Annotated in this window: 120 protein-coding genes, 4 tRNA genes, 1 rRNA gene, 1 other RNA gene, 1 pseudogene and 1 riboswitch (1 of these 128 only partly in view); of the genes and pseudogenes, 85 read left to right on the top strand and 42 right to left on the bottom strand. The window is 40.7% G+C overall.

Annotated elements, in window-relative coordinates:
- Positions 1-1229: the 3' portion of a glycoside hydrolase family 3 protein gene (locus tag HNR53_RS08150; RefSeq protein WP_246439419.1), read on the top strand. Its footprint begins 520 nt before the window's first position; the window shows 1229 of its 1749 coding nt (coding positions 521-1749); its start codon lies off the left edge, out of view; the stop codon is at positions 1227-1229.
- 447 nt (positions 1230-1676) lie between these two features.
- Positions 1677-3086: an MFS transporter gene (locus HNR53_RS08145; protein ID WP_377802056.1), complete on the top strand. Its 1410-nt coding sequence runs from the start codon at positions 1677-1679 to the stop codon at positions 3084-3086.
- Positions 3087-3142: 56 nt separating this feature from the next.
- Here HNR53_RS08145 and HNR53_RS08140 read toward each other — a convergent pair whose 3' ends face one another.
- A complete protein-coding gene (locus HNR53_RS08140; RefSeq protein ID WP_184524741.1) occupies positions 3143-4387 on the bottom strand; it encodes a helix-turn-helix transcriptional regulator in 1245 nt (414 codons plus the stop codon).
- Positions 4388-4607: 220 nt separating this feature from the next.
- Here HNR53_RS08140 and HNR53_RS08135 point away from each other — a divergent pair, with 220 nt between their 5' ends.
- From HNR53_RS08135 to HNR53_RS08120, 4 genes are all read left to right on the top strand, one after another.
- Positions 4608-5498, top strand: a complete 891-nt coding sequence (locus HNR53_RS08135) for a TIM barrel protein (RefSeq protein WP_184524739.1) — start codon at positions 4608-4610, stop codon at positions 5496-5498.
- Complete coding sequence (locus tag HNR53_RS08130; protein ID WP_184524737.1) at positions 5498-6649, top strand: Gfo/Idh/MocA family protein; 1152 nt, start codon at positions 5498-5500, stop codon at positions 6647-6649. Before HNR53_RS08135 ends, HNR53_RS08130 begins: the two co-directional genes overlap by 1 nt.
- A 72-nt stretch (positions 6650-6721) precedes the next feature.
- Positions 6722-7726, top strand: coding sequence for a Gfo/Idh/MocA family protein (locus HNR53_RS08125; RefSeq protein ID WP_184524735.1), 1005 nt, complete (start codon positions 6722-6724; stop codon positions 7724-7726).
- A 4-nt stretch (positions 7727-7730) separates the two neighbouring features.
- On the top strand, positions 7731-8594 hold the full coding sequence (locus tag HNR53_RS08120; RefSeq protein ID WP_184524733.1) for a sugar phosphate isomerase/epimerase family protein: 864 nt from the start codon (positions 7731-7733) through the stop codon (positions 8592-8594).
- Positions 8595-8642: 48 nt separating this feature from the next.
- Here HNR53_RS08120 and HNR53_RS08115 read toward each other — a convergent pair whose 3' ends face one another.
- Positions 8643-8792 carry a hypothetical protein gene (locus tag HNR53_RS08115; protein WP_184524731.1) on the bottom strand — a complete coding sequence of 50 codons (150 nt, stop codon included), beginning with the start codon at positions 8790-8792 and terminating at the stop codon, positions 8643-8645.
- A gap of 552 nt (positions 8793-9344) precedes the next feature.
- On the opposite strand from HNR53_RS08115, the gene HNR53_RS08110 reads away from it, so the two are divergent.
- Both HNR53_RS08110 and HNR53_RS08105 read left to right on the top strand, forming a co-directional pair.
- Positions 9345-10142, top strand: coding sequence for a TerC family protein (locus HNR53_RS08110; RefSeq protein ID WP_184524728.1), 798 nt, complete (start codon positions 9345-9347; stop codon positions 10140-10142).
- 383 nt (positions 10143-10525) lie between these two features.
- On the top strand, positions 10526-11698 hold the full coding sequence (locus tag HNR53_RS08105; RefSeq protein ID WP_184524726.1) for an FtsW/RodA/SpoVE family cell cycle protein: 1173 nt from the start codon (positions 10526-10528) through the stop codon (positions 11696-11698).
- Between the two features lie 93 nt (positions 11699-11791).
- Here the strand turns inward: HNR53_RS08105 and HNR53_RS08100 are convergent, their stop codons facing one another.
- The 3 genes from HNR53_RS08100 to HNR53_RS08090 are packed head-to-tail and all read right to left on the bottom strand — an operon-like array spanning position 11792 to position 12594.
- Positions 11792-12145, bottom strand: a complete 354-nt coding sequence (locus HNR53_RS08100; RefSeq protein WP_184524724.1) for a spore coat protein — start codon at positions 12143-12145, stop codon at positions 11792-11794.
- A 16-nt stretch (positions 12146-12161) separates the two neighbouring features.
- Entirely contained in the window at positions 12162-12437 is a 276-nt protein-coding gene (locus HNR53_RS08095; RefSeq protein WP_184524722.1) for a hypothetical protein, read from the bottom strand.
- A 13-nt stretch (positions 12438-12450) separates the two neighbouring features.
- A complete protein-coding gene (locus HNR53_RS08090) occupies positions 12451-12594 on the bottom strand; it encodes a YuzL family protein (RefSeq protein ID WP_184524720.1) in 144 nt (47 codons plus the stop codon).
- Between the two features lie 158 nt (positions 12595-12752).
- Here HNR53_RS08090 and HNR53_RS08085 point away from each other — a divergent pair, with 158 nt between their 5' ends.
- From HNR53_RS08085 to yunB, 20 genes are all read left to right on the top strand, one after another.
- Complete coding sequence (locus HNR53_RS08085) at positions 12753-15137, top strand: 3-hydroxyacyl-CoA dehydrogenase/enoyl-CoA hydratase family protein (RefSeq protein WP_184524718.1); 2385 nt, start codon at positions 12753-12755, stop codon at positions 15135-15137.
- Positions 15138-15167: 30 nt separating this feature from the next.
- Positions 15168-16343 carry an acetyl-CoA C-acetyltransferase gene (locus HNR53_RS08080; protein WP_184524716.1) on the top strand — a complete coding sequence of 392 codons (1176 nt, stop codon included), beginning with the start codon at positions 15168-15170 and terminating at the stop codon, positions 16341-16343.
- A gap of 37 nt (positions 16344-16380) precedes the next feature.
- On the top strand, positions 16381-18165 hold the full coding sequence (locus tag HNR53_RS08075; RefSeq protein WP_184524714.1) for an acyl-CoA dehydrogenase family protein: 1785 nt from the start codon (positions 16381-16383) through the stop codon (positions 18163-18165).
- A gap of 135 nt (positions 18166-18300) precedes the next feature.
- Positions 18301-18660 (top strand): arsenate reductase family protein, encoded by a 360-nt coding sequence (locus HNR53_RS08070; RefSeq protein ID WP_184524712.1) that lies wholly within the window; start codon positions 18301-18303, stop codon positions 18658-18660.
- 41 nt (positions 18661-18701) lie between these two features.
- Entirely contained in the window at positions 18702-19085 is a 384-nt protein-coding gene (gene gcvH, locus HNR53_RS08065; RefSeq protein ID WP_184524710.1) for a glycine cleavage system protein GcvH, read from the top strand.
- 136 nt (positions 19086-19221) lie between these two features.
- Positions 19222-19578 carry a toprim domain-containing protein gene (locus HNR53_RS08060; protein ID WP_184524708.1) on the top strand — a complete coding sequence of 119 codons (357 nt, stop codon included), beginning with the start codon at positions 19222-19224 and terminating at the stop codon, positions 19576-19578.
- 187 nt (positions 19579-19765) lie between these two features.
- Positions 19766-20101: a hypothetical protein gene (locus HNR53_RS08055; RefSeq protein ID WP_184524706.1), complete on the top strand. Its 336-nt coding sequence runs from the start codon at positions 19766-19768 to the stop codon at positions 20099-20101.
- 209 nt (positions 20102-20310) lie between these two features.
- Entirely contained in the window at positions 20311-21618 is a 1308-nt protein-coding gene (locus HNR53_RS08050; RefSeq protein WP_184524704.1) for an O-acetylhomoserine aminocarboxypropyltransferase/cysteine synthase family protein, read from the top strand.
- Positions 21619-21755: 137 nt separating this feature from the next.
- Positions 21756-21864, top strand: a riboswitch (SAM riboswitch).
- A gap of 157 nt (positions 21865-22021) precedes the next feature.
- Positions 22022-23047 (top strand): methionine ABC transporter ATP-binding protein, encoded by a 1026-nt coding sequence (locus HNR53_RS08045; RefSeq protein WP_184524702.1) that lies wholly within the window; start codon positions 22022-22024, stop codon positions 23045-23047.
- A complete protein-coding gene (locus HNR53_RS08040; protein ID WP_184524700.1) occupies positions 23040-23708 on the top strand; it encodes a methionine ABC transporter permease in 669 nt (222 codons plus the stop codon). The genes HNR53_RS08045 and HNR53_RS08040 overlap by 8 nt, the downstream gene beginning before the upstream one ends.
- 16 nt (positions 23709-23724) lie before the next feature.
- On the top strand, positions 23725-24588 hold the full coding sequence (locus HNR53_RS08035; protein WP_184524698.1) for a MetQ/NlpA family ABC transporter substrate-binding protein: 864 nt from the start codon (positions 23725-23727) through the stop codon (positions 24586-24588).
- Positions 24589-24933: 345 nt separating this feature from the next.
- Positions 24934-25719, top strand: coding sequence for a Fe-S cluster assembly ATPase SufC (gene sufC, locus HNR53_RS08030; RefSeq protein WP_184524696.1), 786 nt, complete (start codon positions 24934-24936; stop codon positions 25717-25719).
- Positions 25720-25737: 18 nt separating this feature from the next.
- Positions 25738-27048: a Fe-S cluster assembly protein SufD gene (gene sufD, locus HNR53_RS08025; protein WP_184524694.1), complete on the top strand. Its 1311-nt coding sequence runs from the start codon at positions 25738-25740 to the stop codon at positions 27046-27048.
- Positions 27048-28277: a cysteine desulfurase gene (locus HNR53_RS08020; protein ID WP_184524692.1), complete on the top strand. Its 1230-nt coding sequence runs from the start codon at positions 27048-27050 to the stop codon at positions 28275-28277. The genes sufD and HNR53_RS08020 overlap by 1 nt, the downstream gene beginning before the upstream one ends.
- Positions 28267-28710 carry a Fe-S cluster assembly sulfur transfer protein SufU gene (gene sufU, locus HNR53_RS08015; RefSeq protein ID WP_184524690.1) on the top strand — a complete coding sequence of 148 codons (444 nt, stop codon included), beginning with the start codon at positions 28267-28269 and terminating at the stop codon, positions 28708-28710. Before HNR53_RS08020 ends, sufU begins: the two co-directional genes overlap by 11 nt.
- A gap of 42 nt (positions 28711-28752) precedes the next feature.
- Entirely contained in the window at positions 28753-30150 is a 1398-nt protein-coding gene (gene sufB / locus HNR53_RS08010) for a Fe-S cluster assembly protein SufB (protein ID WP_184524688.1), read from the top strand.
- A 204-nt stretch (positions 30151-30354) separates the two neighbouring features.
- Positions 30355-31176: a sulfite exporter TauE/SafE family protein gene (locus tag HNR53_RS08005; RefSeq protein WP_184524940.1), complete on the top strand. Its 822-nt coding sequence runs from the start codon at positions 30355-30357 to the stop codon at positions 31174-31176.
- 103 nt (positions 31177-31279) lie between these two features.
- Positions 31280-32653: a bifunctional metallophosphatase/5'-nucleotidase gene (locus tag HNR53_RS08000; RefSeq protein WP_184524686.1), complete on the top strand. Its 1374-nt coding sequence runs from the start codon at positions 31280-31282 to the stop codon at positions 32651-32653.
- Between the two features lie 59 nt (positions 32654-32712).
- On the top strand, positions 32713-33015 hold the full coding sequence (locus HNR53_RS07995; protein WP_184524684.1) for a YunC family protein: 303 nt from the start codon (positions 32713-32715) through the stop codon (positions 33013-33015).
- 120 nt (positions 33016-33135) lie between these two features.
- Positions 33136-33894 carry a sporulation protein YunB gene (gene yunB / locus HNR53_RS07990; RefSeq protein ID WP_184524681.1) on the top strand — a complete coding sequence of 253 codons (759 nt, stop codon included), beginning with the start codon at positions 33136-33138 and terminating at the stop codon, positions 33892-33894.
- A 66-nt stretch (positions 33895-33960) separates the two neighbouring features.
- Here yunB and HNR53_RS07985 read toward each other — a convergent pair whose 3' ends face one another.
- Positions 33961-34914, bottom strand: a complete 954-nt coding sequence (locus HNR53_RS07985) for a M23 family metallopeptidase (RefSeq protein WP_246439441.1) — start codon at positions 34912-34914, stop codon at positions 33961-33963.
- Between the two features lie 272 nt (positions 34915-35186).
- Here HNR53_RS07985 and lipA point away from each other — a divergent pair, with 272 nt between their 5' ends.
- The gene (lipA, locus tag HNR53_RS07980; protein ID WP_184524677.1) at positions 35187-36104 is read left to right on the top strand and encodes a lipoyl synthase; all 918 of its coding nucleotides are present in this window, start codon (positions 35187-35189) and stop codon (positions 36102-36104) included.
- A 58-nt stretch (positions 36105-36162) separates the two neighbouring features.
- Here lipA and HNR53_RS07975 read toward each other — a convergent pair whose 3' ends face one another.
- Positions 36163-36786: a YhcN/YlaJ family sporulation lipoprotein gene (locus tag HNR53_RS07975; protein ID WP_184524675.1), complete on the bottom strand. Its 624-nt coding sequence runs from the start codon at positions 36784-36786 to the stop codon at positions 36163-36165.
- A gap of 169 nt (positions 36787-36955) precedes the next feature.
- On the opposite strand from HNR53_RS07975, the gene HNR53_RS07970 reads away from it, so the two are divergent.
- Positions 36956-37252 (top strand): YutD family protein, encoded by a 297-nt coding sequence (locus HNR53_RS07970; RefSeq protein ID WP_184524673.1) that lies wholly within the window; start codon positions 36956-36958, stop codon positions 37250-37252.
- Between the two features lie 55 nt (positions 37253-37307).
- Here the strand turns inward: HNR53_RS07970 and HNR53_RS07965 are convergent, their stop codons facing one another.
- The 3 genes from HNR53_RS07965 to glpX form a co-directional block, all read right to left on the bottom strand.
- Positions 37308-37604 carry a cytosolic protein gene (locus HNR53_RS07965; RefSeq protein ID WP_184524671.1) on the bottom strand — a complete coding sequence of 99 codons (297 nt, stop codon included), beginning with the start codon at positions 37602-37604 and terminating at the stop codon, positions 37308-37310.
- A gap of 53 nt (positions 37605-37657) precedes the next feature.
- Positions 37658-37924 (bottom strand): SAV0927 family protein, encoded by a 267-nt coding sequence (locus HNR53_RS07960; RefSeq protein WP_184524669.1) that lies wholly within the window; start codon positions 37922-37924, stop codon positions 37658-37660.
- A gap of 62 nt (positions 37925-37986) precedes the next feature.
- A complete protein-coding gene (gene glpX / locus HNR53_RS07955; protein ID WP_184524667.1) occupies positions 37987-38955 on the bottom strand; it encodes a class II fructose-bisphosphatase in 969 nt (322 codons plus the stop codon).
- Positions 38956-39212: 257 nt separating this feature from the next.
- Here glpX and HNR53_RS07950 point away from each other — a divergent pair, with 257 nt between their 5' ends.
- From HNR53_RS07950 to HNR53_RS07940, 3 genes are all read left to right on the top strand, one after another.
- Entirely contained in the window at positions 39213-39650 is a 438-nt protein-coding gene (locus tag HNR53_RS07950) for a DUF86 domain-containing protein (RefSeq protein WP_184524665.1), read from the top strand.
- Positions 39651-39712: 62 nt separating this feature from the next.
- Positions 39713-40342: a helix-turn-helix transcriptional regulator gene (locus HNR53_RS07945; RefSeq protein ID WP_184524663.1), complete on the top strand. Its 630-nt coding sequence runs from the start codon at positions 39713-39715 to the stop codon at positions 40340-40342.
- Between the two features lie 32 nt (positions 40343-40374).
- Positions 40375-41142 carry a TIGR01457 family HAD-type hydrolase gene (locus tag HNR53_RS07940; protein WP_184524661.1) on the top strand — a complete coding sequence of 256 codons (768 nt, stop codon included), beginning with the start codon at positions 40375-40377 and terminating at the stop codon, positions 41140-41142.
- A 110-nt stretch (positions 41143-41252) separates the two neighbouring features.
- Here HNR53_RS07940 and HNR53_RS07935 read toward each other — a convergent pair whose 3' ends face one another.
- Positions 41253-41756: a phosphatidylglycerophosphatase A family protein gene (locus HNR53_RS07935; RefSeq protein WP_184524659.1), complete on the bottom strand. Its 504-nt coding sequence runs from the start codon at positions 41754-41756 to the stop codon at positions 41253-41255.
- Between the two features lie 240 nt (positions 41757-41996).
- Between HNR53_RS07935 and yutH the strand changes: the two genes are divergently transcribed.
- The 3 genes from yutH (at position 41997) to thrB (ending at position 45544) form a co-directional block, all read left to right on the top strand.
- Complete coding sequence (gene yutH / locus HNR53_RS07930) at positions 41997-42995, top strand: spore coat putative kinase YutH (protein ID WP_184524657.1); 999 nt, start codon at positions 41997-41999, stop codon at positions 42993-42995.
- Positions 42996-43255: 260 nt separating this feature from the next.
- Complete coding sequence (locus HNR53_RS07925) at positions 43256-44554, top strand: homoserine dehydrogenase (protein ID WP_184524655.1); 1299 nt, start codon at positions 43256-43258, stop codon at positions 44552-44554.
- Positions 44555-44623: 69 nt separating this feature from the next.
- Positions 44624-45544 carry a homoserine kinase gene (thrB, locus tag HNR53_RS07920; RefSeq protein ID WP_184524653.1) on the top strand — a complete coding sequence of 307 codons (921 nt, stop codon included), beginning with the start codon at positions 44624-44626 and terminating at the stop codon, positions 45542-45544.
- Between the two features lie 118 nt (positions 45545-45662).
- Here thrB and HNR53_RS07915 read toward each other — a convergent pair.
- Positions 45663-45878, bottom strand: a pseudogene (locus HNR53_RS07915) (NifU family protein); the annotation flags it as partial.
- Positions 45879-46139: 261 nt separating this feature from the next.
- Between HNR53_RS07915 and HNR53_RS07910 the strand changes: the two are divergent.
- Positions 46140-46472, top strand: a complete 333-nt coding sequence (locus tag HNR53_RS07910) for a YuzD family protein (protein ID WP_184524649.1) — start codon at positions 46140-46142, stop codon at positions 46470-46472.
- A 247-nt stretch (positions 46473-46719) separates the two neighbouring features.
- On the opposite strand, the gene HNR53_RS07905 is transcribed toward HNR53_RS07910, so the two are convergent.
- Positions 46720-47790, bottom strand: coding sequence for an NAD(P)/FAD-dependent oxidoreductase (locus HNR53_RS07905; RefSeq protein WP_184524647.1), 1071 nt, complete (start codon positions 47788-47790; stop codon positions 46720-46722).
- 551 nt (positions 47791-48341) lie between these two features.
- Between HNR53_RS07905 and HNR53_RS07900 the strand changes: the two genes are divergently transcribed.
- On the top strand, positions 48342-48581 hold the full coding sequence (locus HNR53_RS07900) for a YuzB family protein (protein ID WP_184524645.1): 240 nt from the start codon (positions 48342-48344) through the stop codon (positions 48579-48581).
- On the opposite strand, the gene HNR53_RS07895 is transcribed toward HNR53_RS07900, so the two are convergent.
- Positions 48578-49258 (bottom strand): DUF2225 domain-containing protein, encoded by a 681-nt coding sequence (locus tag HNR53_RS07895; RefSeq protein ID WP_184524643.1) that lies wholly within the window; start codon positions 49256-49258, stop codon positions 48578-48580. The genes HNR53_RS07900 and HNR53_RS07895 overlap by 4 nt on opposite strands.
- Before the next feature lie 159 nt (positions 49259-49417).
- On the opposite strand from HNR53_RS07895, the gene HNR53_RS07890 reads away from it, so the two are divergent.
- The 4 genes from HNR53_RS07890 (at position 49418) to HNR53_RS07875 (ending at position 52655) form a co-directional block, all read left to right on the top strand.
- Positions 49418-49780 (top strand): HesB/IscA family protein, encoded by a 363-nt coding sequence (locus HNR53_RS07890; RefSeq protein WP_184524641.1) that lies wholly within the window; start codon positions 49418-49420, stop codon positions 49778-49780.
- A 407-nt stretch (positions 49781-50187) separates the two neighbouring features.
- Positions 50188-51399 (top strand): NAD(P)/FAD-dependent oxidoreductase, encoded by a 1212-nt coding sequence (locus HNR53_RS07885; protein WP_184524639.1) that lies wholly within the window; start codon positions 50188-50190, stop codon positions 51397-51399.
- Between the two features lie 137 nt (positions 51400-51536).
- Positions 51537-51860 carry a YuiB family protein gene (locus HNR53_RS07880; protein WP_184524637.1) on the top strand — a complete coding sequence of 108 codons (324 nt, stop codon included), beginning with the start codon at positions 51537-51539 and terminating at the stop codon, positions 51858-51860.
- Positions 51861-51980: 120 nt separating this feature from the next.
- Positions 51981-52655 (top strand): 3D domain-containing protein, encoded by a 675-nt coding sequence (locus HNR53_RS07875; protein ID WP_184524635.1) that lies wholly within the window; start codon positions 51981-51983, stop codon positions 52653-52655.
- Between the two features lie 147 nt (positions 52656-52802).
- Here HNR53_RS07875 and HNR53_RS07870 read toward each other — a convergent pair whose 3' ends face one another.
- Positions 52803-53282: a divergent PAP2 family protein gene (locus tag HNR53_RS07870; RefSeq protein WP_184524633.1), complete on the bottom strand. Its 480-nt coding sequence runs from the start codon at positions 53280-53282 to the stop codon at positions 52803-52805.
- A 174-nt stretch (positions 53283-53456) separates the two neighbouring features.
- On the opposite strand from HNR53_RS07870, the gene HNR53_RS07865 reads away from it, so the two are divergent.
- On the top strand, positions 53457-53846 hold the full coding sequence (locus HNR53_RS07865; RefSeq protein WP_184524631.1) for a DUF309 domain-containing protein: 390 nt from the start codon (positions 53457-53459) through the stop codon (positions 53844-53846).
- A gap of 60 nt (positions 53847-53906) precedes the next feature.
- Complete coding sequence (locus HNR53_RS07860) at positions 53907-55412, top strand: leucyl aminopeptidase (RefSeq protein WP_184524629.1); 1506 nt, start codon at positions 53907-53909, stop codon at positions 55410-55412.
- Between the two features lie 33 nt (positions 55413-55445).
- Here HNR53_RS07860 and HNR53_RS07855 read toward each other — a convergent pair whose 3' ends face one another.
- Positions 55446-55715, bottom strand: a complete 270-nt coding sequence (locus tag HNR53_RS07855; protein ID WP_184524627.1) for a DUF1450 domain-containing protein — start codon at positions 55713-55715, stop codon at positions 55446-55448.
- A gap of 157 nt (positions 55716-55872) precedes the next feature.
- Between HNR53_RS07855 and HNR53_RS07850 the strand changes: the two genes are divergently transcribed.
- The 7 genes from HNR53_RS07850 (at position 55873) to yugI (ending at position 61610) form a co-directional block, all read left to right on the top strand.
- Positions 55873-56112, top strand: a complete 240-nt coding sequence (locus HNR53_RS07850; protein WP_221452258.1) for a hypothetical protein — start codon at positions 55873-55875, stop codon at positions 56110-56112.
- Positions 56113-56359: 247 nt separating this feature from the next.
- Positions 56360-56980 carry a 3'-5' exonuclease KapD gene (gene kapD, locus HNR53_RS07845; RefSeq protein WP_246439417.1) on the top strand — a complete coding sequence of 207 codons (621 nt, stop codon included), beginning with the start codon at positions 56360-56362 and terminating at the stop codon, positions 56978-56980.
- A gap of 168 nt (positions 56981-57148) precedes the next feature.
- Entirely contained in the window at positions 57149-57355 is a 207-nt protein-coding gene (locus tag HNR53_RS07840; protein ID WP_184524624.1) for a hypothetical protein, read from the top strand.
- 363 nt (positions 57356-57718) lie between these two features.
- Positions 57719-58996, top strand: coding sequence for a cation:dicarboxylate symporter family transporter (locus HNR53_RS07835; protein ID WP_184524622.1), 1278 nt, complete (start codon positions 57719-57721; stop codon positions 58994-58996).
- A 270-nt stretch (positions 58997-59266) separates the two neighbouring features.
- Complete coding sequence (locus HNR53_RS07830) at positions 59267-59767, top strand: Lrp/AsnC family transcriptional regulator (RefSeq protein ID WP_184524620.1); 501 nt, start codon at positions 59267-59269, stop codon at positions 59765-59767.
- Positions 59767-60936 (top strand): aminotransferase, encoded by a 1170-nt coding sequence (locus HNR53_RS07825; RefSeq protein ID WP_184524617.1) that lies wholly within the window; start codon positions 59767-59769, stop codon positions 60934-60936. Before HNR53_RS07830 ends, HNR53_RS07825 begins: the two co-directional genes overlap by 1 nt.
- 266 nt (positions 60937-61202) lie before the next feature.
- Positions 61203-61610, top strand: coding sequence for a S1 domain-containing post-transcriptional regulator GSP13 (gene yugI, locus HNR53_RS07820; RefSeq protein ID WP_184524609.1), 408 nt, complete (start codon positions 61203-61205; stop codon positions 61608-61610).
- Positions 61611-61704: 94 nt separating this feature from the next.
- On the opposite strand, the gene HNR53_RS07815 is transcribed toward yugI, so the two are convergent.
- On the bottom strand, positions 61705-61935 hold the full coding sequence (locus HNR53_RS07815) for a DUF378 domain-containing protein (RefSeq protein WP_184524607.1): 231 nt from the start codon (positions 61933-61935) through the stop codon (positions 61705-61707).
- 211 nt (positions 61936-62146) lie between these two features.
- Here HNR53_RS07815 and HNR53_RS07810 point away from each other — a divergent pair, with 211 nt between their 5' ends.
- Together HNR53_RS07810 and HNR53_RS07805 are read left to right on the top strand one after the other, a co-directional pair.
- Positions 62147-63310: an iron-containing alcohol dehydrogenase gene (locus HNR53_RS07810; RefSeq protein WP_184524605.1), complete on the top strand. Its 1164-nt coding sequence runs from the start codon at positions 62147-62149 to the stop codon at positions 63308-63310.
- A 49-nt stretch (positions 63311-63359) separates the two neighbouring features.
- Positions 63360-64709, top strand: coding sequence for a glucose-6-phosphate isomerase (locus tag HNR53_RS07805; RefSeq protein ID WP_184524603.1), 1350 nt, complete (start codon positions 63360-63362; stop codon positions 64707-64709).
- Between the two features lie 58 nt (positions 64710-64767).
- Here HNR53_RS07805 and HNR53_RS07800 read toward each other — a convergent pair whose 3' ends face one another.
- Positions 64768-65763, bottom strand: coding sequence for a potassium channel family protein (locus tag HNR53_RS07800; RefSeq protein ID WP_184524601.1), 996 nt, complete (start codon positions 65761-65763; stop codon positions 64768-64770).
- Between the two features lie 219 nt (positions 65764-65982).
- Between HNR53_RS07800 and HNR53_RS07795 the strand changes: the two genes are divergently transcribed.
- Entirely contained in the window at positions 65983-69396 is a 3414-nt protein-coding gene (locus tag HNR53_RS07795; protein WP_184524599.1) for an efflux RND transporter permease subunit, read from the top strand.
- Between the two features lie 33 nt (positions 69397-69429).
- On the opposite strand, the gene HNR53_RS07790 is transcribed toward HNR53_RS07795, so the two are convergent.
- Positions 69430-69765: a winged helix-turn-helix transcriptional regulator gene (locus HNR53_RS07790; protein WP_184524597.1), complete on the bottom strand. Its 336-nt coding sequence runs from the start codon at positions 69763-69765 to the stop codon at positions 69430-69432.
- 150 nt (positions 69766-69915) lie between these two features.
- On the opposite strand from HNR53_RS07790, the gene HNR53_RS07785 reads away from it, so the two are divergent.
- The 6 genes from HNR53_RS07785 (at position 69916) to brnQ (ending at position 75753) form a co-directional block, all read left to right on the top strand.
- Complete coding sequence (locus HNR53_RS07785) at positions 69916-70677, top strand: GTP cyclohydrolase II (protein ID WP_184524595.1); 762 nt, start codon at positions 69916-69918, stop codon at positions 70675-70677.
- Positions 70674-71774, top strand: a complete 1101-nt coding sequence (gene ribD / locus HNR53_RS07780) for a bifunctional diaminohydroxyphosphoribosylaminopyrimidine deaminase/5-amino-6-(5-phosphoribosylamino)uracil reductase RibD (protein WP_184524593.1) — start codon at positions 70674-70676, stop codon at positions 71772-71774. The genes HNR53_RS07785 and ribD overlap by 4 nt, the downstream gene beginning before the upstream one ends.
- Positions 71775-71803: 29 nt before the next feature.
- Complete coding sequence (locus tag HNR53_RS07775; protein ID WP_184524592.1) at positions 71804-72901, top strand: FAD-dependent monooxygenase; 1098 nt, start codon at positions 71804-71806, stop codon at positions 72899-72901.
- A gap of 120 nt (positions 72902-73021) precedes the next feature.
- A complete protein-coding gene (locus HNR53_RS07770) occupies positions 73022-73888 on the top strand; it encodes an SPFH domain-containing protein (protein ID WP_184524590.1) in 867 nt (288 codons plus the stop codon).
- A 14-nt stretch (positions 73889-73902) separates the two neighbouring features.
- Positions 73903-74061 carry a type II toxin-antitoxin system antitoxin gene (locus HNR53_RS07765; protein WP_184524588.1) on the top strand — a complete coding sequence of 53 codons (159 nt, stop codon included), beginning with the start codon at positions 73903-73905 and terminating at the stop codon, positions 74059-74061.
- A 336-nt stretch (positions 74062-74397) separates the two neighbouring features.
- Entirely contained in the window at positions 74398-75753 is a 1356-nt protein-coding gene (gene brnQ, locus HNR53_RS07760; RefSeq protein WP_184524586.1) for a branched-chain amino acid transport system II carrier protein, read from the top strand.
- 113 nt (positions 75754-75866) lie between these two features.
- Here the strand turns inward: brnQ and HNR53_RS07755 are convergent.
- The 3 genes from HNR53_RS07755 to HNR53_RS07745 all read right to left on the bottom strand — a co-directional run bounded on the left by HNR53_RS07755 (position 75867) and on the right by HNR53_RS07745 (position 76181).
- Positions 75867-75954, bottom strand: a tRNA-Ser gene (locus HNR53_RS07755).
- A gap of 9 nt (positions 75955-75963) precedes the next feature.
- Positions 75964-76037: transfer RNA gene (locus tag HNR53_RS07750), tRNA-Gly, on the bottom strand.
- A gap of 60 nt (positions 76038-76097) precedes the next feature.
- Positions 76098-76181: transfer RNA gene (locus HNR53_RS07745), tRNA-Leu, on the bottom strand.
- Between the two features lie 178 nt (positions 76182-76359).
- Here HNR53_RS07745 and HNR53_RS07740 point away from each other — a divergent pair.
- Together HNR53_RS07740 and aroD are read left to right on the top strand one after the other, a co-directional pair.
- Positions 76360-76914: a shikimate kinase gene (locus HNR53_RS07740; RefSeq protein ID WP_184524583.1), complete on the top strand. Its 555-nt coding sequence runs from the start codon at positions 76360-76362 to the stop codon at positions 76912-76914.
- 24 nt (positions 76915-76938) lie between these two features.
- On the top strand, positions 76939-77700 hold the full coding sequence (gene aroD, locus HNR53_RS07735) for a type I 3-dehydroquinate dehydratase (protein ID WP_184524580.1): 762 nt from the start codon (positions 76939-76941) through the stop codon (positions 77698-77700).
- Between the two features lie 381 nt (positions 77701-78081).
- Here the strand turns inward: aroD and HNR53_RS07730 are convergent, their stop codons facing one another.
- The 3 genes from HNR53_RS07730 to HNR53_RS07720 all read right to left on the bottom strand — a co-directional run bounded on the left by HNR53_RS07730 (position 78082) and on the right by HNR53_RS07720 (position 79493).
- A complete protein-coding gene (locus HNR53_RS07730; RefSeq protein WP_184524578.1) occupies positions 78082-78942 on the bottom strand; it encodes a DUF421 domain-containing protein in 861 nt (286 codons plus the stop codon).
- A gap of 35 nt (positions 78943-78977) precedes the next feature.
- Positions 78978-79184, bottom strand: coding sequence for a DUF1657 domain-containing protein (locus HNR53_RS07725; protein ID WP_184524576.1), 207 nt, complete (start codon positions 79182-79184; stop codon positions 78978-78980).
- Positions 79185-79289: 105 nt separating this feature from the next.
- Positions 79290-79493 carry a DUF1657 domain-containing protein gene (locus tag HNR53_RS07720; protein WP_184524574.1) on the bottom strand — a complete coding sequence of 68 codons (204 nt, stop codon included), beginning with the start codon at positions 79491-79493 and terminating at the stop codon, positions 79290-79292.
- Positions 79494-79822: 329 nt separating this feature from the next.
- Between HNR53_RS07720 and HNR53_RS07715 the strand changes: the two genes are divergently transcribed.
- Both HNR53_RS07715 and HNR53_RS07710 read left to right on the top strand, forming a co-directional pair.
- Complete coding sequence (locus HNR53_RS07715; RefSeq protein ID WP_184524572.1) at positions 79823-80092, top strand: metal-sensitive transcriptional regulator; 270 nt, start codon at positions 79823-79825, stop codon at positions 80090-80092.
- A gap of 294 nt (positions 80093-80386) precedes the next feature.
- Complete coding sequence (locus tag HNR53_RS07710; RefSeq protein WP_184524568.1) at positions 80387-81652, top strand: molybdopterin molybdotransferase MoeA; 1266 nt, start codon at positions 80387-80389, stop codon at positions 81650-81652.
- A 493-nt stretch (positions 81653-82145) separates the two neighbouring features.
- On the opposite strand, the gene HNR53_RS07705 is transcribed toward HNR53_RS07710, so the two are convergent.
- Positions 82146-83066, bottom strand: a complete 921-nt coding sequence (locus HNR53_RS07705) for a nuclease-related domain-containing protein (protein ID WP_184524566.1) — start codon at positions 83064-83066, stop codon at positions 82146-82148.
- Between the two features lie 487 nt (positions 83067-83553).
- Between HNR53_RS07705 and HNR53_RS07700 the strand changes: the two genes are divergently transcribed.
- Together HNR53_RS07700 and HNR53_RS07695 are read left to right on the top strand one after the other, a co-directional pair.
- Positions 83554-83766, top strand: coding sequence for a twin-arginine translocase TatA/TatE family subunit (locus HNR53_RS07700; RefSeq protein WP_184524563.1), 213 nt, complete (start codon positions 83554-83556; stop codon positions 83764-83766).
- A gap of 133 nt (positions 83767-83899) precedes the next feature.
- Complete coding sequence (locus tag HNR53_RS07695; protein ID WP_184524561.1) at positions 83900-84436, top strand: methylated-DNA--[protein]-cysteine S-methyltransferase; 537 nt, start codon at positions 83900-83902, stop codon at positions 84434-84436.
- 125 nt (positions 84437-84561) lie between these two features.
- Here HNR53_RS07695 and HNR53_RS07690 read toward each other — a convergent pair whose 3' ends face one another.
- The 7 genes from HNR53_RS07690 to HNR53_RS07655 form a co-directional block, all read right to left on the bottom strand.
- A complete protein-coding gene (locus HNR53_RS07690) occupies positions 84562-84975 on the bottom strand; it encodes a vWA domain-containing protein (protein WP_184524558.1) in 414 nt (137 codons plus the stop codon).
- Positions 84976-85174: 199 nt separating this feature from the next.
- The gene (nspC, locus tag HNR53_RS07685; RefSeq protein WP_184524556.1) at positions 85175-86314 is read right to left on the bottom strand and encodes a carboxynorspermidine decarboxylase; all 1140 of its coding nucleotides are present in this window, start codon (positions 86312-86314) and stop codon (positions 85175-85177) included.
- A 10-nt stretch (positions 86315-86324) separates the two neighbouring features.
- Positions 86325-87524, bottom strand: a complete 1200-nt coding sequence (locus HNR53_RS07680) for a saccharopine dehydrogenase family protein (protein ID WP_184524554.1) — start codon at positions 87522-87524, stop codon at positions 86325-86327.
- A 233-nt stretch (positions 87525-87757) separates the two neighbouring features.
- Positions 87758-88741, bottom strand: a complete 984-nt coding sequence (locus HNR53_RS07675) for a MerR family transcriptional regulator (protein ID WP_184524552.1) — start codon at positions 88739-88741, stop codon at positions 87758-87760.
- Positions 88742-88965: 224 nt separating this feature from the next.
- Positions 88966-89919: a VanW family protein gene (locus HNR53_RS07670; RefSeq protein ID WP_184524550.1), complete on the bottom strand. Its 954-nt coding sequence runs from the start codon at positions 89917-89919 to the stop codon at positions 88966-88968.
- 230 nt (positions 89920-90149) lie between these two features.
- Positions 90150-92219, bottom strand: a complete 2070-nt coding sequence (gene fdhF, locus HNR53_RS23175; protein WP_343065300.1) for a formate dehydrogenase subunit alpha — start codon at positions 92217-92219, stop codon at positions 90150-90152.
- A gap of 230 nt (positions 92220-92449) precedes the next feature.
- Positions 92450-92608 carry a hypothetical protein gene (locus HNR53_RS07655; RefSeq protein ID WP_246439408.1) on the bottom strand — a complete coding sequence of 53 codons (159 nt, stop codon included), beginning with the start codon at positions 92606-92608 and terminating at the stop codon, positions 92450-92452.
- Positions 92609-92749: 141 nt separating this feature from the next.
- Here HNR53_RS07655 and HNR53_RS07650 point away from each other — a divergent pair, with 141 nt between their 5' ends.
- Positions 92750-92926, top strand: coding sequence for a hypothetical protein (locus tag HNR53_RS07650; protein WP_184524546.1), 177 nt, complete (start codon positions 92750-92752; stop codon positions 92924-92926).
- Positions 92927-92990: 64 nt separating this feature from the next.
- Here HNR53_RS07650 and HNR53_RS07645 read toward each other — a convergent pair whose 3' ends face one another.
- From HNR53_RS07645 to HNR53_RS07635, 3 genes are all read right to left on the bottom strand, one after another.
- Positions 92991-94373, bottom strand: coding sequence for a sensor histidine kinase (locus tag HNR53_RS07645; protein ID WP_184524544.1), 1383 nt, complete (start codon positions 94371-94373; stop codon positions 92991-92993).
- Entirely contained in the window at positions 94370-95068 is a 699-nt protein-coding gene (locus HNR53_RS07640) for a response regulator transcription factor (protein WP_184524542.1), read from the bottom strand. Before HNR53_RS07640 ends, HNR53_RS07645 begins: the two co-directional genes overlap by 4 nt.
- Before the next feature lie 146 nt (positions 95069-95214).
- Positions 95215-95790, bottom strand: coding sequence for a hypothetical protein (locus HNR53_RS07635; RefSeq protein WP_184524540.1), 576 nt, complete (start codon positions 95788-95790; stop codon positions 95215-95217).
- Positions 95791-96094: 304 nt separating this feature from the next.
- On the opposite strand from HNR53_RS07635, the gene trpD reads away from it, so the two are divergent.
- From trpD to HNR53_RS07620, 3 genes are read left to right on the top strand one after another with little or no spacing between them, the layout of a single operon-like run.
- On the top strand, positions 96095-97126 hold the full coding sequence (gene trpD / locus HNR53_RS07630) for an anthranilate phosphoribosyltransferase (protein ID WP_184524538.1): 1032 nt from the start codon (positions 96095-96097) through the stop codon (positions 97124-97126).
- 1 nt (position 97127) lies between these two features.
- Complete coding sequence (locus tag HNR53_RS07625; protein WP_184524536.1) at positions 97128-97856, top strand: indole-3-glycerol-phosphate synthase; 729 nt, start codon at positions 97128-97130, stop codon at positions 97854-97856.
- Positions 97857-97860: 4 nt separating this feature from the next.
- A complete protein-coding gene (locus tag HNR53_RS07620; protein WP_343065299.1) occupies positions 97861-98553 on the top strand; it encodes a phosphoribosylanthranilate isomerase in 693 nt (230 codons plus the stop codon).
- A gap of 46 nt (positions 98554-98599) precedes the next feature.
- Here the strand turns inward: HNR53_RS07620 and HNR53_RS07615 are convergent, their stop codons facing one another.
- Both HNR53_RS07615 and HNR53_RS07610 read right to left on the bottom strand, forming a co-directional pair.
- Entirely contained in the window at positions 98600-99277 is a 678-nt protein-coding gene (locus HNR53_RS07615; RefSeq protein WP_184524532.1) for an SOS response-associated peptidase, read from the bottom strand.
- A gap of 105 nt (positions 99278-99382) precedes the next feature.
- Entirely contained in the window at positions 99383-99658 is a 276-nt protein-coding gene (locus tag HNR53_RS07610; RefSeq protein ID WP_184524530.1) for a hypothetical protein, read from the bottom strand.
- 281 nt (positions 99659-99939) lie between these two features.
- Here HNR53_RS07610 and HNR53_RS07605 point away from each other — a divergent pair, with 281 nt between their 5' ends.
- The 4 genes from HNR53_RS07605 (at position 99940) to HNR53_RS07590 (ending at position 101857) form a co-directional block, all read left to right on the top strand.
- A complete protein-coding gene (locus tag HNR53_RS07605; protein ID WP_184524528.1) occupies positions 99940-100344 on the top strand; it encodes a YkvA family protein in 405 nt (134 codons plus the stop codon).
- 109 nt (positions 100345-100453) lie between these two features.
- Positions 100454-100649: non-coding RNA, 6S RNA (gene ssrS / locus HNR53_RS07600), on the top strand.
- 146 nt (positions 100650-100795) lie between these two features.
- On the top strand, positions 100796-100975 hold the full coding sequence (locus HNR53_RS07595; protein ID WP_184524526.1) for a small acid-soluble spore protein H: 180 nt from the start codon (positions 100796-100798) through the stop codon (positions 100973-100975).
- Positions 100976-101146: 171 nt separating this feature from the next.
- Complete coding sequence (locus HNR53_RS07590; protein WP_184524524.1) at positions 101147-101857, top strand: Crp/Fnr family transcriptional regulator; 711 nt, start codon at positions 101147-101149, stop codon at positions 101855-101857.
- Between the two features lie 292 nt (positions 101858-102149).
- Here the strand turns inward: HNR53_RS07590 and HNR53_RS07585 are convergent, their stop codons facing one another.
- Complete coding sequence (locus HNR53_RS07585; RefSeq protein WP_184524522.1) at positions 102150-102830, bottom strand: phosphoribosylaminoimidazolesuccinocarboxamide synthase; 681 nt, start codon at positions 102828-102830, stop codon at positions 102150-102152.
- 279 nt (positions 102831-103109) lie between these two features.
- On the opposite strand from HNR53_RS07585, the gene HNR53_RS07580 reads away from it, so the two are divergent.
- From HNR53_RS07580 to HNR53_RS07540, 9 genes are all read left to right on the top strand, one after another.
- Positions 103110-103331 (top strand): YdbC family protein, encoded by a 222-nt coding sequence (locus HNR53_RS07580; protein WP_184524520.1) that lies wholly within the window; start codon positions 103110-103112, stop codon positions 103329-103331.
- Between the two features lie 142 nt (positions 103332-103473).
- Positions 103474-104313, top strand: a complete 840-nt coding sequence (locus HNR53_RS07575) for an alpha/beta fold hydrolase (protein WP_184524518.1) — start codon at positions 103474-103476, stop codon at positions 104311-104313.
- Positions 104314-104609: 296 nt separating this feature from the next.
- On the top strand, positions 104610-105524 hold the full coding sequence (locus HNR53_RS07570; RefSeq protein ID WP_184524516.1) for a catechol 2,3-dioxygenase: 915 nt from the start codon (positions 104610-104612) through the stop codon (positions 105522-105524).
- Between the two features lie 67 nt (positions 105525-105591).
- On the top strand, positions 105592-106713 hold the full coding sequence (locus HNR53_RS07565) for a ferritin family protein (RefSeq protein WP_184524514.1): 1122 nt from the start codon (positions 105592-105594) through the stop codon (positions 106711-106713).
- Between the two features lie 16 nt (positions 106714-106729).
- Positions 106730-107023, top strand: coding sequence for an MmoB/DmpM family protein (locus HNR53_RS07560; RefSeq protein WP_184524512.1), 294 nt, complete (start codon positions 106730-106732; stop codon positions 107021-107023).
- A 19-nt stretch (positions 107024-107042) separates the two neighbouring features.
- Positions 107043-108545, top strand: coding sequence for a YHS domain-containing protein (locus HNR53_RS07555; protein ID WP_184524510.1), 1503 nt, complete (start codon positions 107043-107045; stop codon positions 108543-108545).
- Between the two features lie 24 nt (positions 108546-108569).
- Complete coding sequence (locus tag HNR53_RS07550; protein ID WP_184524508.1) at positions 108570-108848, top strand: hypothetical protein; 279 nt, start codon at positions 108570-108572, stop codon at positions 108846-108848.
- 110 nt (positions 108849-108958) lie between these two features.
- On the top strand, positions 108959-109978 hold the full coding sequence (locus HNR53_RS07545) for an NADH:ubiquinone reductase (Na(+)-transporting) subunit F (RefSeq protein ID WP_184524506.1): 1020 nt from the start codon (positions 108959-108961) through the stop codon (positions 109976-109978).
- A gap of 71 nt (positions 109979-110049) precedes the next feature.
- A complete protein-coding gene (locus HNR53_RS07540; RefSeq protein ID WP_184524504.1) occupies positions 110050-110325 on the top strand; it encodes a 2Fe-2S iron-sulfur cluster binding domain-containing protein in 276 nt (91 codons plus the stop codon).
- 134 nt (positions 110326-110459) lie between these two features.
- Here HNR53_RS07540 and HNR53_RS07535 read toward each other — a convergent pair whose 3' ends face one another.
- Positions 110460-110897 carry a DUF6376 family protein gene (locus tag HNR53_RS07535; RefSeq protein WP_184524502.1) on the bottom strand — a complete coding sequence of 146 codons (438 nt, stop codon included), beginning with the start codon at positions 110895-110897 and terminating at the stop codon, positions 110460-110462.
- 201 nt (positions 110898-111098) lie between these two features.
- Here HNR53_RS07535 and HNR53_RS07530 point away from each other — a divergent pair, with 201 nt between their 5' ends.
- Complete coding sequence (locus HNR53_RS07530) at positions 111099-112103, top strand: LLM class flavin-dependent oxidoreductase (protein WP_184524500.1); 1005 nt, start codon at positions 111099-111101, stop codon at positions 112101-112103.
- A 44-nt stretch (positions 112104-112147) separates the two neighbouring features.
- Here HNR53_RS07530 and HNR53_RS07525 read toward each other — a convergent pair.
- A tRNA-Ala gene (locus tag HNR53_RS07525) sits at positions 112148-112220 on the bottom strand.
- Positions 112221-112342: 122 nt separating this feature from the next.
- Entirely contained in the window at positions 112343-113038 is a 696-nt protein-coding gene (locus HNR53_RS07520) for an MgtC/SapB family protein (protein WP_184524498.1), read from the bottom strand.
- A gap of 968 nt (positions 113039-114006) precedes the next feature.
- Between HNR53_RS07520 and HNR53_RS07515 the strand changes: the two genes are divergently transcribed.
- Positions 114007-114300: ribosomal RNA gene (locus HNR53_RS07515) — 16S ribosomal RNA — on the top strand; the annotation flags it as partial.

Here is a 114300-nt window from a genome sequence, read left to right as displayed (position 1 = left end):
ACACCCGTGCATACGGTACAAAAGCCGAAACCGTGATCAAACACACAAACTCCTATTTAAAAGGCCTTGCAGAAAGTAATATTGTTTCATGTATTAAACACTGGCCTGGCGATGGAACAGAAGAGCGCGATCAGCACTTAGTATTAGGGGAAAATTTATTATCGGTTGAAGAGTGGGAAGAATCATTTGGTCAAGTATACCGTAACCATATTGAAAATGGTGTCGATTCAATCATGTCCGGACATATTGCCCTGCCTGAATACCAAAAAGCATTGGTACCAGGATTAGAGGATAAAGATATTTTACCGGCTACATTAGCCCCTGAGTTAATTAATGGCCTTCTAAAAGGGAAATTGGGCTTTAACGGCTTAGTGTTGACAGATGCTACCCATATGTTAGGGATGACCTCTGCTATGCGCCGTGAAGACTATGTTCCACAGGCGATTGCTGCCGGTTGTGACATGTTCTTATTCTTTAATAATATTGAAGAAGATTTTGGATTTATGATGAACGGATACAAAAATGGTGTGATTACGGAAGAACGTCTTCAAGATGCACTCGAAAGAATATTAGGGTTAAAGGCAAAATCCGGGCTGCACAAGGCAAAAGCAGATGGATCGATCTTCCGTACAAAAGAAGACTTAAAGGTTGTCGGCTGTGATGATCATATGGAGCGGGCCAAACGTGCCGCTGATAAAGGAATCACACTGGTGAAAAACACCTTTGATCAGCTGCCAATCCGTCCCGAAACACATAAACGGATCCGTCTTTATTTCTTAGAAGGTGAAAAAGGCGGAATTTACGAAGCAAACTCAAAAGTACTTGATTTTATTGTTGCTGAATTGGAAAGACGCGGATTTGAAGTCACGGTTAATGATGGAACTACTCGCGTAAAAGGTCCGACATTAAAATACCGTGATGAAGTAGATGCCGCTCTTGTTTTCGCTGATGTCATCGGATATGGCGCGCAAAACAATTACCGTATTCAGTGGAAAACAGCGATGTCTAATGAAGTGCCATGGTATGTACAAGAGGTGCCTACTATATTCGTTTCGTTAAACTTTACAACCCATTTAACAGACGTTCCAATGGTGAAATGCTATATCAATGCTTACCATGATGATGAAATCACGATCAAATCTGTGATCGGCAAAATCATGGGCGAATCAGAATTCCGTGGAACAGCAAACGAAAATGTTTGGTGTAATAAATGGCAGACAAGACTATAAAAATCTGCTCTTAAGATGATAACCAAAGAGACTGTCTACCACGGCAGTCTCTTTCTGTTTGGCCGGAACAGTCTGCATTTTACCATGCATATTCGCAGCATTTTTCCCAGTGATAAAACTATGACAATTTTAAAAATGGAAGATATTTTCTTTAAATAATTTATAAAAAAACGCTTGCGTAATAAAGCGTTTACATATATTATCTAACTACAGGGTAGTTGAGACAAACTATCCAGGAAAAATGATTCATTGATTAAGATAGCGCCTTCCTAAAATGTATACTAGTAAACTAGTATTAATTTTTTTAATCACATCAGTATACTAGTGTTGTAGTATTTATGGTTAATCAGAACTAATACTAATAATAATTTACATGAATCTACAATCAGGGAATGAAGGCGCTAACTTAAGTGTAAATTAAAACTAAAATATCGGAGGCGAAAAGAAATGAGTATGGCACAACCGAAGCAGAATGGCAATGGAACATCCGAAAAACAAGTCCGTCCGTTTGGGCTGCGTGACAAATTTGGTTATTTGTTTGGTGATTTTGGAAACGATTTCTTCTTTATTCTTGTTGCATCGTTCTTAATGGTTTACTACACAGACGTTTACCATTTGAATCCAGCGGCAGTCGGGTTGTTATTTATGGTGGCACGTGTATGGGATGCTTTTGCAGACGTGACATGGGGAAGATTCATTGATACAAGAAAAGCAGGTAAAAATGGAAAATTTCGCCCGTGGATTTTTAGAATGTCCTTCCCGCTTGTCATTTGCGGAGTATTAATGTTCGTTCATATTCCTGGTATGTCTCATGGATTTTATCTGGCATATGCTTATGTAACCTATATTATTTGGGGAACTTTATATTCTACTGTTAATATTCCTTATGGTTCAATGGCTTCTGTTGTTACTGCGGATCCGGTGGAACGTACTTCATTATCAAGCTGGAGAACATTAGGGGCAAATTTAGCAGGCTTAATTATTAACGTGGTTGGTCCAATGATTTTGTTTGTTGACAACAAAGCAGATGCGAACCGTTTCCTATTAGGGGCAATTATCTTTGGTATTCTTGCTATCGCTTGCTATATGGCTTGTTATAAATTATCAGTTGAACGTATTCAGGCTCCTGAAAGCAATAAACAAAAAGTGAACATGAGTCAGACAATGAAAGGTCTTGTGAAAAATAGACCATTAATGACATTCCTTGTTTCTTCATTATTATTTATGATTTGTTTCATGTTAATTGGGGCAGTAAACGTTTATCTATTTAAGGATTACTTCCAAAGTGCGCAAAGCTTAAGTATGGTTGGTTTACTTCAATCAGCAGCTGTATTCGTCGCCATGCCATTTGTGAATCCATTAGTGAAAAAATTTGGTAAAAAGGAAGTAGCTTCAGGCGGTTTATTACTAGCAGCAATTGTCTACACAGCTTTATATTTCTTGCCAAACTTAAATGCAACTCAATTTATCGCTGTTCTAGCTGTTGCCATGCTTGGTTATCAAATTTTCAACCTTGTTATTTGGGCATTCGTTACCGATGTCATTGATTATCATGAATATTTAACTGGTTTACGTGAAGATGGAACTGTTTACTCTATCTATTCAATGGCCCGCAAGTTAGGACAGGCAGTGGCCGGAGGTGTTGGCGGTGCAGCGATTGCAGCCGTTGGATATAACGCAACACTATCAAAGCAAGCACCAGAAACTCTGCAAGGGATTCATTCACTGGCAACTTTAGTCCCTGCTGCTACACTTGGTATTGTGTTCGTACTCATCGTTTTCGTTTATCCATTAAACAAGAAACGCACAGAACAGCTTGCTATTGATTTAGCAGCAAAAAGAGAAGCAAATAAATAGTATCGAATGGAAAAAGCCCGCTAAAACAACGGGCTTTTTCATTTTGCCCCTTCGCGCTATAGTTGTTTTCTATAGGATGAAGGAGTCATTCCCTTCAGTTTTTTAAAGACTTTCGTAAAATAATTGACATCATTAAAACCAACCATATAAGCAATATCGGTAATGGAAAGATTACGATTCTCCATTGCATAGAGTGCTTCGTTAATTCTTAGTGCATTGATGTAGTCTGTTAATGTCTGACCTGTTTCTTTTTTAAACTTTCTTGATAGCTCGTATGTGCTGGAATGAATCGCTGTACAAATCGTTTCCAGGCTTAGATCCTGTTCCAAGTGAAAGCGGATATACTCAATTGCTTTTCGGATTAGAAAACTGTAATTTTTAAGGGAGTACTTCCGCACGGCTTCACAATATTCACGGATCATCACATTCTGTAGATCATCCAGCTGTTGGATGGAGGTCGTTTTTTCAATTTGGATCGCAAACTTTTCAGAAATACTATGGATGTATAAAGGATGCAACCCTCCTTTTTCAACGGCAATCCGTAAGGAGGTATTAAAGGTAAACGCTAAGTTTTTCTCTGAGCGCAATGGATCATTTGGAATTCTGTTTGGTATTTTTTCAACTAAGGGCATATCCTCATTCAGTAATTTTTCCGCTTTTACTATATCACCATGTTCCACTGCTGACATCAGTTCATTTTGCAAAGAGTATCTTTTCTCGATTGCCCCCACAGAAATTTCCTGATGCTCCTGTAGGGGAGCGGGAATAACTTCAAACTTATTTTGAAACATATTCGCCGCCTTGGCGAATTTAGGCTGGTAGTTATTTAATTTGTCCATGTTTGTCGTGTGAAAAGCAAGAAATTCGGCAATCATGTCCACCTTGTACTCACTGATTAAAGGCAATGATAAATAGTATTGAGTCATAGTATGTCTTAGTGAAATGGGCAGTTTATTTTCGAAAAGCACATTCTGAACCAGCTGGGGGGAAGGTTTTTCAAAGAGAAATGGTCCGACGATAAGGATACCAAGGAAATCTTTCTCTTCATTATGTAGTTTTGCTGACATATAATACGTTCTCAATTCATTTGTATGAAAGAGGACATTATCATCATCGTTTCTCCTTTCTTGATTCAATTGTTTTCGCATCTTTTTTACATAGGGATGCAATGTTTCCGGTAATTGATTATGTCCGTATTCCCAAATAATTGTTGAGTCTTTATCCATAAAAATCGTATCCATATCAGCGAAAAAATAAGTGAACTGTCCAATTTTTTTTATGGTTTTCTCGAATGACTGCATATATTAACCTCTTTTATGAATGAATGGTAGTGTGTTAGTATACAAGTTTTCTTCTTATTTTACTATAATGCGCAATATATTGCGAGTATCTGTAATCGATTTCATTTAAGATAAAAACATGAAAACAAACGATACACGGGCAGCATACATCGTATAGTTTGTTTTATTTCACAAAAGATATAAATAGATTTTTCTCATAAACAAGGAGGTACAGTCATCAGTGAATCAAGATTTAAACATATCAGGGTTTTCAGATGAAATTTCTTCTGATTTTAATACACAGCTAGAGGTCGTTTCAAAATTGGGGATGCACTATATTTCATTGCGCGGAATTGACGGTAAAAACATTGGCGATTTCACAGTAGAAGAGATTAAGGAAAATGTCCTGCCGCGTCTGCAAAAGCGGAATGTTGCTGTTTCTTCCATCGGTTCGCCAATCGGTAAAGTGTTTATCAATGATGAAGAAGGATTTGAAAAGCAAAAAAAGATGCTCGATACTCTTTGTCAGATAAGTCATGTATTAGACTGTCAATATATTCGTATCTTCAGCTTCTACATCCCTAAAGGGGAAGAAGCAGATCCATACAAAGATGAAGTCATCGATAAACTGAAACAATTTGCCGCAATTGCAGGGAAATATAATGTAATTCTGCTGCATGAAAATGAAAAGGATATTTACGGTGATATTTCACGACGCTGCCATGAAATCCTGAAAGCGGTTGATTCCCCCTATTTTAAAGCAATTTTTGATTTTGCTAACTTTGTCCAATGCGGTGAAGATACGCAAGATTGCTATGATTTGCTGGAAGATGAAATCGTCTACATCCACATTAAAGACGCCGTCACAACGGATAATCAAAATGTTGTCTGCGGGACAGGGGAAGGAAAAATCCCCGAAATTTTGGCACAAGCTATCAAAGGCGGTTATAAAGGTTTCTTAACATTAGAACCTCATCTCGTTCTATTCGATTCATTAAAAGACTTAGAACTTGAGGATGCCACAGAAATCATTAAGGACAATAAAGGACTTGATGGTGAAGGCGGATATAAGCTGCAATATGAGGCACTAGTAGAAATTCTAAAAAATATCGAAAGCAAGGAGAATGCGTAATGAAAAAGGTTCGTTTAGGAATTATCGGAATTGGTCAACAAGGCGGTACTTATGCAGGATTTATTTCTGAAGGAAAAGTAAAAAATGTGGAAATTGGCGCCATTTGCGATATCGATCCAGAGAAAAAGGCCATGTGTGCGGAAAAATATCCGAATGTGCCTTTCTATGATAACTATATTGAGATGCTTGAAAGCGGCAATGTCGATGCCATTGTCACTACCGTTCCTCACTACCTGCACGCGGAGATGGGAATTGAAGCATTAAAACGCGATATTCATGCACTCTTAGAAAAACCAGCTGGTGTTTATACAAAACAAGTAAAAGAAATCAATGAATTTGCGGCAACAAAACCGAATTTAACTTTTGCGATTTTCTTCAACCAAAGAACGAATAAGCTTTATCAAAAAGTCAAAGAAATTGTCGATAATGGCGAAATCGGGAATATCCGCCGGACAAACTGGATGATTACCAACTGGTGGAGACCACAAGCATACTATAATCAAAGTGAGTGGAGAGCAACATGGGGCGGAGAAGGCGGCGGCGTTCTTGTTAACCAAGCTCCGCACCAAATTGACTTGCTGCAATGGATTTGCGGGATGCCGAAAAAGGTTTCTTCGAATGTGAAATATGGCTATCAAAGAGACATCGTGGTTGAGGATGATGTAACAGCTATTCTTGATTATGGCAATGGGGCGACAGGTGTATTTATTACTTGTACACATGATGTGATTGGTACAGACCGCTTTGAAATCACAGGTGATAAAGGAAAAATCGTTGTGGACAACAGCAAAAAAGTAACCATTACAAGATTAAAACAAACTGAGAACGAAATGAATGCAAGCATGACTTGGGCAGATGCGATGCAACTTTTCATGGGCGGCGGTGTTGGCGAAGTCGCTGAGGAAGAAGTTCTGGAATTTGAAAGTGTATGGGGCGAACAGCATATCAACGTATTAGAAAACTTTGCTGCTAACATTCTCGATGGAACTCCGTTAATTGCTCCTGGAAGCGACGGTATTAATGGCGTGGCATTAGCCAATGCTATTCATCTGTCAAGCTGGTTAGGGAAAGAAGTAGAACTGCCGGTTGATGAAGAAGTATTTCTAGCTGAATTAAACAAAAAGATTGAAGCAGAAAAAAATAATCAATAATTTATTTTTATAACCAATCAAACGAACTCATAGCCCATATTCTATGAGTTCGTTTCTCGGGGAGATGATCGAATGCTGAAGGCAGCCGTTATTGGACTGGGAGATATCTCTAAAATTCACATACCGATTATACAAGAAAATCCAAATGTGGAACTCGTTGCTGTGTGTGATATCGATGAAGCATTAAAAGATGCGGTCCCTGGTGTTCATTTTTATACCGACTACCATGTGATGATTGAAGAGGAAGAATTGGATTGTGTACATGTTTGTCTGCCGCACTATCTGCATCTGCATGCTACGAAAGCATGCGTAGAGAAGGGAATTCATGTCCTTCAGGAAAAGCCCCTTGCTTTAAATACAGAAGAGGGTTTGGAGTTAGTGAAATTAGAAGCAGAACATCCAGATGTGAAAATCTGTATTTGCTTTCAAAACCGCTATAATGAAACGTTTGAAACACTGCAGGAAATCGCAGCAAGCGGGACATATGGCAAGGTAATTGGAGTCAAGGGACTGGTTACCTGGTTTAGACCAAAGAATTATTATGATGTCAAACCATGGCGCGGAATGATGGAATATGCCGGCGGCGGTGTAATGATTAACCAATCGATTCATACTCTGGATTTGATGCACCTGCTTGGCGGTGAAATAAAAGAGCTAAAAGGGACGATCAGTAACTTACTCGATTATGGGATTGAAGTCGAGGATACAGCAACCGCCCATATTAAATATAAAAATGGGGCTACAGGCTTGTTCTTTGCCACAAATGCCAATTTTGGAAATTCCAGTGTCGAGCTTCAGGTTGTCTTAGAAAAGGCGAAATTTACGATAAAGGATAGTATTTTAACACGATTGAATGAAGATGGCATCAAGGAAAGAATGGTTGAGGATGCGAAAATGCCTGGATCTAAGTTCTATTATGGTGCCAGCCATATGAAACTAATCAATCAATTCTATTCTTCTATCGCAAATAACACTAGTGATTATGTTCACGTAAAGGATGCGCTGCCATCGATTCAAATCATTGATGCGATCCGTACATCTTCAGAGTTAAACAAAGAAATTAAATTGGAGGTATGATACCATGGCTAAAGGAAAAATCGGCGTGCAAATGATGATGCTGAAGGATAAAGTAACAGAGCTTGGTGCTTATGAAACGATGAAAAAGGTCAGCGAACTTGGCTATCATGCAGTGGAAGTATCACAAATTCCGATGACAGCGGAGAACGTTGCTGAACTAAAAAGAGCGGCAGAGGATTTCGATATTAAGATTGCGGCGATGTCTGCAGGTCTTGAACCAATGCTTCCAGGGGCGCCGGGAGAAACATTGCAGCATGATTTTGATAAAATCGTAAACGACTGCAAAACATTAAATTGTAACTTTTTGCGCATTGGTATGATGCCGCTTCATTTAATGGGCAATAAAGATGATATCATGGGCTTTGTCGAAAGAGCAGAGGCCATGGCACACCGCCTGGCGGAGCATGGAATTGCGTTATACTACCATACACATCATCTGGAATTCCAAAGATTTGATGGTGCATTTCTCTTAGATATTATTAAAAATAATACAACGAAGCTCGGCTTTGAACTCGATGTACACTGGATTCAAAGAGCGGGTGTCAATCCGGTAGAATTTGTGAAGCAATACAAAGACCGCATTTCTTTATTACATGTAAAAGATTACCGTGTCGGAGCGATGGATTTAACTGATATTGACTTTAACAAAGATTTGGGCAAATTTATGAACAGATTCGTCAATACGATTCAATTCGCTGAGGTTGGAGAAGGCAATCTGAATATCCCGGCAATCATGGATGCCGGTCTTGAAGCAGGGGCACAGTATTTCTTAGTCGAGCAGGATGAACTGTACGGCCGTGATCCGTTTGACTGTCTGCAAACATCAGCAGAAAATTTAAGAAAATTGGGTTACAGCGACTGGTTTTAAGACGATGTGAAATATGAAGTACGGGGCTGTTGATGACGGACAGCCTCTTTATTTTACATAATTCATTTGTCCCGTGTCAGAGGTTTCATTAAGCAAACGATCGATTTCAACCGAAATATATTCTATCGGTGCCGACTTTTTTGCTAGTATTTTCGTATCTTCTAATAATTTATCGATATCTATCAATGTTTTAAACATTTTATTCACTCCCAAAATAAATCAATCGTTCTTTATTTGTTCTCTATATAGAACCAATTGTACGATATAAATATAGAATGCACAACCGGTATCGTTTAATTATGTTTGGAAAATAAGTCTGTAGACCTATGATATATAGAGTATTCGATAATCATTTTCATTTTATGACCGTCAAATAAAAAATTTTATTTCAGTAAGATTGAAAGTGTTTTAGTTTTTTCAAATTTTTTTATCGGTAAATAATGGCGTACAGCAGGAAAAATGACGTCCTCTAAAAATAGCGGTAGAAATAAAATTCTTGACAATATCCTATTAACTCCTTTAATATGTTTATATAAGAATAAGAGTTTATTCCTAAAGGGGAGTAGCTTTTACAGCAAAGTCGTCATTACGGAGGATATCTCCCGGCTTTGTTGGCAGCGATTCGTTTTGAATGATTCGTTGTTAGCCAGACCTTTACCAGCAGGTAAGGTCTATTATTATGCGTAAAATCAGACCTTTACCAGCATGGTAAAGGTCTTTATTTTGGCTAAAAATAGAAGGAGGCTGCAAATGGAATTAGCACTATTAATGGAATATGGATGGGTATTGCTTGTTTTAATTGTGTTAGAAGGTTTATTGGCAACAGACAATGCACTTGTTCTGGCCATTATGGTCCGGCACTTGCCGGAAGAAAATCGGAGAAAAGCATTATTTTATGGATTAGTAGGAGCGTTTTTATTCCGCTTTGGTTCGCTATTTATTATCTCTTATCTTGTCGATGTATGGCAGGTTCAGGCTTTGGGTGCTGCGTATTTGCTCTTCATGTCTATTAATCATCTAATTAGGAAATGGGCAAAAGGGAAGGCGAAAGAAGACGAAGAAGAACTTGAAAAGGTAGAAAAGCCGAAAAAACAGAGCAGCTTCTGGATAACTGTCCTTAAGGTGGAGCTTGCTGATATCGCCTTTGCGATTGATTCAATCTTAGCTGCAGTAGCTTTAGGTGTTACACTTCCGGAACTGCCGATTGCTGATATCGGCGGAATGAACGGCGGTCATTTCATCGTCATTTTAGCAGGTGGTATGATTGGGTTAGTGATTATGCGTTTTGCCGCGAATATGTTTGTCAAGCTGCTGGATAAAAAGCCAGGCCTAGAGATTGCTGCATTCTGTATCGTAGGCTGGGTAGGGGTTAAATTACTTGTTCATACCTTGGCACATCCTCAGTTAGCCTTCATTTCTCATAGTTTCGCGGAATCATCTGCATGGAAGGCGACCTTCTATATTGTCTTAATTGGAATTGCTGTGGCCGGCTGGTTTTTATCCAAACCAGAAGGAGCAGTGAAAGCAAAAAAAGAGGTTGTAGAATAAAAGCGAGCGCCTTTTGGTGCTCGCTTTTTATACCTTAAGAAGTTAACTGCCCTTTTTTTCATAAGCAGGGGGATAGCCTGTACAACTTTGCTAAAAAAACATATGTAATAGTAAAGGATAACACTGCTTATCCTTTACGGCATACCCATAACCTCCTCTCTTTTCAAACTGTATGTCCGTCACATGACGGCATGCAGTTTTTTTTTGCGGAGGAAAGATCCTGCTTTATCATCATGCTCTGCTATTCATGGATAAAAAGAAATATTATTTAAAATAAATTGAAATGTTGTGCTCCGGCCATTTTAAAAATATAATGAGACATTGTATGATAATTATTGGTTTCTATCCTGGAAGAAAGGCAGTTTCCTTAGAAGGTGAATAGTATGACAACGAATAAGCAATCAACGTCGAGAATAGATTTTAACCTTGTATTAATTCTAATGCTGCTCTGCATTGCCAGCTGCATTTCCATTTTCAGCGCCCAATCAACAGGTCAGTATCAGGAAAATTTCTTTTTGAAACAAATTGTCTGGTACTGTGTGGGAACGATGATTATTGCCTCTGTCATTACATTGGATTCGGATCAATTAAAAAAAATATCATGGTATGCCTATGGTTTCGGGCTCTTTCTCTTAGCGTTTTTAATCGTTGCTCCGGAACCAATTGCCCCGGTGATTAATGGAGCAAAGAGCTGGTATAAAGTTCCCGGAATGGGCTCGATCCAGCCGTCAGAATTTGTGAAAGTGTTTATCATTCTGGCATTATCAAGGGTCATAGTAGAGCATCATCACAAATATATAGTGAAAACAATCCAGACAGATCTATTGCTCCTGCTCAAATTAGGCGGGGTTACGATGGTGCCGTTATTATTTGTTATGCAGCAGCCGGACTTAGGGACCTCGCTTGTGTTTATCGCCATTTTACTAGGAATGGTATTCATTTCAGGGATCACCTGGAAGATTTTAGTGCCAATTTTCAGCAGTGCTGTCGTCCTGATCTCTGTTATTTTTTATTTTGTTCTCTGGCAGCCGGAGATTTTGGAAAAATATCTAGGAGTAAAGGAATACCAATTCGGCCGGATTTATTCCTGGATTGATCCGTATAATTTTCAAAGCTCGGCCGGTTATCAGCTTGTCCGATCGCTTCTCGCCATTGGTTCCGGGGAAACATCGGGGAAAGGATTTGGGACCCGGGAGGTTTATTTGCCGGAAAGCCATTCCGATTTTATCTTCAGTATCGTCGGAGAAGAATTTGGTTTTATCGGGGCCAGCGTTCTCATCAGCCTATTCTTTCTTTTGATCTACCATATTACAAAGGTAGGTATGGAAACGAAGAATGCTTTTTACACTTATGTATGTGTTGGAGTCATCAGCATGCTGACATTCCACGTGTTTCAAAATATCGGTATGACGATTGGTCTTTTGCCGATCACGGGAATTCCGCTGCCGTTTATCAGTTATGGCGGCAGTTCCTTAATGGGAAATATGCTCGCTGTCGGTCTGATATTCTCGATTCGCTACCATCATAAGAAATACATGTTTTCCAAAAGCGATTGAACAGCAAAAGCAGAGAAAAAGCCGCGTGATTGCGGTTTTTTCTCTGCTTTTTGGCAAAATTCGGGGCGCCACTGTGACGCCCCGAATTTTTCGTTATTGGATGGTGCCGTTTCCATAGGGGAACTGTGAGGTGTATCCTTGGAATTGCTGGAATTTTTGCTGCAGCTTTTGTGCTTCTGCAGGTTCAAGTTTATACCAGCCTTTGCGGAACATGAGATTATACAGTTCCCGTTGTTCATTTTGCGCTTCGGAATAAATATTCCAGATATCCTGATACAGGGCCTGGTGGCTTGCCTCGTTTAAATAAATGCTGTAAGAATCCGTCATCGCTTTTTCCGTCGCTAATAAATCATTCGTGAAATCACGTTCATTCATTTGCGCTGTTTTTTGCACCTGCGCTTCTGGATTCCCAAGCGCTTGGTTCTGACCTTGCCAATTTTGATTCATCCTGACCGCCTCCTGTTTATTGCTGCATGCTTCCAAATGAAGCTTGATTTTGATTGTTTAAGTGTGAAAGGATACGCGTATAGTGCCGCTGATGCATTTGTCCGCACGCATTAAATGCATGGATCAGTTCCTGATCCTGAACTTGCTGCGCATAGAAGTTAGCTTTTTTCATGGCCAGCAGATTCCAGGAAAGCATATCCGTTAAATAGAGCGCATCCTTTGTGGAGATGACAGCCGGCGGCTGCTGAAAAACGACCTGTTGATTTTGTGTTTGAAAGTTTTGCTGCTGCATTGTTTTTGCCTCCTTATTCCGTTCTTCTTTTAAACTGGTTATTTTGGCTGTTTACTTTTTCTGGTCCGTGCTCATTTTCTACCCCGGGACCGGCATTCCCCTTTACACTTGCTGCGCTGATCGCTGCTTTTGAAGGGTTCTTTACTCTTTTAACCAATGACAATCACCTCCACGTTTAGCATGTCCGATAATGAATGTTTCATGAATCGGGCGCTATACTTTGATGAGTTTTTCAAATAATCTGTCATATTTCATTGTCCATTTTTTATAAACTAACAGTAGCGGGAGAGGTGAAAGGGAAAAGGGGGTTATGAATTGGTCACAGATATTCGCACAGCAGCAGTATTAGGTTCTGGTGTTATGGGTTCAGGTATTGCTGCTCTGTTAGCAAACTCAGGTATCTCCGTGCTGCTCCTCGATAGGGTACCATCGCGGCTGACTGAAACTGAAAAGGAGCAAGGTTTTACACTTCAGGATAGCAAAGTTCGTAACAGGTTAAGTGAGAATGCCTTGAAAAATTTATTAAAACAGAAGCCGGCACCGCTTACCATCAGGCAAAATCTTTCCTTTATTGATGCCGGAAACTTGGAGGATGATAGACACAAGCTGCGTGAAGCGGACTGGATTATCGAAGCGGTTGTAGAAAATCTGGAGATAAAAAAACAAATCTTTACCTTGGTCGATCAATACCGGAAACAAGGAAGTATCGTTAGTTCGAATACATCAGGAATTTCTATCACTGCCATGTCAGAAGGGCGTTCAGAAGATTTCTGCCGTCATTTTCTCGGCACCCATTTTTTTAATCCTCCTCGTTATTTAAAGCTTCTTGAAATGATTCCTGGAGAAAAAACAGCACCACACGTCCTTGAATTTATGAAACACTTTGCTGAGGAAGTCCTTGGTAAAGGAGTGGTAGTTGCCAAGGATACCCCTAATTTTATTGCGAACCGAATCGGCACTTATGGTTTATTGGTCACGATTCGCGAAATGGAAAAGGGTCATTACAGTGTCGGTGAGGTTGATTCTGTCACAGGTCCTTTAATTGGACGGCCGAAAAGCGCAACGTTCAGAACACTTGATGTCGTCGGGATTGATACATTTCTCCATGTGGCAGACACTGTTCACCAGGTCTTAGTGGGAGCAGAGAAAGCGGATTTTTCCCCACCGCCATTTATGCAAGAAATGATGAAGAGAGGATGGTTGGGCAATAAAAGCGGTCAGGGCTTTTATGAAAAGAAAGGAAAGGAAATTCTCGAACTGAACCCTGTTACGATGCAATATCAGCCGCGGCGGAAACTAAAAAGTGCCGCAATTGAAGAGAGCGGGCTGGCGAATGACTGGAGCCAAAAGCTGCGGATGCTTTTGTATTCAAATGACCGGGCCGGAAGTTTGTTGTGGAATGTTCTAACCCCGGTATGTCTGTACTCCGCCGAAAAACTGGATGAAATTGCTCCTCATATTGCCGCGGTGGATCAGGCTATGAAGTGGGGCTTTGGCTGGGAACGGGGACCATTCGAAATGTGGGACGCTCTCGGTTTAAAGCAATCAGTAGAAATCCTGAAGACATCAGGTAAATCTATTCCTCGTTGGGTAACAGATATGCTGGAACAAGGTTTTTCAACTTTTTATAAGGAGGAAGCCGGGGATATCTATTACTATCACAATGGTGAATATCGTCGATTGGAGGAAAATCAAAAAATACTTAATGTGAAAAAAATAAAGCAACAAAACGGTATCATCAAGAAAAATAGCGGCGCTTCTTTGGTTGATATCGGTGACGGGGTGGTCCTGCTTGAATTTCATTCGCCGCATAACGCGATTGGTCCGGATATTCTGCAGATGATCCATGCAGCAGTAGATGAAGTGGAAAAAAATTATAAAGGGCTGGTCATAGGGAATGAGGGAAAGAACTTCTGTGTCGGTGCCAACCTTGGCATGATTCTAATGGAAGCACAGGATGATAACCTATTTGAACTTGATTTCATTGTGCAGCAATTTCAGCAGGCCATGATGAAAATCAAGTATAGTGCAAGACCGGTTGTAGCTGCTCCTTTTGGGATGGCACTCGGCGGAGGAGCCGAGGTTTGCCTGCCTGCTGCGCATATTCAAGCCTCATCGGAAACCTATATCGGACTAGTTGAAACTGGGGTGGGCTTAATCCCAGGGGGCGGAGGAAATAAGGAGCTCTATATCAAGACGTTGAGAAGCATGCCGAAAGGGATTGAATTTGACCTGCAAAAGGTGGCCAATAAGGTATTTGAAACGATTGCCATGGCAAAGGTATCGGGTTCTGCTGCCGAAGCCGCCCAGCATCATTTTCTCAACGCATCTGACGGAATCAGTGCGAACGGCAGCTATTTGCTCCATGATGCCAAACAAGTGGTTTTGACCCTTTCAGAGAGAGGTTATAAACCGCCGCAGAGAGCAAAGATTCCGGTTACAGGAGAAACCGGATACGCCACACTTCTTTTAGCGGCACAATCGCTCCTGTCCTCTGGAAACATTTCCGAGCATGATTTGAAAATCGCCAAAAAACTAGCGTATGTCATTGCAGGGGGAAAGGTGCCATTCGGCACTTTGGTTGATGAGCAATACCTGCTTGATTTGGAACGAGAGGCCTTTCTTAGCTTGGTAACCGAGACGAAAACCATGCAGCGGATGCAGCATATGCTCATAAAAGGAAAACCGCTGCGAAATTAAACAAATAAAAAATGGAAAGGTGCTGGGTGAATGGGAGAAGCAGTCATTGTAACAGGGGCAAGGACCCCTGTCGGAAAGGCAAAAAAAGGTACACTTGCCCATGTCCGGCCGGATGACTTAGGAGCGCTTGTTGTCAAAGAAACGTTAAAACGTGCCGGAGGCTACGAAGGCTCTATCGATGATCTGATTATCGGCTGTGCCATGCCCGAGGCAGAGCAGGGTTTGAATATCGCCCGGAATATCGGCGCGTTGGCCGGTCTTCCTTATACAGTCCCGGCCATTACGATCAACCGCTATTGTTCCTCCGGGCTGCAGTCGATTGCCTTTGCCGCGGAAAGAATTATGCTGGGCTATGGCGATACGATAATTGCCGGCGGGGTCGAATCGATGAGCCTAGTTCCGATGTTTGGGCATGTGGCACGTCCGAATATCAAGCTGGCCGAAAATGCACCGCAGTACTACATGAGCATGGGGCATACGGCTGAGGAAGTAGCAAGGAAATTCAATGTATCACGTGAAGACCAGGATGCCTTTGCCGTCCAAAGCCACCAAAAGGCGGCGCAGGCCATTCAAGAAGGGAAATTTGCCGCGGAAATTGTCCCTGTCGAAGTCATTCAGGTAACGTTCAATAAGGATCATAAGCTTGTTGAAAAAAGGATTTCCTTCAGCTGCGATGAAGGAGTGCGCTCGGATACAAGCATTGAAAAGCTGGCAGCGCTCCGTCCTTCCTTCACCCTGAACGGGACGGTTACAGCCGGAAATGCATCACAGATCAGCGATGGGGCTGCGGCAGTTTTGGTCATGGATCGGGAAAAAGCCGAATCACTCGGATTAAAGCCGCTGGCAAAGTTTAGAGCCTTTGCTGTTGGGGGAGTTCCGCCTGAAATCATGGGAATGGGCCCGGTGGCGGCGATTCCGAAAGCATTGCAATTAGCCCGCCTGGAGATTTCCGATATAGGTCTGTTTGAATTAAATGAAGCCTTTGCATCCCAATCCCTGCAGGTCATTCGAGAACTCGCCCTGGATGAAGAAAAGGTGAATGTGAACGGGGGAGCGATCGCTTTAGGTCATCCATTAGGCTGCACAGGAACGAAGCTAACCTTAACTCTGCTGCATGAAATGAAACGGCGTCAAGTACAATTTGGGGTTGTAACAATGTGTATTGGCGGTGGAATGGGGGCTGCAGGTGTTTTTGAATTGCTGTAATCTGTGATTCGGATTTTTACGGGAAGGGGATATGGAGATGGCGAATCAAATCAACGAGGCGATTGCCGGAGGAAGCTTTTTAACCGAGAAAATTTCATGTGACAGGGTGTATACACCAGAGGATTTTAATGATGAACAAAAATTGATGGCAAAAACAATTGAGGACTTTGTCGAAAAAGAAGTGGTGCCGGTAATGGAGCACCTGGAAAATCAGGATTTTACCCGTTCCGTACAGCTGATGAAAAAAGCAGGTGAATTAGGTTTATTGGCTGCTGATGTGCCCGAGGAATATGGCGGACTTGGTCTCGATAAAATTAGTTCAGCCTTGATAACCGAAAAAATAGCCCGCGTCGGCGGTTTTTCCATTACCCATGGCGCCCATGTCGGGATTGGCTCTTTGCCTATTATCCTTTTTGGCTCAGATGCCCAGAAACAAAAGTATCTGCCCTTTTTTGCAACAGGGGAAAAAATATCCGCCTATGCTTTAACAGAACCGGGTTCAGGCTCAGATGCACTGGGAGCAAAGACAACCGCAAAATTAAACGATGCCGGAACCCATTATATTTTAAACGGAGAAAAACAGTGGATTACGAATTCAGGCTTTGCAGATGTCTTTATTGTTTACGCCAAAATTGACGGGGAACATTTCTCCGCTTTTATTGTCGAGAGAGATTATCCGGGGGTGTCTACCGGATCCGAAGAAAAGAAGATGGGATTGAAAAGCTCATCGACCCGGACATTAATTTTAGAGGATGCTCTTGTCCCGAAAGAGAATCTCCTTGGAGATGCGGGGAAAGGTCATGTGATCGCCTTTAATATCTTAAATATTGGCCGCTATAAGCTGGGGGTTGGAGCGGTTGGATCGGCAAAACGGGCATTAGATATCACGATTCAATACACAAACCAACGGCAGCAGTTTAAGAAGTTTCTCTCACAATTTCCTTTAACAAAGGAGAAGCTGGCGTCGATGGCGTCTGCTATTTATGCAGCTGAAAGCTCTGTTTACCGCACGGTGGGCTTGTTTGAAGAAAAAATGAGCAAATTATCCCCAGAAGATGCCGGAAATGGAAAAAGAGTAGCAGAATCGATTGCCGAATATGCAATTGAATGTTCTTTAAATAAAGTATTTGCCAGTGAGATGCTCGACTATATCGCTGATGAGGGAGTCCAGCTCCATGGCGGGTATGGGTATATGGCCGATTATGAAATAGAAAGAATTTATCGCGATTCGAGAATTAATCGTATTTTTGAAGGAACAAATGAAATCAACCGCCTCCTTGTCCCTGCCACATTAATGCGGAAAGGGATGAAAGGGGAACTTCCGCTGCTTGAAAGGGCGCGAGAATTGCAAGCCGATCTCATGACATATATGCCCCGGGAGCCGGGGGATGAGCCGCTCGCAAAGGAAAAAATGCTGGTGGAGAACGGAAAGAAAATAGCACTTCTCGCGGCAGGATTAGCAGTGAAGAAATTTGCTAAAGCACTGGAGGAAGAACAGGAAATCTTAGTTAATATCGCAGATATCGTTTCAAATGTATATGCGATGGAATCGGCCGTTCTGCGCACCGAAAAGGCAATCAAGCGGTTAGGGGCAGCCTTCTGCAGCCAGAAGCTGCTTTACAGCGAAATTTTTTGCCAGGAAGCTTTTCAACAGCTTGAACTAGACGCCAAAGAAACATTGCTTGCGGTGGAGGAAGGGGATACATTACGGATGATGCTCTCAGCACTAAGGAAATTCACCCGTTTTACACCGGTAAATATCATTGCAAAAAAACGCGAAGCAGCAGAAAAGCTTATCAAGTCAGAGCGGTATGTCGTTTAAAAAGATTTTGAAGCTCTCTAAACAGAGGGCTTTTTGAATTTGGTTTATTAACGTTAATCATTTCGAATATGGACCATAATATGGTAAGATAATGTCAAGTTCTACAATTTAATGGAGATTGCTGAGGTGATATGTATGAACCTGATATTTTATTGGTATCCTAAATGTGGGACATGTCGAAAAGCAAAGAAATGGCTGGATGACCAACAAATTCCTTTTGAAGAAATACATATTGTCGACAATCCTCCATCTCGATCTCAATTGGAAGACCTGTACAGGAAAAGCGGGCTGGATATTAAGAAGTTTTTTAATACAAGCGGCCAGCGCTACAGGGATCTCGGATTAAAGGATCGGATAAAAGAGGCATCAGAGGATGAACTTCTTGATTTACTAGCCTCTGATGGAATGTTGATCAAAAGACCGATTGTAACAGATCAAGAAAAAGTGACAGTTGGTTTTAAAGAAGAGGAATTTGCCCAAACCTGGAAAAAGTAAGTTTATCACAAAAAAACATAATATTTATTGGAGGGAACTGCATGAATATTCCAAAGGACTTACGTTATACTGAGGATCACGAGTGGGTAAAAACAGAAGGGGACAAAGTCAGGGTAGGAATTACTGATTTTGCTCAACATGCACTAGGAGACATTGTGTTTGTTGAATTACCAGAAACAGGAACGGAAATCACAGCAGGAGAGTCCTTCGGAAGTGTTGAGTCTGTAAAAACCGTTTCTGAATTAATGGCTCCTATCAGCGGAAAAGTCGTTGAAGTGAACGAGGATTTAAATGATAATCCTGAGTCTGTTAATGAATCTCCATATGAGAAAGCTTGGATGATTGTCGTTGAACCTTCTGACGCTTCAGAAGCGGAAAAATTATTGACTGCGGATAAGTATGAGGAAATCACGAAAGAAGACTAATATATCTAGAAAGCGTCCAAATAGGGGCGCTTTCGTTTTACTATCAGCATAGTATATAAAGCGGATGGCAGATTCGACTGCGGCTTTCGCCATGATGGAAGTCAAGCCGTGTCTTTCTAATGAAGGGGTGGCGAATATGACCGAATTAGTTCATGATAAAATTATCATTGTGGAAGGGATCTCGGATAAAAGAAAAATACAAAAGGTTGTGAAAGAGCCTGTTGATATTATTTGTACCAACGGCACGATCAGCCAGTCCCTCTTAGATGAGTTAATCGATCATATATCCGATCAGGAAATTTTTATTTTAGTTGACGCAGATGCAGCGGGGGAAAAACTGCGCAGACAATTAATAAGGGAATTCCCTGAAGCTGAGAATCTTTATATCGATAGAATGTACCGCGAAGTAGCCGCTGCCCCTGTGCAGCATCTTGCGGAAGTTTTATTAAGAGCCAATCTTCATGTAGAAACGCGTCATTTAGATAAAGGGTAATCAAAGAGACAGAAAAAAGAGCAGAGAAGGGAGCTGCTCTTTTTTCTGTCTCTTTTAAGAACATCTTGATAGATTGATGTTGTTTTCTGTTGAAATTACTGGATCGAATCAGGATATCTAAGGCAGGAAAGTAAACAGACCATACGGAATATATACTCCTATTACGGTTGATTCGGAGGCGATTCTGTTGAGGGAACTGTTAACATTATGGGCATTAGAAGTTAACCGAAAAAAGGTATTCCGTTTTATTCTGAAAGAGCTGAGGCTTTCTTTTTACTTATTAACCGAAAATGAACAGATCCTGGTCAAAATTGAAAATGATACATTGCAGCTTCCTGATAATGGTGCTGCTCTCTCTGTGAAAAGTCTGGCTGGAAAACAGAACACCTTTCTTTCCCTCTTTGCCGGCGAACGGAAACTAAGGAAAGCTGTCGTTACAAAAGATGTTGAAACGACGCTGTCCTTTCGCGAACAGCTGCTCTTAGAAGCCCTTTTTTATTTAGCACGACCGGAAATTCCTTAAATCCAAGTAATTCTATAAGAAAAGGAGATAAAATGATTGACGCCTATTTTATATTTATGTTACTATCACCTTAACCATATTGGGTATGATAAACTGTAATGGTAATCATTTCATAAACGGGTTTTTTTACCTTAGATGCAGGATTCTCCAAATTGACACAACATAGGGAAATGAGACCCGCAAAGTTTAAGTCATCATATTGAGGAGAGATGGAAATGTCAGAAAAGAATTATCGTATTGAAACATTGAGCGTTCATGGCGGATTGCAGCCAGACCCAGTAACAGGTGCACGCGCAGTGCCGATTTATCAAAATAATGCCTATCAATTCAAAAATACAGAACATGCAGCGAATTTGTTCGGTTTAAAGGAAGCGGGATATATATATACTCGGATTACAAATCCAACTACAGCTGTTTTTGAAGAACGCGTTGCCTTGTTGGAGGGCGGAGTCGGTGCTCTAGCTGTCGCAAGCGGTATGTCTGCGATTACTTTAGCAGTTATGAATATTGCTGAAGCAGGCGATGAGATTGTCGCGGCATCTAATTTGTATGGCGGTACATATAATTTATTTGCTGTAACACTTCCAAAATACGGTATTCAGGTGAAGTTTGTTGATCCGCAAGATCCTGAAAACTTCCGTGCGGCGATTACGGATAAAACAAAGGCCATTTTCGCTGAAACCATTGGAAATCCGTCTTTAAAAGTTCTTGATATTGAAGCAGTGGCAAATATTGCCCACGGAGCAGGTCTTCCACTCATTATCGATAATACATTCGCTTCTCCATACCTATGCCGTCCAATTGAATTTGGCGCAGATGTTGTGGTTCATTCGGCAACGAAATGGCTTCTTGGCAATGGGACAACAACAGGCGGAATCATCGTAGATTCCGGCAAGTTTGATTGGAATTCACCAAAGTTCCCGGGGCTGACAGAACCGGATGAAAGTTATCATGGATTATCATACGCGAAAGATGTTGGTGCAGCTGCTTACATTACAAAGGCTCGCGTACAGCTTTTACGTGATATGGGACCAGCTTTAAGCCCAATCAATGCATTCCAATTTGTTCTCGGACTTGAAACACTGCATGTTAGAATGAAAGAACATGTGGCGAATGCCGTGAAAGTAGCAGCATATTTGGAAAATCATCCTGCTGTAAGCTGGGTACTATATCCGGGACAGGAAAACAGCCCTGATAAAGAGTTAGTGAAGAAGTACTTGCCGAAAGGTGCCGGCTCCATGATCGTATTCGGCATTAAAGGCGGCAGAGAAGCAGGCGCTAAATTAATTGATAATATTGAGCTTTGGGCACACGTTGCAAACGTAGGGGATGCGAAGAGCTTAATTATTCATCCTGCGAGCACGACCCATCAGCAGCTGGATGCGGAAGGTTTAAAAGCAGCAGGTGTTTCTGAAGACTTAATCCGTCTGTCTGTCGGGATTGAAAACGCAGAAGATTTAATTGATGATTTAGAGCAGGCTATTGCAGCAGCAACTGGAATTACTTCACGCGCTTAATCTCTCTTTAAAATTAAAGTATGTCACTCACTTGAGTATCATATTAAAATAGCATTTGGTGCGTTGACACCCTCTGCTATCCATGCTACGATAACAAGCGTAATTAGTTTAAACCGTGAATTTAATAAAATGTTTTACTCTTATCCAGAGAGGTGGAGGGATGTGCCCGATGAAGCCCGGCAACCGTCAATGATGATTGATATGGTGCCAATTCACACAGAGCTTCTGAGCTTTGAAAGATGGGAGAAAGGTTTAGATATCATGGTGCCTTTCTGCTCATATGCAGAAAGGCATTTATTTTAAGAGAATAATATTATGGCAGGATAGCGATCAGGTATGGGAACGTCTATACAGATGCTTAGTTCCGGTACCAAATTGGATAGTAAAGAGGGTGAAAGAGGCCATGATTTCAATCAAAAATGCAAAGAAAATCTTTTCTACGAAGCAGGGGAAAGTAACAGCCGTTACCGATGTGAATCTTGATATAGAAGAAGGGGAAATTTTCGGCGTTATTGGCTATAGCGGAGCTGGGAAAAGTACGTTAATTAGAATGTTAAACGGGCTTGAAATTCCAACTGAAGGTTCGATCACTGTGGCGAAGCGAAAAGTGTCTCATATTAAGGGGAAGGAACTAAGACAGGCCCGGCAAGAGATCAGCATGATTTTCCAGCATTTTAATTTGCTTTGGTCCAGAACCGTAAGAGAAAACATCACTTTTCCGCTGGAAATCGCCGGAGTACCGTCTGCGGAGCGGAGAAAGAGAGTGGATGAGTTAATCAGCTTAGTCGGTCTTCAAGGAAGAGAGGATTCCTACCCGGCACAGCTGAGCGGCGGTCAGAAGCAGAGAGTCGGGATAGCAAGGGCCTTGGCCAATAATCCGAAGGTACTGCTCTGTGATGAAGCGACATCGGCACTAGACCCGCAAACGACCGATTCTATTTTGGAACTGCTTGTTGATATTAATAAACGCTTAGGTCTAACGATTGTTTTAATCACACATGAAATGCATGTAATTCGGAAAATCTGCCACCGCGTAGCAGTGATGGAAGATGGCAGGGTTGTTGAAACAGGCACTGTTTTAGAACTATTCAAAAATCCGCAGCAGCCGATTACAAAGCGCTTTGTTCAGCAGGTGACTGAACCGGAGGAAACGAAGGATACGATTCAGCATTTACTTCACTTATATCCAACGGGTCAGGTTGTTCAGCTTTCCTTTATCGGTGAAAAAGTAGAAACACCGCTTATTACGAGTCTCATCCGCCATTATTCTGTTACAGTGAATATTCTGCAGGGGAAAATCTCGCAGACGCAGGATGGGGCTTACGGAACACTGTTTATTCATTTGGATGGCAGTGAAACTGAGGTGCAGCATGCCATCGAATATATCCAGTCTCAGCAGGTGGGAGTGGAGGTGATTTCACATGCTTAGTCAGTGGTTTCCAAATGTTGATTGGGGAAAAATGTGGGAAGCAACTGTCGAGACGCTTTATATGACAGGTATTTCAACCGTTGCGACCTTTATTCTTGGTATCATTCTCGGATTACTGTTATTTTTAACATCGAGAGGAAACTTATGGCAAAACAGTTTTGCTTACTCTTGTATTAGTGCAGTTGTCAATATTTTCCGTTCGATCCCGTTTATTATTTTAATCGTCTTATTAATTCCTTTCACGAAGTTTTTATTAGGAACGATGATTGGTGAAAATGCAGCATTGCCGGCATTAATTATCGGCTCCTCTCCATTCTACGCTCGGATGGTAGAAATCGGGCTTCGGGAAATCGACAAGGGAGTCATCGAAGCAGCAAGGTCGATGGGAGCTAAAACAAGTACATTGATATGGAAGGTTTTGATCCCAGAGTCATTGCCGGCTCTTGTATCCGGTATTACGGTTACCGCCATTTCGTTAGTTGGTTTTACGGCTATGGCTGGGGTTATCGGAGCTGGCGGTCTGGGGAACCTGGCCTATCTCGAAGGCTTTCAGCGCAGCCGTTTCGATGTAACCTTAATGGCCACTATTGTCGTATTAATCATTGTGTTTATTATCCAATTTATTGGTGATATTATAACTACTAAAATCGATAAAAGATAAAAAGGAGAGTCAGAAGATGAAAAAATGGTTATTGTTTTTATTTACTGCTTTATTAGCACTTGTCCTCGCTGCGTGCGGAACCGCTAATGATAAAAAAGAAGAAGCAGCAGGCGCAAATAATGCTGACAAAGAAAAGACAACAGAAGCGGTAAAACTAGTGGTTGGTGCATCCAATGTACCGCATGCTGAAATTTTGGAAAAAGCAGCTCCGATTTTAAAAGAAAAAGGGATTGATCTTCAAATTGAAAAATTCCAGGATTATGTTATTCCAAACCAAGCATTAGAATCCAAGGAATTGGATGCAAACTACTTCCAGCATATTCCTTACCTTGAATTGCAAATTAAAGAAAACGGCTATGATTTTGTCAATGCTGGCGGCATTCATATTGAACCAATCGGTATTTATTCAAAGAAATATAAGAAACTAAGCGAATTACCAGATGGTGCTACTGTGATTATGAGTAATTCTGTCGCGGACCATGGGCGTGTCCTTTCCCTTCTTGAAGTTCAGGGTTTAATTAAATTAAAAGAAGGCATTGATAAAACAGCTGCAACCGTAGACGATATCGTTGAAAATAAGAAGAATCTGAAGTTTGATACAGAATTTGCGCCGGAGTTACTTCCACAAATTTACAATAATGGTGAAGGTGACATTGTCATCATTAACTCTAACTTTGCGATTGATAATGGATTAAATCCATTAAAAGATGCGATTGCAATTGAAGATGAAAAATCCCCTTATGTAAATGTTGTTGCTGTTCGCAAGGGCGACGAAAATAGAAAAGAGATCAAAACACTTGTAGAAGTGCTTCATTCGAAAGAAATTCAAGATTTCATTATTAAAGAATACAAAGGGGCTGTCGTCCCGGTTTCTAAGTAAAAATTAAACATAAAAGCTGTGGTTCTTTTTGGGACCATGGCTTTTTCATATTTAATCGCAATATAAGAAAATATTCATATTTTATAGAGAGAAGAAAGGACAAACTAATAGAGCGTGCAGCCTTGGTATGAAAGCATTTAGGCCTCAATTCTCAATTAATATAAAAAATACTTTCTAAACATATTTGTTTGAAAAGCTATCTGTTACTAGAGTTTTAAAAATAAATCACATGTAGGTGTTGCTAATCATTATCATTTAGTATAAGATTGTAATGAGAATAGATTGAGAATGAAATAACAGGTCAATACCGACAAGATATAATATACATTCGGGAGGAATAATAAAATGGCAGGATCTGTATTAAGCATTAAAGATTTACACGTTTCAATTGAAGGAAAAGAAATTTTAAAGGGACTTGATTTAGAGATAAAAGGCGGAGAATTCCATGCGATTATGGGACCGAATGGAACAGGTAAATCCACCTTATCTTCTGCCGTAATGGGTCACCCAAAATATGAAGTTACTCAAGGAAGCATTACATTGGACGGTAAAAATGTTCTGGAAATGGGAGTAGACGAACGTGCACGTGCTGGTCTTTTCCTTGCCATGCAGTATCCAAGTGAAATAAATGGAGTAACGAATGCAGACTTTTTACGTTCTGCTATCAACAGCCGCCGTGCTGAAGGAGATGAAATCTCTTTAATGAAGTTCATTAAAACAATGGACAAAAAGATGGACTTCCTCGAAATGGATCCGGATATGGCACAGCGTTATTTGAATGAAGGATTTTCCGGCGGTGAGAAGAAACGTAACGAAATTTTACAAATGATGCTGATTGAACCGAAAATTGCTATTTTGGATGAAATCGATTCAGGTCTTGATATCGATGCATTAAAAGTCGTTTCAAAAGGAATCAATGCCATGCGCGGAGAGAACTTTGGCTGTATTTTAATCACACACTATCAGCGTCTTTTAGATTATATAACCCCTGATTATGTTCATGTCATGATGCAAGGGAAAGTAGTTAAATCAGGCGGACCTGAGCTTGCGCAGCGTTTAGAGGCAGAAGGATATGACTGGATTAAGCATGAACTTGGAATTGAAGACGAAACAGTTGGCCAAGAAGCGTAAGATTAGGAGGAGCTATTGATGACTACTGAAATTAAAAATTCATTTGATAAGGAGTACATTGGCTCTTTTTCAAGGGAATTAGGCGAACCTGATTGGTTAACAGAATTACGTGTTGGCGCCCTTGAACTAGCAGACAATCTACCTTTGCCAAAAGCTGATAAAACCAAAATTGATAAATGGAATTTTACTCAATTCAAAAAGCATATTGTTAAAAGTGAAGATTTTACTTCTTTTGACAGTTTACCTGAACCGGTAAAAGCACTTATAAATAATAATGAAGGCAGCCAAAACTTATACATTCAGCGAAATAACCGCCCGACTCTTTTATCTGTTTCCACAGAATTACAGGGAAATGGGGTTATTTTTACAGATATTTTTACAGCAGCGAGAGAACATGGAGAGTTACTGCAAAAGTATTTTATGAAAGATGCAGTGAAAATCGATGAACATAAATTGACGGCCTTGCATGCGGCATTGTTAAACGGCGGAGTATTTATTTATGTGCCGAAAAATGTCGTCATTAAGGAGCCGATTCAGGCAGTATTCCTGCATGATGATGAGGAAGCCAATTTATTCAATCATGTATTGATTGTCGCAGAAGATAACAGCTCTGTGACGTATGTTGAAAACTATCTTTCTGTTGCTGCTCCCGAAAACAGTGTATTCAACATCGTGACTGAAGTGGTTGCGAAGGCGAATGCCAAAGTTCAATACGGTGCAGTAGATACGCTTGCGCAAGGGATTACGACTTATGTGAACCGCCGCGGCATAACGGACAGAGATGCCCGCATCGAATGGTCTTTAGGTTTAATGAATGACGGCAACACCATTTCTGAAAATACAACCAATCTTGTTGGCACAGGTTCTTCTGGAGATACGAAAATGGTTTCCGTTGGACGCGGGGAACAAATCCAAAACTTCACAACGCAGATTGTTCACTATGCAAAATATACAACAAGCAATATTTTAAAACATGGTGTCACAAAGGACGGCTCTACCTCCATATTCAATGGAATCGGAAAAATTGAGCATGGTGCATCGAAATCAAATGCAGAACAAGAATCGCGGATTTTAATGCTTAGTGAAAAAGCCCGCGGGGATGCAAACCCAATGCTTTTGATTGATGAGGATGATGTGGTTGCCGGTCATGCTGCATCAGTAGGCCGTGTCGATCCGGTTCAGCTATACTATATCATGAGCCGCGGTATTGCCAAACACGAGGCGGAGCGCCTGATCATTCACGGGTTCTTAGCGCCGGTGGTAAATCAATTACCAATTGAAGGAGTTAAAAAGCAGCTCGTTGAAGTGATTGAAAGGAAAGTAAAATAATGGATATCAATGAAATTCGTCAGCATTTTCCTATTTTAGATCAGGAAGTCAATGGACATCCCTTAGTGTATCTTGATAGTGCGGCAACATCGCAAAAACCAGTCAGTGTGATTGAAGCGGTTAATCAATATTATCGTAAATATAATTCGAATGTTCACCGCGGGGTACACACACTGGGCACGTTAGCAACAGATGCATATGAAGGAGCACGTGAAAAGGTAAGAAAATTAATTAATGCGAAATCAATTGAGGAAATTATTTTTACTAGAGGTACGACGACATCTCTTAATACGATTGCTGCAAGCTACGGAAGAGCAAATCTCCATGAGGGCGATGAAATTGTCATCACATACATGGAACATCACAGTAACCTTATTCCATGGCAGCAGGTAGCTAAAGCGACAGGAGCAACGTTGAAATACTTCCCGCTGCAGGAAGACGGCACATTATCTTTAGATGATGTCAAAGCAACGATTACAGCAAAGACAAAAATTGTTTCTGTCACACTCGTTTCAAATGTATTGGGTGTCATTAATCCCATTAAGGAAATCGCGCAAATTGCCCATGAAAATGGGGCAGTTATGGTCGTAGATGGTGCCCAGGGGGTACCGCATATGAAGGTTGATGTGCAGGATTTGAATTGTGATTTTCTTGCTTTTTCCGGACACAAAATGTGCGGACCGACCGGAATTGGAGTATTATATGGGAAGAAGCAGTTACTTGAAAACATGGAGCCGGTTGAATTCGGCGGTGAAATGATTGATTTCGTTGGTTTATATGATTCGACTTGGAAGGAACTGCCGTGGAAGTTTGAAGGTGGAACACCGATTATTGCCGGAGCAATCGGCCTTGGTGCCGCCATTGATTTCTTACAAGAAGTAGGTTTAGATAAAATTTTAGAGCACGAGCACAAACTTACCGCGTATGCACTTGAAAAAATGTCAACAGTTGAAGGCATGACCATTTATGGACCGCAGGAAGCTGAAAAGCGGACCGGGGTTATTACATTTAATATTTCTGATGTACATCCACATGATGTTGCGACTGTATTGGATGCAGAAGGAATTGCCGTTCGCGCCGGGCACCATTGTGCACAGCCGCTAATGAAATGGTTAAATGTATCAGCAACAGCAAGGGCAAGCTTCTATCTGTACAATACGGAAAATGATATCGATAAGCTTGTGGAAGGTCTCGTGAAAACAAAGGAGTATTTTAGCGATGTCTTCTAATAAATTAGATGTTTTGTATCGACAAGTAATCATGGATCATTATAAAAACCCTCGTAACCGCGGGGTTATTGAAGATGACAGTTTGACCATTAATATGAACAATCCGACTTGCGGCGATCGCATTCAGCTGACGCTTAAGGTGGAAAATGATATCGTGGTGGATGCGAAGTTTGAAGGGGAAGGCTGTTCGATTTCGATGTCATCTGCGTCGATGATGACACAGGCGATTAAAGGGAAACCAATCGAAGAGGCACTTGTACTGGCGAATACATTCTCTGATATGGTTCAAGGAAAAGATGTCGAAGTGGATGAAGATTTGGATCTTGGTGATATTGAGGCATTATCAGGAGTATGTAAATTCCCGGCACGGATTAAATGTGCAACCCTTGCATGGAAAGCGATGGAGAAGGCGCTTCATGAGGAAGATAAATAACAGTCAAGAAACACTTAACCAAATTTAAGGAGGAAAACGACGATGGCTAAAAAAGCGCCTGAAATCGGTGATTATAAATATGGCTTTCATGATAAAGACGTCTCCATTTTCCGGTCAAAACGCGGCTTAACGAAAGAAATCGTTGAAGAGATTTCAAAAATGAAAGAAGAGCCCAAGTGGATGCTTGATTTTCGTTTAAAAAGTTTAGAGCATTTTTACAGCATGCCAATGCCGCAATGGGGCGGAGATTTATCATCACTAAATTTTGATGAAATTACTTACTATGTAAAACCATCTGAGAAATCCGAAAAATCTTGGGATGAAGTTCCAGAGGAAATTAAACAAACTTTTGACAAATTGGGGATTCCGGAAGCGGAACAAAAATATTTAGCAGGTGTTTCTGCTCAATATGAATCAGAGGTTGTTTACCATAATATGAAGGAAGATTTAGAGGCGTTAGGGATTGTCTTTAAAGATACCGATTCCGCTTTAAAAGAAAATGAGGATATCTTCCGTGAACACTGGGCAAAAGTAATTCCGCCGACAGATAATAAGTTTGCCGCTCTGAACTCTGCTGTTTGGTCCGGAGGTTCATTCATTTATGTTCCAAAAGGCATAAAGGTGGAAACTCCATTACAAGCCTATTTCCGCATTAACTCAGAAAATATGGGACAATTTGAGCGGACGTTAATTATTGTCGATGAAGGCGCACATGTCCACTATGTAGAGGGCTGTACGGCACCGGTTTATACAACCAATTCACTGCACAGTGCGGTAGTAGAAATCATTATTAAAAAAGGTGCTTATTGCCGTTATACAACAATCCAAAACTGGGCGAACAACGTATTTAACCTTGTGACGAAACGTGCCGTCTGTGAAGAGAATGCGACAATGGAATGGATTGATGGCAATATCGGCTCTAAATTAACCATGAAATATCCAGCCGTTATTTTAAAAGGCGAAGGCGCTCGCGGCTTGACACTTTCGATTGCGATTGCCGGTAAAGGGCAGCATCAGGATGCAGGTGCAAAAATGATTCACCTTGCACCTAATACATCATCGACGATTGTGTCTAAATCTATCTCGAAGCATGGCGGAAAGGTAACCTACCGCGGTCAGGTTCATTTCGGACGCAAAGCAGATGGGGCACGCGCTAATATCGAATGTGATACATTGATTATGGATAACAAGTCTACATCAGATACCGTTCCATACAATGAAATCCTCAACGATAATATCTCGCTTGAGCATGAAGCAAAGGTTTCAAAGGTTTCTGAAGAACAGTTATTCTATTTAATGAGCCGTGGAATTTCAGAAGAAGAAGCGACAGAAATGATCGTAATGGGCTTTATTGAGCCGTTTACAAAGGAACTTCCAATGGAATATGCCGTAGAGATGAATCGATTGATCAAATTCGAAATGGAAGGATCTATCGGTTAATCATCCATATAAATAGAAAAACCGCTTGTCATAAAGGGCAGGCGGTTTTTCTATCTAAAAAATGAACAATCTATGCTGGTATATTGTCCGTTTACATCCAGACATTATTCCGCTATTCTTAATTTTGAATCTAAAAGAATTTCCGGACAGCTTTTATGGTTCGGACATATGATATCAACAGGGAAAGAGGATAAAATCATGTTTTTGGAAGTGGCTCTATTATTAATTGTGGGCTTGATAGCCGGGACATTGGGCAGTCTTGTCGGTCTTGGCGGCGGCATCATCATTGTTCCTACCTTATTATTTTTAGGTTCCGGCACAGCGCTTCTCAGTGAAGTTTCGCCGCAGGTGGCAACAGGTACTTCGCTGCTTGTCATTATTTTTACTGGTCTTTCATCAACGATCGCTTACTATAAACAGAAAAAAGTAGATTATAAAAGCGGACTTATCTTTTTTATCGGCAGCGGACCCGGGGGGATTTTTGGTGCCTGGGTCAATAAACAACTGGATATCGATGCCTTTTCAATCTGGTTTGGTTTATTTATGATTTTTATTTCGTTTGTTTTAATGTTTAAGGATCGATTAAAGCCGCGTAATAAGAAAACTGAAAAGGGAATTTGGCGTACATATGTTGATGCTTCAGGAAATGTTCAAACCTATGGGTTTCAACCGGCAGCGGGAATTTCGATTTCAATAGTGGTCGGCTTTCTCGGGGGACTGCTGGGGATTGGCGGCGGCTCATTATTGGTACCAGCTATGATTCTGCTCTTCTTTTTTCCCCCGCATATCGCTGTTGCGACTTCCATGCTGCTATTGTTTTTAACGTCTGCGACTAGCTCTATCGCCCATATTTATATGGGGAATATTAATTGGCTGTACGCAGCGGCATTGATTCCCGGCGCTTGGATCGGCGGAAAACTAGGGGCGTCCATTAATCAGAAATTACCGAGTAAAACCATTGTTGCTCTATTGCGCATTGTTTTGATCATGGTCGGAGCACGCCTGATTTATCAAGGGCTTGTCTGAGCGAATGACTGAACGAAATACCCTGATTATGTTAATATAGAGTATCATAAGGAAAGAGGAAAATAGCCGTTATCTATATTGAAGAAAGGAAAGGCGATGAAATTTGGAAGTCATTCATATTTATCATACCAATGATTTACATAGTCATTTTGAGCATTGGCCGCGGATTCACCACTTTTTGCAGGAACGAAAAAAATGGCATGAACAGGCAGGTGAGGAATTTTTACTATTTGATCTTGGTGATCATGCAGACCGTTCACATCCGCTGACAGAAGCAACCCATGGTAATGTGAATGTTGAACTGCTGAATAAAGCAGGGTATCATGCCGTTACGATCGGAAATAATGAGGGCATCACCTTCCCACATGAAGATTTAGAGCACTTATATGATCATCGTCTTTTTGAGGTCCTGCTGGCAAATTTGTATCAGGAAAATGGAACTCGTCCTTCATGGGTAAAAGCGAATGCGATTTATGAAACAAAAAAAGGGATGAAAGTGGCAGTGACAGGTCTGACTGCTTGTTATCCCCATCTTTATCAGCTCATGGGCTGGAAGGTAACGGATCCTTATGAGGAACTAAAGAGTCAGCTGGAGGAGCTGAAAGGTATTAGCGACATAACCATCCTGTTATCTCATCTTGGAATTCATGATGATGAACAAATTGCCCGTGAATTTCCCGAAATGGATGTCATTATCGGAGGTCATACCCATCATATTCTTCATAAGGGAAAAATGGCTGGGGATACTATGCTTGCATGTGCCGGAAAATATGGCATGTTTGTCGGTCATATCTGTTTAACCATTGATCCGGAAGAAAAGAAAATCGTTGAGAAAAAGGCATGGCTGTATGATACAAATGAACTGCAGCCTATGATAGATGAAGTTCAGCAGGTTGAAGAATGGTTTAATTCCGGAAAAGAGATGCTTTCCACAGAAATAATCTCCAAGCACTATGTCCATACATCGCAGGATGAATTGGCAAGCTTACTGTGCAATGCTTTAAGAGAAATTTGCGGTGCAGATTGTGCCTTTATTAATAAAGGTTTAATCTTAGAAAATCTAGTTCCGGGTATCGTGACTAAATTTGATTTACATAGAATATGTCCTCACCCAATCAATCCATGTGTGGTTGAATTAACGGGGGCCGAGTTAAAAGAAGTTCTTCTGCAGACAATGGATGAGAAGTGGAGTGATATGCAGATCATGGGCTTTGGTTTCCGCGGGAAAATTATGGGGGAAATGGTCTACAGCGGAATCCAGCCGACAAGGAAAAAGTCATACAGTCTTCTGACTGTTCAAGGAAAGCCAATTGAAAGCGAGCAGAAATATACGGTAGCCATTCCTGATATGTTTACATTCGGAAAGTTTTTCCCTGCGATCTTCCGTGCAGAACAGAAAGAATATATTCTGCCTGACTTCATGCGCCATTTGCTGGCCTGGAAAATACGAGAGACAGAAAAACAAGCAGCAGACTAATACACTCTTTTTGTCCTTTCCTCATATTTTGTTTAGTGAGAGGAAAGGAGTGATAAGGTATGGTGGATATGTCACCCATTGATATAAACGGACATATATTTCTTGCTATTTCTGTGCAATTACCGAAAACAAATCTCTTAGTTGTCACAAGTGATAAAGGATATATCATGTGTGGAGCTTTAGATGTTTCATTATTAAATGAAAAATTAAAAGATCGGAAAGTCATTGCCGGTCGTGCCGTTGGGGTAAAAACAATCGATCAGCTGCTGGAAGCTCCACTGGAATCAGTCACATATGAAGCAGAAGCCAATGGGATTCATAAAGGAATGAGCGGAAAAGAAGCCATGCTGAAAATGATTTAAGCGAAGGATGCCGCCGCAGAGGCAGCATCCTGCCAAGCTTCTATTTGTTATATGAGACATGATTTTTGCATGAGTCCCCCCTTTTGCTGCATACATTAGCATGTAGAGGGGGGATTTGTCTTGGCAAAGTTGCGCAGACGACGGCTGCTGAAAAAAGGACCCTTGCCGCTAAGAACCGTTTTTTTATTAACATTTGTCTTTTTTATTTTTTCAACAGCAGTTGGACTTTGGATCATCAACGAAGGACTTAAACCGACATTGATGAGCTATGCCAAATCTGAAACGAGAAAAATCGCTACGCTTGTCATAAGCAAAGCGGTTAATAATAAAATTGCACACGGTGGGGGTACGGAAATTTTTCAAACGATACCGGACACGGATGGTTCAGGAAACATTCAATTGGATACGGAGAAAATATCGAGGCTGCAGTCTGAAATTGAAAACCTTGTGCAGAAGAATATAAAGGAAGCGGAACGGGGAAATTTAGACGTTCTAGAATCACTTGACGAGATTGACGTTGCGGTCGATAAAGCAAATGATACAGAAGGCATTGTCTATTATATTCCTTTAGGGCAGGCAACCAACAATGCTATCCTCGGAAGTCTCGGTCCGAAAATCCCAATCCGCTTTTCGGCCATTGGGGATGTCCAATCCAATGTGAAAACAAAAGTGACGGAATATGGGATTAACAATGCCCATATTGAAGTTTATATTGCTCTTCAGGTGAATATAGAAATTATTATTCCATTTGCCACAGATAAGACAACGGTAAAGCGGAATATTCCAATCGGAATGGGAATTTTCCCAGGGAATGTCCCACAGTTTTATAATAATGGCGGCGGTGGCAGCCTGCCCATCATCGATATGCCGGAAAGTTAAGCGGGCTTTTTTGCCTCTATTGGAAAATGAAGCAGATGCATCTTCGATATGCACCTGCTTATTTCTCTATCTGCCTCTTTTCGCCATCTGTCTTTCTTGTCTTTCCCATAATCTCAAATGTGGAAATGGATCATAGGACCACTCTGTATATCCATTATCCCGATACATGCCGTAATGGAGATGCGGCGGGAATTTTCCTGACGTTCCCGGGGGACCGTAACCTGAACTGCCAACACTGCCGATAATTTGCCCGGGTTCTAGCACCTGCCCGACAGTTAAATCCTTGGCAAACCCGTTTAAGTGGGCAAAATAATGGTAGTTATTATTAATATCACGGATTCCGACACGCCAGCCGCCATATTTGTTCCAGCCCTTCATCTCTACAATTCCGTAAGCCGTTGCCTTTACCGGAACACCATAGGCGGCAAAAATGTCTGTCCCTTCATGAATTCTTCTTCCGCCCCAGCCTCTGGCATCACCCCAGGTACTTCTGTAGCTGTAATTGCTTCTTAGCGGTACTGGAAAGGCATGTGTTTCCAGATCTATACGGCCAAAATGCTGATATATTTTTGCTTTCCCTGAGATGATCCCAACCGCTTTATCTCTTTTGTAATAATCCCACAGAGCCATCTTAATATGTGTATGGTCCACTCCGTATTTTAAGATATAGTTGGCAAATGAATAAAGGATATCAACATCATTGCTCATGTCGGCCTTGCCGTCCCCATCTCCATCAGCGCCAATACCGCCAAAAAATTGAATGGAAAGGGGATTTTCGTCTTCCCGGTTCGGATTGGTGATTCCGCTCCATTCCTCCTGTCGAAAATAAATACCGCTGATGCCCTCAGCCTTTGGGATATCCTTGCGGGATTGGCGGATATTTCGTTCATATTGGTCAATAGCTGCCAGGTAATACCAAGGAATATTTGTTACGGATTCAACCTTTTGAAATAATTCCATCCTTTGGGCGAATACATTCGTGTCATTTTTCTCAGCCTTTGTTGGAAGCGGTCCATTCATTAGGAGAAAAATGGTACATAATGAATAGATGAATAATTGCCGCATACAAACCTTCCCTTCTATCAATTCTTCTCTCTTAGTTTGTTGGAATTGGAGGATTTCATTTCAGAAAATTATTGGAAAAAAACAAAACAGGGGCTTCAACTTGTTGTTGATACCAATATATGTTAAAGTGACATTTGTGGGGTATATTATAAATTAATTGTTATTTTGATATATGTTTGTGAAACATAGAGAAACAAAGTTGAACAAGGAATGGAGCGAGATTAGATATGGATGAACAAAATGAAGTGAAACGTAAACCCGATTGGTTAAAAATAAAATTAAATACGAATCAAAACTATACTGGAATAAAGAAAATGATGCGGGAAAAAAGTTTACATACTGTTTGTGAGGAAGCGCGGTGCCCAAATATTCATGAATGCTGGGCTGAGCGAAGAACGGCTACGTTTATGATTCTCGGTGATACATGTACAAGGGCTTGCCGCTTTTGTGCAGTCAAAACAGGAATGCCAACAGAATTAGATTGGCAGGAGCCGGAGAAAGTAGCAGATTCCGTCAGTTTAATGAATTTAAAACATGTCGTTGTAACGGCTGTTGCCCGTGATGATTTAAAGGATGGCGGTGCCGCTATTTTTGCTGAAACAATAAAAGCAATTAGAAGAAAAAGTCCCTTTACAACGGTCGAGGTGCTGCCTTCAGATATGGGCGGCATATTCGAGAACCTGCAAATATTGATGAATGCGAAGCCGGATATTCTCAATCATAATATTGAAACGGTTGAAAGACTGTCGCCAAAGGTACGGGCCCGTGCTAAATATGACCGTTCTTTAGAATTTTTACGGCGTGCCAAGGAACTGCAGCCTCAAATTCCAACCAAATCTTCCTTGATGGTTGGACTGGGGGAAACAAAAGAGGAAATTTTAGCGGTAATGGATGATTTAAGAGCCAATCATGTAGATATTATGACCATCGGTCAATACCTGCAGCCTACGAAAAAGCATTTGTCAGTAGAAAAATACTATCATCCGCATGAGTTTCAAGAATTAAAGAAAATCGCCTTAGCAAAGGGCTTCAGCCATTGTGAAGCCGGTCCGCTTGTCCGTTCATCCTACCATGCAGATGAACAGGCGCAGTCGTCAAAGAAAGAACACCTGAAAAATGATGACCAGGAAATGAAAAACGCCTGAGAATAATGGACGCAAAAGAGAAAGGACTGACTTTCGAATGGTCAGTCCTTTCTTTATTTTACTTTTTGTTTACACCAATCCCTTTTGTTACTCCGTTGGCGTTTTCTTCTGTTTTAACGTCTTCTCCCTGGGGAGATTTTAACATTTCTTTAATGAGTTTATTAATCCCATTCTCAGCATTACGGCTGTCTGAATCAAGCTGTGCATAGCTATTGGCAAGATTTCGCAGCTGACCATTGTCACTGACATATACATGATACCATCTTGGAACAAAAGCCATGGCAGACTTTTTTACTTGATCAGCAGTCAAATGGCGATTGGTTGAATCCGTTTCATAAATAACCAATACTTCTTCATCGGTTACAAGTGTAGCGGCATCCAGTACATTTGGCAAATCCGTCACGTTTTTCGAAATGACATCAGCTAGTTTTTCACGGTCAATGGCGGAGTAATGCTTGTTTGCCATCTGTTCACCTGCAATAGGGCTTTTTTGATGGCGAACATAGCCAAAGTCCTCACTTACATCGCCGTTTTTCACATCACGGTAAATATCGGCACGGCTGTCATTGACATTAATGGTATTTCCGCTTTCATGATACAGATCATCTTTTGCCTCGTTATTTTGACATGCCGCTAAAACAGATATCCCGCAAATCCCAATCATCAGCAAAGTTTTTTTCAAATAAAACACCTCCATATCATTAGGGTGACCGCAAATTTTACTTTTCATCTTAGTAATTACTGGCGGTTGAGGTATAATAGAGGTGATTTACCGCATGCCGCTTGCACTTTTCTTCATTTTATGGCTAAATTCTTGGTAGAGGGCAATTTGCTTTTTAGAGGTGAAAATAATGGTTAGCGTTCAAAATAATACGTATGAAGTTGTAGAAGAAAGACGCAACGGGTTTAATGAGGAAGCATTTCGCAGCCGCTACAGCGATATTTTATCGAAGTATGATTACATTGTCGGCGATTGGGGATATGGACAGTTACGCTTAAGAGGTTTTTTTGAAGATAATCATCAAAAGGCTTCGTTTGATACAAAAATTAGTACAGTTTCCGAATATTTGTATGAGTTTTGTAATTTTGGCTGTGCCTATTTCATTGTAAAAAAGGTCAAAGGGGAAAAAAAGACTGACTCGAAATAGTCAGCCTTTTTTTCTTTGTGGGAGCAGCGAGCAAGATATTCACTTGGGTTGGGCATTAATATTGTTTGTAATCCGTATAGGGCCGCTGCTCATCTTTGTTTGGATCATCATGGGGCGGGTGGGCGCCGTCAATTTGCCGTGGCAAGTCCTGATGCAGCGACTTAAATTCATAATTAAAAGCACTATAGCGCCGCTGTCCTTCCTGCCATGGTGTGCTTTTATTCTCCACCGGAGCCATGTTTCTCCTGGCTGAACCATAAGGACCTTCAGGAAATTCTTCCGGAATGATATAGTCCCTCATCTTTTCCACATTCGAGAAATTATAATACTTTTTCTCCTTTTGTTCATCCATCCTATTCACCTCATGAGTAGTATTTACAGGAGGAACAAAAACATGTGAGTGCCTTAAACGATTTCGGATAGAAAAGAGGTCAGTTCCTTTGCATCCTCTTCATTTATTTGAAAGGCATGCTCTAGATATCCTTCTTCTTCTAAATCATCGTGACCGATAATGGCAAAGCGGCCCCTTTGAATATCCAGCACTAATTTTTTTCCATAATATCGTTCGGAAGTAATAATAGCCAGATCAAAACGGTTGCTTTCTCCCATAAAGCTGATAAAACGGGTCTTTGTGTTTTCTGATTCATCATATAAATAAAATCTTTCTTCCACCCTTCAATCTCCCCTTTCTTCGCTTAAGAGCCAATGCGGCTTTGATTCATTGCAGGGTCATGTTATTCAACAATTAAATGCGGTTTATGTTCAAGGTGATGGTAGGCTTTTATATAGCGGACCGTTTTGGTTTTGCTGCGCATCACAATCGAAGTGGTTTCAACAAGATCTCCGCCGAGAAAACGGACACCATCGACTAATTCACCATCTGAAACACCGGTTGCCGAGAATATCGCATCGTCGCCGGAGACTAAATCATTCAAGGTTAATAACTGGCGTGGCTCTTTAAGACCCATGTCGATAACCCTTTCTTCCTCTGCTTGTGATTGCGGCAAGAGCCTTGCCTGCATATCGCCATCCAATGCCTTAATGGCCGCGGCAGAGATTACCCCTTCAGGCGCCCCGCCGATTCCAATAAACAAATCGATGCCGGTTTGCGGGAGGCAGGTTGCGATAGCGGCTCCAACGTCACCATCACCGAAAAATTTTACTTTGGCGCCCTTAGCGCGGACACGCTCAACAATTTCTTCGTGACGTTCCCTTTCCTGAATAATAACTGTTACATCTCTCACTCTTTTATTGTTTGCTTCTGCAACAATATCGATTGTTTTTTCAATCGGATCCAATAAACTGATTTTTCCTGCGGCATTTTTCCCCACTGCAATTTTTTCCATATACATATCAGGAGCATGGAGCAATGTCCCTTTATCCCCAGCGGCAATGACAGCAATCGCATTATTTGTCCCTTTGGCAACAATATTAGTTCCTTCCAGCGGATCAACAGCAATATCCACCTTAGGACCCATACCGGTGCCTAAACGCTCACCGATGTACAGCATCGGTGCCTCATCTAATTCACCCTCGCCAATGACGACAATGCCGTCCATGTTGACGGAATCAAACATATTTCGCATTGCGGTGGTCGCTGCATCATCTGCTTCAATTTTTTTACCTCTGCCTTGCCACTGTGCTGAAGCGATAGCCGCTGCCTCCGTCACACGTACTAATTCTAATGCCAATTCACGTTCCAATATATTCATCTCCAATAGGTGCATTCTACTTCAATAGTCTTCTATATATTAGCAGAAAGTGAATGGGAAATGTAGTTTCTCATAATTATATGGATCTTAAATAGGATTTTAAACAAATTATGATACAATATATTCAAGAACTTATGGAGGCATAAGGGCAAAAGGCGAACGCTTAAAGCGGCTGTTATCCGTGAAATGACGTACACTCAGCCGTCTATCACCATTATTGCTGACAACATGATAAGGAGAGTCTGAAAATGTATTTTGTGGATAGAGAGAAAATTGAAGAACAATTAAGTTATATTGAAAAACAAATCGGGATTTTTACAGAGCTAAAGGAATGCGAAACCATTATTGAAAAACTGGCAGTAGAACGAATCGTTCACATGGTCATTGAGGCTGTACTTGATGTAGGGAACAGTATGATTGATGGATTTATCATGCGCGATCCAGGGAGTTACGAAGATATTTTAGATATATTAGAGGATGAAAAGGTTATTACGGCAGAAATGTGCGAAAGCTACAAACGCATCATTATGCTGCGGAAGTCATTGCTTCAATTTTATACAAATATCAATCATGAAGAACTGTTTGAAGTATTTCAGACAGAATTGACTGTCTTAAAGCATTTTGCACCGAATGTAAGGGAATACATTGAAAACGAACTAGGGCCGGTCACAACTTTTAAACCATGATACAGTGAGTCACAGCGGCATCTTTGAGGGGATTGGGTGCTATTATAGAAGGGGTGGAGAAAATGATTAGTGCTGGCAACACAAAAGAACAAATACTGGCACTCTTAAAGCAAAATGGCAGCATGACGATTATGGAGCTTGCAAATGAAATCAATATTACAGAGATGGCTGTAAGACGGCATATTCAAACTTTGGAAAGGGAAAAGCTGGTTCGGTCTGATGTGAAGAAGCAGACAATGGGAAGACCATCAAAAGTCTATCGCCTCGCTGAGCAGGGGGAGGACTACTTTCCGAAGAAATATAAGGAGTTCAGTATGGAACTTCTTAAGGGGTTAATTGAGGCCGGTCAGGAGGAGCTGTTAAAAGACATTCTGCAAAAACGAAAGATGCGCTTGCTGGAAAAATACAAAAATGATCTGAAACAAGAGGAACTTCAGGAAAGACTGGAAAAATTAATGGACATTCAAGAGCTTGATGGGTATATGCCGCAAATGGAAATGGAAAATGGTGAAACACATTTTAAAGAGTTAAACTGTCCTTATATTGATGTTGCCAAGGAATTTCCGCAATTATGCCAGGTGGAGATTGAATTTATTAAAGAATTCCTTGGATTAAGTTCCATAACAGTGGAAACAAGTATGTCTGAAGGACATAGCTGCTGCCATTATATTTTTCCGTCTCATAAATCCTGAACGGTATCTTAGAAGTTGAAGCGAGGATTAGCATGAAGCCATATAAGGGATATCTGATTGATTTAGATGGAACGATGTACCGCGGAACAGACGTAATAAAAGAGGCGGTTGATTTTGTCGGTCTCTTGAATGAAAAGGAGTTACCTTATTTATTTGTCACGAATAATTCATCAAGAAAACCTGAACAGGTGGCGGAAAAGCTGCGGGATTTTGGCATAAATGCCAAAACAGAGCAGGTGTTTACATCCAGTATGGCCACGGCTAATTATATATTCGACCGTAAGCAGGATGCCACGGTTTTTTGTATAGGCGAGGAAGGTCTGCAGACGGCCATTGCTGAGAAAGGATTCCAGTTCGCTCAGGAGGATGCTGATTTTGTTGTCATGGGCATTGACTATTCCATCAGCTATGAAAAATTGGCTGTTGCCTGCCTTGCTGTTCGCAATGGGGCTGTTTTTATTTCAACAAACGGTGATATTGCCATTCCTACTGAACGCGGATTGATGCCTGGCAACGGTTCCTTAACGTCAGTGGTTTCGGTATCGACTCAGACAAAGCCTATCTTTATAGGAAAGCCCGAATCGATTATTATGGAACAGGCATTAACGGTTTTGGGGACAAACACGGCAGATACACTAATGGTCGGAGATAATTACGATACAGATATTATGGCCGGAATGAATGCCGGAATGGATACCCTGCTTGTGCATACAGGTGTCACGACGAAAGAGCGGCTGTTGCGTTATGAAGAGAGGCCAACATATGTACTCGACAGCCTTGAGCAATGGAAGTTTGCTTGAGAAAGCCGACTTTAGAAGGGGTCAGGATCCCGCATGGAAAACATGATCTTGGCATGATTTCTTGATATGGCTGCGAGGAGCCTGATCCCAACATGATGGAGTCAGACTGATTATTCAGCGTTTTCGGCACGGTGCGCTAAGCGGCTTGAAGCGGCTGCAGCAATGGCCCCAACGATATCGTCAAGAAATGTATGACATTCTCCACTGCTTTTGTCATTCAGCTTCTCTAGTATTCCTGGTTTCATTTTGTCAATATAACCATAATTGGTAAAACCGATTGAACCATATACATTGACGATAGAAAAAGCTAGTATTTCGTCGACGCCATATAGCCCCTCATCATTGCTGATAATGGTCTGAAGCGGTTCTTCCAACAATCCTTTCTCAGCCAGAAGATCAAGTTGGATTCCTGTCAATATCGCATTTTGAACTTCCCTCTTAGAAATGACCTTTTCTACATTAAATAGACAGTCCTCTATTTGCAGGTTGGGATGATATTTTTCCTGCAAATGATACACAAGCTTAGCGATGTCTTCTGTTTTCACGCCTCTGTCATGGAGCCACTTTCTTGCTGTTTGTTCTACTATACCCATGACTTTTCCATCTTCACTCATGAACTTCACCTTTTCTTAAAGTTATTCTCCCGCCATTATTACTGCAAATCCCATATTCTTCTTATTCATTTCCGATGATCCTCGGATTATACAAGAACTGCACAAGTTTCTTTAGCATTAAACATATATATGAAAAAACAGCAACATCATTATTTTAGCAATATTTCTCTCTTTTGTCAGAAATCAAGTCGGATTTCAAAGTTACAAGCAAAATGATATGCAGCGATATGGGGTGGGAGTATGAAAGGAAACCTGCTAAAAACACATTATGGCATTGATGCTAATGAAGCAGCACCAATGGGCCGCTATCAATCCTTTAAAAAAGACAATGAGAAATTTTTTTTCGTTCCTGTTGATAACATGGAAGATGAGGAACTGGCTGAACTAGAGCAGCTGGCTAATCATCTGAAAAACAGCGGTGATCGGTATGTCAGCACGTTTATGCATACAAAGGACAACAGCAGAATATTGAAATTAGAAAACCAGCAGCTTTGTCTTCTGACCTGCCGGAATTATCAATTCAGGACACTTAATCGCATCGGCAGAAAATTAGCAAAATTCCATTTCAGGGGAAGAACCATTTCTTTTTCAGTAAAAAAAACAAGCAGAATAGGGCAGTGGAAATCATTATGGGAAAAGAGACTGGATCAAATGGAAAAGGTATGGAATTCAATGCTTTTTCAACAGCCGGAAAGTGAGTTTGACCGCATGTTTGTAGAGTCCTTTTCTTATTATATGGCAATAGGGGAAAATGCGATTCAATTTTTAGTCGACACAGAACTTGACGATGAACCGAAGACCATTGACAGCGGTACGATTTGTCATTCCCGTTTCACAGCCAATACATGGGGGGAGGATTCAATCCGCAGCCCTTTTGACTGGGTCTTTGACCATTGCAGCCGTGATTTGTCAGAGTGGACGCGTGAACGATATTTGCATCAGTTTAGAACTTATCAGCATGAAGTGAAATCCTTTTTTACCGATTATCAAACTGTTGAGCCTCTAAGTTCTTTTGCCTGGAGATTGTTCTATTCCCGGCTGCTGTTTCCGCTTCATTATGTTGAATGTATCGAGGAGTATTATTCAACAAACTCCGAGCAGCAAAGACGAATGCTGATCGACCGTTTGGAAAAGTATTTAGTGCAAACGAATGAACATGAACGTTTTCTAAAAGAAATATTCGAGCTTGTAGAAGTCCCGGTACGCAAATATCAGATTCCCAAAATTGACTGGCTGTAAAAGCAAGGCTGTCCGCTGGGCGGTCTTTATTCAATGGCTCTTATCAATCTTATTGTTGATTCACAGTGGAAATTTAATCCATCGGCAGTATAATAGTAAGATGGAATGATCAGGATGTAAGAAAAATGTGGAAGTAATCGGTTACATGATGATTCTTATATAAAATGTCCCTTGTAAAACTAAAATATTACCACTATAATGTCTACTATACGCAAACATTTGTGCATTTAAAGGGAACAGTTTTAGGGGGGACGATGAAAATGAACGAAATCTCAATCGGTTTATTAGGACTTGGTACGGTTGGTTCCGGTGTTGTTCAAATTATTGAAGATCACCAGGAAAAGCTAATGTATCAAGTAGGGTGTCCTATAAAGGTTAAAAAGATCTTAGTTAAGAGTTTAGATAAAGAACGTGCCATAGAAGTAGATCCATCTGTTTTAACGACAGATGTAAATGACGTTTTATTTGATCCGGAAATAGATATAGTTGTAGAAGTAATGGGCGGGGTCGAACAAACGAAAAATCTTCTCATTCAAGCGTTGAATAATAAAAAGCATGTCGTTACAGCCAATAAGGATCTAATGGCTGTTTACGGCTCAGAGCTTTTAACAGTTGCAGCTGAAAATGGCTGCGATCTATTCTTCGAAGCGAGCGTTGCCGGAGGAATTCCGATTATCCGTACGATTGTTGATGGACTTGCTTCAGACCGTATTACGAAAATGATGGGAATTGTGAACGGAACAACTAACTTCATCCTGACAAAAATGAACAATGGCGGAGCATCATACGATGAAGTATTAAAGGAAGCTCAGGAGCTTGGTTTTGCTGAAGCGGATCCGACATCTGACGTCGAAGGACTGGATGCAGCACGTAAAATGGCGATTCTTGCTACACTTGGGTTTTCAATGAAGATAGATTTAGCTGATGTTTCCGTTCAGGGGATCACAGGTATTACGGAAGAAGATCTGCAATACGGTAAACAACTGGGCTATACAATGAAGCTAATCGGTATCGCTCAGGAGGATGATGGAAAGGTTGAAGTAAGTGTGCAGCCGACATTCTTATCTAATTCCCATCCGCTTGCGTCCGTGCAAAACGAATATAATGCTGTTTATGTCTGCGGTGAAGCCGTTGGTGAAACCATGTTTTATGGACCAGGTGCAGGAAGCCTTCCAACTGCAACCTCAATCGTATCCGATATCGTTGTCGTCATGAAAAACATGCGTCTAGGTGTGAATGGAAAAAGTGCGATCAGCCCGCAATATCAGAAAAATATGAAGTCTGATGCTGAAATTTTTTCAAAATATTTTCTAAGATTGCAAGTTTCTGATTCCATTGGAGTTTTTGCAGAAATTACCTCACTTTTTGCCGAACACAACATCAGCTTTGAAAAAATACTTCAGCTGCCAATTCAGAAAAGGGTAGTGGCCGAAGTGGTTCTAGTGACACACCATGCATCGAAAAGAGACTTTGAGGATATTTTAGGCAGATTAAGGGATCTACAATCTGTAAAAAATATTAAAAGCTGTTATCGTGTTGAGCGAAGCACCGGCAACTAGGCTGAATAGGTGTAAACTTACACAAATAGAATAAAAAGGTTTTGAATTTATCAAAGGAGTTGTCAAGGTGTGACCGATGGTGACATGTTTATCATAAAGGTTCCAGCCAGTACTGCGAATTTAGGACCGGGATTTGATTCAGTAGGAATGGCGCTCAATCTTTATTTAACCCTTGAAGTAGAAAATGCCGATAAGTGGGAAGTGATTCCATTAACAGAGGAAATGGAAGTGTTCCCAAGGGATGAAGGTAATTTCATCATTCAAATGGCTTTAAAAACAGCTGAAAAATATAATAAAATATTGCCCCCGGCAAGAGTAAAAGTGAGCAGTGAAATTCCTCTTGCCAGAGGGCTTGGATCCAGTGCAACCGCCATTGTGGCTGGAATTGAACTCGCTGACACGTTAGGACAATTACAGTTAACCAAACAGGATAAGCTTGAAATAGCGGCAGAAATTGAAGGTCATCCCGATAATGTCGGTCCTTCCATTTACGGCGGACTTTTAATCGGCTGCCAGTTAGGGGATTCTGTCGATGCTGTCTCATTCTACGATCTGGATCTCGATGTTGTGGCGGTCGTACCTAGAGAAGAACTATTAACGAAAACATCCAGAGGAGTGTTGCCTGAAAGCATCTCCTTCAAGGAATCAGTTGCTGCCGGTGCCGTCGCCAATGTCTTAGTGGCTTCCATTCTGAGCGGGAATTATGAACTGGCTGGAAAAATGATGAAGGCCGATCGCTATCATCAGCCGTACCGCCGCCAGCTTGTTCCGCATATGGACATCATTGAAGAAAAAGCACCTCTGTATGGTGCATATGGTGTAGCTCTTAGCGGAGCAGGTCCAACGATTCTTTGCTTAGTCAAACCGGGATCAGCTCAGTCAGTAGCAAATGGTCTCAAAGAATGGCTTCCAGATATGGACTATCTTATCCTCAAAATCGATAAAGTGGGAAGCCAAGTGGTAATCGAAAAAAATGCGGCTGCGTTTTAGAGCAGAGCATGATAAATAAACACAAAAAACCGGCGTCGATGAGCCGGTTTTCGTGTTTTTGTTAAGAATATTTTCGATCGGACTTGATTGTTCCAAAAGTCCGCCTTTTGAAACTTAATTAAAAAACTTGCTCCACTTCCACAATACCAGGAACTTCTTCAATAAGTGCACGCTCAATTCCTGCTTTTAACGTGATTGTAGAACTTGGGCAGCTGCCGCATGCACCAAGAAGACGTAATTTTACAATCCCATCCTCTACATCTACAAGCTGACAATCTCCCCCATCACGAAGAAGGAATGGGCGTAATTTATCTAATACTTCTTGGACTTGCGCTGTTAAATTTTGTTCTTCAGACATTTATATCTCTCCTTTCTATTCATTATTATTATAATCACAATGGATAAAAAAAGCTATAATTGAGAATGGAAATCCATTAAATGGGGCGAACTGTTTTACGTACGCTCAGAGGACGGTGGGTTTCCTCGCCCTCCTCAGGAAGCATTGAAAATGAAAATCATTATTTAATATGTTAAGATATATCTAATCTCCTCCATTGGACAAATAAACTTATGAATAATATATGAGGTGTATACCATGAAACAGAAAGACGTTGAGATTATCATTTATGGAGCCGAACAGATTTGTGCCAGCTGTGTCAATCTGCCTTCTTCAAAAGAAACATACGAATGGATTGAGGCAGCGGTTACCCGTAAATTTCCTAATCAGCCCTTCGAATTTACCTACGTAGACATATTTCAGCCGCCTGAGGAGAAGGAAAAACAGCAATTCGCCCAAAAGGTTATCGATGAGGACCTGTTCTATCCAGTCATCACCATCAACAACAAAATTATTGGGGAAGGCAGCCTGCGCCTTAAAACCCTCTACACCGAACTAGAACAGTACGGCTACAAACCTGCAGAACAATAAACAACTGCAGCAATAAAAAAGGGGGCGGGATAAAACCCGCCCCCTATGCGTACGTGAAGCAGTACGCCCTGCCAACAAGCGACCACCAAACAAACAGAAAACCACTCATCAAACAGTGTCTGTCCTTTAACTTGATAACGATTACAAACTAGTCATCACCTTTTACCAGTTTGCACCCAGACGCCAAAAAAGGCTGTCAGGCATTACCTGACAGCCGGGCGCACGTGAAACAGTACGCCCCATCTCTCTATCCGCGGTGGTATTTGTACATCCATAGCACGCCCGACTTCAACAGCCGCGCAACACGCCCCGTCACCAGCTTCTCAGCCACAAGACCAAACCCATTCTTTTTGCCTAAAGCACCCAGCATCCCCTTCAGCTTAATAGGAGGCAATTCTTCGGTAAATCGCTCACCATTCAACTGCTTCAATAAAACCTGGGCAATCTGCTCTGCCTGACCCTCAGCAAGCTGGGCGCTTGGCGCATGAGGAAGGCTGGCACAATCTCCTACCACATAGACATGTTCGTGGTTTGGAATTTGATGCTGCGCTGTTAAAATAACTCGGTCCCTTTGATCCTTCTCTACATTCAACCTTTGTACAACCTGATTTGGCTGAATTCCTGCCGTCCAGATAATGGCATCAGAATGAATCGGTTCAAAATGATTGAATAATGTATTTTCAGCAACCTTTGTAATATTGGCATGATTATTAATTTCTACCCCATGATTATCAAACCAATTTTGCACATATACACTCAATTTTTCAGGAAACGCGGATAAGATATAATTACCACGGTCAAAAATTTGCAGTTTAATATCCATTTTGCTTTCGATCAATTCAGAAGCCAGTTCAACACCAGTCAAACCTGCTCCGACAATCGATACAACCGAGCCGGAGGGAAGGCTTTTAAGCTTTTTATATGTGTTAAGAGCACTGTCAACGGTTTGAATGCTGTGTGTATATTCTTTAGCACCGGGAACATTTTGAAATTTATCTTCGCTTCCTAACCCGATAATCAAGTAATCAAAATGGACCGGGTCTCTGTCAGCGATGTGAACTTTATTCTCATCTAAGTTAATATCCGTAATCTCCGAGTTAATAAATTTTAGTTTCGGATGATTTGGAAAATCAATTCGTACATCATGGTCAGATGCTGAACCAGCAGCAAGAGCGTAAAACTTTATTTTAAAGCATCGCTTCGGAGACTTATCAATTAAAGTAATCGAGAGATCTTCCGGTAATTCTTTACTGGAAAGGAGCCGCTCTATAATCTTGATTCCTCCATACCCTCCACCAAGTATAATAAGATTTTTCATAGTTATTTCCCCTTTAAATGTTCATTCTTGCATCATGCAATGATTTATTAACCAATGAACTATGGACAAGGTCTCTTTTTATCTATAATCAAATTTGTTCTGTCGAATTTGCGCTCATACTCATGAACCAGCGCGAAAAAATTCTTTTAAAACGTTATCTTTCAATATTATTTTTGAATGGACAATGTAAACGTATTCATCTTAAAAATAGTGCTCTATTAATTATTCATAAAATCTATTAATTATAAAGAAATAATTCATCATGTAAAGTATATCTAAATTGTGACAAAATCTCAATGTTTATAAAAGATTTATTAAATAGTAAGTTATTTGACACTTTTATTGCCTGTAGAGGGAATTTATCTTGATATTTTGGATAGGCAATTCACTTGCAATGTGGATCGATAAACGATAGGATGTTTTATTATGTTAACCAAAAGGTGCCTTTTTGCAGGGCTTGTTAAAGTAAATGTTGACAGCTCTGGAACAAGGCTGAGAGAATAAATAATAAACATCTTTAACAAGCCTTTTGGATTTGAGTGAGGGAGTATATGTATAGACCAATTATAGAATTTTGTATCAGTAATTTAGCAGAAGGAGCACAAAAAGCAAGAGAAATATTGGAGCGGGATTCCAATTTAGACGTTGTTGAATATGGCTGTCTCAGCAATTGCGGTAAATGTGCCCATTCTCTATTTGCCTTAGTTAATGGAGAAGTCGTAACAGGGGAAACCCCTGAGCAGCTGGTTGAACATATTTACCAATTTATAGATGAGAACGTAGTCTTTTAAGAAGAATCTCTCATTTCACGCCATCTTTCTTTTGCCATTTCGATAATTCTAAGTTCAGCCGATGTCCTTTGTTTTTCGATCACTTTCGAGAAATATTTTCTGGCCTCGGCTGTTTTGTCTGTCCTCCGTGATAATTCTCCTAATAAATAAAGAACCTTCAGTTCTGTAAGCTGGGTCCCCAAAAAGTCAAGGGTGTTATAAGCCTCGGTATACTCATGTAAAGCAATGGCCATAAAGCGCTGCTCCTGTTCGCAATTCTGCTGCAGGCGATTCAGCCAGGCAATGCGCAAGGAAATCCCGGCGATGACTACATGTTTTTCCTTTTTCAATGTGGAACAATAGAAAGCCAGTTTGTAAGCAGTGATCGCATCGTCGATTGTTCGTTTGTCTGAATAGCTTCGGGGTGTCCAGTTTTTGCGAATCTTTTCTTCTAGTATTTTCTTTACAGTTGTTGTTATTGGTGGTGTAGAATCATCTGAAAAGGAATAGCCGCAGTCCGGGCAGACATAAATCGTATAGAGTAATGGATTATGTTCAATATCCTCGTAGTTAGGACAAAAGTCAGTGTCGTGGTTAAGACATTTTATATAACGTGAACGTATTTTTTTTGAAGTAAAACGGTGTCCACATAAATGACAGGTACACTTTTTATCAAATAATGCTTCAAGTACAGTCATATCAATCACCTCTTATTAGGAAGAAATACTTATCTTATTATAAACTAAATTAGGTAATAAAGACTATGTATTTTAGACTCTTTACATGAAATAGCATAAGTTGTGGGTCTGACATATTGTGTATATAATATAAGTACTATGGTTAAAGGGGGAATTGAAATGAGTGCAATGGTGAAAATAACAGAGGCTGCCGCTCTTCAAATAAAAGAAATGATGAAACAAAATGAAGAGGAAGGTTCTTTTCTTCGAGTTGCTGTAAAGGGCGGGGGCTGCAGCGGTCTTTCCTACGGCATGGGATTTGTAGAAGAAGCCGAAGAAGATGATCATCAATTTGAACAACATGGATTAAAAATAGTCGTTCATAAAGAGGATGCTCTCGTATTAAACGGTACGATTATTGATTACAAGCAGTCCATGATGGGCGGCGGGTTTACTATTGATAATCCGAATGCGATTGCGACATGCGGCTGCGGTTCGTCTTTCCGTACAGCAGAACAAGCTGGAAATCCTGAGAATTGCTAATCTTCAAGAAAAAGCTGACTTCATAAGTCAGCTTTTTAGAATATCCCTTACTTATCTCCATAAAAGTAACGTTTCATTGTCAATTTTACAACAGAACCATATAATGTCATAAAGGGACAAGACTGAAATTTTACAAAAGATGTATAATTCTGATTAATTTATTAGTTTAAGTTTCATGTATACAAGTATAAACAATATTAAGGGCTTGAAAAACTTTTTGAAAAGGAATAATATAATAATTGCATAAAGAAATTGTTAACATTCTGTGACATTATTATTACTTTTTTTTGTACAACAACGTGAAGGATATCACAAACTTTTTCCTGTAAATAAAGATATGGGGTAAGGGAAAAGTACAACTAAGCATAGAGCAAAATGTGAAAAAATAAACAAAGGGGAAGATCGATTTGAAAAAACCAAAAATAGTTATTTTAGGTGCAGGTTACGGCGGTTTAATGACAGCAACCAAATTACAGAAAGCATTGGGAGTAAATGAAGCGGATATTGTATTAGTGAATAAAAACGATTATCACTACGAAACAACATGGCTGCATGAAGCATCTGCAGGGACTTTACACCACGACCGTGTACGTTACGATATTAAAAACGTTCTTGACCGCAATAAGGTTGAGTTTGTTCAAGATACTGTTATGGAAATTAAAGCTGAAGAGAAAAAGGTTTTGCTTGAAAAAAGCGAACTTGCATATGATTATTTAGTTGTTGCTTTAGGCGGCGAATCAGAAACATTTGGTATTAAAGGCTTAAAAGAATATGCATTCTCAATTGTAAACGTAAATGCGGCAAGACGTATTCGTGAACATATTGAATATCAATTCTCAACGTATCACGATGAACAAGATGATAATAAATTAGCGATTGTTGTCGGCGGTGCCGGGTTTACCGGAATTGAGTTCCTTGGAGAACTAGTTGAACGCATTCCAAAACTTTGCCAGGAATATGATGTTGAGCAAAGCAAGGTAAAAATCATGTGTGTTGAAGCAGCTCCGACTGTACTGCCAGGCTTTGATCCTGAACTTGTTAAATATGCCGTTTCATTCTTAGAAGGCAAAGGTGTAGAGTTCAAAATTGGCACTGCGATAAAAGAATGCGCACCAGATGGAATCAAAGTTGGTAAAGGCGAAGATGAGATTGAAGAAATTAAAGCAGGTACAGTTGTTTGGGCAGCAGGTGTCCGCGGAAATGCTGTAATCGAAACTTCCGGTATTGAGTCAATGAGAGCACGTGTGAAAGTAGAGCCTGATTTAAGGGCACCTGGATTTAACGATATTTTCATTATCGGTGACTGTGCGCTTGTTATTAATGAAGAGATTAACCGTCCGTATCCGCCTACAGCACAAATTGCGATGCAGCAAGGGATTGCGGTTGCGAAAAATATCGCAAAATTAATGCGTAATCAAAATGATCTTGAGAAGTTTGTTCCGGATATTAAAGGAACGGTATGTTCACTTGGCGACCATAATGCAATTGGCGTTGTATATGGCAAAAAATTAGTCGGAACTCCAGCTTCATTCATGAAGAAAGTTATTGATAACCGTGCTTTATTGATGATTGGCGGTATTTCCTTAATGCTTAAAAAAGGAAAATTCAACTTTATCTAATCCACTTAAAAAAGGGAACGAAGATGATTCGTTCCCTTTTTTGTGAAAATATTAATTTGTTCCTAAATCTCTCCTGATATATGGATTGACTGGAAAAAATCGATTCAGTACACTAAAAAGGATAAGGGGGGATACATATGCAGATGAATATCGTTGTTTTGCTTATTTCTATGGTGCTTTTTTTCGTTTTATTCTATGGAATTGGTTTTATTTTAAATATGTTATTAAGAATGTCATGGATTATGGCGATTATTTACCCGGTTATTGCCATTTTTATTATCGACAAGGTTCGTTTTATTGAATATTTTACCGATGCAGGCCATTCTTTTTCGGATTTGCTTACTCGAATATCTAACCTGGCTTTAGCGGATATCTTAATTCTGGTAACCGGTTTATTGGGAGCGATTGCAGCGGGTGTCACTATTAAAGCACTGCGAAAAAGAGGGTATCAGATGTTCTAAAGAGAGGCTCGTGCAGTCTCTTTTTTTATTGTCCAAAAAGGCTGATTTTATTTCTCCACTATTCATGCATAATTCTATCGCTCTTAGGAAATGAATAGTTTTGGGAGGAATGAGCTAAAAATGGACAGGTTAAAAATGGTTTCTATTCGGATGCTAATGTCGGTATTGTTTATTGCAGCATTAACATCTACTTTTCAATTCATAACAGGAGTAGAGGCAAAATCAATTGCAGCTTCTATCTATGAGAAAGTAAAGGGTGATATTAGCTATTCGATTAAAAATCATACTCTTTATGCAGTCGTACAATCTGTAAAGGCAGATTCCGAAATTGCTTTAGGCAAAACAGAACCGAATCTTGAGAAACAGTTTGACTGGTCAAAGTATCCGGTAAAAAAAGTAGTGGCGACAGGATATACTGCCGGATATGAATCGACAGGGAAAAACCCGGATCATCCTGAGTTCGGCATTACTTATTCAGGGGTTAAAGTCAAAAGAGATCTCTATTCAACCGTCGCAGCTGATTTAAGTGTGTTTCCGATTGGAACCATCCTCTTTATCCCGGAGTACGGGTTCGGTGTAGTGGCAGATAAAGGCGGTGCCATTAAAGGGAACCGCGTAGATCTTTATTATGAAACGGTCGATGACGTATATACACATTGGGGCAAAAAGGAATTAGATGTGTATGTCGTTGAAATGGGAGACGGTTCATTAACGGAACATGATTTAATGTCTTTAAATGAGGATGTATCGATGCAGGTGTTTCGCCAACAGTATGTAAATCCTGAAAGAAAATAAAAAACAGGAAGTTGACACAAAAAGGTGTCGGACATCCACGAAATTGATGCCTCCGGTATGATCATGCCGGGCGGATCGATCATCGTGGTTATCTGACACCTTTTTCTACTGAATACTCTTTCTTATTTATCCTCATTTTCTATCGTCTTATCCATTGAAAATATAATATAAGACAAGCGTCAAAAGAATGCCGGTCAATCCGCCGAAAAACACCTCAATTGGCTTATGTCCAAGGAGTTCTTTCAACTCTTTATGCTTTTCCTTTTCCTCCATATGGTGCCAGGCCTTCATATCCTTCAAAAGAAGATTGAAATCTGCCGCTAACTGATTGAGTACAGCTGCTTGTTCACCGGCTTGCCTTCGGACTCCTGAAGCATCAAACATCGTAATAATGGCAAATACAGCTGATACGGCAAATAAAGGGGAATCCATTCCGACCTCAAGAGCTATACCGGTAGAGACAGCTGTAACGGCTGCAGAATGGGAACTCGGCATTCCTCCGGTACTGACAATCAGCGACCAATCTACCTTTTTTAGTAAAATTAATTGAATGGGAACCTTTACAAATTGAGCGAAAAAGATGGAAGTTAAAGCTGCCCAAAGCGAGAAGTTTTCTAAAATGGCCATGATGGATACAACCTGCCTTTTGTTGAATTTTATAATCAAATGAAATTTTCAGAAACGGCAATCCATTCGAATATGGGTAGCGAATCGATGAGTCAGGTAATATTTGTAATATTTTAGTGTTATGCTTTCTCGTTTGCTACTATATATATCAAAAAGGCGAAATCCGGAGGGAGAATGAGACTCGTGATTTATCCTATGGAATATTACCAATTTTTTATTTCCTTTAACGAAGGCGATTATTATACCTGTCATGATCTTCTAGAAGAAATGTGGATGACGGATAAGCAAAACTTTTTTTTAAAGGGCTTATTGCAAATGAGTGTTGCGATTTACCACTATGAATACGGCAATATTAAAGGGGCCCGTGCCATGATGGAGACTGCTGGTCTTTATTTAGCAGGATACCGTCCAAAACACTGGGGATTAAACCTTGAACAGGTGATTGAATTTATTGGAAATTCTCTCTCTATTATACCACAGCATATCGATAAAGTTTCATTTGAGGATACCGGTACATTACCAAAATTACCGAAATTATTTCTCTATTTAGAGGACAATACGTAAAGTCGAATTATTTCTTACTCTTGGCTATAATAATGGTATTCATTAAAGGAGGCGGGATACATGTTTTCAGTGCAAATCGAAAAACCCTTTTCAGCTGAACATGAAAGTTTAATCATTGGCCTGTTTGAGAAACCGGCTAAATTCGAAGGGCAGCTTTTAGAACTGGATCAAGCATTTGCAGGCGGGTTAACTGAACTTGTGAAAGATGGGGATATTTCAGCCAGGAAAAAAAAGCTAAGCAAAATACATACAATGGGCAAAATGGCTGTGAAGCGTCTTTATTTCGTTGGGTTAGGGAAAGAAGCAGCACTTTCCTTTGAAGCATTACGGGGAATTTTCGGTGCTGTTGTGAAAAAAATAAAAGAGGAGAAGCACGAGGAAGCAGCGGTCTATTTAGATTCCTTTATTACTGAAAAAGTGGGAGCCCTCGACGCGGCACATGCATTAGGAGAAGCACTTGCACTTGCAGCGTATCGATTTGAGGGATACAAGCAAAAATCCAATGAGCCGGAAAAAAACATCAACCATATTACCGTTTATACGGAAGCAGCAGATGAAGAAGAGGCAATGGCGGCATTAACGGTCGGTTATGTTTATGGAAATGCCACAAACTCGGCAAGAACATTAGTGAATCTTCCAGGGAATTTATTAACAGCCGCTGATCTCGCAGAATATGCAAAAGAATTAGGTGCCAAGTACGATTTTGAAGTGGAAATTTTAGAAAAGGAAGACATGTTAAAGCTTGGTATGGGGGCTCTTTTAGCTGTTAATCAAGGGTCAAGCGAACCGCCAAAAATGATCGTGTTGAAATATCAGGCTAAGGAAGAATGGAAAGACGTCATTGGATTAGTGGGGAAAGGAATTACCTTTGATACAGGCGGTTATTCATTAAAGACAAAAACCGGTATTGTCGGGATGAAAACCGATATGGGCGGTGCGGCAGCGGTTCTGGGGGCGATGGAAATCATCGGGGAACTGAAACCGGAACAAAATGTCGTTGCCGTGATTCCTGCAACCGATAATATGATTGGCGGTCATGCCTTAAAGCCTGATGATGTCATTACATCGCTGAGCGGAAAGACCATTGAAGTGTTAAATACGGATGCAGAAGGACGTCTAGTCCTTGCCGATGCAATGACCTATGCAAAACATCATGGGGCCAATTATCTTGTTGATGCGGCTACACTAACTGGAGGGGTCATCACAGCGCTCGGAACAGAAACGACAGGTGCCCTGACCAATAACGAAGCGTGGTTTGAACAGGTACTTGAGGCATCATTTGAGGCGGGTGAACCTATTTGGCGGCTGCCATTGTTTGAACGTGACAAAGAACGGGTACGAAACAGCAAAATCGCTGATTTAAATAACTCACCGGGAAGTGAAGGTCATGCGATTATGGGCGGTGCGTTTATCGGAGAGTTTGCCGAAGATACGCCGTGGGTGCATTTAGATATTGCGGGTACTGCGGTGAGGAAGAACGCCAATGATCTCGGTCCGGCAGGGGCGACAGGAGTAATGGTTCGTACTCTGGCGCTTCTCGTTGAGAGGTTTGAAACGGAGGAATAAATCAATGGGGCGCCCGTGAATGGGCGTCCTCTATTATTTTACTTTCATTTTGATTAGCTCTAAAAGCTCCAAAGCGGTATCAGCTTCAATGATTTCACCATTTAATATAGCGTAAGGCTTGTCTGCGCAAAGTTCACAATGGCTTAGACATTTATATTCCTTCATATTTATTTGTTCCTCTTGAAAAAAAATCTCATATTGGCTGAATGAAGGTCCGTCTAAAAAGCGATCCAAGTTGTTCCGGCAAAATTGCAACTTTACTTTTTTCCTGCGGCCAAGCTTCTGCAGTAACTTAATTGTCATCCACCTCTGGTTCATAAAATACTATACGAAGAATATTTTACCACTCAAAAGATATAGAAGCATCTGAAAGTTTTCCCAGTTTTCCTCCTTTGCCCAAGCGTGATGGGTGTTTATTGCATATGAAATAATATGAAAGATAAGAAGGAGGTTTACCCCATTGAACGCATACCGAAACCCGTACTATAATAATCAAAGATTTTTCTTTGGTGTTCCGTTTGCTGGCGCATTGTTGGGAGGGCTCGTAGGGGGAGCCGTTGGCGCTGGCGGCGCCGCGCTACTCTTGTCGCGTCCGCGTCCATATCCGTTTATGCCATACGCTCCATACGGTGCCTTTCCACCATACGGAGCCTTCCCGCCATACGGCGCCGGTTTTGGATACGGAGTCCCATATTATTAATGGATAAGTCAAAAAGCTCTCGGACTCGAGAGCTTTTTTGCTTTGTTTGATAGGACCAGCTTGATCCAAAAAAGATTTTAAGCATTAAGGACAAAGCATTTTGCAGGGCGCAGTGTTTCACTTGTGCTCAGGAGGTATGGTATAATAATAGAAAACAAGAATGGAAGGGTATGTTATTGGGGTTTCAAAAACGGAATACATTTTAATAACATGCCTGCCGCGCCATTTGATAAAGGAAGGTGGAAGGTTGGTAGACGAACAGCAATATTTATTTGTTGATTTTGAATTTACAATGCCGGAAAAAGGTAAAAAAATGAAGGGGTTTTATCCTGAAATTATTGAAGCTGGAATTGTCGCGGTTGTAAATGATCAGATTTATGAAAAATATTCATCTTATGTAGTACCTGTTCGTTTTCCTGTCCTGACGGAACGCTGTAAATCATTTCTTCGAATCAGCCAAGAGCAAGTAAATCAAGGAATCACCTTTCATGAACTGATTCAGAAGTTTTCCTCATTAACAAACGGGTGTAAAAATACAGTCGTTACTTGGGGGAATATGGATATGAAAGTACTGCGCCATAACTGCCATCAGGCTGATCTTAGCTTACCCTTTAACGCCAGAGAGGTAGATTTGTCTATGGAGTATAAGCGTTTCTTCGGTGACAAGAATCAAACCGGACTTTGGAAAGCTGTGCAGGAGTATGGCAGAGACGGTGTTGGGAAACATCACCGGGCCTTAGATGATGCGTTAACAACCTATAACATTTTCAAATTAGTAGAAAAGGATAAGCAGTATCTGCATAACCCGGATAAAACAACGATTGGAGATCGGGTTGATTTTTCCCAGCTATTTAATGAGTTTGCCTAAAAGCCAAATCTTTATGCGTGATTTGGCTTTTTCGTTTTGCTATAAATTCTCTTTATTTCAAGGGAGAAGGGCCCATACTTGGCGAAAATTCAGAATAATAGAAAGAAAATAAAAACATTGTTATAATGTTTAAAATGGTACTAAGTACAGAGAAGGGAAGAAATATCCATGTTTCTGCCATATGTTTTGTCATTCTTTTTATATTTTCCTGAAAATAAGATGGAGTATATTCCAGCGCTCCTTAAGCTTATGATCATGGTGCTCATTGCCGTGCTGGTTATGAAAGTAGTGGTTAACTGGTCAAAACGGGAGGAAAAAAAAGCGAAGGAATTAGAAGAACGTTTAAAGTTAAATGCCCGCGAAAAGGACAGCTGATAGTGCTGTTCTTTTTATTTTTAGTTAATTTCGGCAATAATAAATATTAGAAACAGAAATAAGTTATTTGGAAATAGTAATATGTGTTTCTGTGGAGAAACTATATCTTAAATGAATTATCCTTTATAAGGTGTTTTATTGAATTTGTTTCACAAAATATGTAAATATAATACATTTACATCTTTATAAAAATACTATACTATTATAGTATAGAAAGCGTTCGTGGAAACGGATGGTACAAAAAGCTGTAATGACTGCTAAAAAGGCATAGAAGATGTCTTTTTTTATTGCCTTTATTTTGTTTCCCGTACTGATGCACATCGTTAATATATACAAAAATCTAACTATTAAGGGGGGAATTTGATGAAAAGAATTAGTTTAGCCTGGCAGATATTTATCGGACTTATTCTCGGAATCATTGTGGGGGCCGTTTTTTATGGCAATCCGCATATTGCAGCCTATTTACAACCGATCGGTGATATCTTTCTCCGTTTAATCAAAATGATCGTTGTCCCAATTGTCATATCCTGTATTATTATTGCCGTGGCAGGAGTAGGAGATACAAAAAAGCTTGGGAAAATCGGCGGAAAAACCCTGCTTTATTTTGAAATCATTACAACGATAGCCATTGTTATCGGACTTCTGTCCGCTAACATTTTTCAGCCTGGTGAAGGCGTCAATATGGACACACTGCAAAAAACGGATATCCATAGCTATGTAGATACGGCAGAAAAAACAGAATCACATTCGATGGCTGAAACTTTTGTTAACATCGTTCCAACTAATCCGATTAAGGCTGTTGCTGAAGGGGATATGCTGGCCATTATTTTCTTCTCGGTTGTATTTGGTCTCGGATTGGCAGCAATTGGTGACAAAGGGAAACCGGTTCTGCGTTTTTTCCAGGGCACAGCTGATGCCATGTTTTATGTCACGAACCAAATTATGAAATTTGCCCCATTTGGTGTTTTTGCCCTAATCGGAGTAACGGTTTCGAAATTTGGTATTGCATCACTTATGCCGCTTGGCAAGCTTGTCATTCTTGTTTATGCAACGATGGCCTTTTTTATCATCGTTGTTCTCGGACTTGTTGCAAAGTTGGCCGGGTTTAATATTTTTAGATTAATTGGTATTTTAAAGGATGAACTAATCCTTGCTTATTCTACTTCAAGCTCAGAAACCGTTTTACCCAAGATTATGGAAAAAATGGAACGTGCCGGCTGTCCGAAGCATATCACTTCATTCGTTATTCCTACAGGTTACTCCTTTAATTTAGATGGATCTACTCTCTATCAGGCACTCGCCGCGATCTTTATTGCGCAAATGTACGGGATCGACATGAGTATCGGGGCTCAAGTTTCGCTGATGTTGGTACTGATGGTTACATCAAAGGGGATTGCCGGTGTGCCTGGTGTGTCCTTTGTCGTCCTGCTGGCTACTTTAGGAACAGTCGGCATTCCAATCGAAGGGCTGGCATTTATTGCTGGTATTGACCGAATTCTTGATATGGCTCGTACTGTTGTCAATGTTATTGGGAATTCCCTTGCTACCATTGTCATTTCAAAATGGGAAGGTGAATTTACGGGTAACCAAATCCTTCATTCCGCGGCGAAAACAGAAATAGCAGAAGATAAAATCAGTTAATTGTTAAATATTCCTAAATAGGATTGTCCCTCAGGTGTCAGTCGACCACAATTTATCTAGATCCGTGCAGATATATGTAAAGTGATACTAGCTCCTTTGTTGTGATGTCTGACACCTTTACTTTTGGGGCGATCCTTTTTCTTTGCATGGAAAAAGTCAGAGTTTGAAAAAATATAGAGGAACTTTATTTTGAAAATCATAAAAAAGTCCGTACCATACACGTGAATTTTGCTATAATATATATATTTTAAAACATATGGAGGTCTTTCCATGAATTTAACAGAAAAAGAATTGGAGATTGTTGAAATTCTAGAAAAAGATGCCCGCATCGCGATTGAAGATGTAGCAAAAATGATTGGGCTGTCTGTCGAAGAAACTGAACAATCCATTAAAAAACTGGAAGATAATAAGGTGATTGTGAGATATATTACGGTCATTGACTGGGAGAAGGTTGAAGGGCATTCCGGAGTAACCGCGATGATCGATGTAAAAGTAACACCAAAACGCGGTGTTGGCTTTGAAGATGTTGCGGAGCGGATTTACCGTTTTAAAGAAGTGGATTCTGTTTACCTCATGTCAGGTACTTACGATATATCTGTTATTATTGAAGGAAAATCAATGAATGAGGTAGCACACTTTGTACATCAAAAGCTTTCAACACTCGATTCTGTTATTTCAACGACCACGCACTTTATTTTGAAAAAATATAAACACGACGGAATTATCTTTGGAACAGAAAATAAAGACAAAAGAATTGTGGTGTCTCCTTGATGAAAACAACCAAGAGTAGTTATATTTCAAAAACTGTTCAAGAATTAAAACCATCAGGTATCCGCCGTTTTTTTGATTTAGCAGCCGGGATGGAGGGCGTTGTCTCTCTCGGTGTAGGAGAACCTGATTTTGTTACGCCATGGGCTGTTAGAGAGGCTGCCATCAACTCATTGGAACAAGGTTATACCTCTTATACCGCTAATGCAGGTCTCTTGGAGCTGCGTGAAGAAATTGCTAAATATATGAAAACACAATTCGATGTAGAGTATTCTCCTAAGTCGGAAATCATCGTAACGGTCGGTGCAAGCGAAGCGATTGATATTGCTATGCGGGCAATTCTTGACCCGGGAGATGAAGTCATTGTGGTAGAACCGTGTTTTGTCTCGTATGCTCCAATGGTAACTCTTGCTGGAGGAGTTGCTGTAACGGTTCAGGCAACAAAAGAAAATGATTTCAAGATTTTGCCGAGTCAAATTGAAGAAGCCATTACTGATAAGACGAAAGCTATTTTAATTTGTTCGCCAAATAACCCGACAGGCACGATGCTGAATAAAAGTGAACTGGAAAAGTTGTCGGCATTAGCAGAAAAACATGATTTACTTATTATTGCTGATGAAATTTATGCTGAGCTTGTTTATGATGAAGAATACACAAGTATGGCGGCAATAAATGGGATGCGGGAAAGAACGCTATTGGTAAATGGTTTTTCAAAGGGCTTCGCTATGACAGGCTGGCGTCTTGGTTTTGTCTGTGCACCGGAAGAAATCACAAGTGCGATGTTAAAGATACATCAATATGCCATGATGTGCGCCTCCACTATGGCCCAATATGCAGCGTTGGAAGCACTCAAAACTTGCCGTTCCGATGTGGATGAAATGGTCAAAAGCTATCGCCGCCGGCGGAATTTTATCGTGCAGTCCTTTAATGAAATCGGATTAACCTGTCATGTTCCTGGAGGTGCGTTTTATGCCTTCCCTTCGGTGGCGTCAACTGGTTTAAGCTCACAGGAGTTCGCGGAAGCTTTATTGAAACAAGAAGGAGTAGCTGTTGTACCGGGAGATGTATTCGGTGAAAGCGGCGAAGGTCATATCCGTTGTTCCTATGCCTCTTCATTGGAGCAGCTTCAGGAGGCCATTAAACGAATGAAAAAATTTATTGATTCACTATAGGAGAAATGAAAAGGGACATCCTTTTTGGATGTCCTCTTCAAAAAAGGGGGATACTAGAAAGTCCTTTACTTGAAGTCTTTCCGGTATCATCCTATTTTATACGCGATAGGGAAGGAATATTTTCCTCAACCGTCATAAAGAGGAAGGTCCAATTGAGTGTTCTCCTAGAGGAATGCTTATTTTTTTTGATAATTATCATCAAATATGGTATAATTATTTATTGCGTATAACGAGAGACAAAATAATGATAAATTAGGAGTGTTTTCATGTCAGAAAAGTTTGAAATAGGAAGTGTACTAACAGGTAAAGTTACCGGAATACAGTCATATGGAGCATTTGTAGCGTTGGATGAAAAGCATCAGGGATTGGTTCATATTTCTGAAATTACTCATGGTTTTGTCAAGGATATTCATGAACATTTGAAAGTTGGCGACGAAGTAAAAGTTAAAATACTTTCAATTGATGAAGGGGCGGGTAAAATTGGTTTGTCTATCCGTGCTACGGAAGAGGAACCTGTACAGGAAGCGGATGTAAAAGCCAAAAGACCGCGTAAGCGCCAGGCTGCTGCAGCCATTACAACAGATATCGAACTATCACAGGGCTTTAATACATTAAAGGATAAGCTCCAAGAATGGATTGACCAATCAGAGCGCGATGATTTAATAAAGAAATAATGATCGAAAGAAGTATAGGGCATCGATAGGCTCTATACTTCTTTTTTTTTTATCCATAATGTTAAAAATTTAAACAGAAATTCAAGGTTTTTAATTATCTTGCAGGATTAGTTTCCGGTTCTCTTGAATATTGCTCTTTCGGTTTGAAAAGAAGTCCAATATTGATTAGACCAGCAATCCCGACTAGACAATAAATGATCCTCGAGATGAGAGAGTCAGTCCCAAAGAGGGAGGCCACAAGATTGAATTGGAAAAAGCCTATCAGTCCCCAATTAATCGCCCCGATAACAGTAAATAATAGTGCAATGCGTTGTATGGTACTCATCTACGAAATGCCTCCTAAAAAGAATTTGATGCAATGATTAGTCTATCTTGATTCAAAAGCAAATATTCATCACAAAAGAGATGGAGGGAAATACCAAAATATATCCCGGTGAATGTTATATTTTGCATTCCTTTCCTTGTTGAAGGATAATAAAAAAGTAGTTTGAATGGGCTGGAAAAGAAGTGGAAGATTAAATAAAGGAGGTTTCGAGATGGATAACTTTACATATAATAATCCTGTTAAATTAATTTTTGGAAAAGGTCAGGTAGAACAATTAAAGAATGAAGTTCCTTATTACGGCAAAAAAGTTCTTCTTGTTTATGGCGGGGGCAGCATTAAACGAAACGGCTTATATGATCAAGTGATGAACCTATTACATGCCGCAGGCACTGAAGTTTTTGAGCTTTCAGGTGTAGAACCGAATCCGCGTATTTCAACGGTGAGAAAAGGGGTTGAAATATGTAAAAATGAAGGGATTGAATTTCTATTGGCAGTTGGCGGAGGCAGTGTCATTGACTGTACGAAGGTCATTGCTGCAGGGGCAAAATATGACGGCGATGCCTGGGATATCGTAACGAAAAAGGTCATTGTCTCTGAAGCGCTGCCGCTTGGGACCGTGCTGACACTTGCGGCCACCGGATCCGAAATGAATCGGAGCTCTGTTATAACCAATTGGGAAACGAATGAGAAATATGGGTGGGGAAATCCTGTTGTTTATCCGCGTTTCTCTATTCTTGATCCAGTGAACACCTTCACCGTTCCACGCGATCAAACCGTTAATGGGATCGTGGATATAATGGTACATACTTTAGAAAATTACTTCCATGTGCAGCGGGAAACCTATCTGCAGGACCGCATGTTGGAATCGCTTCTTCTAACCGTGATTGAAACGGCGCCGAAGCTGCTGGAGAACCTGGAAAGCTATGAAAATCGTGCCACCATTTTATATTGCGGCACAATGGCCTTAAATGGCATGCTCTCAATGGGGTATAACGGGGATTGGGCCACGCATAATATGGAGCATGCTGTTTCAGCCGTATATGATATTCCGCATGGCGGAGGACTTGCGATTCTTTTCCCAAACTGGATGAAGCATTCATTATCAGCAAATCCAGAACGTTTCAAACAGTTGGCCGTACGTGTATTTGCTGTAAATCCTGAAGGGAAAACGGCGGAAGAGGCTGGACTTGAAGGAATTGAAAAACTGCGTGCATTTTGGAGACTCATCGGGGCACCCTCACGGTTAGCTGATTATGGTATTGATCACAGCAAACTCGAGTTAATGGCTGACCGCGCCATGGCTAGAGGAGAGTTTGGTAATTTTAGGAAATTAGATCGGAACGATGTCCTTGACATTTACCGGGCATCACTGTAATTTATTTTGTAATACGCGAAATGACGATATAATATCTGGAGGATCGTGCATGACACATGTTCGTTTAGATTATTCAAAGGCTCTGGCTTTTTTTGCGGAGCATGAAATGACTTATTTACAGGATGCAGTAAAGTTAGCACACCATTCTTTACATGAAAAAACCGGTGCCGGCAGTGATTATTTAGGCTGGATTGAACTGCCTGAGAACTATGATAAAGAAGAATTTTTACGTATCCAAACAACTGCTGAGAAAATTAAGCGTGATTCAGATATCCTTTTAGTTATTGGAATCGGCGGTTCTTATTTAGGCGCAAGGGCAGCTATTGAGGCGCTGCAGCATAGTTTTTATAATATCATTCAAAAAGAGAAACGCGCAGCGCCGCAGATTATTTTTGTCGGTAATAATATTAGTTCTACATATATGATGGACGTGATCGATTTACTGGAAGGAAAAGACTTCTCCATTAATGTTATTTCCAAATCAGGTACAACAACAGAACCGGCTATTGCTTTCCGGATTTTCCGCAAGCTGCTCGAGGAAAAATACGGTAAAGAAGAAGCGGGTAAACGAATTTATGCGACAACGGATAAAGCGAAAGGTGCTTTAAAAACGGTTGCTGATGAAGAAGGTTATGAAACATTTGTTATTCCTGATGATGTTGGCGGCCGCTATTCAATATTAACAGCGGTGGGATTGCTGCCAATAGCTGTCAGTGGGGCGGATATTGCTGCGATAATGAAGGGGGCTCAAGCTGCGCAAACAGATTTTAGTTCATCTGAGCTTAACGAAAATATGGCCTACCAATATGCTGCAGTAAGAAATATTTTATATAACAAAGGGAAAACCATTGAAATGTTGATCAATTATGAGCCTGCACTGCAATATTTTTCTGAATGGTGGAAGCAGCTGTTTGGGGAAAGTGAAGGAAAGGATCAAAAAGGCATCTACCCTTCATCGGCCAACTTCTCAACGGATCTTCATTCAATGGGGCAGTATGTGCAGGAAGGGCGCCGAGATCTATTTGAAACCATCATTAAGGTAGAAACTCCGCGCAGGGAGTTAAAGATTGAACAAGCAGAAAATGATTTAGACGGGTTGAATTATCTCGCTGGCCGAACAATAGACTTTGTGAATAACAAAGCATTCGAGGGAGCGATGCTTGCCCACACAGACGGGGGCGTACCGAATTTGGCTGTTTTGATTCCGAAACTGGATGAGTATACATTCGGCTATCTCGTCTATTTCTTTGAAAAAGCCTGTGCGATGAGTGGATATTTGCTCGGGGTGAATCCATTTGATCAGCCTGGTGTTGAAGCATACAAAGTGAATATGTTTGCTTTGCTTGGTAAACCAGGCTATGAGGAGAAAAAAGCAGAATTAGAAAAACGGTTGCAATAAACATAGACGAAGAGGATGACCAAATTTTTCGGTCATCCTTTTTTTCACGTTATAAAAGCTAAGAAGAACGGATGAGGATCAATTGATCATTTTTTTCAATAGAAAACGGTTGGGGCGGATTCAGGATCGTTGCTTCTCCTCTTTTGATGCCAAGGAGCACCACACCGTTTTTTAAGTGTTCAATTCCAATCGTTGTATAATCCTTGTCAATATCCTCTAGAGGGGCATCCTGATACATTAGTTTCCGCTCAGACATTTGATAGAGCAGATCTAAGAATGACGTGACCATATCCTGGGTTGAAATGCTTTGAAGCATGATAAAGCTTGTGACGATATTTGTTTCAATAATTTCATCGGCACCGGCCCGTTTGGCATTTTCTATCTGATCATGAGTTAATATTTCAACAATACAGGGCACAAACGTATTTAATCCCTTTACTGCCAGCAATGTAATAATGGAATGCATATCAGCCTGCAATTCTCCTTTATCCTGGTCAGCCGTGATGATCACCTTGCTTGCTTTCATGATCCCGGCTTTTATTAAAACTTCATCCTGGTTTGACCTGCCTTTAATAAAATGGACATTTTTACTGGAAAGCGGGTTTTTTTCAAGTGATTCATCAACTAGGGCGATGGAAATAAGTGTGTTTTGCCGGCAAAGTGTATGGATAATTCCCTTAGACCGTTCATTCCAGCCAATAATGATCATATGGCCGCTGCCTTTAAAAACGGATTTCCCTTCAAGGATATCATTCTGCTTTGTGACGGTTGTCGCGGCAAGGGAGACAAAAAAGGAGGATAGAAATCCGGCCCCCGTTAAAATCAGAATAATGCCGGCAAATCTCCCGGGTATTGTTTCAGGGACCAAATCACCGTAACCGACTGTCGAAGCTGTAATGACCGCCCACCAGATTCCATCAAATATCGTAGGAAAAGCAGCGGGTTCCAGCTGATGCATAATCATGCCGAAGCCGAATATGGAAATAAATACGATAATGAAGGTTCTAAGGATGAGCGGCAGACGGATGAAGTGGGACAGAAAAGTGTGTGGCAATATTCTTCACCTCGAAAAAAGAATAAGTAAAGCGTTTGGGCATCTCTTAGTATAAACAAAAATAATCTTTCGTAGTTTTTTATTTGGATAGAATATTTTGTTTTTTTGCAATAATATCTTGACCGTTGGCTAAATACCTAGTTATAGTTATATACGAGTATGACTAAAGTCACAATGGTGTGTAAATAAAGTAAAGCATCTTTACCAAAAGGAGATTCTATGAAAAAGGTTATTCAATTTTCATTAAAGAATAAGTTTGCGATCTGGATATTAACGATTATTCTAACAGCAACAGGCATCTATTCTGGAATGACGATGAAATTGGAAACGATTCCGAGTATTACAGCTCCCCTCGTTTCTGTGACAACCGTGTATCCCGGTGCAACACCCGAAGAAGTAATGGAGCATGTAACGATTCCCATTGAGCAGCAGGTGCAGAATCTTGATGGAGTCAGTACGGTCATATCCACATCGTTTCAGAATGCTTCGTCCGTCCAAATTGAATATGATTATAGCAAGGACATGGAGAAAGCGCAAAATGAAGTAAAAGAGGCGCTTGCAGGTTTAATCTTTCCTGAAACGGTCAAAGACCCTGAGATTTCCCGATTAAACTTAAACGAATACCCTGTTATGTCCTTGAGCGCTTCAGACGATAAGAAATCTTTAGCGGAATTAACAACCCTGGTGGATGAAATGATTGTGCCGCAAATGAAAGGGCTGGACGGTGTAGCCTCTGTCCAGGTTTCCGGGAATGAGGTGCAAGAGGTTAAGTTAACCTTTATTAAGGAAAAATTAATCCAATACGGGTTGAACGAAGAAACCGTCAGAAATGTGATTAAAGGCTCTAATGTCACGCTGCCGCTTGGATTACATACTTTTGCTGATGAAGAGAAATCAGTCGTAGTGGATGGCAATATCACGACCATCGATGATTTAAAAACGTTGAAAATACCTGTTGTATCACAAGGAGCGGGACAAATGCAGGGCGCACAGCGGGCGCCTGCGGATGGAGCGGTGCAGTTGCCGCATGGAATTCCGACAGTTGAACTGCAGGAAATTGCATCGATTGAAATGGCAAGTAAAGCTGAATCCATTTCGAGAACAAATGGAAAATGGTCCATTGGCGTACAGATTGTCAAAGCAGCTGATGCAAATACAGTTGATGTCGTGAATAGCGTTAAGGAAAAGGCAGAGAAATTAGAAAAAGCTTATGCAGGGCTGAATATGACAACGGTAATGGACCAAGGCAAACCCATTGAGGATTCTGTTCAGACGATGCTCAGTAAAGCAATTTTTGGTGCTCTCTTTGCCATGCTCATTATATTGATTTTCTTAAGAAATTTCAAAACAACGATTATTTCGGTTATTTCCATTCCATTGTCTTTATTAATTGCTATTACGATATTACATCAAATGGGGATTACCTTAAACATTATGACCCTTGGTGCCATGACTGTTGCCATCGGCCGTGTCATTGATGATTCGATTGTTGTCATAGAGAATATTTTTCGCAGAATGTCTAAAGAAGATGAAGACCTGAAAGGAAAAGGTTTAATTGTGGAAGCGGCAAAGGAGATGTTTATTCCGATTTCTTCCTCAACAATTGTGACGATTGCAGTATTTCTGCCGCTTGGTTTCGTTAAAGGACCGATTGGGGAATTATTCCTTCCATTTGCTTTGACGGTTGTATTCTCTCTGCTGGCTTCTCTTGTTATTTCGATAACGGTTGTTCCGATGATGGCTCATTCTTTTTTCAAAAATGGTCTTCACCAAGAACGTGAAATGATGGAACTTGGTCATAAAGAGAGAAGGGGGAGCCGCGGTAAAGGATTTCATTTCATTGTGATAGACGGAATTAAACATCATAGAATTTTGCTTTCTGCAGCAGCAGTGCTGTTATTAATAGGGAGTGCATTTGTTCCGACAGAGCTGACAGCTGTCTTATCCGTGATTGTCTCCATATTGCTTGTGTTGGTCATCGTTTCGATAGCGGTTCCGTCTGTTTCCCATAAGGAAAGTGAACGGGAGAGCAATACGAAACAGGACGTGCCGCCTGTTAAGGAATCGATTCCTGATATAGAACATGTACATCATGAACAAAGACCAGGCTTTCTTGCAGAAGGATACCAGAAGGTTCTGAAATGGTCTTTAAATCATAAAGTCATCACAACGAGTCTTGCCGTATTGCTGTTGGCCGGCAGCCTATTTCTTATTCCCATGATCGGTGTAAGCTTTATAGCGTCTGAAAAGGACAAAATGGTCTATGCTGTCTACAGTCCTGAGCCTGGACAGACCCGCGAAGAGGTGGTGAAAATCGCTGATCAGGCAGAGAAAATCTTCCAATCCCGCGCTGGTGTGAAAACAATCCAGTTTTCATTAGGAAGTGAAAATCCGATGAACCCGGGACAGTCGAACAATGCCATTTTCTATGTAGAATATGAGCAGGATACAGAAAACTTTGCCGAAGAATCTGAAGCGGTAATGAAAGAATTGCAAAAAAAAGCTCCGAGAGGTGAATGGTCCTCTATGAATATGGCTTCAACAGGCTCCGGCAGTACACTGTCAATGCTCATTTTTGGTGACAGCATTGCCGATATACAGCCTGTTGTGCAAAGACTGGAACAAATTTTCAAAGACAATAAAGATTTAACAAATGTTGCGACTACATTATCGAAAACATATGAGGAATATACGCTTGTAGCAGATCAGGATAAATTAAGCCGGTTGGGCTTAACAGCTGCACAGATTGGCATGGAGCTTTCACAGCAAGAAAACAGGGCAGTGCTGACAACTGTTGAACATAAAGGAAATAAGCTTAATGTTTATCTTGAGAAGGAGGAAGGCTATAGCAATGTGGAGGATTTAACAGCAAAAACGATCCCGTCCCCACTGGGTATAGCGGTCCCCATTAAAGAAGTAACAGAAGTAATTGAAGGGACTACATCCAACACCCTTACCAGACGAGACAACCGAATCTATGCTAGTGTCAGCGGCGAGATTAAAACAAAAGATGTTGCTGCTGTGTCAGCGGCTGTTCAGAAAAATGCCGACATGCTGAAGCTTCCTCAACATGTAGAGGTATCCATGGGCGGTGTAACCGAACAAATGACAGATTCGTTTATGCAGTTGGGGCTGGCGATTTGTGCGGCAATTGCGATTGTCTATTTCGTGCTTGTCGTTACCTTTGGCGGAGGTTTAGCTCCTTTTGCTATTCTTTTTTCCCTGCCATTTGCCGTAATCGGCGGGCTTGTTGGATTATTAGCTTCCCATGAAACGATTAGTGTATCAGCCATGATTGGCTTCCTGATGTTAATCGGAATCGTTGTGACAAATGCGATTGTATTGATCGATCGTGTCATCCTTAAGGAGAACGAGGGACTTTCAACAAGAGATGCCCTGCTTGAAGCAGCAGGTACGCGGCTTCGTCCAATCTTAATGACGGCCATCGCCACGATAGGGGCTCTGCTCCCGTTGGCATTTGGCATGGAAGGAAGCGGGTTAATTTCGAAGGGACTGGGTGTAACGGTGATCGGCGGGCTAATAAGTTCAACCTTATTAACTTTGTTAATTGTTCCAATTGTTTATGAAACTTTGATGAAAGCCTTTAGGAAAAATAAACATCATGAGGCTTGAAGTCGCAAACATAGAAAGAGGATGACCAACTAATCATCCTCTTTTGCTTTCTTGATTATCAAGTTGTATCCATTTCTTAGACCATAATTCGATTTCCTGCAGTGCATTCTTTAATGCCAGCCCTTTTTCTGTTAATGTATACTCCACACGAACCGGTACTTCCGGATAAACCTCTCTTGTTACGATTCCTTCATTCTCTAATTCTTTTAGTCTTTCTGAAAGAAGTCGTCCGCTGATCGGCATGGAAGCGTTTAGGTTGCAAAAACGCTGCGGTCCGGATAATAATTGATTAATGATTAAAGCATTCCAGCGCTTGCTGAATAATTCAACAGCTTTATGAAATTTAGGACAAAGTGTACTTTCGACCATCTTTTACCACCTTTATTACAAAATGATTATTTACTATTATAATAGTGATTAAATTACTTGACGTCAACTATTTACGATTATATACTAACTTACATATAGTAAGTAACTTATACGTGGTGTTAAAGTAAAGATCCTGAAAGGATGAACAGAATGATTTCAGATAAAGTAAAAAATATATTACTAGATAAAATGACGATATTAACTGATATTCAGGATAAAGATATTTGTCTCGTTGGTCCTGTTAAACTGCCGGTTCAATTAGAAGACAAGATAGTTACATTTCAATGGTATAATTGGCTTCCTCTTGAGGGACTGCCTTCTGATAAAGAAAAGCTGCTTGAATCTCTTGCGACAGCCCGTTTAGCTGATGGTCAGCAGTCCTCTGTATTAGTATATGGTGATTTTGAACATTCAGAAGAAGCACTTATCCGGATGCACAGTATTTGTCATACCGGTGATATTTTCGGCAGCAAACGTTGTGACTGCGGTTTTCAGCTTCGTCAGTCAATGAAAATGATTGTCGAACATGGCAGCGGGGCTCTTGTTTATTTAGCTAATCATGAAGGCAGAGGGATCGGATTATTCTCGAAATCATTAGCCTATATCCTGCAGCAGGAAGGATATGATACAGTAGAGGCAAATCATGCTCTTGGTTTTCCGGACGATACTCGTTCGTATGTGGAAGCTATCACGGTACTGAAAGGTCTTAGACAAAAGCCGGTCACGCTTATTACCAATAATCCAAAGAAAATCAACGCTTTAAAAAGCTTTGGTATGTTAATTGCTGACCATATTCCTTTATGGGGCGATATCTCCGACTATAATCGCTTTTATTTAGCAACAAAAGTTGAAAAATCAGGGCATATTCAAAACAATGATGAAATTTTGCTGGCTAAGGAGAATGTATCTTGAAAAATGATGAATATTATATGAACCTCGCCTTGGAATTAGCCCAGACCGCGAGAGGAAAGACCAATCCAAACCCGCTTGTAGGAGCGATTATTGTCAATAAGGGAATGATCGTGGGTTCCGGCCTGCATCGTAAAGCAGGAGAACCACATGCAGAAGTGCATGCTTTCCGTATGGCAGGTGATCATGCGATAGGAGCTACCCTTTATGTCACGCTTGAACCTTGTTCCCATTACGGAAAAACACCTCCTTGTGCTGAACTTGTGAAAAATTCAGGAGTATCCCGTGTTGTTATTGCGATGAAGGATCCCAATCCTCTTGTTGCCGGAAAGGGGATTAAACTGATAGAAGAAGCAGGAATTGAAGTGACGGTTGGTGTGCTGGAAACCCAGGCTGCTAAATTAAATGAACGATTTATTCATAATATGGTGTATAAAAGACCATTTGTCATTGCGAAAACAGCGATGACACTGGATGGAAAACTCGCCGCTTATAATGGTCATTCCAAATGGGTAACGGGGGAAGAATCCAGACAAACCGTGCATTATTTGCGAAATGAAGTGGACGCCATCTTAGTCGGGATCGGAACAGTGCTCTCGGATAATCCGATGCTGACCACCCGGATTGAAGAAGGCGGTAAAAACCCCGTCCGTATTGTATTGGATTCGAATTTAAGAACACCGCTTGATGCTCATATAACAGATTGTCATGATGCGCAAACTTTGATTTTTGCCAAAGAAGGCGCCGATCAGACGAAGGCTGAAGCTCTAAAAGCGAAAGGAGTTCAGGTGCATTATGCCCCCGAGACAGCGAATGGATTGGACTTGGGTTTTATTTTGCAGGTATTATTTGAACAAGGACTGACGGATGTGCTTGTTGAAGGCGGCAGTGAAGTGAACGGGGCCTTTTTGCGTGCCGGTCTAATTCATAAATATTTAATTTACGTGGCACCGAAAATCTTAGGCGGGCGCCATTCACTTACGCCTTTTACTGGGGCTGATGTTGAAAGCATGGATGAGGCAGTGCAGTTAGAATTTGATTCTGTTGCACACATCGGAAACGATTTATTAATTACAGCTTACCCAAAGACAAAAAGGTAAAGCAATTGATGATAATGGGTGATTAAAAAGTGAAGGAATACGACTTTAAAGCTGATGTTTGTATTGTTGGTGCAGGTCCTGCAGGGGCCCTTTTAGCTTATATTTTAGCAGGACATAATATTTCTACGATATTGGTTGAACGGCATGAGAATATCAATAAGGAATTCAGGGGAGAACACCTGAATGAAACAGGGGAAGCGATTTTAAGAAAATACGGGCTTTTTGAGGAACTGGAGAAAATCGGCTTGCTGCGAATGGAGCGGGTTGAATATTGGAATGAAGGGGGAGTTTTTAAACGGATCTTTCCTGACAGCCAATCCGGTCATGTTGGTATTCATGTACCGCAAAAGCATCTGCTCGGGCTTCTGCTCGAAAAAAGCCAGCCCCTTCCAGCCTTTACTTTGTTATTGAATACAAAGGTTTCGGGATTAATAGAGGAAAACGGTCAATGTGCCGGTGTTACAGCGATCAAGGATGGAAAAGAGGTCACCATCAAAAGCCCTTTAGTGGTCGGTGCTGACGGGCGCTTTTCCACTGTTCGCAAACTCGCACAGATTCCGTTTGAGAAAATAAAACACGGCTATGATTTACTTTGGGCACGAATCCCGGCGCCAAAAGGCTGGGATCCGACTGTCCGTCTTGCCCTTGTTAATCATGAGCAGCTGGCACTTTTTACCCAGCAGGGCGGGTTTGTCCAAATTGGCTGGAATATTGCGGAAGGTTCTTATTCTGAATTAAGACAGCAGTCCTTCCAGCCGTTCCTTGACCAATTAATTGCGGCGTTTCCTGAATTGGAGGAAAGTGCCCGTTCTCATATCCGATCATGGGAGGATTTTGTCTTACTGCAGGTGCAAAGCAGCCGCTGTGATACATGGGTGAAAAAGGGACTGGTCATTATTGGTGATGCGGCACATACCATGAGTCCGACAGGCGCTATTGGTATTAACAGTGCGATGAAGGACGCCGATACCCTGTTTCAATTAATGAATGAAATGGATTCGATTGAAGATTTAAGTCTCATCGATTTGCAGCGCTTTGAGCAGATGCGGAGACAGGAAGTAGAAGAGCAGCAAAAATTCCAGCTGGAGAAAGAGGCATCTTTTGGCAAACAGTTTATCCCGGTGTAGTCAGTAGACTACCGGGATTTTTTTATTTTTGGTAAAAAACACCTTTTTATACCTTCCTTTTTTAATATTAATGTGATATCATAATGATAACAAAGAGATATTGAAAAGGAGTGGAGTTTGATGAAAGAGAAGGATATTTTTAAGTTAAACGGATTTGTTGGAGTGTTTATTGTTTTACTTCTGTTAGCTGCAATGGCTTATTTTTTCATAAGCTTTACCGGCAGTCTTGTCATTTCTGATCTCATCATTGCGATTGTTGTTGCTCTCCTATTACTGATTGTATTAACTGGATTCACCATCATTCAGCCAAATCAAGCAAAGGTATTTACTCTGTTTGGAAATTATTTAGGTGTGATTAAAAAAGAGGGATTTTGGTTTACCTTTCCATTTACGTCAAGAACGAATGTATCATTAAAAGTAATTAACTTTAACAGTGATAAATTGAAGGTAAATGATTTAGAAGGAAATCCAATTGAAATTGCGGCTGTCGTTGTTTACAAAGTGGTGGATACAGCAAAAGCTGTGTTCGATGTTGAGTATTATAAAGAATTTGTTCATACGCAGAGTGAAACAGGTCTTCGCCATATTGCGAGCCAGTATCCATATGATAACTTTAACAATGATTATGAAATATCGTTACGTCAGCATTCGGATGAAGTTGGCGATGAATTAACAAAGGATTTGCAGAAACGTTTGACCGTAGCCGGGGTAGAAGTACTGGAGGCGAGAATCATGCATTTGGCTTATTCCAGTGAAATTGCTTCTTCTATGCTGCAAAGACAGCAGGCAAAAGCCGTATTGGCAGCACGAAAGGTGATTGTCGACGGCGCTGTTTCTATGGTAAAATCAGCTATTGAGCAACTAAGCAGTGAACAAATTGTTGAGCTTGATGAAGAGAAAAAGGCGCAAATGGTTAATAATCTTATGGTTGCATTAGTGTCAGATAAAGGAAGCCAGCCAATCATTAATACAGGAACGATATATTAAGGTTGTGAGAACACGTGCCGGAAAAGAAAAGATTTCTGCTGCGAATTGATCCGAAAATATATGATGCACTTGAAAAATGGGCAAGTGATGATTTGAGAAGTGTGAATGCTCAAATTGAGATCCTGCTGAAAAAGGCGTTAAAGGATGCCGGGAGACTAAAGGATAATTCCTAAAAACATTTTAGGATATAAGGTAAAAGAGTAAACCTGCCGTAAATCATCGGCAGGTTTTTCTATGTGTTTCTAAAAACTATTTTCAGTATAATGAAGTGATAAATGCAATTAATTGGGAAATATTAATAATACTGTGAAATGATAAGCTGTAAATTTGGAAGAAGTATCTATAATTATATATCAAGATAATGTATTGTAAGTAGATGTTATTTGTGTAATAATTAACAATGTTATTTGCGGCTTTATCAAAAGGAAATATCTCAGTATAAATTTGTCTGAAGATTTAAATATACATTTTCTATTGCGATAGAGTCAAATTTATAGGAGGGGTATGCAATGAATAAACAAAAAATATCCATAGGGAATTTGATAGCCATTGGCTTTATGCTTTTTGCGCTATTTTTTGGTGCTGGAAATTTAATTTTTCCTCCGGCCTTAGGACAGGCAGCCGGAGATAATTTCTGGCCGGCAATTATTGGTTTCTTATTAACCGGTGTTGGTCTGCCGCTATTAGGGGTACTGGCGATTGGGTTATCAGGTCATGATCACCTGCAATCAATGGCAAACAGAATTAATCCTACATTTTCACTTGCTTTTACAGTTATTCTTTATTTATCAATTGGACCTTTCTTTGCGATTCCGCGTACTGGTACCGTTTCGTATGAAATTGCTGCTGCTCCGTTTTTGCCGGAAATGTCAGGCGGATTTAATATAGGCCTGCTGATTTATTCCATTGTCTTTTTCGTTATTGTCGGCTGGTTATCATTGAATCCAAGTAAAATTGTTGATCGTGTCGGAAAAGTCATGACACCGATCTTATTAATTTGTTTATTGATCTTATTAGCGATTACACTTATCGCTCCGCTTGATCAACCGATGAAACCGATTGGCGCTTATCTCGATAATGCCTTCTTTAAAGGGTTCCAAGAAGGATATCTAACCATGGATACACTTGCTTCATTAGTTTTTGGAATCATCGTTATTAATGCCATTAAAGGCATGGGTGTATCAAATAAGAAGGAAATTGCCATCTCAACGATTAAATCAAGCCTGATTGCATCCGGCTGTTTAGGTGCTATCTATTTAGGACTTGGTTACATGGGAGTAACGACAAACTTTGCTGCTGGGGAAACAAATAATGGTCCGGCTATTTTGACATTTGCAGCAGATACCCATTTTGGTATTTACGGTAATATCATTCTTGGCTTGGCGATTCTTTTTGCTTGTTTAACCACTGCTATCGGGCTGATTACATCATGTGCAAGCTATTTTTCAAGCTTATTTCCAAGGTTTTCTTATAAAACGTTGGCGATTGTCTTTACTGTGTTTAGTGCAGCGGTGGCAAATATTGGTTTAAATCAATTAATTACGATTTCCGTACCTGTATTAGTAGTGGTTTATCCAATCGCCATTGTCTTAATTTTTCTGACATTTGCAGAGCCACTGTTTAAAGGCCGTGTCGAAGTGTACCGCTGGAGTTTATTATTAACAGGAATTTTCAGTGTGATTGACGGGATTAATGCTGCCGGAATTCCAATAAGCGGATTAACTTCATTCCTTGGACAATATCTGCCGCTCTTTAATGCAGGTATGGGATGGCTGGTGCCAGCATTAGTTGGTGCTGTCATCGGATACATTGTTTCGCTGACAACCCGCACATCTGACGCCGCTCCATTAGAAAAAATTAATTAATGAAAAAAGGATGGCACACTGCCATCCTTTTTCGTGTCTTAAAAGACTTCCTGAAATATAAAAAAGCAAACCAACTAAGGTTTGCCTTTTTAAGATACTGATTAGATTCAATACGGAGAAGGTGGGATTCGAACCCACGCAACGGATACCCGCCCTAACGCATTTCGAGTGCGCCCCCTTGGACCACTTGGGTACTTCTCCTTTAGACTTTGGAGCGGGTGAGGGGAATCGAACCCCCGCCGTCAGCTTGGGAAGCTGGAATTCTACCATTAAACTACACCCGCAAACCTTGTGTTTGAAAAGCTGAGCTGCTTCCCGGAGGAGAGCAGTAATATTTAAGTAGATGCGGATGAAGGGACTCGAACCCATACGGTGTTTCCACCACTAGAACCTGAATCTAGCGCGTCTGCCAGTTCCGCCACATCCGCAAAATGTAAAGGAGTAATCTGACAATAAATACTATACCATATTTATAGGAGTTTTTCACTAGGAATATTTGAGAAAGCGAATAAAATATGGCCATTTTTTTTACAAAAACCCGACTGTACTATATAATTATAGTATTTAATTGCTGATAATAAATAAAAAAGGGGATCACTTGACAAAATGGTAAGACATGAGTTGTCTATGCGCGAAAAAAGTATCGTCTTCGTTGGATTTATGGGAGTTGGAAAAACGACAATAGGAAAAAAGGTAGCGAAAAAGCTTTATCGGGATTTTTTAGATATTGATGAAGAAATCGAAAAAGAGTTCGGCATGTCCACTACGAAAATTTTTGAACAATTCGGTGAAAAGGCGTTTCGTGAAAGGGAAAGAACCATGATTACGACTTTGAGTGAACAGCCGCTGCATGTGATTTCTGTTGGCGGAGGAGCGTTTATGCAGGAAGAAATCAGAGCAGCCTGCTTAGCTAATTGCATCGTATTTTATCTGGATATCTCTTGGGAAAATTGGAAGGAGAGAATTGATCTCATTATCGAAAGCCGTCCTGTTCTGCAAAACAAAAGCATGGATGAAATGAAAGAATTATTTTATAAAAGGCAGTCAGCTTATGCCCATCATCATTCAAAGGTAAAAACAGATAACTTGAATGAAGAGGAAGTGGCTGAGTACATAGTAGAGTCATTGAAAGTAACTTGGGGTTTAGATGAACCAAGATAATTGCGGTAGAAGGCGGCGAAGTGCATGAGTATTTTAACAATAAAAAATCTAACGGTTGGAGAGGGGGTTCCGAAAATCATTGTCCCTCTTGTCGGGAGTACGGATGAGAGTATTCTCCAAGAGGCAGAACTTGTAAGGGAAATGGAACCGGATGTCATTGAGTGGCGTGTTGATACATATGAGAATGTAGAGGATATACATGCGGTTAAAGAAATGACTGCTAAGTTAAGGACCGTATTTAAAGAAGAGCTGATTCTTTTCACGTTCCGCAGTCATAAAGAAGGCGGCAAGAAGGAAATTAGTGACGAATACTATACAGAGCTAAATCAAGCTGCCATCACGACGAAAAACATTGATTTAGTTGATGTAGAACTATTTAATGAAGAAAGAGTGCTGCAGGCAATTCTTGCCGCGGCGAAAGAAAATGGTGTTTATGTCATTATGTCTAATCATGATTTCTTTAAAACGCCGGCAAAAGAAGAGATTGTGGCACGGCTTCGTAAAATGCAGGAATATGGTGCAGATATCCCGAAAATGGCTGTTATGCCGCAATCTGTACATGATGTGATGACCCTTTTGGATGCAACGAATACGATGAAAACCCAATATGCTGACCGCCCGATTATCACGATGTCCATGGGGGGGACTGGTGTTATCAGCCGGCTGGCAGGTGAAGTATTTGGTTCCGCTTTTACTTTTGCGGCCGGTAAAGAGGCTTCGGCACCTGGGCAAATTCCAGTGGCGGAATTAAGAACGGTTCTTGATATTCTACATAAAAGCATGTAAATCGTTTAACTTTATTCAGCAGAGGTCCCCCACTTCTATAAGTGGCGGGATGAATGCATTAACTTAACCAGTTCAGTGAGGTTCAAACCCCGGCTGAATAAAGTTAAAGCCTCCGGCGGATGCCTCGATTTTTCAAAGGAAATTTTTCGAGCGAGCTCGACGACGGACAGGACGTCCTAGTCAGGCGAAGCCATAAGGCTTTTCTTAGAACTTTAGTTCTTAGAAAAGTCAATCGGGCTTAGCGCGACAGGATGTGGCGCTTTGAAGCGTGAAAAAAATCGGACGTAAATACGCCAAGGCGTATTTGATATGGTATAAAATTTGGAAAGGACTCGGTTGCTGGCAACGAGTCCTTTCGTTCATATATTCCACCAAGACAGGCTAATGATTTAAGTAAGGAGTAAGGGTAGAAATTGCCTGCTCCATTTTTTGGGCATTCGTTTGATACATTGTTTTTGCCTTCGCGGATTGTGTTTCCAGGGCATACAATTCAAAGTCAGCCTGGCATTTTTTCATTAATGCCATTAATAAAGGGCGAACCTGTGGTGACGGAACTTGGATTTTGTCATCATACAGGTCAACGGTTAATTCTCCGTAAGAGTTAATTTGCCCTAAAAAAACATTTTCAACTGTCACACCTAATTTGTCTAATTCCATGTGAAGCCATTTCCGGTCTTTGCTTGCGGCCGCCATAGAATCATTAATGATGGTTCCATCCATGATAACGGTTTGTGGTTCTTTTTCATTGGCAACAGGGATATTCAGGTCCTTTGGTGTTAATGGTCTGTTTTCCCTTTTTAATAAAACACTTAGATCACCGGTTTGTTCCAATAAAGCAAATTCTACATCAGCTGCGCTGAATACATTTTTCTTGCGCAGAAGGGCACTTAAATCCTCAACAGAATATTTCTCCTTTTTTAAATTATCTTCCATGATCTTGCCATCTTTAATAAAAATGGTTCCCCGGCCTTCAACTATGTCGCGGAACTTCTTGCTTTTTAAAGAAAGCATATCTACGAGTAAGGTAATAAGACTGAATATGGCAATACCAAGTATACCATGGCCGATTTTCCCGTCTAAACCCATAATGACTTCACCGGCAATGCTTCCGATTGTAATACCGGATACATATTCGAAAAAGGAGATTTCCGATATTTGTTTTTTTCCTAACATCTTGGTCAAGATGAGTAAAACGAATAGAAAAATAATTGAGCGAATGAATATCTGCGTCCATTCGGACATTGTAGCACCACCTTATGATGATTGTTTCCTTCACGTTAGGATGGTTTATACTGTGGTTCCTCCAGCTGCATTTCCATCGTACGTTTGTACAGATCCTGTTTCACTTCCTCCATCAATAGCATCATGTTATGGAAGGTCTCTTGAGCGGATGGATCCAGTGAATTGAGGGCGAGAGCTGAAAGCTGTGCTTCAATGGATTTTACTGTAGCTAAAGTTTGTTTAACATTCGAGAATATTGTCATGGCTGCATAACCTCGCTGTTGTATTGGCTAAATGATCGGCGGAGTACCCGCAGTAATAGAGTAAATAAAGATAACCGGTCAGCTTGAGCCGACCGGATTGTGTCGCTATTCCTTATACTGGGGCTCTTCTTGTTCAATTTCCTGCAGCCGCGGTTCAATATTATCAATGATCGTTTGTGTTTGTGTCGCAGCATCCTTATACAATTGTTTTGCCGATTGGTTATCAGTACCCAAACTAAATGTTTCAAAACTTGCCTGTGCGCTTTTTAAACTTGCCAATGTCGTTTTGACTTGTGTAATCACTGTCATTGTTGTTTCCTTCTTTCATTGAGAAGTATTGTACGAGAAATATTTTGTGTTATTTCCACTAAGATATGTCTGTATATTATTGGTTATTTGCCCTAGGGAACTAAAACGTTACTGCAGTATGGTTCATACTGATCTGCTGCAGACTAGAATAAAGAAAATGGTGAAACCAGCAATGGAACTCCTGTATTTCAAAAAACTTTTATTGTTTAATTTTTTGTATTATAATACCCCTACACGTAATGTTTTGCGGTAAACTATATTCAGGATGACCTTGTGTCTGCGAAGGAACGATAGTTGTCATATAAGATAAAGGAGAAGGTGGTTTAACGATGGCAGGGTATGTTTATGATAAAAAAGCATTGAATCGCTTAAAAAGGATTGAAGGACAAATGAAGGGTGTCATCAGTATGATGGAACAAGGGAAAGACTGCAGAGACATCGTCACGCAAATGTCCGCTATCAGAAATGCCATTGACCGGGCAATGGGCGTCATTGTCAGCGCCAATCTGGAGCAATGTGTCCGTGAGAATATTGAAAAAGGGGAAGAAACCGATCATTTAGTAAAGGAAGCAGTGGAGTTATTAATCAAAAGCAGATAATCCGTCCCTGTGTTTTTAATTACAGAATAGATTTTCAGGCTGTGTTTTAATAGAATAGCGGAAAAGTACATAATAGTAATAATATTGTTCAGAAGGCTTAGATAAAGTTCAATGTTGATAATAGCCTTATGTGTATGGCGTGAACGACTTTTCCTTGGTACAAACGCACAGATGGCGAACGTCGAAGTCAGCACATCCTGTGCAAGTCCATGCACATAAGGCGATATACGGATCAACAACAAGATTTAACAGCGTCTTTCAGAAAAAAGGATATGTCCTAGTTGAGGTGATTTCATGTTGGAGAAAAGAACTCCATTACAGATTAATCAGGCGGTGGAAAAAGTCACGGCTCATTTATTAGCAGGCCGAACAGAAGAGGTGTCCATTTTTGAAAGCGACGGCCGCTATTTGGGTGAAGATATTATCGCCACAAATGATGTTCCGTTATTTACTCGCTCCGGGTATGACGGCTATGCCCTTCGTTCGATTGACACGGTGCATGCTTCCTCAGAGGAACCTGTGGAATTGAGGGTATTGGAGGAAATTGGGGCAGGCATGGTCGCAGCTCATGATATTGGTCCGTTCGAGACAATCAGGATTATGACTGGAGCAAAGGTGCCAAATGGCTGTGATACCGTCATCATGCTTGAAGCCGTGAAGGAAGTGGAAAAAAACGGTGAGCGCTATATCACGATTAAGCGTGAAGTGAAGAAGGGTGACCATCTATCCTACCAAGGAGAAGAGGCGAAAAAAGGGGATGTCATGCTTAAAAAAGGGACAAAAATTAATCCCGGTGTGATGGCAGTACTAGCAACATTCGGTTATGCAAAAGTCCGTGTTGCTGTAAAGCCGCGGGTTGGAATTTTTGTCACCGGTTCCGAGCTCCTGGAGGTCGATGAACCACTTCAGGATGGGAAAATCCGCAATAGCAATGCCCATATGATCTTCGGTCAGGTGAAAAGGGTCGGAGGAGAGCCGGTTTATTTAGGGAAATTGGCGGATGAATTGGATTCCTGTATTGCGGCGGTTGCTGAAGCATTAAAGGAGTTTGATTTGCTTATTACGACCGGTGGTGTTTCTGTCGGTGATTACGATTTAATGCCGGATGTGTATAAAGCGTTAAATGGCGAGGTTTTATTTAATAAAATCGCGATGCGTCCAGGAAGTGTCACAACGGTGGCTGTACTCGACGGCAAGTTCCTCTTCGGTCTATCCGGGAATCCGTCAGCAAGCTATGTCGGTTTCGAACTATTTGTGCGGCCGGTTGTGCGAAATATGCTTTTCTGTGAAAACCTGCATTTAAAGGCAGAAACCGCGCGTTTACATGTTGATTATAAGCGCCCAAACCCAATGACTCGTTTTGTTCGCAGCAAGCTCTCCTTTGATAACGGTGAGCTGGTTGTCGAGTCCGCTGGTATGGATAAATCGAATGTCGTTACGAGCCTGGCCCATACCGATGTATTAGCTGTACTCCCAGGCGGCGAACGCGGCTTTGCGATTGGTGATAAAGTTAAAGTGCTGCTGTTGGAGGATGATGAAGGCAGTAAGTGGCCTTGGTAAGTAAGGTTTGATAGCGTGGCGGCCCCCTGTTCCGGAGTGAATGGGGGTTTTCTGCTGTCGGTGGGGATTGATAAAGCCCGTCCGCTCCAGAAAAGAAAGCCAAGGGTCACTATCAAGGGCGGATAGAGCCCGACAACTCGAGAAAAGGCAAACGACGGTCACTATTAAGGGCGGATAGAGCCCGACAACTCGAGAAAAGGCAAACGACGGTCACTATCAAGGGCGGATAGAGCCCGACAACTCGAGAAAAGGCAAACGACGGTCACTATCAAGGGCGGATAGAACCCGACAACTCGAGAAAAGGCAAACGACGGTCACTATCAAGGGCTGATAGAACCCGACAACTCGAGAAAAGGCAAACGACGGTCACTATCAAGGGCGGATAGAACCCGACAACTCGAGAAAAGGCAAACGACGGTCACTATCAAGGTTGAAAGATCCTGTCGGAAATAGAAAACTAAAGCCTTTTTTATTTCATAGTGACTATTAATTTTTACCTATCTACAAAATAAGAAAGTCTAGCATGATCAATATGATTAAAATTCTTCATTAATATCCTTCGTATTGTTTTATTAGACTCAATCACACCACACCATTCGTATATGATATTAGTTGTAATCTTCCTCTCTGGAAAAAGCAACTGAAACTGTTTTACATTTCTGATAACAGCATCATCAACAACTTCTATTTGACCACATTTTTGACAAATTAACTTGTTTCTAATTGTAGACAACACCATAAATGAATCGCAACTACCACATGTAAGTCCTTTCTTTAATAATTCATATTTATAACTTGGATATCGTGCATACTTTGCTTCATCTAACTGCCTAGTCATTAACTGGTCTACCAATTTAGAATGCATTTCATTTAATTTGGATGGACTTGTTTCGATATTTTTCATATAACGTTGAATTTGACCGGGAAAAATGATGGGTAAATCAAGAGCAGCATGATACAAAGTGAAATGAGGGTTAATAAAAATGAGGTTTGCTTCGACAGGCAGATTCACATGAATGTCCTGTAGCAAGCGGCGAAACAAGGATTCACAACGGGTTAACTGCAACAAAGGATCCTTTATTTCTTTTTCTGAGGATTTTCGATGCCACTTCCCTTCTATAATATAAAAATCATCCTCAAAATATTTAACATCAAAAAGATAAATAGTTTTTTGTGAAATTAGCAATGTGTCAATTTGAAACACATTCCCACTATATTCGAGCAACAAGTCATTAATAATAAAACATTCACATGATAGATTTTTCAGCCAATCTGTTTCAAATATTTTTTCTCCCTTATATCCCTTGTTAAGAGAAAAGAGCCGATGCTTTTCTTTATCAGGTAACTCCATTCTTTCGTTTAAACTTCGCAAAATCTTCAATTCCAGCGGTTCAAAACAATGCTGAATAATCATATTCCACAACCTTTCGAATATTCATTTGGGTATTGAAAATGAGAGAGAAAAAGATGTTGTTGAAAGGGAACATCAGAAGAACTAAGCGGGGAGAAAACGCCTACTTTAATTTTATGAAAAAAGGCCTAATGTAGCAAGATTATAGGACTATTAAATTTCAATTTTCTATTTCTCCACAGGAATATTCAAATTGTCACCCATGTGCAGATGTCAGTCCTGAACAAGCACTGTCAGTTGAACATCAGATTTCAAGAAACAAGAGTACTTATTATTCTGTTTATGAAAAGGTATGCCGCTCTGGCAAGAAACGATTTCAAATCATAAGAATACATGATGAACAGTGTTTTATATGCAAAAAGCGCGGCATTTTTAGAAAATAAAACACATTAAACCACCTCTACATCCAGCATTGCAGGATATTGCCGAACAGTGTATAATTTTGAATAAAGTATGAGGATTATAAAAAAAGCAGAAGGAAGGAAATTGGATGCTTTCGAATATTGGAGTTCCAGGGTTAATTTTAATTTTAGTCCTTGCCCTGATTATTTTTGGACCTAAAAAGCTTCCGGAACTTGGCAGAGCTGTTGGTCAAACTTTTAGAGAATTTAAAAATTCTACAAAAGGCTTAATTGACGATGAAGATGACGACAATGAAAAGGCAAAAAAGACTAAAACTGTAGATATAACGAAGTCAAATTAATGTAAAAATAAATATAAGGATAAGCCCATTTCTAATAAGCTGGAATGGGTTTTTTTAATAGAATGAAGAACATCGTGGGTAGAAAAGACAGTAGAATCAATTCAATCAAACCCTACGGAAGGGGTGTACTCAAATGAAATCCGATCATAAGATAACCATTTATTGGTCGCTGCTGATTCATCATCCGTGGAGGATGCATGTAGCCGCTACAGAAAAAGGAATGTGCTTTGTCGGTTCTTTAAACGAGCCTTTTGAGGAAGTCGTTCAATGGGCAGAAAAGAACTATCCAGGCAGTCCACTGATAGAAGATGCAGAACTTTTGCAGCCTTATGTGGAACAATTAACAGAGTATCTGGAAGGGAAACGGACTCATTTTACCATTCCTACTGATTTCAAAGGGACGGAGTTTCAGGTTGCGGTCTGGGAGGCATTATGCCGGATTCCCTATGGCGAGACAAGGTCATATTCCGATATTGCCAGACACATCAAAAGACATGCAGCCGTCCGCGCTGTAGGGGCGGCTATTGGAAAAAATCCCGTCATGATCATAGTGCCATGCCACCGGGTCATTGGGAAAAATGGTTCTTTGACCGGCTTTCGCGGCGGTTTGGACATGAAAAAGCAATTACTTGAATTGGAAAGCCGCCCGTTAAATGATAAAGAAGAATGAACAAGTTCCCAAATACGGGACTAGCACAAATCGACGAGCCGATTAGAGAGCACCTATTTGCACCAACGGAATCAGCCGGCTGCTCAGCACAAGCAAAAAAAGGGAACAGTGTCTGCTCCCCTTCTTTATGATGCAATTTTAATAGCTCTGCCAAATGGAACCTTCGGCAGAAATTCATCTGGCACTAACCAGAACATTTCGAAATTAACACTGTCCATTTCTTCATAGATATAACCGGTTACATCGGTGATGTAAAATAAAGTATCTATTTTCTCCTGTTCTGCCCATTCCAGAACTAATGTATAGGAGGCTTTTCCGTGTGTAAAATATTTAATTGTGTCTGCTTTGACCGGGGCAATACTTCTGATTTTATAGTCGGCCTGAATCAGTGTAGTATCAGGTTTTAAGGTTTCAAAGAGTTTAACAATGTTATTAATCAGGTCAGTCGGTACGTCATTGGTCGAGGTATCAATTGCGAGGGCAACTTTTTTATCTTGGCGTTCTTGAATCATCGAAAGAATCCTTTTCTGCCATCTCAAATAAATCATCTCCCTATTCATATGTAAGCAGCAGTTCTTATTTTGCTGTATCAAAAGAAAAATATGTTCATTTTATTGAAATTATCTGTGCATACTGTCCCTGATAAAAGATACGTGGATATCAGGGCGAAAAAATAGAGAGGAGATGGACTCCGTCTCTATTTTCCGTCTTGAATGTTATTCTAGTTGGTGTCAATCATTATGATAGCCGGGTACTGTAGTCTTCATAACCAAATTGCCTGATAACTTTGATTCCTTCCGCGTCATTATACGCTGCAATGGAAGGCAGATTGACCCCATTAAACATATGATTTTTCACCATTGTATAGTGGGCCATATCCGTGAAAACAAGCTTGTCTCCAGGCTTTAACGGCTCCTGGACAGAATAGTCGCCGATTACATCTCCAGCCAGGCAGGTCATGCCGCCCAAACGGTACGTATAAGCAAACTCGTTAGGCATTCCTGCACCGATGATTTGCGGTCTGTATGGCATTTCCAGTACGTCAGGCATATGACATGTTGCAGACGTATCCAAAATGGCAATTGGCATTCCGTTATCGACAATATCGAGGACCGTCGTGACAAGGTAACCTGTGTTTAAGGCAATGGCTTCACCAGGTTCCAAATAAATGTCAACAGAATATTTTTCTTTTAAAAATAAAATGGTCCGGACAAGGGTCTCGATATCATAATCAGGTCTTGTGATATGATGTCCCCCGCCTAAATTCAGCCATTTCATTCCTTTCATGTATTTGCCGAACTTCTCATCAAACACTTTCGCTGTACGCTCTAAAGTATCTGAATTCTGTTCGCACATCGTATGAAAATGCAGACCGTCAATACCATCAAGTTCATCCGGCTTGAAATTAGCTAAAGTAACCCCCAGCCTTGAGCCCGTATAGCAAGGGTCATAGATCGGAGTCTCTATCTCAGAGTATTCAGGATTGACGCGTATGCCGCATTCAATTTTTTTCTCTAGACTCTTAACCTTGTCTTTGAATTTTTTCCATTGTGGAAAAGAGTTAAAGACAATATGGTCGGCATAGTTGAGAATCTCATCGATTTCTCCGTCAGAATAGGCTGGTGCATAAACGTGAACCTCTTTGCCCATTTCTTCATAGCCAAGACGGGCTTCGAAGAGTGAACTGGATGTCACGCCTTTTAAATATTTCCCGATTAAAGGATATTCATAGTGCATCGCAAAGCCTTTTTGCGCTAAAAGAATTTTGGCTCCTGTCCGTTCTTGGACGGAATTCAAAATTTCAAGATTTTTCGTAAGAAGTCTTTCATCCACCACATAGCAAGGGGATGGAAGTGCGTGAAAATCAATTTGCTTCATTATTTATCCCTCAATCCAGCGGTGTCGGCGCGAAGCTTTCGTGCCAAGGCAATCCATTTTTATTTAGTTCTTCCATAAATGGATCTGGATCGAACTCTTCAACATTATAAACACCAGGTTTTTGCCAGATTCCTTTCATAACGAGCATCGCACCAATCATCGCAGGTACCCCTGTTGTATAGGAAACTGCCTGTGAACCGACTTCGCGGTAGCATTCTTGGTGATCACAAATATTATAAACATAATAGGTTTGCGGTTTTCCATCTTTCACACCATTAATGATACAGCCAATATTGGTTTTTCCTTTTGTTCTTGGTCCTAATGATGCGGGATCAGGAAGCAGTGCTTTTAAGAATTGAAGCGGAATAATTTCCTTTCCTTCAAAAACAATTGGTTCGATGGAAGTCATCCCCACGTTTTCAAGCACTTTTAAGTGAGTTAAATATCTCTCTGAAAAAGACATCCAGAATCTGATTTGCTTAACGCCTGGAATATTTTTTGATAAAGATTCCAATTCCTCATGATACATTAAGTAAATATCAGTTGGTCCAATTTCAGGCAGATCGTATACCTTTTTCACGGATAGAGGCGGAGTTTCCACCCAATCGCCATCTTTAAAATAACGGCCGTTTGCCGTTACTTCACGGATATTAATTTCCGGATTGAAGTTTGTTGCAAATGGATATCCGTGGTCACCGGCGTTGACATCGACGATATCAATGGTATGAATTTCGTCAAAATAATGTTTTTGTGCATACGCAGAGAATACACTTGTTACACCTGGGTCAAAGCCGCTGCCAAGCAGCGCCGTTAAGCCAGCTTCTTCAAATTTTTCTTTATAGGCCCATTGCCATTTATATTCAAATTTTGCTGTATCAGGCGGCTCGTAGTTTGCTGTATCCACATAGTGTACACCTGTAGCAAGGCAAGCATCCATAATGGTTAGATCTTGATAAGGAAGTGCAACATTTATGACAACATCAGGCTTAAAGCTGTTAATAAGTTCAATGACTTCTTCAGTTTTGTCGGCATCAACTTGAGCGGTTTGAATTTTCGTCTTACCACCGTCTAATTTATCCTTTAATGCATCACATTTTGACTTTGTGCGGCTAGCAATGCAAATTTCTTCAAAAACATCAGGATTTTGGCAACATTTGTGCACAACTACGCTGGCAACTCCGCCAGCACCAATGATCAATGCTTTTCCCAATTCTTTTTCAGCCTCCTGTTCAAAAATCATAGTCAATCAGGCTGATTATACAGAAAATATTTTTTACAATCAACATATATCGACACTTTCTGAGTTAATTTTTGTGAACTTTTCATTATAAAGGGATCTGATCGCAAAAAGGGGATAGACCGTATATTTTTAAGTTTTAGTGGAAAAAAGGAGGGATGTGTGTTTAAGTGGTTTATCACTTAAACACACATCTCTAGTAACTTCTATTGATTCTTTCCGGACCAAACCTGCCACCATTTTTTCTTTTTGTTTTTTGCCGCGGCAACCTCCCGATAACTGGCCAGCATGGATTGAAAGATTTCTTCCCTTTTGGCAATTTCCTCTTTTGATTCTTTTAGATTATTAATTGAATCAATTAAATAATCCTGCTGTGCATCAAAGTTTTGCGCAACATATCTTAGCTCTTCTTGAGTATCCTTAACCTTCTGTGTCACTTTTTGCAGCACAATTTTATTATTCTTTTCATTTGCTTTGGCTGATTCCTGAATTTGCCGCATCATCCGTTCATAATGCGTTTTCGAATCCTTTAGCAAACCGTCGGATACGGCTGTGAACGAAGCGGATGTTTGTTTCGAAGCCTGTGAAATTTTGTCGGAAATCTCGAGAACATCAGCCTTTCTTTTGTCATTTGCTCTTTGGATTGATTTAGAAAGCTCTTTTACTGTATGAAGGGATGAATTCATAATTTCGTTTCTGAACTCATCTACAATATCTTGTCGTGATTGAAGGATCTCGCTTTTAATTTCGTTTAATAATTCCTGTTTGAACAGATCGATTGAAAGTTGAAAATCCTCTGGATGGCTTGTTTGTATTTCATTTATATAGGGGGTCATTTCCTGGGGCGGCACCTCCATATCCAGCGGTTCATAGGATTCGAAAGAGGAATAGGACGCATAAGTCTCATCAACTTCGGCTGGTTCGCAGGAATCTTCCGAATTCTGCTGCATGTATTTTTCTAACAGGGAACGAATCATGGTCTTGCTGATATTTTGGCTGCGGAGTTCTTTGACTTTATTCAGAAGGGCAATTTCATTGTCAGTGAAAAAGCGTGCCCCTTGTTTTGAACGCGGAATAATTAGCAGACCGTCTAAATCCTTTTCCCATTGTCTGATCGTACCGGTTGGAATATTTATTTTTTTTGCTACTTCTTTAATTGAATAGGCACGTAAAATTTGGCTTTGGCTCATCTTTCCCATTCCTTTCAATTTCTATTGTATTTGGAATTCATCTGCATTTTGATGTTGTTGTTGTTATATTCTGCAAGGAGGAGTTCTTTTTCCTGCTGTATGACAAAAGCTATCAAAACTATAGGGAATTCAACAAATACAATGGAAAGAGGCTGAATTTCGCGGCTGGTATACGCAAAAAAACACTGGGAAGCCCAAGTGTTTTTTACTGCAGCAGCATTGGTTCAGAATTCTTTATTTTGATGAGGCACTGCTATCTCCGTCTTCTCTGGATGAAGTGCCTGACGGAAGCTGGTGCTTGGAATTTGTTTCGGTGTGTAGCTGATACTGTCAGATGAATAGATAAATACGAGCATCATGCCGTGTTGTACTTTGGTTCGAATTAAAATGGGCTGGTTATATACATTTTTAAAGCTGAAATCCGGCCCGTACCAGCTGACAGTGGCATCCCTTCCAGGGGGAACATAGGGAACACGTCTGCTGTGTGAGTACCGTTTTACGATCTGAAGACCTGCGCGGTCAACGGCATTAAAGAGGGTAGAGGAAACTTGGCAGATGCCGCCGCCAATGCCTTCAGAATATTCTCCTCTAACAATGATTTTCGCTGGCATGTAGCCCTTTGCTTTTGTCCGTTCACCGACGGATTGATTAAAAGAAAAGGTTTCTCCCGGAAAAACAACTTGATTGTTGATTTTCTGTGCCGCAAGAAAGATATTATAAGAACGCTCTTTATTGTTACTGTTGAAATAGGTAACATAATGCCCGATCCGTTTTGTTCTAATATCAGAGAGGAGTTCACTGTCCACACGGGGATATATCGTTCTTAATGGGACATCCATATCTGCCGGTCCGTCCTGGTAAAAAAAAGTATAGAGCCGTTCAGTGAATGCAGTTTTGTTTAATTCAATTCCCGCTCTCTCTTGGATAAGCTGTCCTTGTTCATTGATGTAGGCGTCCACCGGATCCCGGCGAATTTGTTTATTGACTCGGTCAGCGGTTAATTTCCTTTTTTGTTCATCGATCAAAGGAAAACCAGGCAAAGGGATAGCTAAATCAGACCGATTGAGCATCATAATAGGCTGCTGTTCATAGCTGATTGTTAAATGATTAGGTACTTGCTCAGGTAGCGGCTGCTGTTGTGCGAGTAAAAGCAGCCCTAGAATCCATGAAAAATTCAATCCATTCACCTCCTGCTTAGTATGGGTGAGGTGAATTTTTTTTATGTAGAAAACGAAGGGAATCCTGAACAAAAAATCAGGCTGCAAACTTTTATTGGAGAATTTGCAGCCTAATGGTAAATTAATATCAATTATTACAGGAAAAACATAAAAATTAAAAACGATACGAATAATAAAGGTCTGTCTTAGTGAGGTATGAAAACCTCCTAAAGACAGACCTTTTTGCCTTATTAGACTGCGGCAGCTAGTTTTTTGATTTTTACGGCACATGCTTTAAATTCTGCTGTACCGGAAATCGGATCATATTCATTAATCGTTAAGACATTTGTCGGAACATCACTGAAGTGGAAACTCATAAAGACAAGTCCTGGTGCTACTTGTTCTGTTACTTTTACTTTAACCTGAACAGAGCCTCTGCGTGATGAAACTTCGACGACTTCACCTGATTCAACGCCAAGCTTCGCAGCATCGTCCGGATGCATATCCACACTTTCTTCTGTCTGCTTTAATTTTGCCCCGCTGGCATAATGTTTTGTTTGGGTATGAGTATTATAAGACTCATAGCGTCTGCCTGTTGTAAGCGTGAATGGATATTCTTCATCAGGCATTTCAATCGGCTCTGTATAAGGAACCGGTATAAATGAAGATGGGGTGCTTACTTCCTCTTCATTATAAAATCTTTCATGAAGGATGAAAGTACCTGGATGAGATTCGTCCGGACATGGATAGTGCAGGCTGTATTCTTTATCCAATCGCGCGTAAGAAATACCGCCATACAATTCCCATGCGAGTGAACGCATTTCATCCCATATTTCTTCACTGTTGTTATATTTCATAGGATAGCCCATTCTCGTTGAGATATCACTAATAATTTCCCAGTCATCTTTTGTATTGGGATGGGCCGCAACTGCAGTACGTATGCGCTGTACGCGGCGATCTGTGTTCGTGTAAGTACCGTCCACTTCGCCCCATGATCTGGCTGGAAGTACGACATCTGCTAATTTAGCCGTTTCTGTTAAGAAAATATCCTGAACAATCAGGAGATCAAGCTTTTCAAGCAGCTGTCTTGTGTGGTTCATATGCACATCTGCCATCAGCGGATTTTCACCGATACAGTAGAGAGCCTTTACGGCACCGTTTTCCATTTTTTCAAATGCACGCGTTTGAGTATCACCGGATACAGGATTGATTTCGACACCCCAGGCTTTTTCAAAACGGGCGCGGTGTTCATCATCCGTAATGCTGAAGGAGCCAGGCAGCTGATTTGGCAGACATCCCATATCTCCTGCACCTTGCACATTGTTTTGTCCTCTTAGAGGCATAACCCCGCAGCCTTCGCGGCCGATATGTCCGGTTAACAGCGCTAGATTTCCGACATCGAATACATTGTTAACACCGCAATGATGCTCGGTAATTCCTAATGTATAAGCGATCATCGCTTTGTCCGCTGTTGCATAGATTCTTGCCGTATCGATAATTTCCTGAGGAGATAACCCAGTAATCTCTGCTGCATATTCAGGTGTGTATTTTTCAACTTGTTTTTTTAAACGATCAAAATCATTTGTATATTTATTAATAAAAGCTGGATCATATAAGCCTTCATTGATAATGACATGCATCATGGAGTTCATCAGGGCGATATCCGAACCTACTTCAATTTGCAGGTGGCGGTCCGCGCTTTTTACCATGTCAATTTTTCGCGGATCGATGACAATCATTTTCAAACCTGATTTAACCGCTTTTTTAATTCTGTTTCCAATAATTGGGTGCGCTTCTGTGGTGTTTGAACCCATTAACAGAAGAACATCCGCACGATCAAAGTCCTCCAGAGTGTTAGTTGGAGAACCGCTGCCAAATATAGTTGCCAGACCGGCAACACTTGGAGCGTGTCAAGTACGGTTACAGCCGTCAATATTATTACTGCCAATAGCGGCACGCATAAATTTTTGCGTTACATAATTGACTTCATTGGTGCTTCTTGCTGTCGCAAATGCTGTGATCGATTCAGGACCAAATTCAGCTTTAATTTGTTTAAGTTTTTCAACAATAAAGTCATATGCTTCTTCCCATGTTGTTTCCACTAACTGACCTGCTTTGCGAATCAGCGGTGCAGTAAGTCTGCTTTTCGCATGAACATATTCATAAGCAAATGAACCTTTTACACAAGTCTGTCCCTTATTGACAGGTGCGTCCTTGTCACCACGGATACGGACAATTTTATTATCCTCTACCTCGACAAGAAGTCCGCAGCCGGTGCCGCAATAACCGCACACGGTTTTGATTTTTGTTGCCTCACCCATTCGAACGATTCCCTCCTAATAGATACAAATGATGTTCACTGTTCTTGAATGTTTTCAGGACGAAACATATTCCCTTTTATCATATGAACTTTGAAAGGGGATACATAATCTCAGATCCTGCTAAAGCCATTATACTACATGAACAAACAAGATTCATAGGATACAAATCACATATCCTTAATAGTAAAATTTATGCGAATGCCTAGACTTTTCAAACTTTTCTGTACGGTTTACACTTTATCATAAAGCTCTGTTAAACTTGGTTGCTGATTTCCGTTCCAAGCACTTCGCTTTCCGCGGGCAACCGCCGAGCCTCCTTGCCACTTCGTGCCTGCGGGGTCTCGTCTGTCTCGCTGTTCCCGCAGGAGTCTTCGTGCCTTCCACTCCAATCAACAAAGTCCTCCAAAATCAACATTGGTCTTTAACACAGCCTATCATAAAAAAGCGCAGCTGCACGGCAATGAATGACTAAGTGATATCGACTGTATTCCCGCCTGCGCCTTAAGTCTTAAGCTGGCAGAAAAGGACTGATGCCAGCGATGGTCGGCCGGGGACTGCGCAGCCTTATTAATGGCGACGTTGTCACGACAATGACTGTTGATGGTGAGAAGACAGATATTGTTCCCGTGCTATATAGTATCTTCAATCTGAAGGGAAAAGACAAAACAGTCCTAAATGCAAGTAAGATTCAGGCACAGGAGATGTAAAACATAGCGTCAGTGCAAAAAAGACCTCAGAATGGATTCTGGGGTCTTTTTTGCACTGATAAGGTTATTTTTTCAACAGCGAGACGGTAAAAACAGTCCCTTTATTGATTTCACTTTTTACTGTCAGTGTTCCTCCGTGGGCTTCAACAAAGCCTTTGGCAATCGACAGCCCAAGACCGGTTCCACCGCTGTTCCGGGACCTCGAACGGTCGTGTTTGTAAAAACGGTCAAAAATGAACGGAAGAATATCCTCGGGGATTCCCGGTCCGTTGTCAGATACTCTCAGATAAATCGCATCCGCTTCTTTTTGCAATGATACTTCCACAATCCCGGCTTCGGGAGCATGGCGGAGCGCATTTCCAACTAGATTGACAATGACTTGTGTGATCCGGTCTGGATCAAGCTCAAGCAGGCAATCCGCCGGGATGCTGTCAAAAAGAAGGGTGATCTCTTTTTCGTCTGCATTCCACTGCAGATTACTGCAGATCCGCTCAACCAGATCTTTTATATGAACAGGTTTTAAGTGAAGCGGAAGCTGACCGGCTTCAGCTAGGCTTAATTGCTGTAAATCACTGACTAAACGGTTTAACCGGTAGACTTCATCGGTTAGTTCGAGCACAACCTTTTCACTTGATTCAATGGCTCCTTCTTGAATCGACTCTAATTTTCCCTGCAGAATCGCAAGCGGGGTGCGAAGTTCATGAGCGACATCGGCAACAAGCGTCTGCCTGACTTCTTCATTTTTGGCCAGTTTCTGTGCCATATCATTAAAAGCCTCTCCAAGCTCGTGAAATTCATCCTTTGTGTTGATACTGACTGTCTCCCATTTTCCGCCCTCTGCTGTCCGTTTCGCCCCTCTAACAAGACTTTTTAACGGAATCGTGATTCTCTTAGCAATCCAGAAAGCAAACAGAACGGCCATAATGGAAGCAATCATGCTGCTGATCATAACGGCTAGATTGGCAGAACGCAGAAATTCCTTTTCTAAGTTCTGCCATGCTTTTTGGTAGAGTATAAGAGTTCCTTTTCTTTTACCGTCAATGATAATATCTTGCTTTTTTCCGGAAAGACCGCTATTGTTTTCTCCGATTCTAGTGCCTGCCGTATCGGCAATGACCATTCCATTCTTATCTAAAAGGACTAAATCAGCATTGCTTAAAGCCATGGTCATCCCGTTTCCGCTCATCCCTCGCATCATGCCGTTTCCCTGTCCCATCAAACCTGTGCTGGTAGAAAAATAAAGCTCCTGGACATTTTCCCACGACCCTGTTTCCTCATAATACAGTTCAAGTCTTGTTTTCATTCGGTCCATAAAACCAACGTTATACTGCTCCAGGTAGTTTTGAAAGGTTGACTGAATCTTATTCTCTAAAATAAGAGCCTGACTGATTCCTATAAAGAGAATAATGACGATGAACGCGCTGATTAACTTTGTCTGCAGCTTCATTTTTTGTCACCAAAACGATAGCCCATTCCATATACCGTATGAATATATTCAGGATGTGCCGGATCCTTTTCAACCTTTTTCCTCAGGTTGCTGACATGTGTATCAATCGAGCGTTCATAGTTGGCAAAAGCTTCGCCCATGGAGATATCAAGCAATTGTAAGCGGCTGTATACTCTTCCCGGCTTTTGTGCCAAGGTTACAAGGATTTTATATTCCGTGGGGGTTAAGTTTAATGTTTCGCCGTTGATGAATGCTTCATAGGTGTTTAAGTTAATTTCAATATCGCCCCTTTTTATGATTTCATCTACTTCTGCCGCTTCCACATCGGGTGCGCTTCTTCTTAAAACGGCTCTCATTCTGGCGGCAAGCTCCCGCATGCTGAATGGTTTCGTCATATAATCATCGGCGCCCATTTCCAGCCCTAATAGTTTATCAATTTCTTCCGATTTGGCGGTAAGCATAATAACTGGAAGCTTTCTATTGATCAGGCGAATTTCCCTTAACGCCTGCAAACCATCCATATTCGGCATCATAATATCAAGGAGCATCAGATCGATAGCCTGCTGGTCCGCCAATTCAATCGCTTCTTTTCCATCCTCTGCTTCCAAAACCTCATAACCTTCATTATGCAAAAATGATTTGATTATTTCCCGGATTTTTTCCTCATCATCAACCACAGCAATGATCTTTCTCATAAAGCTCCCTCCTGACTTCTATTAATTATTATAGCAAGGGAAGGAATGGTTTCCGTATCTTAATCTATTAAAAATAGAGCAAAAAACTCTGAAGCAGACTTCAGAGTTTTTCAACCTTGATCCATTCTTGATTTATTATATGGAATTTAGAGCTGGCCTCCCATGCCATGCATCCTGAGGTCTTGTCCCATTCCCATACCGCCTCCACGCCCATTCATCGGTCCGGTAGATTCCCGTTCAATGGCTGTTTTCATGTTGGCATCCATATTTTCCAGCATGAGATTCATTTGCTCCTCTGTTATTTTCCTATCTTTCACGAGTTGATTTAGTTCAGCTTTCCGGGCTTCCATCATTTTGCTAATTAATGTATCAACAGCTATTCCTTTTTCTTCAGCAATGGCAGCAATTGATTTTCCTTCGCTTCTGGCTGCATGAAGTTCTTCAACGGTCAGGCCAAGCTCCTTAGCAACCACTTCAGACATCGTTCCGGAAAAATATTTTCCCATTCCCATCATGCCTCTTCCGGCTCTGCTGCCCATTTCTGCTCCAGTCACAGGACAGATAACATTAGATGATCCTTCCCCTGCAACAGCAGCGGGGGTATTTTTTACAGTTGAATCTTTATTCGTACTGGCTGCTAACTCATCAATTGGAGCGAACATTGCCCCTAAGGAGAATGCACTAACCAAAGCACCGCCCAATAATAGATTCTTCCATTTCATATCGATCGTCTCCTTTAAAATAATAGTGGTTATCTATCTTTCAATTTGATCATATCGTGCAGGTTTCCAGAACTCTTCAGGGAAATGTCAAGAAAATATGAAGATTTTCGCTGCACTAGGAAGGCGCTTAAATATTTGTAGACATATGTCGAGAATAGATGCTAGAATATTCATAAATCTTTAACTTCTATTAACAAAAGTCCCCAATTTGGGTGGTAACGCAGAAGCTGTAAGCTTTTGTCCCTTTTCTATGGGATGAAAGCTTTTTTATTTGAATGATTAGATTAGGTGAGGAGAGATAGGAATGATTAAAGACGTCTTGCAAAAGTTAACAGCACGGCAGGATTTAACAGCAGAGGAAGCATACAGTTTGATTACAGCCATAAAGAATGATGAGCTAAGTGATGTTCAAATAGCGGGATTCCAGGTTGCACTTTTAATGAAGGGACCGACCTTGACGGAAATTTCAGCTATTGCGAAAGCGATGCGTGATCATTGTATTCATATCAATCCGAATGTAAAGGAAGAAATGATGGATACATGCGGCACCGGCGGCGGTTTGAGTACATTTAATATCTCAACATCTGTCGCTTTTGTCGCCGCTGCTGCAGGCATTCCAGTTGCCAAGCATGGAAGCCGCTCCATTGCCAGCCTGTCTGGAAGTGCGGATGTATTAGAATCATTAAATGTAGAAATTCACCTAAGCCCGGCAGCGGTTGAGAAATTAATCGAAGAAATCGGCATCGCTTTCCTTTATGCACCGCTATTCCATCCGGTCATGGGCAAAGTTCTGCCTCCGGAAAAGGATTTGGGCATCAAGACGATTTTCTATACCATTATCGGGCCGCTGATCAATCCAACAAAAGCAACGAAGCATGTGATGGGGGTTTATAAACCGGAACTGTTGGATACGGTTTCGCAAGTTGCCATGAATTTAGGATATAAAAGAGCTTTATTCGTTTATGGGGAAGATGGTTTGGATGAAATTTCTCTATTAGGCAAAACAAAAATCAACGAGCTGAATAACGGGATCATTACGACGTATGAAATTGCTCCTGAAGACTTTGGCTTATCCCGTTGTACATTAGAAGATATTGCCACTGGAACGCCTCAGGAGAATGCCGAAATGATCCGTAATGTATTCTCTGGCAAAGATAAAGGACCGCGCCGTCAGGCAGTTATTTTGAATGCAGCAGGAGCGTTAATGATTGGTGATCGGGCCGATTCATTTGCGGAAGGAATAAAGCTTGCCGGTGAATTGATTGACAGCGGGGCAGCGGAGGCAAAGCTGCATCAATTAATTAAAGCATCCAATGATTTAAAAGCGGTGAAATAAGATGGGGAACGAGGAAAAAAATCAAAATGGGGCATGCACAAAATGTACATCGGCATTGTGGAAGGAATATCAGCTTGGCAGAGTACCTGTTATCCCTGATATGAAGCGGAGGTCGCCAGGGGAAGGTGACTTAATGTTCGGACGGAATCCTGTAGAAACGGCGAAACATTTAGAAGAGGCGGGAGCACCTGTCATTTCAGTCGTCACAGAAGCTGAACACTATGGCGGTTCCCTGGATTTGCTGCGGGAGATTTCACATGCTGTCAGCGTTCCTATTTTAAGAAAAGATTTTATTAAAACCAAGGAACAACTGCAAGAGAGTGCCGAGTACGGTGCAAGCGGTGTGCTGCTTATTTCTTCTATTTTAGAAAACGAACAGCTGTGTCAGTTAATAGAGGAAGCAAAAGAATTAGGGCTGGAGCCGTTAGTTGAAACTCATGACGAAGCAGAAATTCTCGCCGTGAGGGATTTAAATCTATCCTTTATCGGGATTAACAATCGAAACATCATCCAGTGGGAAATGGATGATGGAAATGTCAATACGACAGAGACACTGGCAGGTTTAGTTCCGCCTGGGGCATTCTTGTTAAGTGAAAGTTCCATTTCTTCCCCGGATGATGTGATTCGTGCAGCAAAAGCTGGTGCGCATGGGGTGTTGGTGGGAACAGCGATTCATCGGGCAGCCGATCCGCCAGCCTGCTATCAAAATTTGCGTGTATGGAGGGGGTAATCTTGTGACAAGAGTCAAAATCTGCGGTCTGATGAATCAGAGAGACGCCAGCCTCTGTGTGCAGGCCGGTGTGCACATGCTCGGTTTTGTTGTCGATTATCCAACTCCAGTACCATGGAATTTAACGAGGGATGCTGCGAAAGAACTGATTGGGCAGGTGCCGCCATTTGTCAGCACCTGTATTGTCACAGGGGGAAACGCTGAGCATGTGATAGAGACTGCTCTTGAGACAACTCCAAACGTTGTCCAGCTGCATTATAAAGAAACGCTAAACGATATTAGAAAAATAGCCGGAACGCTTAAATCTCACGGAATAAAAACAATGAAGGCTTTGCGCATTAGCAAAGAGGGGAAATGTGATTTTGAAATAATTGACCCAGCGCTTGCAGCACGTGAATTATGTAAAACAGGAATCTCCGCGATTATCGTTGATTCCTATACAGAAGCGATGCCTGGCGGGACAGGTGTCATGGTGGACTTAGAAACCTTTCAAAAGATCCAGCAGGAAAGTACGCTGCCCGTCGTTCTCGCCGGGGGATTAAATCCTGCGAATATTGCACCGTTAGTTCAACAAGTTAATCCCTTTGCTGTTGATGTCCTGACCGGTGTAGAAGTCAAGCCGGGGCAAAAGGCTCCTGAGAAAATCACTGCTTTTATAAACAAAATACACAGGTCTGAGCAGGCAAAAAGAAGCTGACAAAAAAATGCCGGCTTCTTTTTGCAGGTCCTGCTGCCTGATATTTCTACCCAACTCGTTCAATTAAGCTTGGAGAATTGTTTTTCGGTGAGTTCACTAAGCTGGACACTTCATAGGCCTCCAGCCATTCCTGCGGAAATGGCTTTAAAAGCTGATTCAATCGGTTTGTATCCTGGATTGATGGGTCCAGCCAAATCTTCTCATCTTCCCGTTGTAAGATAACAGGCATGCGGTCGTGGATGTCTTTCATTAATTCATTGGGAGATGTAGTGATAATCGTGCAGGTGAACAGGGTATTTCCTTTTGGCGATTTCCAGCGTTCCCAGATTCCTGCCATGGCAAATAACTCATCCGATTTCAGTTTGATGCGCATCGGTGTTTTAGCATTATCTTCATGGCGTTTCCATTCATAGAAACTGTCGGCTAAAACGACACAGCGTCTCTTTTGATAAGCGTCGCGAAAGCTTGGCTTTTGCGCCAGTGTTTCTGCTCTGGCATTAATCATTTTGTAACCGATTTTTTCATCCTCCGCCCACGACGGGACCAATCCCCAGCGTAAATAGCCTAAGCGGTTTTTGCTTCCATCATTTATAACGGCCAAAATTGAATGGGAAGGGGCAATATTGAAACTGGGATGATATAATTCCTCTGCAATCGCCGCTTCAATTTCAAAACGATCGATAATGGTATTGAAATCTGCCAATAACGTAAATCTTCCACACATTGTCATCACCCCATATTCTTTTATAGGTAAATTATACAATATAAAAATGAAAAACAAAAAAGCCTTGAAATCAAGGCTTTCTTACATTAAATATCTTTGATTAGCTTATGCTTTAACTTCTTCCCAATAATATTGAATCGCTTCTTTACGTACAACTTCAGGACATTCAATTTCGTCGGACCATTCGTCATAGTTATTCTTACCGTTTAGGTGCTGAATATCAACACTGTAATATTTATCTTTGTATTTAAAAATCACTACGATCATTTCTGAATAGCCAGCGTCATCGTTCCCCAATTCTTGAACAAACTCTAAACCGAATGCTTGATCGTTTTTTCTCTCTGCGACAGATTCGAGAATTACGTTTTTTGGAAATCTCATCTTATTCGCCCCTCCTCGTTTTCTATCCGTATTTTAATACTAGGATGAACAAAAAGAAAGATCGTATTCAAAATTGATTTGTCTAAATTGTGACAAAGTGCTTAAAAAATCTGAAGGAGCTTGGAATAAATTTTTTTATTCCAAGAAAAAGGTTTAAAAAGAACAGATAAACTAAAAATTTATTTTGTATTTGGAGAGTAGGTTTAGTTTAAAAAAAACGGTGAATCAGCTATGATAGTGATAAATAAAAATTTGCAGCAAATAGATAAGGTGATGGTAAAATGGTCAAATTGCCGGATAACATAGAAAAGGAAATAGAAAAGTCAGGTAAATTTTTTTCAGATGACAAGTTTTGGGGAAAATTAAAAAGATTTGCTAAAAAAGCGGGTTCTTCAGTCGTTTATGCCGTATTGCTTTTATATTATACTTTGCAGAAACCGGAAGTACCTAAAAAAGCAAAAGTCGTCATCATTGGTGCATTAGGGTATTTTATTCTTCCTGCTGATTTGATCCCCGATGCTATGCCCGTAGCAGGCTTTACGGATGATTTAGGCGCTTTAGGCATTGCCCTCTTTCAGGTTGCGATGTATATCGACGAGGACATTAAGTCTCATGCTAGGGATAAATTGCATGATTGGTTTGGAGACAATATAGACACGTCCGAAATTGATGCGAAAATTGAATGATCTGAGGGAAAGATTGACTATTATGGAGGTTAATAAAAATTCCACTATTTCAAACGTAGTTAGATAAAATTACTATTGCATTATCAATCGCGATAAATTATGATAATAACACAGGCTGCGTTGTACGTAATCATAATAAAGTTTTAACCTTTAAGCTGTAACAGGGAGTTTAACATTGAAACAGGAATGACAAACCTCCGTCTATATGACAAGGGGGGCATGCAGGATTGTTTCTGCGAACACCCACTTTTAGGAGTGGTGGTTTAAAACTTTCTTAGTTCATTTACGGCAAGCGCGGCTATTTATAAGCCTTTAGAAACCAGTTCCGTCCGGAACTGGTTTTTTTGATCTGAAAATGAAAAATAATATCGTAAACAGTTGATTAACCGCTGGTATAGGACGAGAAGGTCAGACAAATAATACTATGGAAAAACAAAAGGGGGGTGCCGCAATGGAAATGCAGCGTGCGCAGGAAATCGCATCTTCACCGGTTATGGCTAACGTAACCTGTAATGGAGAAAACGTTTATATCGAGCATGTCGACCAGCAAAAGGGCTTAGCCACTATTCATTCTTTAAATAATCCCAATCAAAAACAAAGTGTCTCAGTAACAAGCTTAAACGAACAGTAAGTTATGCTTAACAAGCCCCATCCTTTTTGGTGGAGGCTTGTTTTTTCAAGGTAAACTTCGTGTACTTCATACAAAAAACAAGAAAACCCCTCAGACTTGATCCCCGTCACGGGAAACCCACAGACAGCTCATGTATAATAGAATTAGACTCAGTAAAATGGAGGAGTATATATGGAAAAAACTCACGGCTGTATACATGAGGGAGAGCACCACAAAGGAACACAAGATAAATGCGTTTCCTTAGTCCCGATATTTAATCACTTAGAAGAGGGACAAATGGATGAAATCATGAATACGGCACGGTCTATAATCTTTCAAAAGGGAGAAATGATTTATCAGGCAGGAGAGCAGTCCGATGCCCTTTATCTCGTAAATAAAGGGAAAATCAGAATCTACCGATTATCAGAGTCGGGAAAAGAACAGCTCGTCCGCATCCTAAGACCAGGGGACTTTACAGGTGAATTGGCACTATTTAATGAAGGAGTGCATGAATCTTACGCAGAAGCGATGCTGGAAACGCTGGTTTGTGTCATCAAGCGTACGGATCTGCAAAAGCTATTATTGAAATACCCAACGATTTCATTAAAAATACTAAGCGAGTTCTCAAACAGACTGGATCAGTCGGAGAAACAGACAACGCGATTTGCGACTGAAAAAGTGGAAACCAGAATTGCGATGTTTTTAGCTGAGTGTATCGATGCGGAAAAAGACAGCCATGAGATTGTACTGCCTATGAGTAAAAAAGACCTGGCTTCCTATCTTGGAACCACTCCGGAAACAGTCAGCCGTAAACTTGCTGACCTGGAGCAGGACGGACTCATTAAACAGAAATTACATAAGAAAATTGAAATTCTAGATTTAGACGGACTCCTTCTTGTTTAAAAATCACACAAAAAAATGAAATTCTGTCCATAAAATATCGAATATTATTATTCTGGAATAATTAATAGAAAGCCTCTTATATAGTATAATAGGACTACTTATTCCTTGGTGAACAAGTAGAAGAAGAGGCTTCATTCGAAGGCATCATTTAAAAATTAAAGCGCATTGATCAAGACGTCCATGACGTCCATGCTTTATTCTTATACGATATGAAAATCGGTACAGCAGAGTAAATAAATACGAATAAAAAAGCCTTCGAAAAGAAGGCCTTTTTTACGATAATGGCAATAGATTATAAAAACATTTTTTCAAGTTCTAACGGCTCAATATACTCTCCGTCTTTATACGCGCGCATATTTCCGCCGGAGATTTCATCGATTAGGACGATTTGCTTATCTTCGCCAACACGGCCGAATTCAAATTTGATATCGTATAATTCGATTCCTTTTACTGCGAGTTCATCTTTCACAACATGAGCAATTTGCTGTGTTAACGATTTTAATGTTTGGTATTCCTCTTTTGTTAAGATTCCAAGCATGTCAAGTGCATCTTCTGAGATTGGAGGATCCTGACGGTCATCATCTTTTAACGTCACTTCAACAAATGCATCGAGTGGCTGAGCATCTGTTGCATACTTACCATATCTGCGTAAAAAGCTTCCCACTGCGCGGAAACGGCAAATAACTTCCAATCCTTCTCCAAAGACCTGTGCAGGTTTGACGGTCATGGTTGCTTTTTCGATATCAGCAGCAATGTAGTGAGTAGGAATCCCTTTTTCTTGTAATTTTTCAAAAAAGAACTTGGTTAACTTTAATCCGGCGCGGCCTGCACCTTCCATCGTTAATCCGACTGTATTGGCACCTGGATCAAATACCCCGTTTTCACCCGTTACGTCATCTTTAAACTGCAGCAAATAGTTTCCATCTTCTAACGCGTAAACATTTTTTGTTTTACCTGTGTATGTAAGTTTCATTTTTACAGCTCCTTTTATCAGCGTGCTATAGTTAGATTAACCAATATTTTCCCTTATTTACTTGCTTTCCTATTATAATCGCAAAAAAAAACAAAATACAATATGATCCGCTAAAAATGACAAAATATCGTCAGTTTTTGTCAGAAAATGCAGCTCTGTTCTTCCAGCTTAAAATAGACCATATGCACTAGATAAGATAACTGGTGTTGTATTTGGAATCTATGGTATAAATTGGATAGGCAAACAATGATTAGAGAAAAAACTATAGGAGGAAAATAAATGGCAGACATTAAATATGATATTCAAGAAACAATAGGAACCCTGTCACAATCTCCAAAAGGGTGGAACAAAGAACTAAATCTGATCAGCTGGAATGGGAAAACGCCAAAATATGATTTACGTGACTGGGCACCAGATCACACGAAAATGGGAAAAGGAGTTACCCTTTCTACTGAAGAATTAAAGGAATTACGAGACTTATTAAATCATATGGATCTTTAAAAATCTGCAGGCTGGATCATAACTAATCCAGCCTTTTTCTAATTTTTGATAGACTTTTTTGAAAATAGGATTTACAATTTGTTTTAATTTACAGAATAATTATTATTTTTGTAAATCATTTAAAAAATGGAGGGAGTACAAAATGGATTACTCTAAATACATTGATGTCAATGGCATTTCAACACACTATCATGAAGCAGGCCACGGTGAAGCGATTTTATTGATTCATGGTTCAGGTCCAGGGGTAACGGCATGGGCGAACTGGAGATTAATTATTCCAAGACTTGCAGAAAACTTCCATATCTATGCACCAGATGTTGTCGGTTTTGGTTATACAGAAAGACCAGACGATATTGAATATAATGTCGATACTTGGACAGATCATCTTATTGCTTTTATTGAAAACGTTATCCAAGACCGCGTTCACATTATCGGCAACTCAATGGGCGGTGCATTAACCCTGCATATTGCTAATAAAAGACCGGATTTGGTGAAAAAGATGGTGCTAATGGGAGCTGTTGGTACATCATACCCTATCACTTACGGTTTAGATAAAGTATGGGGCTATGAACCAAGTGTTGAGAATATGAAAAACCTGCTCAAGATTTTTAGCTACGGCGATGAATTTGCCACAGATGAATTAGCGCAGCTGCGCTATGAAGCCAGCATTCAGCCTGGTCTTCAAGAGGCTTTCTCAAAAATGTTTGCCGAACCGCGCCAAGAAAAATTGGATGCATTGGCACTTACTGATGAACAAATTAGAAAGATTGATCATCAAGTGCTGATGGTTCACGGAAAAGACGATATTGTTATTCCGTATAAAGAAACAAGTTTAAGATTTTTCGAGCTTATGCCAAATTCAGAGCTTCATCTGTTCTCTAAATGCGGACACTGGACGCAAATCGAGAAAAAGGATGAATTTGCTGATCTGTGCGAGAATTTCTTCCTCCGCGATGCTAAAGCGAAACAATTAAATTCATAAATTTGATTTATCGTCCTGTAACTCCTAAGAAAAAAGAAGTTACAGGATTTTTTTTGCCTTTTATTTGCTATGAATAACCTGAATATTCAGTCTTACATTCGCGAAAAGTGATTAAAATCATGATTTTTATCACTTTGTATAAAAAATTCGTATGAATAATGCGGAAAACTAAAAAAAATTCAAATGATTATGTCGTATACAAAATTTTTGGAAAATTATAAACTGTGAATACGTTATCAATATAACTAAGTTAAAAAACATAAAAATAATACCAATTAAACAACGAGGTGATTTTCATGTCAATTATGCGTATTGGAAGAGCTGAAATTAAGGTATTGGATTTGAAACAAGCTGTAGATTATTATACCAATATTATTGGTTTAGATATAACTGGAGAAAGTGAAGGAAAGGTTTATTTAAAAGCGTGGGATGAATTTGACCATCACAGCGTTATTCTTCAAGAATCAGATTCTGCTGGATTAGACCACTTTGCGTTTAAAGTAGAAAACGATGACGAACTGGCTGATTTTGAGAAGAAAATTGAACAATTTGGCTGTACGTTAAAGAGAATTTCTAAAGGTACACGATTAGGAGAAGGTGAAGCGATTCGCTTCGAGCTGCCAACAGGACATCAATTAGAATTATACTCTGATATCCAGGTTGTCGGGTCAAGAACAGGAAATTTAAATCCTCATCCATGGCCGGAAGGTTTAAGAGGAATTGCCCCTCATCGTCTGGACCACCTGCTATTAACCGGTGATGATGTAGACACGGTAACGAGATTATTCACAGAAGTACTTGATTTACACCAAAGTGAAAGAATCACGACAGTGGATGGAGAAACAACGATTGGAAGCTTCATGCATGCTAGAAACGGAAAACCGCATGATGTTGCCTTTATTAAAGGACCAAATGCAAAACTGCACCATGCAGGTTTCCACGTGGATAACTGGTACGACGTATTAAAGGCTGCTGATATTTTATCGAGAAATGAAGTGCAAATAGAAGTAACACCAACCCGTCATGGTATTACAAGAGGAGAAACCGTCTATTTCTATGACCCATCCGGTAACCGAAACGAGGCGTTTGCAGGTGGATACATTGCTTATCCTGACTTCCCAACGATTACTTGGACTGAAGATAAAATAGGACAAGGTATTTTCTATCATAGAAGAGCATTAATTGATTCTTTCAGCACAGCTTTAACTTGATTAAAAGCGGCTTCACTTGCCGCTTTTGTCTCTTAAAATTGAGTGAATGGAACGAGGAGGAAAAAGGATGACAACAGAACCAACGTTCAAAAAGACAATCAGAGATCAGGCGTGGGATTATAAAACGAAGAATGAATATGAAGATGTAACAGTAAGACAGCAGCCATATGTTCATATGCATTACCGCCATATATTTGATGAACGTGATTATGATATTTATGATCCACGTTATACGAGATTAAAGAGTTCCGATTGGGAAGCATTCCGTGACCCGAAAAAGTATTGGTACACACCATATGTAAATAACCGCAAAAAGTTGGCCGAAGAAGTTGAAAATGGTTTCTCCTATGCTAATGAGCTCCAAGTGATTGAAAATCTTTCTCCGGAATGGGTAAATGCCTTAAGGGAAATTTATACTCCACTCCGTCACCTTGAATATGGCGAGAGTGTTCAAATGCAGTATGTGATTCGTTATGCATTAGGAACAGCCATCGAACAATGTGCAACGTACCAGGCATTTGACAAAATTGGACGGGCACAATGGATTTCACAATGGGCGATGAATATGCAGGAACATCACGATGAATTCCTTAATGCTGGAAAAGAAGTCTTACTGAATGAACCGGCATTTCAGCCGCTCCGTCATTATGTAGAAGAAGTTCTACTAACGGATGATTGGGCTGAAGTGCTTATCGCCACCAATCTTACCCTTGATTTACTGCTTGGAAACTTAATGTACCGTGAATTTAACAAAGAGGCGATCAAACAGGGAGATACTCATCTATCTATTTTGAATCTGGTAATTGGAAAACAGCTCGATTGGAGCCGTGACTGGACCGCATCACTTTTTGGCATGCTGGCAAAAGATACAGCTGAAAGCCGCTGGGATTATTTAAAATCAATGGGCTACGAGGATTGGGAAGGCGATTACCGCTGGGGCAGAGTCTTGAGCGACCCGCGTGAGACACCGGAAGAAACTCTTTCAAATATTGAAATCATTCAAGAATGGGTAGAAAAATGGTATCCAAAGGCATTTGAAGCAGTGTTAGCGTTAAAACCGCTTTTTGAAAAACATGGAATGGAAATAGATTTGGAAGCTTCCCTGAAAAAAGTAGAAGAAGAACATATAGTTCCTGTCTATAAAAAACATAAAATACCGTTCAAACAATATGAAGCAGCACTTAATTAGGAAAGGAACGATAACGATGAACGTAAAAGAAGCATATGTTGGCATGGATTTAGATACAAGCGGCGGTTCAATTGTTTCTGCGATTATTGCGGCGATTGAAGAAGATAATGAAGGCGCTTTAGTTGAAGATTATATGGTGTATAAGAAAGTAAAAGTACCGCAAAGGCTGGTACTGAATCGCGAAACAGTGGAAGAGCATCTTGGCGCCGATTTTGATATGGATCAATTGCATATCTATATGTCCTCATGCTTTGGTTTTATCACTGAATGGGACGAAGAGCAGATTATCATCGAATGGGAAGAGGCTTAATTAAGGAGGGGACAGCATCATGGCTAAGTTGGGCGTTAAAGAGAAATATTATGCAATGACTAGGGATTTAATGTGGGAACCAAAAGATTTCGATATGAATAAAGTATACCCGCTGATTGAAAAAGAGGGCATTATTATTAAAGACCCAAGCAGATGGGAAGATCCTTTCCGCATGGCCTACAACCAGTATGTAAAGATTCAGTCTGAAAAGGACGGTATCTACCATGCAGTCCGCAATGCCTTTGAAGCAAATGACGGTCATGCCAAAGTGGTAGATTCACGCTGGTATGAAGGGGTTAAAGTATTTGCGACAGCAGTTCAGCCTGCCGAATATTCAGCACACCGCTTAATGGCTTATATCGGACGCAATATTCCGATCGAACAGATTCGTTTTGCTACTTTTAATCAGGCGATTGATGAGCTGCGTCATGCTCAGATTGAGATTAAACACTATGCACATATGAGCAAGCAGATTGACGGACTTCATAATTTTGCTAATACAACACAGAATCTATGGTTCAATACAGTACCAAAGTCATTCTTTGATGATGCGATGACAGCTGGTCCTTTTGAAGCACTAATGGCGATTTCCTTCTCATTTGAGTATGTGTTTACCAATATTTTATTCCTGCCGTTTGCTTCTTCTGCGGGTGCAGTAGGAGATGAAAACTTTGCCGCTGTCGGTAAAACGGTTCAATCGGATGAATCCCGCCACATGGCATTAGGAATGTCTGCTTTAAAAATGCTCTTGGAGGAAGATGAACGCAATGTTCCGATTATCCAAGGCTGGCTCGATAAATGGTATTGGAGAGCGTATCGCTTGTTCTCAGTCATTGCGGCACTTGTAGACTATTATCCTCGTATTCGTCCAATCTCTTGGAAGAAGGCATTTGAGATTTATGTTGAGGAACAGGTATTTAATGGGCTGTTTAAGGATTTAAGAAAATATGGCATCCGCCTGCCGAAACATGCTGAAGACAGCATTAAAGAAAAAGAACTTTATTCTCACTCTGTTATGCGCATCCTTGACCACTATAAACATGCGAACCTCTTCAGAGGATTCCAATTGCAGCCGGATGATTATGAATGGCTTTCAAAGGAATATCCTTTATTCGACCAATATTATGCACCATATTTCCACCGCATGGATGATCATGTTTTGGCTGGTGCAAGCCCTGGTATTCCATCCATTTGTACGGTATGTCAGATTCCTGCAGAATTCCCGGATCCGGAAAATCCGACCCAAAAGTGGACACAATACAGTGAGTATAACGGTAAAACGTATCAAACATGCTCACCGGGATGTAAACATATCTTTGAACAGGAACCTCATAAATATGTGCAAATTTGGTGGCCGGCCGAAGCGTATCTGGCTGGAGAGTTTGGTGAGGATCCAGTTGCCGGAATATTCAAATATACAGGTCTATCGCCGGAAGAAGCAGGTGAGCACTATTCCTCAAGAGAACATGCTCATTGGCTGGAGCACCGGAAGCATTTAGGACTGGATAAGAAATTTTTCTAAAGTTTAAGAACTGGAGGCGGCAGCATGGCAAACTATTTAAAAGATGACAATCAATTGATTGTCTGGCCGGTATTAAAAGAAGCAGCAGAAAGCAATATGTTACTAGGAAATATCGGGGTTAGAGCCCGTTATGATATGACAAACAAAGAATTACTAGAGATATGCCTTAGTGCCTGGAAGGTAAATGAGGACAAGAACTACCGCCTCTTTTTAATTCGCGGCGATGGCAAGGTAGAGGTTTCGTTAGATGGTGACCTGAAAGAAGCGGGTATCCGCAATGGAGATTTTTTAGAAATAGCATAAGTGGCAGTGTCCGGTTATAGCCTATACAAGGAATAATAGAGTATAAGTTTACGCTTATACTCTATTATTCCCATCAAAACATTTTTATAATGAGAGGGGAGTTTTGAACGATGAGCCAATCTTCAACTGCAGTAGAAACATATGAAGTGACATTAGAGCCAAGCGGTAAAACGATTACAGTAAAAGAAGGCCAGACCATCTTAGATGCTGCGATCCGCAATGGGATTCAAGTAGCATACGGATGCCGTCACGGCAGCTGTTCAGCTTGTAAGTGCCAGGTGCTTGAAGGTGACTTTGAAATTATGGATCGTGTTTCAGAGTACTCATTAATGAGCTTTGAGCGGGAAGAAGGCATCACTCTCATGTGCAGTACATTAGTAGAAAGCGATCTTGTCATCGAAGTAGAAGAAGAAGAATCAGATCTTCCTTTCTATGCTGTTCATGATTTTGCAGCGGAAGTAGTGGAGAATAAGCAGTGCACTCACGATATCCATATGATCCAATTAAAATTAGCAGAGGACTTCCCATATGGCGCAGGACAGTTCTTTGAATTTGATATTCCGGGTCTTGAAGATACCCGCGCTTATTCTGTAGCCACTAAATATAAAGAAGATGGTATTGTTGAATTTCATATAAAGCGTGTAAAGGATGGCGCAGGTTCAAATTATATGTGTGATTTGAAAGCAGGAGATAAGCTTACCGGATCGGGTCCTTACGGAAATATGCAGCTCCGTAATCGTGATAAAGACATCATTTTCGTTGCTGGCGGTTCCGGTATGGCTCCAATAAAATCACTAATTGAGGAGCTATTCACAGAAAACTATGAAAAGGAAGCATGGTTCTTCTATGGTGCACGTACAACAAATGATTTATATTTGACTGAAGAATGGGTGGAGTTAGCCGAGAAACACCCGAACTTCCACTTTGTCCCAGCCTTATCAAACCAGGATCCTTCAGTGGAGTGGAATGGCGAGACAGGTTTCATTGCTGATATCATTGGACGCAAGCTTGAGAATATGACTAATGCTGATGCATATCTTTGCGGTCCGCCAATCATGATCGAAACAGCTTGTGATGCTCTTTCTAAAGCGGGCGTTAAGGGTGCGGATATTGCATATGATGAATTCTAACTTCATTCAGCAAAAGTTTTCGACTTCTAAGTTAAGAATCGACAAGTGAATTTGATTTGAGGTGAGAACCTATGTATAAAGTAAAAGTACTGAACCAGAATGGTATCCAGCAAGAATTGGTTTGTAAGGACAATCAGACTCTTCTTGATGCAGCCAACATACAGGGAGTCACGATTAACTATGCCTGTAAAGGCGGCGGCTGCGGTTTATGTAAAATTAAAGTGAATGAAGGCTCCTATGAAAGAGGGAAGAGTTCAAAAGCGGTGCTTCCTGATTCTGAAAGAGAGCAGGATTACACATTGGCATGTAAAACCTTTCCAAAGAGTGATATGCAAGTGCTTGTTTGAGGGTAATTCCCCATATTGTCCCATTCCATAAATAGAGTTGACTCCAGTTGCAAAGATGATTTCTTCATTAATATGTCTTTGTAACTGGAGTTTTTTTATTTAGAAAAAGCCCCACCTTATTGGTGGAACTTAAGTTACACTCCTAATTCCTCAAGCTGATTCCGGAGCTTCGTAATTTCTTCTATTGTCGTATAAATTCCTGTATTTTCTATCTGGTCAAGCAGGATTTCTCCGTTCACCATGACTTGATTAATCTGATCAATGAGCACTTCATTTTTTGCTACCAGTTGCTGGTGAATATCTTCAGCTATGACAGGCGGTTCAATGGAATTAAAGTTTTCAATTTCCGCTGACAGGCTCGTTAATTGGTTTTCTAAATCTTTTTTTGTTTCTTGGCTTGTCGCAGCATCCTGGAACATTTGCGGTGCGTTTTCGGCGAATGTACTTAAATCATTTAAGTAGTCCGTTGTTTCATTTACGTATTCCAGCGATTTATTTGTTTCCTCAAGTAAAGAACACCCGCTTAACAATAGTGGGATAAGCACAGCAAATAGATAAAGCAGTTTTTTCATTATAATGCTCCTCGTCTAAAATATAATAAATGATTTCGATTCCTCGCAATAACATACGTACCAGTGTCTGAAAAGTTTCATTTATATTAAAAATAGGAAATTTCCATTTTACTCTATCACGCTGCAAATGTTATTATCTTCATTAGAAGGTCAGTCAGCAGTGATGCACTGGCTTTAATAGTATAAAAGAAGGCTCAAGTTATGAAATTAAGTATATTAGATCAATCACCCATTTCCTCCGATCAGACAGCACAGGATGCCCTGTATGAATCAATGAAATTAGCACAAGCAGGGGAAGAACTGGGCTATACCCGTTATTGGATTGCCGAGCATCATAATCTGCCGGGGCTGGCCTGTCCTGCACCGGAAGTAATGTTAAGCTATATTGGTGCGCATACAAACACGATACGAATTGGCGCTGGTGCTGTGTTACTGCCACATTATAAACCATTTAAGGTGGCAGAGGTTTACAATATGCTCGCAACACTTTTTCCCGGCCGGATTGATGTAGGAATCGGACGCGCTCCAGGCGGTTCTGCCGAAGCAACGAACGCCTTAAGTGAAAACTTTTTACAAGAAGTTTGGAAAGTGCCGGAAAAGGTAGAGGACCTTGTCCGCTTTTTAGAAGATGATTATCCAACGGAAAGTGGATATGTAAAATTATCTGCTTCCCCTGTGCCTCCTATTGCACCGGCAGCCTGGCTTTTAGGAACAGGAAAGAAGAGTGCGATGCTTGCTGCGGAAAAAGGATTACCCTATGCATTTGGACTGTTTATGAGTGATCAAGATGGAAGCGAAATGATTAGAGAATATCGTGAACGCTTTAGGGAAAGAAAGCAAGGAGAAAAGCCGCAGGTGATGCTCACGGTTTCGGTTATTTGTGCCGAAACGACGGAAGAAGCGGAAGAACTGGCACTCAGCACTTTAATTTGGTCGCTGCGAAAAGCGAACGGGCAAGGTCACGGATTGGTTCCTTCTATTAAAGAGGTTAAGCAATATGTTCCTGAAGATAAAGAAAAAGAAGCTTTGGAAAAGATGAAACAGAAAATGATTATTGGGAGCCCCAATGTAGTAAAAGAAAGGCTGACCCAAATGCAGCAGAAATACCGTGCCGATGAAATCATGCTTGTAACGATTACGCATTCCCCTGAAGCAAAACGCCGCTCCTATGAATTGATTGCAAAGGCTTGCGGTCTGAAAAAATAAAAAACCTTGAGAATCTTCTCAAGGTTTTTGGTGGTTTTAGTATATGGAGAATATGGGGCTCGAACCCACGACCTCTTGCATGCCATGCAAGCGCTCTCCCAGCTGAGCTAATCCCCCGATAGGTACAAAATATATTATAGCCAGAAACCGAGCTGAGTGCAAGGGGGATTACTCCGTTTTTTATAAAAATTCCGTGGGGAGCTTCTCTTTATTTCCTAAGGGAATCTGCAGACTAAAAACTATTGCAGACTCCCAATTTCCATTCTTTTGACTCCTTCGATACGGGAGACGGCGTAATAAACATCAGTAATGCTTCTGCGATAATTCACAGCTACCACAAGGCTGAGGAGCTGATCGCCTTCTTTCAAATCCTTGATTCGTATGCTTCTTATGGTCATATTAAGATCTTTGAATGAATGAATGATTCCGTCCAAATTATGTTGATCGTCTACTCTTAAATGCATCGTTATTTCCTTTTGGCTTAATTGACTAGGTCCGACAAGTCCAAAGAAGAACGGGACGATTTCTACACTGATAATCAATAAAGCTACTCCTGCTATCGCCTCTACATAATAACCGACTCCAACGGCAATTCCGATTCCGGCAGCCCCCCATATTAAAGCGGCAGTTGTCAGACCCGAAATACTGTCATTTCCTCGGCGTAAAATAACCCCGGCACCTAGAAAACCTATCCCAGAGACGATTTGTGCCGCGAGGCGAAGAGGATCCATCGTGATGTTGATGTCATCATTTCGTGGAAATTTATATGCAGATTCGATGGACACAATAGTTAAAAGACAGCTGACTATAGAAATGACTAAGCTCGTTTTTAAACCAACCGGTTTTCGTTTTAATTCTCTTTCGAGTCCGATGATCATTCCTAAAATTGCGGAAATCCCCAACTTCATTAATAGTTCTAAATCTACACTGTTCATTCCCATCGCTCTTTCTATATTTATTGTCTTATGAATTAAGCGTAGAGTTTTTTTGCCAAAAGATCCAGATAATTAAGATTGCCGGATAAAACAAAGAAGTATTCAGATATATATAATGGCCATAATAAATGACGATTAGGTGTATTATATTAAATATTGTTTTTTTTTGCGGTGTTATTTTATGATACCTGGATTCTTGTATAAATATGTTTAAGAACTCGAGCTTATTACTAATAAGGATTGGTTTTTGTCTATAATTTCGGATTATGTTCTTCTTAATAGATGAATGAAAATAAAAAAATGGGCTTTCAAGTGTCTCTATTTTTGAATAAAGATCCATTGAAAGTCCATTATTATTCATATGAAAATAAAGGTGAAGGACGAAAAGACTAATGCTGAAAGTACTGAAAAAATAAAGGTTCCACCATGAACTTTTCCTGCAGTATTAGCAATTTTTAATCCCTCTATATATGCATATGAATATAAAAAGACAGCCATAATGAACGATAAATAAAACGCGAAAGTTTGCAGCATCAAATCAACACCTTGTATGTAGAGTTAATAAAAACTATGTGCATTGCTTGTTTTTTATGACTCGCAGTTTTTTTTGAAAAAAGTTTTAAAAACTATTGTATTTATTTTTTAAACATGATATATTATATCTTGTCGTCAAAACGACTTTGCAACAACGAAAAAAATAAATGAAGTAGTTGTTGACAAAACAGGAAACAATATGTTAAATTATAAAGGTCGCTTTTGAAGCGAATAAAAAATTGTTCTTTGAAAACTAAACAAACGAAAACGTCAACGTTAATTCTAGTTGTGTTTAACAACAAAATTTATGAGCTAACTCATACTCTTTATCGCGATTAACGAACAGTAATATCCTTCGGATAAACTGTTCGTAAATGCCCGATCGATTCGACTAATAATTGTGAGGAAAACCGCCTCACAATTAAAGTCTCATCTTATTGGAGAGTTTGATCCTGGCTCAGGACGAACGCTGGCGGCGTGCCTAATACATGCAAGTCGAGCGGACTTTTGGGAGCTTGCTCCCAAAAGTTAGCGGCGGACGGGTGAGTAACACGTGGGCAACCTGCCTATAAGACTGGGATAACTTCGGGAAACCGGAGCTAATACCGGATAATTCCTTTCCTCTCATGAGGAAAGGCTGAAAGACGGTTTCGGCTGTCACTTATAGATGGGCCCGCGGCGCATTAGCTAGTTGGTGAGGTAACGGCTCACCAAGGCGACGATGCGTA

Source organism: Bacillus benzoevorans (assembly GCF_014207535.1).
Lineage (GTDB): Bacteria > Bacillota > Bacilli > Bacillales > Cytobacillaceae > Bacillus_BD > Bacillus_BD benzoevorans.
This window is presented reverse-complemented; position numbering and strand designations above follow the sequence as displayed.

Excerpts from the sequence above, each read along its gene's own strand:
- HNR53_RS07730 (WP_184524578.1), bottom strand. The coding sequence starts at position 78,942 with ATGTCCGAATGGACGCAGATATTCATTCGCTCAATTATTTTTCTATTC.
- HNR53_RS07575 (WP_184524518.1), top strand. The coding sequence starts at position 103,474 with ATGGATTACTCTAAATACATTGATGTCAATGGCATTTCAACACACTAT.
- HNR53_RS07720 (WP_184524574.1), bottom strand. The coding sequence starts at position 79,493 with ATGACAGTGATTACACAAGTCAAAACGACATTGGCAAGTTTAAAAAGC.
- brnQ (WP_184524586.1), top strand. The coding sequence starts at position 74,398 with ATGAATAAACAAAAAATATCCATAGGGAATTTGATAGCCATTGGCTTT.
- HNR53_RS07610 (WP_184524530.1), bottom strand. The coding sequence starts at position 99,658 with ATGAGATTTCCAAAAAACGTAATTCTCGAATCTGTCGCAGAGAGAAAA.
- HNR53_RS07700 (WP_184524563.1), top strand. The coding sequence starts at position 83,554 with ATGCTTTCGAATATTGGAGTTCCAGGGTTAATTTTAATTTTAGTCCTT.
- HNR53_RS07985 (WP_246439441.1), bottom strand. The coding sequence starts at position 34,914 with ATGAATGGACCGCTTCCAACAAAGGCTGAGAAAAATGACACGAATGTA.
- HNR53_RS07640 (WP_184524542.1), bottom strand. The coding sequence starts at position 95,068 with ATGAGAAAGATCATTGCTGTGGTTGATGATGAGGAAAAAATCCGGGAA.
- HNR53_RS07860 (WP_184524629.1), top strand. The coding sequence starts at position 53,907 with ATGTTTTCAGTGCAAATCGAAAAACCCTTTTCAGCTGAACATGAAAGT.
- HNR53_RS08070 (WP_184524712.1), top strand. The coding sequence starts at position 18,301 with ATGAACCTGATATTTTATTGGTATCCTAAATGTGGGACATGTCGAAAA.
- HNR53_RS08140 (WP_184524741.1), bottom strand. The coding sequence starts at position 4,387 with ATGCAGTCATTCGAGAAAACCATAAAAAAAATTGGACAGTTCACTTAT.
- HNR53_RS07895 (WP_184524643.1), bottom strand. The coding sequence starts at position 49,258 with ATGACTGTACTTGAAGCATTATTTGATAAAAAGTGTACCTGTCATTTA.
- HNR53_RS08080 (WP_184524716.1), top strand. The coding sequence starts at position 15,168 with ATGGGAGAAGCAGTCATTGTAACAGGGGCAAGGACCCCTGTCGGAAAG.
- HNR53_RS07825 (WP_184524617.1), top strand. The coding sequence starts at position 59,767 with ATGAAAACAACCAAGAGTAGTTATATTTCAAAAACTGTTCAAGAATTA.
- HNR53_RS07795 (WP_184524599.1), top strand. The coding sequence starts at position 65,983 with ATGAAAAAGGTTATTCAATTTTCATTAAAGAATAAGTTTGCGATCTGG.
- HNR53_RS07585 (WP_184524522.1), bottom strand. The coding sequence starts at position 102,830 with ATGAAACTTACATACACAGGTAAAACAAAAAATGTTTACGCGTTAGAA.
- lipA (WP_184524677.1), top strand. The coding sequence starts at position 35,187 with ATGGATGAACAAAATGAAGTGAAACGTAAACCCGATTGGTTAAAAATA.
- HNR53_RS07940 (WP_184524661.1), top strand. The coding sequence starts at position 40,375 with ATGAAGCCATATAAGGGATATCTGATTGATTTAGATGGAACGATGTAC.
- HNR53_RS07605 (WP_184524528.1), top strand. The coding sequence starts at position 99,940 with ATGGTCAAATTGCCGGATAACATAGAAAAGGAAATAGAAAAGTCAGGT.
- HNR53_RS07890 (WP_184524641.1), top strand. The coding sequence starts at position 49,418 with ATGAGTGCAATGGTGAAAATAACAGAGGCTGCCGCTCTTCAAATAAAA.
- HNR53_RS07535 (WP_184524502.1), bottom strand. The coding sequence starts at position 110,897 with ATGAAAAAACTGCTTTATCTATTTGCTGTGCTTATCCCACTATTGTTA.
- HNR53_RS08115 (WP_184524731.1), bottom strand. The coding sequence starts at position 8,792 with ATGTTTAAAACATTGATAGATATCGATAAATTATTAGAAGATACGAAA.
- HNR53_RS07715 (WP_184524572.1), top strand. The coding sequence starts at position 79,823 with ATGGCAGGGTATGTTTATGATAAAAAAGCATTGAATCGCTTAAAAAGG.
- HNR53_RS07570 (WP_184524516.1), top strand. The coding sequence starts at position 104,610 with ATGTCAATTATGCGTATTGGAAGAGCTGAAATTAAGGTATTGGATTTG.
- HNR53_RS07540 (WP_184524504.1), top strand. The coding sequence starts at position 110,050 with ATGTATAAAGTAAAAGTACTGAACCAGAATGGTATCCAGCAAGAATTG.
- HNR53_RS07835 (WP_184524622.1), top strand. The coding sequence starts at position 57,719 with ATGAAAAGAATTAGTTTAGCCTGGCAGATATTTATCGGACTTATTCTC.
- HNR53_RS07550 (WP_184524508.1), top strand. The coding sequence starts at position 108,570 with ATGGCAAACTATTTAAAAGATGACAATCAATTGATTGTCTGGCCGGTA.
- HNR53_RS08105 (WP_184524726.1), top strand. The coding sequence starts at position 10,526 with ATGACAACGAATAAGCAATCAACGTCGAGAATAGATTTTAACCTTGTA.
- yutH (WP_184524657.1), top strand. The coding sequence starts at position 41,997 with ATGAAAGGAAACCTGCTAAAAACACATTATGGCATTGATGCTAATGAA.
- HNR53_RS08040 (WP_184524700.1), top strand. The coding sequence starts at position 23,040 with ATGCTTAGTCAGTGGTTTCCAAATGTTGATTGGGGAAAAATGTGGGAA.
- yugI (WP_184524609.1), top strand. The coding sequence starts at position 61,203 with ATGTCAGAAAAGTTTGAAATAGGAAGTGTACTAACAGGTAAAGTTACC.
- HNR53_RS07705 (WP_184524566.1), bottom strand. The coding sequence starts at position 83,066 with ATGATTATTCAGCATTGTTTTGAACCGCTGGAATTGAAGATTTTGCGA.
- HNR53_RS07870 (WP_184524633.1), bottom strand. The coding sequence starts at position 53,282 with ATGGCCATTTTAGAAAACTTCTCGCTTTGGGCAGCTTTAACTTCCATC.
- HNR53_RS07695 (WP_184524561.1), top strand. The coding sequence starts at position 83,900 with ATGAAATCCGATCATAAGATAACCATTTATTGGTCGCTGCTGATTCAT.
- HNR53_RS08130 (WP_184524737.1), top strand. The coding sequence starts at position 5,498 with ATGAAAAAGGTTCGTTTAGGAATTATCGGAATTGGTCAACAAGGCGGT.
- HNR53_RS07565 (WP_184524514.1), top strand. The coding sequence starts at position 105,592 with ATGACAACAGAACCAACGTTCAAAAAGACAATCAGAGATCAGGCGTGG.
- HNR53_RS07545 (WP_184524506.1), top strand. The coding sequence starts at position 108,959 with ATGAGCCAATCTTCAACTGCAGTAGAAACATATGAAGTGACATTAGAG.
- HNR53_RS07970 (WP_184524673.1), top strand. The coding sequence starts at position 36,956 with ATGGTTAGCGTTCAAAATAATACGTATGAAGTTGTAGAAGAAAGACGC.
- sufD (WP_184524694.1), top strand. The coding sequence starts at position 25,738 with ATGACTACTGAAATTAAAAATTCATTTGATAAGGAGTACATTGGCTCT.
- HNR53_RS07815 (WP_184524607.1), bottom strand. The coding sequence starts at position 61,935 with ATGAGTACCATACAACGCATTGCACTATTATTTACTGTTATCGGGGCG.
- nspC (WP_184524556.1), bottom strand. The coding sequence starts at position 86,314 with ATGAAGCAAATTGATTTTCACGCACTTCCATCCCCTTGCTATGTGGTG.
- sufB (WP_184524688.1), top strand. The coding sequence starts at position 28,753 with ATGGCTAAAAAAGCGCCTGAAATCGGTGATTATAAATATGGCTTTCAT.
- HNR53_RS07995 (WP_184524684.1), top strand. The coding sequence starts at position 32,713 with ATGGTGGATATGTCACCCATTGATATAAACGGACATATATTTCTTGCT.
- HNR53_RS07840 (WP_184524624.1), top strand. The coding sequence starts at position 57,149 with ATGTTTCTGCCATATGTTTTGTCATTCTTTTTATATTTTCCTGAAAAT.
- HNR53_RS07560 (WP_184524512.1), top strand. The coding sequence starts at position 106,730 with ATGAACGTAAAAGAAGCATATGTTGGCATGGATTTAGATACAAGCGGC.
- HNR53_RS07590 (WP_184524524.1), top strand. The coding sequence starts at position 101,147 with ATGGAAAAAACTCACGGCTGTATACATGAGGGAGAGCACCACAAAGGA.
- HNR53_RS08120 (WP_184524733.1), top strand. The coding sequence starts at position 7,731 with ATGGCTAAAGGAAAAATCGGCGTGCAAATGATGATGCTGAAGGATAAA.
- sufU (WP_184524690.1), top strand. The coding sequence starts at position 28,267 with ATGTCTTCTAATAAATTAGATGTTTTGTATCGACAAGTAATCATGGAT.
- HNR53_RS07530 (WP_184524500.1), top strand. The coding sequence starts at position 111,099 with ATGAAATTAAGTATATTAGATCAATCACCCATTTCCTCCGATCAGACA.
- HNR53_RS08020 (WP_184524692.1), top strand. The coding sequence starts at position 27,048 with ATGGATATCAATGAAATTCGTCAGCATTTTCCTATTTTAGATCAGGAA.
- HNR53_RS07625 (WP_184524536.1), top strand. The coding sequence starts at position 97,128 with ATGGGGAACGAGGAAAAAAATCAAAATGGGGCATGCACAAAATGTACA.
- HNR53_RS07805 (WP_184524603.1), top strand. The coding sequence starts at position 63,360 with ATGACACATGTTCGTTTAGATTATTCAAAGGCTCTGGCTTTTTTTGCG.
- HNR53_RS07710 (WP_184524568.1), top strand. The coding sequence starts at position 80,387 with ATGTTGGAGAAAAGAACTCCATTACAGATTAATCAGGCGGTGGAAAAA.
- HNR53_RS07725 (WP_184524576.1), bottom strand. The coding sequence starts at position 79,184 with ATGACAATATTCTCGAATGTTAAACAAACTTTAGCTACAGTAAAATCC.
- HNR53_RS08075 (WP_184524714.1), top strand. The coding sequence starts at position 16,381 with ATGGCGAATCAAATCAACGAGGCGATTGCCGGAGGAAGCTTTTTAACC.
- gcvH (WP_184524710.1), top strand. The coding sequence starts at position 18,702 with ATGAATATTCCAAAGGACTTACGTTATACTGAGGATCACGAGTGGGTA.
- HNR53_RS07635 (WP_184524540.1), bottom strand. The coding sequence starts at position 95,790 with ATGAAATGGAAGAATCTATTATTGGGCGGTGCTTTGGTTAGTGCATTC.
- trpD (WP_184524538.1), top strand. The coding sequence starts at position 96,095 with ATGATTAAAGACGTCTTGCAAAAGTTAACAGCACGGCAGGATTTAACA.
- HNR53_RS08100 (WP_184524724.1), bottom strand. The coding sequence starts at position 12,145 with ATGAATCAAAATTGGCAAGGTCAGAACCAAGCGCTTGGGAATCCAGAA.
- HNR53_RS07675 (WP_184524552.1), bottom strand. The coding sequence starts at position 88,741 with ATGAGCCAAAGCCAAATTTTACGTGCCTATTCAATTAAAGAAGTAGCA.
- HNR53_RS08045 (WP_184524702.1), top strand. The coding sequence starts at position 22,022 with ATGATTTCAATCAAAAATGCAAAGAAAATCTTTTCTACGAAGCAGGGG.
- HNR53_RS07650 (WP_184524546.1), top strand. The coding sequence starts at position 92,750 with ATGCCAGCGATGGTCGGCCGGGGACTGCGCAGCCTTATTAATGGCGAC.
- HNR53_RS08095 (WP_184524722.1), bottom strand. The coding sequence starts at position 12,437 with ATGCAGCAGCAAAACTTTCAAACACAAAATCAACAGGTCGTTTTTCAG.
- HNR53_RS07810 (WP_184524605.1), top strand. The coding sequence starts at position 62,147 with ATGGATAACTTTACATATAATAATCCTGTTAAATTAATTTTTGGAAAA.
- HNR53_RS07935 (WP_184524659.1), bottom strand. The coding sequence starts at position 41,756 with ATGAGTGAAGATGGAAAAGTCATGGGTATAGTAGAACAAACAGCAAGA.
- HNR53_RS07950 (WP_184524665.1), top strand. The coding sequence starts at position 39,213 with ATGTATTTTGTGGATAGAGAGAAAATTGAAGAACAATTAAGTTATATT.
- HNR53_RS07900 (WP_184524645.1), top strand. The coding sequence starts at position 48,342 with ATGTATAGACCAATTATAGAATTTTGTATCAGTAATTTAGCAGAAGGA.
- HNR53_RS07520 (WP_184524498.1), bottom strand. The coding sequence starts at position 113,038 with ATGAACAGTGTAGATTTAGAACTATTAATGAAGTTGGGGATTTCCGCA.
- HNR53_RS08110 (WP_184524728.1), top strand. The coding sequence starts at position 9,345 with ATGGAATTAGCACTATTAATGGAATATGGATGGGTATTGCTTGTTTTA.
- HNR53_RS07580 (WP_184524520.1), top strand. The coding sequence starts at position 103,110 with ATGGCAGACATTAAATATGATATTCAAGAAACAATAGGAACCCTGTCA.
- HNR53_RS07965 (WP_184524671.1), bottom strand. The coding sequence starts at position 37,604 with ATGGATGAACAAAAGGAGAAAAAGTATTATAATTTCTCGAATGTGGAA.
- HNR53_RS08060 (WP_184524708.1), top strand. The coding sequence starts at position 19,222 with ATGACCGAATTAGTTCATGATAAAATTATCATTGTGGAAGGGATCTCG.
- aroD (WP_184524580.1), top strand. The coding sequence starts at position 76,939 with ATGAGTATTTTAACAATAAAAAATCTAACGGTTGGAGAGGGGGTTCCG.
- HNR53_RS07785 (WP_184524595.1), top strand. The coding sequence starts at position 69,916 with ATGATTTCAGATAAAGTAAAAAATATATTACTAGATAAAATGACGATA.
- sufC (WP_184524696.1), top strand. The coding sequence starts at position 24,934 with ATGGCAGGATCTGTATTAAGCATTAAAGATTTACACGTTTCAATTGAA.
- HNR53_RS07615 (WP_184524532.1), bottom strand. The coding sequence starts at position 99,277 with ATGTGTGGAAGATTTACGTTATTGGCAGATTTCAATACCATTATCGAT.
- HNR53_RS08125 (WP_184524735.1), top strand. The coding sequence starts at position 6,722 with ATGCTGAAGGCAGCCGTTATTGGACTGGGAGATATCTCTAAAATTCAC.
- HNR53_RS07645 (WP_184524544.1), bottom strand. The coding sequence starts at position 94,373 with ATGAAGCTGCAGACAAAGTTAATCAGCGCGTTCATCGTCATTATTCTC.
- HNR53_RS07740 (WP_184524583.1), top strand. The coding sequence starts at position 76,360 with ATGGTAAGACATGAGTTGTCTATGCGCGAAAAAAGTATCGTCTTCGTT.
- HNR53_RS07790 (WP_184524597.1), bottom strand. The coding sequence starts at position 69,765 with ATGGTCGAAAGTACACTTTGTCCTAAATTTCATAAAGCTGTTGAATTA.
- HNR53_RS08145 (WP_377802056.1), top strand. The coding sequence starts at position 1,677 with ATGAGTATGGCACAACCGAAGCAGAATGGCAATGGAACATCCGAAAAA.
- HNR53_RS07555 (WP_184524510.1), top strand. The coding sequence starts at position 107,043 with ATGGCTAAGTTGGGCGTTAAAGAGAAATATTATGCAATGACTAGGGAT.
- HNR53_RS07905 (WP_184524647.1), bottom strand. The coding sequence starts at position 47,790 with ATGAAAAATCTTATTATACTTGGTGGAGGGTATGGAGGAATCAAGATT.
- HNR53_RS07880 (WP_184524637.1), top strand. The coding sequence starts at position 51,537 with ATGCAGATGAATATCGTTGTTTTGCTTATTTCTATGGTGCTTTTTTTC.
- HNR53_RS07910 (WP_184524649.1), top strand. The coding sequence starts at position 46,140 with ATGAAACAGAAAGACGTTGAGATTATCATTTATGGAGCCGAACAGATT.
- HNR53_RS07830 (WP_184524620.1), top strand. The coding sequence starts at position 59,267 with ATGAATTTAACAGAAAAAGAATTGGAGATTGTTGAAATTCTAGAAAAA.
- HNR53_RS07875 (WP_184524635.1), top strand. The coding sequence starts at position 51,981 with ATGGACAGGTTAAAAATGGTTTCTATTCGGATGCTAATGTCGGTATTG.
- HNR53_RS08035 (WP_184524698.1), top strand. The coding sequence starts at position 23,725 with ATGAAAAAATGGTTATTGTTTTTATTTACTGCTTTATTAGCACTTGTC.
- HNR53_RS07855 (WP_184524627.1), bottom strand. The coding sequence starts at position 55,715 with ATGACAATTAAGTTACTGCAGAAGCTTGGCCGCAGGAAAAAAGTAAAG.
- HNR53_RS07925 (WP_184524655.1), top strand. The coding sequence starts at position 43,256 with ATGAACGAAATCTCAATCGGTTTATTAGGACTTGGTACGGTTGGTTCC.
- HNR53_RS07595 (WP_184524526.1), top strand. The coding sequence starts at position 100,796 with ATGGAAATGCAGCGTGCGCAGGAAATCGCATCTTCACCGGTTATGGCT.
- HNR53_RS07865 (WP_184524631.1), top strand. The coding sequence starts at position 53,457 with ATGAGACTCGTGATTTATCCTATGGAATATTACCAATTTTTTATTTCC.
- HNR53_RS07770 (WP_184524590.1), top strand. The coding sequence starts at position 73,022 with ATGAAAGAGAAGGATATTTTTAAGTTAAACGGATTTGTTGGAGTGTTT.
- HNR53_RS07945 (WP_184524663.1), top strand. The coding sequence starts at position 39,713 with ATGATTAGTGCTGGCAACACAAAAGAACAAATACTGGCACTCTTAAAG.
- HNR53_RS08050 (WP_184524704.1), top strand. The coding sequence starts at position 20,311 with ATGGAAATGTCAGAAAAGAATTATCGTATTGAAACATTGAGCGTTCAT.